This window comes from Streptomyces typhae (assembly GCF_009755605.1).
GTDB lineage: Bacteria > Actinomycetota > Actinomycetes > Streptomycetales > Streptomycetaceae > Streptomyces > Streptomyces typhae.
In genome coordinates, this window is record NZ_WPNZ01000009.1 from 111,422 (window position 1) to 226,357 (window position 114,936).

98 protein-coding genes, 3 tRNA genes and 1 pseudogene (1 of these 102 running past the window's edge) are annotated in these 114,936 nt (G+C 72.0%); 57 read left to right on the forward strand and 45 right to left on the reverse strand.

Annotation, left to right across the window (positions count from 1 at the left end; translation table 11 throughout):
• Both GPA10_RS17785 and GPA10_RS17790 read right to left on the reverse strand, forming a co-directional pair.
• Positions 1-133, reverse strand: partial view of a MarR family winged helix-turn-helix transcriptional regulator gene (locus tag GPA10_RS17785; protein WP_343041034.1) — the 5' portion only. 350 nt of this gene lie to the left of the window's left edge; the window shows 133 of its 483 coding nt (coding positions 1-133); its start codon is at positions 131-133; its stop codon lies beyond the left edge, outside the window.
• Positions 130-735, reverse strand: a complete 606-nt coding sequence (locus GPA10_RS17790; protein WP_058852397.1) for a DJ-1/PfpI family protein — start codon at positions 733-735, stop codon at positions 130-132. Before GPA10_RS17790 ends, GPA10_RS17785 begins: the two co-directional genes overlap by 4 nt.
• Positions 736-904: 169 nt before the next feature.
• On the opposite strand from GPA10_RS17790, the gene GPA10_RS17795 reads away from it, so the two are divergent.
• The 4 genes from GPA10_RS17795 (at position 905) to GPA10_RS17810 (ending at position 6,424) form a co-directional block, all read left to right on the forward strand.
• Positions 905-2,263 carry an aspartate aminotransferase family protein gene (locus GPA10_RS17795; protein WP_157166384.1) on the forward strand — a complete coding sequence of 453 codons (1,359 nt, stop codon included), beginning with the start codon at positions 905-907 and terminating at the stop codon, positions 2,261-2,263.
• 205 nt (positions 2,264-2,468) lie between these two features.
• The gene (locus tag GPA10_RS17800) at positions 2,469-3,257 is read left to right on the forward strand and encodes a GntR family transcriptional regulator (RefSeq protein WP_157166385.1); all 789 of its coding nucleotides are present in this window, start codon (positions 2,469-2,471) and stop codon (positions 3,255-3,257) included.
• Entirely contained in the window at positions 3,254-5,674 is a 2,421-nt protein-coding gene (locus GPA10_RS17805) for a dolichyl-phosphate beta-glucosyltransferase (protein ID WP_157166386.1), read from the forward strand. The genes GPA10_RS17800 and GPA10_RS17805 overlap by 4 nt, the downstream gene beginning before the upstream one ends.
• Before the next feature lie 99 nt (positions 5,675-5,773).
• Entirely contained in the window at positions 5,774-6,424 is a 651-nt protein-coding gene (locus GPA10_RS17810; protein ID WP_058852393.1) for a hypothetical protein, read from the forward strand.
• Between the two features lie 32 nt (positions 6,425-6,456).
• Here the strand turns inward: GPA10_RS17810 and GPA10_RS17815 are convergent, their stop codons facing one another.
• Entirely contained in the window at positions 6,457-7,245 is a 789-nt protein-coding gene (locus GPA10_RS17815) for an SLATT domain-containing protein (protein ID WP_157166387.1), read from the reverse strand.
• Positions 7,246-7,542: 297 nt separating this feature from the next.
• Here GPA10_RS17815 and GPA10_RS17820 point away from each other — a divergent pair, with 297 nt between their 5' ends.
• The 7 genes from GPA10_RS17820 to GPA10_RS42515 all read left to right on the forward strand — a co-directional run bounded on the left by GPA10_RS17820 (position 7,543) and on the right by GPA10_RS42515 (position 14,459).
• Positions 7,543-7,884, forward strand: coding sequence for a YbaB/EbfC family nucleoid-associated protein (locus tag GPA10_RS17820; protein WP_079087076.1), 342 nt, complete (start codon positions 7,543-7,545; stop codon positions 7,882-7,884).
• Between the two features lie 136 nt (positions 7,885-8,020).
• Positions 8,021-8,620 (forward strand): recombination mediator RecR, encoded by a 600-nt coding sequence (gene recR / locus GPA10_RS17825; RefSeq protein WP_058852390.1) that lies wholly within the window; start codon positions 8,021-8,023, stop codon positions 8,618-8,620.
• Complete coding sequence (locus GPA10_RS17830) at positions 8,613-9,293, forward strand: DUF5063 domain-containing protein (RefSeq protein ID WP_157166388.1); 681 nt, start codon at positions 8,613-8,615, stop codon at positions 9,291-9,293. The genes recR and GPA10_RS17830 overlap by 8 nt, the downstream gene beginning before the upstream one ends.
• 221 nt (positions 9,294-9,514) lie before the next feature.
• On the forward strand, positions 9,515-10,786 hold the full coding sequence (locus GPA10_RS17835) for an aspartate kinase (RefSeq protein WP_058852388.1): 1,272 nt from the start codon (positions 9,515-9,517) through the stop codon (positions 10,784-10,786).
• Positions 10,783-11,841 carry an aspartate-semialdehyde dehydrogenase gene (locus GPA10_RS17840; RefSeq protein WP_058852387.1) on the forward strand — a complete coding sequence of 353 codons (1,059 nt, stop codon included), beginning with the start codon at positions 10,783-10,785 and terminating at the stop codon, positions 11,839-11,841. Before GPA10_RS17835 ends, GPA10_RS17840 begins: the two co-directional genes overlap by 4 nt.
• A 402-nt stretch (positions 11,842-12,243) precedes the next feature.
• Entirely contained in the window at positions 12,244-12,897 is a 654-nt protein-coding gene (locus tag GPA10_RS17845) for a SigE family RNA polymerase sigma factor (protein WP_079087061.1), read from the forward strand.
• Positions 12,894-14,459 carry a hypothetical protein gene (locus tag GPA10_RS42515; protein WP_246259356.1) on the forward strand — a complete coding sequence of 522 codons (1,566 nt, stop codon included), beginning with the start codon at positions 12,894-12,896 and terminating at the stop codon, positions 14,457-14,459. Before GPA10_RS17845 ends, GPA10_RS42515 begins: the two co-directional genes overlap by 4 nt.
• Before the next feature lie 17 nt (positions 14,460-14,476).
• On the opposite strand, the gene GPA10_RS17855 is transcribed toward GPA10_RS42515, so the two are convergent.
• From GPA10_RS17855 to GPA10_RS17875, 5 genes are all read right to left on the reverse strand, one after another.
• A complete protein-coding gene (locus GPA10_RS17855) occupies positions 14,477-15,328 on the reverse strand; it encodes an SURF1 family protein (RefSeq protein WP_343041035.1) in 852 nt (283 codons plus the stop codon).
• A 166-nt stretch (positions 15,329-15,494) separates the two neighbouring features.
• A complete protein-coding gene (locus GPA10_RS17860) occupies positions 15,495-17,279 on the reverse strand; it encodes a S9 family peptidase (RefSeq protein WP_157166528.1) in 1,785 nt (594 codons plus the stop codon).
• A gap of 162 nt (positions 17,280-17,441) precedes the next feature.
• Complete coding sequence (locus GPA10_RS17865; RefSeq protein WP_058852384.1) at positions 17,442-17,963, reverse strand: hypothetical protein; 522 nt, start codon at positions 17,961-17,963, stop codon at positions 17,442-17,444.
• A gap of 264 nt (positions 17,964-18,227) precedes the next feature.
• Positions 18,228-20,162, reverse strand: a complete 1,935-nt coding sequence (locus tag GPA10_RS17870) for a hypothetical protein (RefSeq protein ID WP_157166389.1) — start codon at positions 20,160-20,162, stop codon at positions 18,228-18,230.
• Positions 20,163-20,509: 347 nt separating this feature from the next.
• A complete protein-coding gene (locus GPA10_RS17875) occupies positions 20,510-21,238 on the reverse strand; it encodes a DJ-1/PfpI family protein (protein ID WP_157166390.1) in 729 nt (242 codons plus the stop codon).
• A 210-nt stretch (positions 21,239-21,448) separates the two neighbouring features.
• On the opposite strand from GPA10_RS17875, the gene GPA10_RS17880 reads away from it, so the two are divergent.
• A complete protein-coding gene (locus GPA10_RS17880) occupies positions 21,449-23,218 on the forward strand; it encodes a sensor histidine kinase (protein WP_058852381.1) in 1,770 nt (589 codons plus the stop codon).
• Positions 23,219-23,521: 303 nt separating this feature from the next.
• Here GPA10_RS17880 and GPA10_RS17885 read toward each other — a convergent pair.
• Positions 23,522-24,247: pseudogene (locus GPA10_RS17885) on the reverse strand (response regulator); the annotation flags it as partial.
• 692 nt (positions 24,248-24,939) lie between these two features.
• Here GPA10_RS17885 and GPA10_RS17890 point away from each other — a divergent pair.
• On the forward strand, positions 24,940-25,455 hold the full coding sequence (locus tag GPA10_RS17890; protein WP_157166391.1) for a hypothetical protein: 516 nt from the start codon (positions 24,940-24,942) through the stop codon (positions 25,453-25,455).
• Here GPA10_RS17890 and GPA10_RS17895 read toward each other — a convergent pair.
• From GPA10_RS17895 to GPA10_RS17915, 5 genes are all read right to left on the reverse strand, one after another.
• Positions 25,449-25,715, reverse strand: a complete 267-nt coding sequence (locus GPA10_RS17895; protein ID WP_157166392.1) for a DUF4287 domain-containing protein — start codon at positions 25,713-25,715, stop codon at positions 25,449-25,451. The two genes, GPA10_RS17890 and GPA10_RS17895, sit on opposite strands and share 7 nt — an antisense overlap.
• Before the next feature lie 132 nt (positions 25,716-25,847).
• On the reverse strand, positions 25,848-27,062 hold the full coding sequence (locus tag GPA10_RS17900; protein ID WP_157166393.1) for an ABC transporter permease: 1,215 nt from the start codon (positions 27,060-27,062) through the stop codon (positions 25,848-25,850).
• On the reverse strand, positions 27,059-27,832 hold the full coding sequence (locus GPA10_RS17905) for an ABC transporter ATP-binding protein (protein WP_157166394.1): 774 nt from the start codon (positions 27,830-27,832) through the stop codon (positions 27,059-27,061). Before GPA10_RS17905 ends, GPA10_RS17900 begins: the two co-directional genes overlap by 4 nt.
• Positions 27,829-28,911 carry a peptidoglycan-binding protein gene (locus tag GPA10_RS17910; RefSeq protein WP_157166395.1) on the reverse strand — a complete coding sequence of 361 codons (1,083 nt, stop codon included), beginning with the start codon at positions 28,909-28,911 and terminating at the stop codon, positions 27,829-27,831. The genes GPA10_RS17905 and GPA10_RS17910 overlap by 4 nt, the downstream gene beginning before the upstream one ends.
• Positions 28,912-29,616: a hypothetical protein gene (locus tag GPA10_RS17915; RefSeq protein WP_157166396.1), complete on the reverse strand. Its 705-nt coding sequence runs from the start codon at positions 29,614-29,616 to the stop codon at positions 28,912-28,914. It lies immediately after the preceding gene.
• Between the two features lie 134 nt (positions 29,617-29,750).
• On the opposite strand from GPA10_RS17915, the gene GPA10_RS17920 reads away from it, so the two are divergent.
• From GPA10_RS17920 to GPA10_RS17930, 3 genes are read left to right on the forward strand one after another with little or no spacing between them, the layout of a single operon-like run.
• On the forward strand, positions 29,751-30,443 hold the full coding sequence (locus GPA10_RS17920) for a response regulator transcription factor (RefSeq protein WP_058852375.1): 693 nt from the start codon (positions 29,751-29,753) through the stop codon (positions 30,441-30,443).
• Positions 30,440-31,891, forward strand: coding sequence for a sensor histidine kinase (locus GPA10_RS17925; protein WP_157166397.1), 1,452 nt, complete (start codon positions 30,440-30,442; stop codon positions 31,889-31,891). The genes GPA10_RS17920 and GPA10_RS17925 overlap by 4 nt, the downstream gene beginning before the upstream one ends.
• Positions 31,888-32,433, forward strand: a complete 546-nt coding sequence (locus GPA10_RS17930) for a hypothetical protein (RefSeq protein WP_058852373.1) — start codon at positions 31,888-31,890, stop codon at positions 32,431-32,433. The genes GPA10_RS17925 and GPA10_RS17930 overlap by 4 nt, the downstream gene beginning before the upstream one ends.
• A 39-nt stretch (positions 32,434-32,472) precedes the next feature.
• Here the strand turns inward: GPA10_RS17930 and GPA10_RS17935 are convergent, their stop codons facing one another.
• From GPA10_RS17935 to GPA10_RS17945, 3 genes are read right to left on the reverse strand one after another with little or no spacing between them, the layout of a single operon-like run.
• Positions 32,473-34,446 (reverse strand): ABC transporter permease, encoded by a 1,974-nt coding sequence (locus tag GPA10_RS17935; protein WP_157166398.1) that lies wholly within the window; start codon positions 34,444-34,446, stop codon positions 32,473-32,475.
• A 22-nt stretch (positions 34,447-34,468) separates the two neighbouring features.
• Entirely contained in the window at positions 34,469-35,269 is an 801-nt protein-coding gene (gene modA, locus GPA10_RS17940; protein ID WP_157166399.1) for a molybdate ABC transporter substrate-binding protein, read from the reverse strand.
• A gap of 14 nt (positions 35,270-35,283) precedes the next feature.
• Positions 35,284-35,679, reverse strand: a complete 396-nt coding sequence (locus GPA10_RS17945; RefSeq protein WP_157166400.1) for a TOBE domain-containing protein — start codon at positions 35,677-35,679, stop codon at positions 35,284-35,286.
• 252 nt (positions 35,680-35,931) lie between these two features.
• Between GPA10_RS17945 and GPA10_RS17950 the strand changes: the two genes are divergently transcribed.
• Positions 35,932-37,155, forward strand: a complete 1,224-nt coding sequence (locus GPA10_RS17950) for an amidohydrolase family protein (RefSeq protein ID WP_157166531.1) — start codon at positions 35,932-35,934, stop codon at positions 37,153-37,155.
• Positions 37,156-37,325: 170 nt separating this feature from the next.
• Positions 37,326-38,201 carry an FkbM family methyltransferase gene (locus GPA10_RS17955; protein ID WP_343041078.1) on the forward strand — a complete coding sequence of 292 codons (876 nt, stop codon included), beginning with the start codon at positions 37,326-37,328 and terminating at the stop codon, positions 38,199-38,201.
• Positions 38,202-38,217: 16 nt separating this feature from the next.
• Here GPA10_RS17955 and GPA10_RS17960 read toward each other — a convergent pair whose 3' ends face one another.
• From GPA10_RS17960 to GPA10_RS43705, 6 genes are all read right to left on the reverse strand, one after another.
• Positions 38,218-39,057, reverse strand: a complete 840-nt coding sequence (locus GPA10_RS17960) for a glycosyltransferase family 2 protein (protein ID WP_343041036.1) — start codon at positions 39,055-39,057, stop codon at positions 38,218-38,220.
• A 4-nt stretch (positions 39,058-39,061) separates the two neighbouring features.
• Complete coding sequence (locus GPA10_RS17965; protein ID WP_058852368.1) at positions 39,062-39,706, reverse strand: UTRA domain-containing protein; 645 nt, start codon at positions 39,704-39,706, stop codon at positions 39,062-39,064.
• 418 nt (positions 39,707-40,124) lie between these two features.
• Positions 40,125-44,354 carry an nSTAND1 domain-containing NTPase gene (locus tag GPA10_RS17970; RefSeq protein ID WP_343041038.1) on the reverse strand — a complete coding sequence of 1,410 codons (4,230 nt, stop codon included), beginning with the start codon at positions 44,352-44,354 and terminating at the stop codon, positions 40,125-40,127.
• 871 nt (positions 44,355-45,225) lie between these two features.
• Positions 45,226-45,672 (reverse strand): PIN domain-containing protein, encoded by a 447-nt coding sequence (locus GPA10_RS17975; RefSeq protein WP_058852366.1) that lies wholly within the window; start codon positions 45,670-45,672, stop codon positions 45,226-45,228.
• Entirely contained in the window at positions 45,669-45,914 is a 246-nt protein-coding gene (locus GPA10_RS17980; protein ID WP_157166403.1) for a type II toxin-antitoxin system Phd/YefM family antitoxin, read from the reverse strand. Before GPA10_RS17980 ends, GPA10_RS17975 begins: the two co-directional genes overlap by 4 nt.
• A 73-nt stretch (positions 45,915-45,987) precedes the next feature.
• Positions 45,988-48,285 (reverse strand): Lsr2 family DNA-binding protein, encoded by a 2,298-nt coding sequence (locus tag GPA10_RS43705; protein WP_157166404.1) that lies wholly within the window; start codon positions 48,283-48,285, stop codon positions 45,988-45,990.
• Between the two features lie 352 nt (positions 48,286-48,637).
• Here GPA10_RS43705 and GPA10_RS43385 point away from each other — a divergent pair, with 352 nt between their 5' ends.
• On the forward strand, positions 48,638-48,763 hold the full coding sequence (locus tag GPA10_RS43385; RefSeq protein ID WP_277819698.1) for a hypothetical protein: 126 nt from the start codon (positions 48,638-48,640) through the stop codon (positions 48,761-48,763).
• Between the two features lie 165 nt (positions 48,764-48,928).
• Here GPA10_RS43385 and GPA10_RS17995 read toward each other — a convergent pair.
• A tRNA-Pro gene (locus GPA10_RS17995) sits at positions 48,929-49,002 on the reverse strand.
• Between the two features lie 113 nt (positions 49,003-49,115).
• Positions 49,116-50,051 (reverse strand): metallophosphoesterase, encoded by a 936-nt coding sequence (locus tag GPA10_RS18000; protein ID WP_157166405.1) that lies wholly within the window; start codon positions 50,049-50,051, stop codon positions 49,116-49,118.
• Positions 50,052-50,204: 153 nt separating this feature from the next.
• Here GPA10_RS18000 and GPA10_RS18005 point away from each other — a divergent pair, with 153 nt between their 5' ends.
• A complete protein-coding gene (locus GPA10_RS18005; protein WP_058850208.1) occupies positions 50,205-50,672 on the forward strand; it encodes a GatB/YqeY domain-containing protein in 468 nt (155 codons plus the stop codon).
• A gap of 289 nt (positions 50,673-50,961) precedes the next feature.
• Here the strand turns inward: GPA10_RS18005 and GPA10_RS18010 are convergent, their stop codons facing one another.
• A complete protein-coding gene (locus GPA10_RS18010) occupies positions 50,962-53,229 on the reverse strand; it encodes a transglycosylase domain-containing protein (RefSeq protein ID WP_157166406.1) in 2,268 nt (755 codons plus the stop codon).
• Positions 53,230-53,633: 404 nt separating this feature from the next.
• On the opposite strand from GPA10_RS18010, the gene GPA10_RS18020 reads away from it, so the two are divergent.
• Positions 53,634-53,978: a WhiB family transcriptional regulator gene (locus tag GPA10_RS18020; RefSeq protein ID WP_171075821.1), complete on the forward strand. Its 345-nt coding sequence runs from the start codon at positions 53,634-53,636 to the stop codon at positions 53,976-53,978.
• Positions 53,979-54,120: 142 nt separating this feature from the next.
• Here GPA10_RS18020 and bagB read toward each other — a convergent pair whose 3' ends face one another.
• Together bagB and bagA are read right to left on the reverse strand one after the other, a co-directional pair.
• The gene (bagB, locus tag GPA10_RS18025) at positions 54,121-55,533 is read right to left on the reverse strand and encodes an ATPase BagB (protein ID WP_157166407.1); all 1,413 of its coding nucleotides are present in this window, start codon (positions 55,531-55,533) and stop codon (positions 54,121-54,123) included.
• A 154-nt stretch (positions 55,534-55,687) separates the two neighbouring features.
• Entirely contained in the window at positions 55,688-56,662 is a 975-nt protein-coding gene (bagA, locus tag GPA10_RS18030) for an ATPase BagA (RefSeq protein WP_343041040.1), read from the reverse strand.
• A 107-nt stretch (positions 56,663-56,769) separates the two neighbouring features.
• On the opposite strand from bagA, the gene sp36 reads away from it, so the two are divergent.
• From sp36 to GPA10_RS18050, 4 genes are all read left to right on the forward strand, one after another.
• Positions 56,770-56,931: a Sp36 family protein gene (gene sp36 / locus GPA10_RS18035; RefSeq protein ID WP_003975360.1), complete on the forward strand. Its 162-nt coding sequence runs from the start codon at positions 56,770-56,772 to the stop codon at positions 56,929-56,931.
• Entirely contained in the window at positions 56,928-57,398 is a 471-nt protein-coding gene (locus tag GPA10_RS18040) for a RidA family protein (protein WP_058850212.1), read from the forward strand. Before sp36 ends, GPA10_RS18040 begins: the two co-directional genes overlap by 4 nt.
• A gap of 146 nt (positions 57,399-57,544) precedes the next feature.
• Positions 57,545-58,450: an NUDIX hydrolase gene (locus GPA10_RS18045; RefSeq protein ID WP_157166408.1), complete on the forward strand. Its 906-nt coding sequence runs from the start codon at positions 57,545-57,547 to the stop codon at positions 58,448-58,450.
• 184 nt (positions 58,451-58,634) lie between these two features.
• The gene (locus GPA10_RS18050; protein WP_058850214.1) at positions 58,635-59,465 is read left to right on the forward strand and encodes an MBL fold metallo-hydrolase; all 831 of its coding nucleotides are present in this window, start codon (positions 58,635-58,637) and stop codon (positions 59,463-59,465) included.
• A gap of 54 nt (positions 59,466-59,519) precedes the next feature.
• Here GPA10_RS18050 and GPA10_RS18055 read toward each other — a convergent pair whose 3' ends face one another.
• Entirely contained in the window at positions 59,520-59,915 is a 396-nt protein-coding gene (locus GPA10_RS18055; protein ID WP_157166535.1) for a hypothetical protein, read from the reverse strand.
• 96 nt (positions 59,916-60,011) lie between these two features.
• Entirely contained in the window at positions 60,012-60,686 is a 675-nt protein-coding gene (locus GPA10_RS18060) for a Crp/Fnr family transcriptional regulator (RefSeq protein WP_016642758.1), read from the reverse strand.
• Positions 60,687-61,275: 589 nt separating this feature from the next.
• On the opposite strand from GPA10_RS18060, the gene nth reads away from it, so the two are divergent.
• The 3 genes from nth to GPA10_RS18075 all read left to right on the forward strand — a co-directional run bounded on the left by nth (position 61,276) and on the right by GPA10_RS18075 (position 64,669).
• Entirely contained in the window at positions 61,276-62,205 is a 930-nt protein-coding gene (gene nth / locus GPA10_RS18065) for an endonuclease III (RefSeq protein ID WP_425505767.1), read from the forward strand.
• A gap of 472 nt (positions 62,206-62,677) precedes the next feature.
• Positions 62,678-63,319, forward strand: coding sequence for an NUDIX hydrolase (locus GPA10_RS18070; protein WP_157166537.1), 642 nt, complete (start codon positions 62,678-62,680; stop codon positions 63,317-63,319).
• Positions 63,320-63,466: 147 nt separating this feature from the next.
• On the forward strand, positions 63,467-64,669 hold the full coding sequence (locus GPA10_RS18075) for a MarP family serine protease (protein ID WP_343041042.1): 1,203 nt from the start codon (positions 63,467-63,469) through the stop codon (positions 64,667-64,669).
• A gap of 60 nt (positions 64,670-64,729) precedes the next feature.
• Here the strand turns inward: GPA10_RS18075 and GPA10_RS18080 are convergent, their stop codons facing one another.
• The 6 genes from GPA10_RS18080 to GPA10_RS18110 form a co-directional block, all read right to left on the reverse strand.
• Positions 64,730-64,945, reverse strand: coding sequence for a hypothetical protein (locus GPA10_RS18080; protein ID WP_058850218.1), 216 nt, complete (start codon positions 64,943-64,945; stop codon positions 64,730-64,732).
• Positions 64,946-65,120: 175 nt separating this feature from the next.
• Positions 65,121-66,122, reverse strand: a complete 1,002-nt coding sequence (locus GPA10_RS18085; RefSeq protein WP_241845287.1) for an alpha/beta fold hydrolase — start codon at positions 66,120-66,122, stop codon at positions 65,121-65,123.
• Positions 66,119-66,616, reverse strand: coding sequence for a phage holin family protein (locus GPA10_RS18090; RefSeq protein ID WP_058850220.1), 498 nt, complete (start codon positions 66,614-66,616; stop codon positions 66,119-66,121). The genes GPA10_RS18085 and GPA10_RS18090 overlap by 4 nt, the downstream gene beginning before the upstream one ends.
• A gap of 98 nt (positions 66,617-66,714) precedes the next feature.
• On the reverse strand, positions 66,715-68,118 hold the full coding sequence (gene nhaA / locus GPA10_RS18095; RefSeq protein ID WP_058850221.1) for a Na+/H+ antiporter NhaA: 1,404 nt from the start codon (positions 68,116-68,118) through the stop codon (positions 66,715-66,717).
• A gap of 261 nt (positions 68,119-68,379) precedes the next feature.
• Positions 68,380-70,386 carry an acetate--CoA ligase gene (gene acs / locus GPA10_RS18100; protein ID WP_343041045.1) on the reverse strand — a complete coding sequence of 669 codons (2,007 nt, stop codon included), beginning with the start codon at positions 70,384-70,386 and terminating at the stop codon, positions 68,380-68,382.
• Positions 70,387-70,435: 49 nt separating this feature from the next.
• Complete coding sequence (locus tag GPA10_RS18110) at positions 70,436-73,180, reverse strand: bifunctional SulP family inorganic anion transporter/carbonic anhydrase (RefSeq protein WP_246259358.1); 2,745 nt, start codon at positions 73,178-73,180, stop codon at positions 70,436-70,438.
• A 297-nt stretch (positions 73,181-73,477) separates the two neighbouring features.
• Here GPA10_RS18110 and GPA10_RS18115 point away from each other — a divergent pair, with 297 nt between their 5' ends.
• A complete protein-coding gene (locus GPA10_RS18115; protein ID WP_246259360.1) occupies positions 73,478-74,836 on the forward strand; it encodes a polysaccharide deacetylase family protein in 1,359 nt (452 codons plus the stop codon).
• Positions 74,837-74,905: 69 nt separating this feature from the next.
• Here the strand turns inward: GPA10_RS18115 and GPA10_RS18120 are convergent, their stop codons facing one another.
• Positions 74,906-75,892: an ATP-binding protein gene (locus GPA10_RS18120; RefSeq protein WP_157166410.1), complete on the reverse strand. Its 987-nt coding sequence runs from the start codon at positions 75,890-75,892 to the stop codon at positions 74,906-74,908.
• A gap of 115 nt (positions 75,893-76,007) precedes the next feature.
• Here GPA10_RS18120 and GPA10_RS18125 point away from each other — a divergent pair, with 115 nt between their 5' ends.
• Entirely contained in the window at positions 76,008-76,823 is an 816-nt protein-coding gene (locus tag GPA10_RS18125; RefSeq protein ID WP_157166411.1) for a Fic family protein, read from the forward strand.
• A gap of 473 nt (positions 76,824-77,296) precedes the next feature.
• On the opposite strand, the gene GPA10_RS18130 is transcribed toward GPA10_RS18125, so the two are convergent.
• Complete coding sequence (locus tag GPA10_RS18130; protein WP_157166412.1) at positions 77,297-78,121, reverse strand: HAD family hydrolase; 825 nt, start codon at positions 78,119-78,121, stop codon at positions 77,297-77,299.
• A gap of 537 nt (positions 78,122-78,658) precedes the next feature.
• On the opposite strand from GPA10_RS18130, the gene ssd reads away from it, so the two are divergent.
• The 7 genes from ssd (at position 78,659) to GPA10_RS18165 (ending at position 84,605) form a co-directional block, all read left to right on the forward strand.
• Positions 78,659-79,777 (forward strand): septum site-determining protein Ssd, encoded by a 1,119-nt coding sequence (ssd, locus tag GPA10_RS18135; protein WP_343041046.1) that lies wholly within the window; start codon positions 78,659-78,661, stop codon positions 79,775-79,777.
• Positions 79,778-79,797: 20 nt separating this feature from the next.
• The gene (locus GPA10_RS18140) at positions 79,798-81,132 is read left to right on the forward strand and encodes a TadA family conjugal transfer-associated ATPase (RefSeq protein WP_246259391.1); all 1,335 of its coding nucleotides are present in this window, start codon (positions 79,798-79,800) and stop codon (positions 81,130-81,132) included.
• A gap of 65 nt (positions 81,133-81,197) precedes the next feature.
• A complete protein-coding gene (locus tag GPA10_RS18145) occupies positions 81,198-82,001 on the forward strand; it encodes a type II secretion system F family protein (protein WP_157166542.1) in 804 nt (267 codons plus the stop codon).
• A gap of 551 nt (positions 82,002-82,552) precedes the next feature.
• Positions 82,553-83,197 (forward strand): type II secretion system F family protein, encoded by a 645-nt coding sequence (locus tag GPA10_RS42530; RefSeq protein ID WP_343041047.1) that lies wholly within the window; start codon positions 82,553-82,555, stop codon positions 83,195-83,197.
• A 319-nt stretch (positions 83,198-83,516) separates the two neighbouring features.
• Positions 83,517-83,654, forward strand: a complete 138-nt coding sequence (locus GPA10_RS43710; protein ID WP_107450499.1) for a DUF4244 domain-containing protein — start codon at positions 83,517-83,519, stop codon at positions 83,652-83,654.
• A complete protein-coding gene (locus GPA10_RS18160; protein WP_157166415.1) occupies positions 83,641-84,051 on the forward strand; it encodes a TadE family type IV pilus minor pilin in 411 nt (136 codons plus the stop codon). The genes GPA10_RS43710 and GPA10_RS18160 overlap by 14 nt, the downstream gene beginning before the upstream one ends.
• 125 nt (positions 84,052-84,176) lie before the next feature.
• Positions 84,177-84,605: an Rv3654c family TadE-like protein gene (locus GPA10_RS18165; protein ID WP_157166544.1), complete on the forward strand. Its 429-nt coding sequence runs from the start codon at positions 84,177-84,179 to the stop codon at positions 84,603-84,605.
• A 272-nt stretch (positions 84,606-84,877) separates the two neighbouring features.
• On the opposite strand, the gene GPA10_RS18170 is transcribed toward GPA10_RS18165, so the two are convergent.
• The gene (locus GPA10_RS18170) at positions 84,878-87,331 is read right to left on the reverse strand and encodes a DEAD/DEAH box helicase (RefSeq protein ID WP_157166416.1); all 2,454 of its coding nucleotides are present in this window, start codon (positions 87,329-87,331) and stop codon (positions 84,878-84,880) included.
• A gap of 81 nt (positions 87,332-87,412) precedes the next feature.
• On the opposite strand from GPA10_RS18170, the gene bldG reads away from it, so the two are divergent.
• The 11 genes from bldG to GPA10_RS18230 all read left to right on the forward strand — a co-directional run bounded on the left by bldG (position 87,413) and on the right by GPA10_RS18230 (position 104,831).
• Positions 87,413-87,754, forward strand: coding sequence for an anti-sigma factor antagonist BldG (gene bldG / locus GPA10_RS18175; protein WP_030359667.1), 342 nt, complete (start codon positions 87,413-87,415; stop codon positions 87,752-87,754).
• Positions 87,755-87,897: 143 nt separating this feature from the next.
• Positions 87,898-88,323: an ATP-binding protein gene (locus GPA10_RS18180; protein ID WP_157166417.1), complete on the forward strand. Its 426-nt coding sequence runs from the start codon at positions 87,898-87,900 to the stop codon at positions 88,321-88,323.
• A gap of 728 nt (positions 88,324-89,051) precedes the next feature.
• Positions 89,052-91,454: a sodium-translocating pyrophosphatase gene (locus tag GPA10_RS18185; protein ID WP_058850231.1), complete on the forward strand. Its 2,403-nt coding sequence runs from the start codon at positions 89,052-89,054 to the stop codon at positions 91,452-91,454.
• 226 nt (positions 91,455-91,680) lie between these two features.
• Positions 91,681-92,274 (forward strand): small secreted protein, encoded by a 594-nt coding sequence (locus tag GPA10_RS18190; RefSeq protein ID WP_157166418.1) that lies wholly within the window; start codon positions 91,681-91,683, stop codon positions 92,272-92,274.
• Positions 92,275-92,515: 241 nt separating this feature from the next.
• The gene (locus GPA10_RS18195) at positions 92,516-94,048 is read left to right on the forward strand and encodes a DUF7059 domain-containing protein (RefSeq protein WP_058850233.1); all 1,533 of its coding nucleotides are present in this window, start codon (positions 92,516-92,518) and stop codon (positions 94,046-94,048) included.
• Between the two features lie 256 nt (positions 94,049-94,304).
• Positions 94,305-94,502, forward strand: a complete 198-nt coding sequence (locus tag GPA10_RS18200) for a hypothetical protein (RefSeq protein WP_058850234.1) — start codon at positions 94,305-94,307, stop codon at positions 94,500-94,502.
• A 450-nt stretch (positions 94,503-94,952) separates the two neighbouring features.
• Positions 94,953-97,829: a type I DNA topoisomerase gene (gene topA / locus GPA10_RS18205; protein WP_157166419.1), complete on the forward strand. Its 2,877-nt coding sequence runs from the start codon at positions 94,953-94,955 to the stop codon at positions 97,827-97,829.
• 132 nt (positions 97,830-97,961) lie between these two features.
• The gene (tmk, locus tag GPA10_RS18210) at positions 97,962-101,438 is read left to right on the forward strand and encodes a dTMP kinase (RefSeq protein ID WP_157166420.1); all 3,477 of its coding nucleotides are present in this window, start codon (positions 97,962-97,964) and stop codon (positions 101,436-101,438) included.
• A 126-nt stretch (positions 101,439-101,564) separates the two neighbouring features.
• Positions 101,565-102,770, forward strand: coding sequence for a DNA polymerase III subunit delta' (locus GPA10_RS18215; RefSeq protein WP_058850237.1), 1,206 nt, complete (start codon positions 101,565-101,567; stop codon positions 102,768-102,770).
• A 125-nt stretch (positions 102,771-102,895) separates the two neighbouring features.
• Entirely contained in the window at positions 102,896-104,626 is a 1,731-nt protein-coding gene (locus GPA10_RS18225; RefSeq protein WP_246259363.1) for an alpha/beta hydrolase, read from the forward strand.
• 131 nt (positions 104,627-104,757) lie between these two features.
• Positions 104,758-104,831: transfer RNA gene (locus GPA10_RS18230), tRNA-Thr, on the forward strand.
• A gap of 89 nt (positions 104,832-104,920) precedes the next feature.
• On the opposite strand, the gene GPA10_RS18235 is transcribed toward GPA10_RS18230, so the two are convergent.
• Both GPA10_RS18235 and GPA10_RS18240 read right to left on the reverse strand, forming a co-directional pair.
• Positions 104,921-106,117, reverse strand: coding sequence for a tyrosine-type recombinase/integrase (locus GPA10_RS18235; RefSeq protein WP_157166421.1), 1,197 nt, complete (start codon positions 106,115-106,117; stop codon positions 104,921-104,923).
• A complete protein-coding gene (locus tag GPA10_RS18240) occupies positions 106,098-106,589 on the reverse strand; it encodes a helix-turn-helix domain-containing protein (RefSeq protein WP_157166422.1) in 492 nt (163 codons plus the stop codon). Before GPA10_RS18240 ends, GPA10_RS18235 begins: the two co-directional genes overlap by 20 nt.
• A gap of 144 nt (positions 106,590-106,733) precedes the next feature.
• Here GPA10_RS18240 and GPA10_RS18245 point away from each other — a divergent pair, with 144 nt between their 5' ends.
• The 7 genes from GPA10_RS18245 to GPA10_RS18275 all read left to right on the forward strand — a co-directional run bounded on the left by GPA10_RS18245 (position 106,734) and on the right by GPA10_RS18275 (position 111,166).
• A complete protein-coding gene (locus tag GPA10_RS18245; RefSeq protein WP_343041052.1) occupies positions 106,734-106,940 on the forward strand; it encodes a helix-turn-helix transcriptional regulator in 207 nt (68 codons plus the stop codon).
• Positions 106,937-107,872, forward strand: a complete 936-nt coding sequence (locus tag GPA10_RS18250) for a bifunctional DNA primase/polymerase (protein ID WP_157166423.1) — start codon at positions 106,937-106,939, stop codon at positions 107,870-107,872. The genes GPA10_RS18245 and GPA10_RS18250 overlap by 4 nt, the downstream gene beginning before the upstream one ends.
• Positions 107,869-109,344, forward strand: coding sequence for a DNA primase family protein (locus tag GPA10_RS18255; protein ID WP_246259365.1), 1,476 nt, complete (start codon positions 107,869-107,871; stop codon positions 109,342-109,344). Before GPA10_RS18250 ends, GPA10_RS18255 begins: the two co-directional genes overlap by 4 nt.
• A 157-nt stretch (positions 109,345-109,501) precedes the next feature.
• Entirely contained in the window at positions 109,502-109,681 is a 180-nt protein-coding gene (locus GPA10_RS18260) for a hypothetical protein (RefSeq protein ID WP_157166424.1), read from the forward strand.
• 20 nt (positions 109,682-109,701) lie between these two features.
• Positions 109,702-109,977 carry a hypothetical protein gene (locus GPA10_RS18265; protein ID WP_157166425.1) on the forward strand — a complete coding sequence of 92 codons (276 nt, stop codon included), beginning with the start codon at positions 109,702-109,704 and terminating at the stop codon, positions 109,975-109,977.
• A 2-nt stretch (positions 109,978-109,979) separates the two neighbouring features.
• On the forward strand, positions 109,980-110,642 hold the full coding sequence (locus tag GPA10_RS18270; protein WP_157166426.1) for a hypothetical protein: 663 nt from the start codon (positions 109,980-109,982) through the stop codon (positions 110,640-110,642).
• 146 nt (positions 110,643-110,788) lie between these two features.
• Entirely contained in the window at positions 110,789-111,166 is a 378-nt protein-coding gene (locus tag GPA10_RS18275; protein ID WP_246259367.1) for a phage terminase small subunit, read from the forward strand.
• 781 nt (positions 111,167-111,947) lie between these two features.
• Here the strand turns inward: GPA10_RS18275 and GPA10_RS18280 are convergent.
• Positions 111,948-112,178, reverse strand: a complete 231-nt coding sequence (locus GPA10_RS18280; RefSeq protein WP_157166427.1) for a winged helix-turn-helix domain-containing protein — start codon at positions 112,176-112,178, stop codon at positions 111,948-111,950.
• A gap of 164 nt (positions 112,179-112,342) precedes the next feature.
• Here GPA10_RS18280 and GPA10_RS18285 point away from each other — a divergent pair, with 164 nt between their 5' ends.
• Positions 112,343-112,534, forward strand: coding sequence for a hypothetical protein (locus tag GPA10_RS18285; RefSeq protein WP_157166428.1), 192 nt, complete (start codon positions 112,343-112,345; stop codon positions 112,532-112,534).
• Positions 112,535-112,941: 407 nt separating this feature from the next.
• On the opposite strand, the gene GPA10_RS43715 is transcribed toward GPA10_RS18285, so the two are convergent.
• From GPA10_RS43715 to GPA10_RS18300, 3 genes are read right to left on the reverse strand one after another with little or no spacing between them, the layout of a single operon-like run.
• Positions 112,942-113,640 carry an HNH endonuclease gene (locus GPA10_RS43715; RefSeq protein WP_343041053.1) on the reverse strand — a complete coding sequence of 233 codons (699 nt, stop codon included), beginning with the start codon at positions 113,638-113,640 and terminating at the stop codon, positions 112,942-112,944.
• Positions 113,637-114,260, reverse strand: coding sequence for a DUF6907 domain-containing protein (locus GPA10_RS18295; protein WP_157166429.1), 624 nt, complete (start codon positions 114,258-114,260; stop codon positions 113,637-113,639). Before GPA10_RS18295 ends, GPA10_RS43715 begins: the two co-directional genes overlap by 4 nt.
• Positions 114,257-114,649, reverse strand: coding sequence for an RNA polymerase sigma factor (locus tag GPA10_RS18300; protein ID WP_157166430.1), 393 nt, complete (start codon positions 114,647-114,649; stop codon positions 114,257-114,259). Before GPA10_RS18300 ends, GPA10_RS18295 begins: the two co-directional genes overlap by 4 nt.
• A gap of 181 nt (positions 114,650-114,830) precedes the next feature.
• Between GPA10_RS18300 and GPA10_RS18305 the strand changes: the two genes are divergently transcribed.
• Positions 114,831-114,902, forward strand: a tRNA-Ser gene (locus tag GPA10_RS18305).
• Positions 114,903-114,936: the final 34 nt, after the last annotated feature.

A 114,936-nucleotide genomic window follows, 5' to 3' on the forward strand; every position in this document is an offset into this window, starting at 1 on the left:
CAGTCAGCCCGGCGGGCGCGGCCAGTTCCTCCGAGACGGAGAGGAACTGGCCGTTCAGGCGGAAGACGGTGAGGGCGGTGCGGGAGAGCAGGTCCTGCGCGGCGTCGCCCGAGGCCCCGTCCGCCACGCTCACGACGCCAGCGTCTCGTACGCCGTCGCGTCCGAGTCGTGGAACAGGCGATACCACGCATCCAGCTTCTCGCCCTCGAACGCCCCCATCCGCTTGAGGACTTCGCGTGCGAACGCGACCGGCTCCGTCGGACCCGCCGTGATCAGGTCGCCGTCGGTGACCGCGTCGGTCTCGACGTACCGGGCCGCGCCCGCGTATCCCGTCGCGTCCAGGTACATCGACACCGCGCTCGTGTGCGCCCGGTCGTCGAGCAGGCCCTCGCGGGCGAGCCCCGCCGTGGCCCCGCAGATCGCGGCCACCGGCACGCCCGCGTCGAGGAAGGCGCGCGCCGTGCGGGCGAAGGGGGCGAGCGAGTCGCCCGTGTCCCACAGGTCGCCGCCCGGCAGGATCAGCAACCCGCTGTCCTCGGGGCGCAGCTCGTCGAGCGTCAGGTCGGGCTGGATGCGTACGCCGCCGACCGTGGTGACGGGCTCGCGCGTCGCCGCGACGGTACGGACCTCGTGGCCCGCGCGGGCCAGGTACGCGGTGGCGTAGCCCGTCTCCCAGTCGGCGAGGGCGTCGTACACGGCGAGATGTACGGCGGGGGTGGCGCTGTTGCTGCTCATCCGGGTCTCCACTCGGGGGTGCGCGACGTGGTGAGGTATGTGAGCATGCTGTCATTGTGGCAGCATGCTGTCAAGAGAGCCCGCGAGCGACAGACTGTCGCGTTCCCGGCGAGGGGGCAGACAGGACGCCCATGTCCCGTCCACCCCGTGGACATCTACCCTCGGCCGCATGACCCCTCAGCCAGACCCGCAGCTCGGCGCAGCCGTATCCGCGGCGGATCGCGCCCATGTGTTCCACTCCTGGTCCGCCCAGGAACTCATCGCCCCGCTCGCCGTCGCCGGCGCGGAAGGCTCGTACTTCTGGGACTACGAGGGCAACCGGTACCTCGACTTCACCAGCGGACTCGTCTACACGAACATCGGCTACCAGCACCCGAAGGTCGTCGCCGCGATCCAGGAGCAGGCCGCGACGATGACGACGTTCGCGCCCGCCTTCGCCCTGGAGGCCAGGAGCGAGGCCGCCCGGCTCATCGCCGAGCGCACCCCCGGCGACCTGGACAAGATCTTCTTCACCAACGGCGGCGCCGAGGCCGTCGAGAACGCCACCCGCATGGCCCGGCTGCACACGGGCCGCCCCAAGGTCCTGTCCGCCTACCGCTCGTACCACGGCGGCACCGCGGCCGCCATCAACCTCACCGGCGACCCGCGCCGCTGGCCCTCCGACAACGGCTCGGCCGGTGTCGTGCGCTTCTGGGCGCCGTTCCTGTACCGCTCGCCGTTCCACTCCGAGAACGAGGTGCAGGAGTGCGAGCGGGCCCTCCAGCATCTGGAGGACACCCTGGTCTTCGAAGGGCCCGGCACCATCGCCGCGATCATTCTGGAGACCGTGCCAGGCACCGCCGGGATCATGACGCCGCCGCCCGGCTACCTCGCCGGTGTGCGCGAGCTGTGCGACCGGTACGGGATCGTCTTCGTCCTGGACGAGGTCATGGCGGGCTTCGGGCGTACCGGCGCCTGGTTCGCCGTGGACCACTTCGACGGGGTCGTGCCCGACCTGATGACCTTCGCCAAGGGCGTCAACTCCGGATATGTGCCGCTCGGCGGCGTCGCGATCTCCGGTGCCGTCGCGGAGACCTTCGCCAAGCGGCCCTACCCGGGCGGCCTCACCTACTCCGGGCACCCGCTGGCCTGCGCCGCGGCCGTCGCCACCATCAACGCCATGGCGGAGGAGGGCGTCGTCGAGCACGCCGCGCGGATGGGCGCGGACGTCATCGGCCCCGGGCTTCGGGACCTGGCGGAGCGCCACCCGAGCGTGGGCGAGGTCCGCGGGCTCGGCATGTTCTGGGCCCTGGAGCTCGTACGGGACCGGGAGACCCGCGAGCCCCTCGTCCCCTACAACGCGAGCGGCGAGGCCAACGCCCCGATGGCTGCGTTCGCCGCCGCCGCGAAGGAGAACGGGCTCTGGCCCTTCGTGAACATGAACCGCACCCACGTGGTGCCGCCGTGCAACATCTCGGAGGCGGAGGCGAAGGACGGCCTCGCGGCCCTCGACGCGGCCCTGGACGCCGCCGACGCGCACGTGGCCTGACGCGGCGCCGGGGGCGGGTGGGCCCCGCCCCCGGGACCGCGTGACCCCGGTGACGCGGGCCCGCAACCCCGACCGCGTAGTCTGACGTGCCCGTAAGCGACCAGAACACCAGAACAGCCGGTACTCACCAGAACAGCCGTACCCACGGTGTTCGGGACGCCCACGTCAGGCACGTCAGGAAAGACCCAGGGGGAGGCCCACCCGCATGCCCGGACCCGACGGTCCCGCCGTCATCCGCAGCACCCTGCGCCAGCAGATCGCCGACGCCCTGCGCGACGAGATCCTCGCGGGCCGTCTCGTGCCGGGCCAGGAGTTCACGGTGAAGGAGATCGCCGACCAGTACGGCGTCTCGGCCACCCCGGTCCGCGAGGCCCTGGTGAACCTGTCCGCGCTGGGGCTCCTGGACTCCGTGCAGCACCGCGGCTTCCGCGTGCACGAGCACACCCTCGACGACTACCGCGGCATGCTCCAGGCCCGCGGCCTCATCGCGGACGCCATCTTCCGCGACCTGGCCACCACCTCCGCCCACCACGCCGTGCCCGCCGCCGCCTTCGTCTCCGTACGCCGTCGCGGCGAGGAGGCGGCCCGCGCGGCGACGGCCGGCGACCTCACCGTCCTGATCGGGTACGACCTGCGCTTCTGGCGCGAGCTGAGCGCCCTGTTCGGCAACGCCTACCTCTCGGACTTCCTGCACCGGCTGCGCGTGCAGTCCTGGGTCTGCGCCGTCCCCCATCTGCGCCGCGAGACCGAACGCGGCGGCGACCTGCGCGGCCGCCTGTGGTCGCGGCACACCGAACTCGTCGACGCCCTCACCCGGCGCGACGCCGCGCACGCGCACGCCATCGTCGGCGAGTACAACGCCCACTCCCTCGACCTCATCGCCTCCCTGGCCGCGGGGACCGCCGGGGGAGCGGCGGCCGGGCCCTCCGCAGGACCTTCCGCGGGACCGTCCGTAGGCCCCTCCGCGCGACCCTCCGCAGGACCTTCCGCATGACCGCCGTAGACCTGTCCGTCGTGATCCCCGCGTACAACGAGGAAGGCCGCCTCGGCCCCACCCTGGACGCGATCCGCGCCTACCTCGACGGGGAGGCCGCGGGCGCCGCGCAGTGGGAGCTGATCGTCGTCGACGACGGCTCCACCGACCGCACCGCCGACATCGCCGCCGAGGCCGCCGCCCGCGACCCCCGCGTCCAGCTCGTCCGCGGCGGCCGCAACCGCGGCAAGGGGCACGCCCTGCGCCAGGGCGTCCTCGCCTCGTACGGCCGCCGGGTCCTGGTCACCGACGCCGACCTGGCCGCGCCCATCGAGGAACTGCCCGCCCTGGAGAAGGCGCTCGCCGACGGACACGCGGCGGCCGTCGGCTCCCGCGCGCGGCCGGGCGCGACCATAGACGTCCACCAGCACCGCCTGCGCGAGCTCCTCGGCCGCGGCGGCAACTTCCTGATACGCACGGTCGCCGTCCCCGGGATCCGCGACACCCAGTGCGGCTTCAAGCTCTTCGACGGCGACCGTGCCCGCGCGGCGTTCGCCGCGTCCCGGCTCAGCGGCTGGGGCATCGACGTCGAGATCCTGCACCACTTCCGGCGCCAGGGCTGGCCCGTCGCGGAGGTGCCGGTGCGCTGGTCGCACCAGGAGGGCTCCAAGGTCAGGCCCACCGACTACGTCCGGGTCCTCGCCGAGGTCTCCGCCCTGCGGATCCGCTCCCTGCGCCGCGCCGACCTCCTGGCCCTGGCCCTCTTCGTGGCCTTCGCCGCCGTCCTGTACTCGGCCCGCTGGACCTCCCCGGACCACCGCTACCTCCCGCACTCCCTCCAGGACCAGAACCAGTGGGAGTGGTTCTTCGAAGTCACCGCCCACAACGTCGCCCACTTCCAGAACCCGCTCTTCACGGACCTTCAGAACGCCCCCGACGGCGTGAACCTCATGGCCAACACGGTCATGCTCGGCCTGTCCGTGCCGCTCGCGCCCCTCACCTGGGCCCTCGGTCCCGCCGTCAGCCTGAACGTGGCGATGACCCTCGGCCTCGCCGCGACCGCCTTCGCCTGGTACTGGCTGATCGTCCGCAGGCTCGTAAGGCACCGGGGCGCCGCCGCCACCGGCGCGGCCCTCGCCGCGTTCGCGCCCCCGATGATCAGCCACGCGCACGCCCACCCGAACTTCATCGTCCTGTTCATGATCCCGCTGATCGTGGACCGGGCGCTGCGGCTCTGCGAAGGGCAGCGCGTCGTACGGGACGGGGTCGTCCTCGGCCTCTTCGCGACCTACCAGATCTTCCTCGGCGAGGAGCCGCTGCTGCTCGCCGCGATGGGCATGCTGCTCTTCACGGTGGCGTACGCGGTGCTGCGCCGCGATGTCGCACGCGCGGCCTGGCGTCCGCTGGCGCGCGGCACCGGCATCGCCCTCGCGGTCTGTCTGCCGCTGGTGGCCTTCCCGCTGTGGTGGCAGTTCTTCGGTCCGCAGAGCTACAAGAGCGTCCTGCACGGCGACAACGCGGGCAACAGCCCGCTCGCCCTGCTCTCCTTCTCCGAGCGCTCCCTCGCGGGCGACGCCGGCACCGCGGCCTCGCTGTCCATGAACCCCACAGAGCAGAACGCCTTCTATGGCTGGCCGCTCGTCGTCCTCGCGTTCCTGATCGTGGTGTGGCTGTGGCGGCAGGCGGTGGTGCGGGCCCTCGCGTTCACCGCGGTCGCCGCGGCCTTCCTGTCCCTCGGCCCGAAGTTCCGCATTCCGCTGACCGACACGGTCCTCTCCGGGCCGTGGGCGCTGCTCTCCGACAAGCCGCTGTTCGAGTCGGTCATCGAGTCGCGGGTGGCGATGGTGTGCGCGCCCGCCCTCGGGATGCTCGTGGCCCTCGCGGTGGGGCGGCTCGCTGCCCGCGGCGGCGCCCTGCGGTACGCGGGTCTGGGTGCTGTCGCCCTCGCCCTGCTGCCCCTGTTCCCGCTGCCCCTGAAGGCGGTGGACCGCACCGAGGTGCCCTCGTTCATCGCGGACGGCACCTGGAAGGAGTACGTCGACACGGCCGCCGGCGAGACCCTCGTACCGGTGCCGCTGCCCGACCCGGCGGGCGCGGAGGCCCTGCACTGGCAGGCCGTGGCCGACCTGGGCTTCAAGCTTCCCGGCGGCTACTTCAACGGGCCCTGGGGCCCGGACCGCATCGGCATCTACGGCGCCTCGCCGCGCAACACCTCCAACCTGCTGCGCGACATCCGCAACTCCGGCCGCCCGGTGCGGCTCAGCGACGCCTGGCGCCGCGCCGCCCAGGTGGATCTGCGGTACTGGAACGCGGGCGTCCTCGTGCTCGCGCCGCAACCCGGCGACACGGCGCTGCGCACGACGGTCGACGACCTCCTTGGACAGCGCGCAAAGTGGGTAGACGGGGTGTGGATCTGGGACGTGCAGGGGGGAGGCTGAGCGGACCCGGTGCCACTACGCTTCCGCAGCAACACGCACGGTAGCTACTCCGGTAGCCACGTACGAAGCCCTTCACCGACCCGACCCTAGGAGCATTTCTTGGCCTGCGACCTGTGGCTGGTCCCGCTCGTCGACGTGCTGTGTCACAGCGCCGACAACCCCTTCGCCGAAGAACTCGCCGTGTACGACAAGGCGCTCGGCGAGGCCGGGCTGCCGTCGGTGCCCGTCTACGCGTACATGCCGGGCCTGTCCGGCGACGTGGCCCCGGTCGCGGGGTTCGACTACGACGCGCTGCACTTCCTGCGCCGCGCCTACCTCCTGAAGATCTGCGGCCTGGAGGTCACGCCCGTCGACGCGCTCGGCGGCGACTACGAACAGCTCCTGGAGATGTTCGACACGACCGCGCAGCAGTCGCACCTGGTGTGGCACTACGACCACGCCGGCGCGTACGTGCCCGTGGACTTCCCCGCGCCGCTGTCCAACGACGAGCTGCTCGCCGGCGGCGGCCCGCTCGGCTCCTCCCAGGCCCTGCTGCGGGAGCTCGAGTACGTCGCCCCGTCCATCGGCATAGACCCGGCGAACCCCCCGCTGCCCCCGGCCCCGCCCCAGGCCCCCACCACCCTGGAGGAGCCCGCGAACCCGGCCCCTCACGACCCGAGCCCCTTCGCCCGTGAACGCCACGTCTGGCTGGGCCTGCACGCGGCGACGACCCGAAGCCTGGCCCAAGGCTCCATGATCATCTACAGCTGACGGCTGACAGCTGCCTGCCCCCGCAACCGCGGCTATCGCGGCTCAGGAGGCCGCTGCCGAGGCATATTGGGCCGCGCACCGGGCGGCAACGGAAACCGCCCGGGGCCCGGCCCCGCCTCCCGGGGGTGCCCGGAGGCCCCGCCGGGCACGGCACCCTGCATCAGCAGCGGCGCGGCCCCCGCCCGGAACTCCACCATCCAGTCGGCCGTCTCGGCCCGCACGAGCTCCGTCACGTCCTCGGAGAACCTCCGCAGCACCCCGAGACACCGCTCGGCCGCCTCGCTGGCCGTCCCGTCCGTGGGCCCGAGCACCTCCCGCACGCTCTCCGACGCCCAGTCGAACTGGAGCACCTGCAACCGCCGCTGCACGGCCTGCGCGGTGGCCATGTCCCGCATCCAGCCGGAGGTGAGCCCGAAGACCCTGTCGCACCCGACGCACGCCACCCCGGCGAGCAGCGACACATACCCCCAGGGGGCCGCGCCCGCGACGCCGCCCGCGAGGTCGAGCAGCGGAAGGACCCCCGCCCCCACGGCCCCGAGCGCCGCCCCGCCCCGCAGCAGCCGGGCGCCGAGCCGCTTGCGGGCCCGGTCGCGCAGGTACCAGGCCGCCGTGTCCAGGGCCCCGCGCTCCACCCAGCGGTACAGCTCGTCGAGCCGGTCCGCGGGCTCGCCCCAGTCGCCCAGTGGGAACGACCGCCCTGCCAGGTCCCCGGGCAGCGGACCGGGTGGGCGGTCACCGGCGCCGCTCCCTTCCTGGGGCACCCCCTCAGGCTGCATCTCCGGCTGGTGGTGGCTCACCCGGCACTCCCTCGGCTTCCGCATAAGTGACGCAACGTAATGGATGGTGCCTCTGCGCGGCACAAGTCCTACCGCCCAATGGGTGGCTATGCGGCAGTTTTCGCGGCTTTTCCGCCTGGAAGGGGCGCTTGATCAGGTATAGGCGCGCGGGAGATCTCACCCGAACGAGTGGCGGCCGGAGTGCTGGGGCGCGTGCACCCCCGACCACGTAGGCTCGTGACAGACGGGAAAACCCCGCCGTACGGACCATACGAACCGACCCGGACCGACCGGCCTGACCGGTCCGCACGGTCCGACCGACCCGACGTGCAGGAGCTGATCGTGATCCCCGGTGGTGGCCAGCCCAATATGCAGCAGTTGTTGCAGCAGGCCCAGAAGATGCAGCAGGACCTCGCCGCCGCGCAGGAGGAGCTGGCGCGCACGGAGGTCGACGGACAGGCCGGCGGCGGCCTCGTCAAGGCGACGGTCACCGGCTCCGGCGAGCTGCGCGGCCTGGTGATCGACCCCAAGGCCGTCGACCCCGAGGACACCGAGACCCTCGCGGACCTGGTGGTCGCGGCGGTGCAGGCGGCCAACGAGAACGCCCAGGCGCTCCAGCAGCAGAAGCTCGGCCCGCTCGCCCAGGGCCTGGGCGGCGGCGGCATCCCCGGCCTGCCGTTCTAGGGCGCCCCGGCGCGGGCCCGGCGGTTCCCTTCTAAGTCAGCCGACGGCCAACTACGGTACGTACAAAAGCTCCCTGAGCCCCGAAGAATGAAGATCCGGAAGCCGGGTACGGCGACCGGAAACAGGAAGGCACTCCGTGTACGAAGGCGTGGTCCAGGACCTCATCGACGAGTTGGGCAGGCTGCCCGGCGTCGGTCCCAAGAGCGCGCAGCGGATCGCCTTCCACATCCTCCAGGCCGAGCCCACCGACGTACGCCGTCTCGCGCACGCCCTCCTGGAGGTCAAGGACAAGGTCCGCTTCTGCGCGACCTGTGGGAACGTCGCGCAGGAAGAGCTGTGCAACATCTGCCGCGACCCGCGCCGCGACCCCGCCGTCATCTGTGTGGTGGAGGAGCCCAAGGACGTGGTGGCGATCGAGCGGACCCGTGAGTTCCGCGGCCGGTACCACGTCCTCGGCGGGGCCATCAGCCCGATCGAGGGCGTGGGCCCGGACGATCTGCGGATACGGGAACTCCTCGCCAGGCTCGCCGACGGCACGGTCACGGAGCTGATCCTGGCCACCGACCCGAACCTGGAGGGCGAGGCCACGGCGACGTACCTCGCGCGCATGATCAAGCCGATGGGCCTGAAGGTCACCCGCCTGGCCAGCGGACTCCCTGTCGGGGGAGATCTGGAATACGCGGACGAGGTCACTCTGGGCCGCGCTTTCGAGGGGAGACGACTCCTAGATGTCTAAGTCAGCCGAAGCACCCCGGAACACGCTGCTGCACTCCGCCGCCCCGGACCCCGACGACTTCGCGGTCCAGATCTCCGACCAGATCGAGAGCTTCATCGTGGCGGTCACGGAGGTCGCGCGGGGCGCCGAGCCGGACTCGGCCGTCCCCTTCCTCCTCCTGGAGGTCTCCCAGCTGCTCCTCGCCGGCGGCCGTCTCGGCGCGCACGAGGACATCGTCCCGGACGAGCGGTACGAACCGGACCTCGGTCCCGAGGGCGACGTGGACGAGCTCCGCGAGCGGCTCGCCGTCCTCCTCGACCCGATCGACGTCTACTCCGAGGTCTTCGACCCCTACGAGCCCCGCAAGGCGCCGGTCGCCTGCCGGATCTCCGACGACCTCGCCGACGTCGTCACCGACCTGCGTCACGGCCTCGCCCACTACCGCGCGGGCCGCACCACGGAAGCCCTGTGGTGGTGGCAGTTCTCCTACTTCTCGAACTGGGGCGCCACCGCGTCCGCGTCCCTGCGCGCCCTTCAGTCCCTGGTGGCGCACGTCCGCCTGAACCAGCCCCTGGAGGACCTGGACGGCCTCGACACCGACGAGGACCTCTCCGACGACGCCCTCGCGGAGGTCGCGGGCCAGGTGATGGCCGAGGAGATCGCGGGCCCGCTGGGCCTGCGCGAGGCGAGGTAGACCGCACCCCTGGGCGCTGTGACCCGCCCCACTTTCCGGAGTGACGGGCTCCACGGCGGGCATGTGCCCTCGCGGAGCGGCCGGAGTACGGACTGCCCGGGTGATCACGGAGTGAGCGGGACATCTCATGATGTGATACACGCGGGGTGACAACCGGCCGCTCGTTAGACTGAGCCGACCGCAGCAGTGCGGTAAGAGACTTAAACGAGCGAGGAGCGCACGTGGGCCTTGTCGTGCAGAAGTACGGAGGCTCCTCCGTAGCCGATGCCGAGGGCATCAAGCGGGTCGCCAAGCGGATCGTCGACGCCAAGAAGAACGGCCACCAAGTGGTCGTCGTGGTGTCGGCGATGGGTGACACGACGGATGAGTTGATCGATCTCGCCGGACAGGTATCGCCGATCCCTGCCGGGCGTGAGTTCGACATGCTGCTGACCGCCGGAGAGCGGATCTCCATGGCCCTCCTTGCCATGGCGATCAAGAACCTGGGCCACGCGGCCCAGTCGTTCACCGGCAGCCAGGCCGGTGTCATCACCGACTCGGTGCACAACAAAGCGCGCATCATCGACGTCACGCCCGGACGCATCCGGACCTCGATCGACGAGGGCAACATCGCCATCGTCGCCGGGTTCCAGGGCGTCAGCCAGGAGGGCAAGAACATCACCACGCTGGGCCGCGGCGGTTCCGACACCACGGCCGTGGCCCTCGCCGCCGCACTCGACGCGGAGGTCTGCGAGATCTACACGGACGTCGACGGTGTGTTCACCGCCGACCCGCGCGTCGTGAAGAAGGCGCGGAAGATCGACTGGATCTCGTTCGAGGACATGCTGGAGCTGGCCAGCTCCGGGTCCAAGGTGCTGCTCCACCGCTGCGTGGAGTACGCCCGCCGTTACAACATCCCGATCCATGTGCGCTCGTCCTTCAGCGGGCTCCAGGGCACATGGGTCAGCAACGAACCGCAAGGGGACCGCAAGGTGGAGCAGGCCATCATCTCCGGTGTCGCACACGACACGTCCGAGGCCAAGATCACGGTCGTGGGCGTCCCGGACAAGCCGGGCGAGGCCGCGGCGATCTTCCGCGCCATCGCCGACGCCCAGGTCAACATCGACATGGTCGTGCAGAACGTCTCCGCCGCCTCCACGGGGCTCACCGACATCTCCTTCACGCTGCCGAAGACCGAGGGCCCCAAGGCCATCGAGGCGCTGGAGAAGACCAGGGCGGGGGTCGGCTTCGACTCCCTGCGCTACGACGACCAGATCGCGAAGATCTCCCTCGTCGGCGCGGGCATGAAGACCAACCCCGGTGTCACGGCGACGTTCTTCGAGGCGCTCAGCGACGCGGGCGTGAACATCGAGCTGATCTCGACCTCGGAGATCCGCATCTCCGTCGTCACCCGCGCCGACGACGTGAACGAGGCCGTCCGGGCCGTCCACACCGCCTTCGGGCTCGACTCCGACTCGGACGAGGCCGTGGTCTATGGGGGCACCGGGCGATGAACCGCAAGCCGACGCTCGCGGTCGTCGGAGCGACCGGGGCCGTCGGCACGGTGATGCTCCAGATCCTGTCGCAGCACGCCGACATCTGGGGCGAGATCCGACTCGTCGCGTCGCCGCGCTCGGCCGGCCGCAAGCTGGCCGTGCGCGGCGCCGAGGTCGAGGTCCTCGCGCTGACCGAGGACGTCTTCGACGGCGTCGACGTCGCCATGTTCGACGTGCCCGTGCCCGTCGCCGAGCAGTGGGCGCCCATCGCGGCGTCCCGGGGCGTCGTCGTCGTGGACAACTCCGCCGCCTTCCGGATGGACCCGGACGTGCCGCTCGTGGTGCCCGAGGTCAATCCGCACGCCGCCCGGGTGCGGCCCCGCGGCATCGTCGCCAACCCCAACTGCACCACCCTGTCGATGATCGTGGCCCTCGGCGCCCTGCACGCCGAGTTCGGGCTGCGGGAACTGATCGTCTCCTCGTACCAGGCGGTCAGCGGGGCCGGACGCGACGGCATCGACACCCTGCGGCGCCAGCTCAGCCTCGTCGCGGGCTCCGAGCTCGGCACCGGACCCGGCGACGTCCGCAGGGCCGTGGGCGACGACACCGGGCCCTTCCCCGAGCCCGTCGCCCTGAACGTGGTGCCGTGGGTCGGCGCGCTCCGCGAGGACGGCTGGTCCTCGGAGGAGATGAAGGTCCGCGACGAGTCCCGCAAGATCCTCGGCCTGCCCGATCTGCGGGTCGCCGTGACCTGTGTACGGGTGCCCGTCGTCACCACCCACTCCCTGACCGTGCACGCGCGCTTCGAGGACGAGGTGACCGTCGCCCGTGCCCGCGAGATCCTGGCGACCGCGCCCGGCGTCGTGCTCTTCGACGACCCCGCGGCCGGTGAGTTCCCGACGCCCGCCGACGCCACCGGCACCGACCCGACCTGGGTCGGGCGGCTGCGCCGCGCCCTCGACGACCCGACGGCTCTCGAACTCTTCGTGTGCGGGGACAACTTGCGCAAGGGTGCCGCCCTCAACACCACGCAGATCGCCGAGCTGGTGGCGGCGGAGCTCGGTAACCGCTGAGCGGACGCCTCACTTCCGTCAGCGGACGCCCCGCTTCCGGTGCCCGGAGCGGAAGGCCCCTTGGGAAGTGTGTAAGTTCTGTGTCCAACCTGATGGTCCAGACCGCTTGAACTGGGACGTCTCCGCGTTCGAAGATTCGGCTTCTGCGCGCTGCAACCGCGGCGGCGCAGCGCGCGTCTTCGCCGTCGCCCTCCAGTGGGCGGCCTGCAGTGCTGCGTAAAGAAGATGGGGCATAGGGGAAGAGCTGGTACGCATGGGGGCATTTGATGCATCGTCGCGAGCGGTTCCCGCGGCCGCGACGCACGCCGCGACCAGGGCGTGTGCGCCTCGCACCGGGCACGCGATGCAATACGCCACACCCGCCGCGTACAACCCTGATGGGGGGAAGCGTGTCCAACAGGCGTGGCAGAGGTACTGGACTTCACAGCGGCGAGCGGCGCGGCGGCACTGCGACCGCCCCGGCGGCGCGTCCCCGGCGGCATGCCGGTGATCGCCCCCATGCCCGCAGCGCGGCCTGCCCGCATCCCGACTCAGCGCGAGGGCGATGAGTTGAGCGTGACCGCGGGCACCACCGTCGACCATCTCACCGAGACCTACCGCGCCCACTACCGGTCGCTGCTCGGCCTCGCCGCCCTGCTCCTGGACGACACCGCCTCCTGCGAGGACGTCGTACAGGAAGCCTTCATCCGCGTGCACTCCGCGCGCAAGCGGGTGCGCGACCCGGAGAAGACCCTCGCGTATCTGCGCCAGACCGTCGTGAACCTCTCCCGGTCCGCGCTGCGCCGCCGCATCCTCGGCCTGAAGCTGCTCACCAAGCCGATGCCGGACATGGCGAGCGCCGAGGAGGGCGCGTACGACCAGCTGGAGCGCGACGAGCTGATCAAGGCCATGCGCGGCCTCCAGCGCCGCCAGCGCGAGGTCCTCGTCCTGCGGTACTTCGCCGACATGACCGAGGCCCAGGTCGCCGAGACCCTCGGCATATCCCTCGGCTCGGTCAAGGCGTACGGCTCGCGGGGCATCGCCGCCCTGCGGGTCGCCATGGAGGCCCCGGCATGACGGACAAGGGGCGCACGAGGAACGGCGCTGCGCGCGGCACCATGCGCGAACGACGGAACATGAACGTGAACGTGTACGAAGAGCGGCGCGCGCGCCGCGGCCATGACCGCGACGGCGGGATCGGTGTGCTGGGTCCGATCGGCGGCGGTACGACGACCACCGGCTCCGGTGTGGTCCTCGACCTGCCCGTGAAGGCGAGCGCTGCCGCCGGAACCGCCGGGGACGGCGCCCCCGCCGACGGCGGAGAGGGCGACCTGCGGGGCGCTGACGGGGCCCTGAAGGGCGCCGCGGGCGACGGCGACGCGAGCACCGAGGCCAAGGTGGCCAAGGAGACCGAGGAGGCCGCAGAGCCCACCGGCAGCTCGTCGCCCGCTGACTCCGGCTCCGGTGCGAGCGGCGCGGACGGCGCGGACGGCTCCGGCGGCTCCGGTGGTTCGGGCGGCGGCTCCCGCGGCGGTGGCTCCGGCTCCGGCGGAGGTCCCTTCGGGGGCGGGCCGTTCGGCGGCGGCGCGGACGACGACGGCGACGAGCCCGAAGGCCTCGACCGCGACGAACTGGCGCTGCGGCGCCTGCTCAAGGACACCGTCGGCGGGATCGCGCCGGGCGACGCCGCCCTGGACAGGCTGCGGCACGCGGTGCCCGCGCGCCGCGCCCGCAAGCGCCAGGCCGTCGTCGGCGTGGCCGCCGCCGCGCTCCTCGTCGGCACGGCCATCCCCGCCCTGGTGCACGTCACCAACTCCGGCGGCGACTCCGACGCCCGCCCCTCCATCGTGGGCGCGGGCAGCGACCAGCCGAGCCAGCACGACACCGGTGGCGCCGTCGACCGCGACAAGCGCGAGCAGGACCCCAAGAGCGACAAGGCCAAGGAGAAGAAGGACAAGAAGGACAGCAAGGAGAAGAAGGAGAAGGGCGAGGGCGACAAGGGCAGGACCGACAAGCCCGGGGGCGCCACCGGCGGCCCCGAGCCGGGCTCCCAGGACACCGCCGCCGCCTCCTCGCCGACCTGCGACGCCGCCCAGCTCAGCGCCGTCGGCTCCACCGGACCCACCGAGGCCGACGGCAAGGTGTACGGCACCTTCCGCATCTCCAATGTCTCCGGCGACAGCTGCACGGTGAGCGGCGCGGGCACCGTCGTCGCCGCGGCCCAGGGCGCCACCGAGCCGGGCAACGTCAACGTCGTCGACCACACGGCGGGCGACGCCGCGGTCGGACTGCCCGACCCGGCGCAGGAGTCCAGCGCCCTCGTCCTCCAGCCCGGCGCCGCCTACGAGGTGCGGTTCGCCTGGGTGCCTTCGGCCACCTGCCCCTCCGAGGGCGGCGACCCGTCGCCGAACCCGACGCCCACCGACAGCGGCGGCGCGGGCGGCGGCGGCAACGGCGGCTCCGAGACGGGCGCCCCCGGCGGGGCGACGCCCCAGCTGGTCCGCGAGGACGAGAACACGGTCGACGGCAGCGTCGCGGTGTCCCTCACGGCGGACCCGGGATCGCCCTCGGCGAGCACGACAGTCGGCAACGCGTGTTCCGGGACGGTGTACAAGACCGGGGTGCTCGCGGCGCAGTAGCCCCGGCTCCGGGGGCCTCAGCTCTGGGTGGGCGCCGTCGTCGTGCCGGGAGTGGCCTGGTCCCTGTCATCCGCAGCAGGGGGCGCTTCGGGAGCCGCGTCCGGGTCCGGCAGCAGGCCGAGCGCCGCGTCCCGTGCGAACTCCCGCTCGCGCCGGAACAGCCGGAACCACATGAACAGCACGAACCCGGCGAAGACGAACCACTCGCCGGTGTAGCCCAGGTTCTGGAACGCCTTCATGTCCAGGCCGCTGTCCTCGGGCGCCGACGCCGGTACCGGCTTCAGGCCCGCGCCGCTCCTGTCGCCCTCGGCGAGCGTGATCCACGCGTCGTACACGTCGTCCGGGACCAGGTTCACCAGCGACGCCGCGCTGATCATGCCGACCTGCCCCGACGGCAGGCCGCCCGCCTTGGTCACCCCGTCGGAGCTGATGCTCTCCGACGCCTGTAGGGCGCCCTTCACCTCGACCTCGCCGCGCGGGGCGGCCGGTGCCCTCTTCGCGTCGGCGGTGCCCGGGAGCCAGCCCCGCACCACCGGCAGCGACCGGCCGCCGTCCGTGTCCAGGAGCGTCAGCACGTAGAACCCGCGCTTGTCGTCCAGATCCCGGTCCGGTACGAGGAGTTGTCTGCCCCACCGGCCGGTGGCCGACGCCGTCTCGCCCGACGTCCGCTTGTCCACCGGAAGGAGCGAGGCCAGCGGGCGGGCCGCGCCCGTGTCCGTGGTGGCCTGGCGCTCGGCGTCCTTGTGGTCCTGCACACGGTCCTCGAAGCGGCTCAGCTGCCAGGAGCCCATGAACAGGCACACGGGGATCGACAGCGCGACGAAGAGGTTGATCCCCCACCAGCGGGGGGTCAGCAGGAACCGGTACACACCCTTACGGTACGGGGCGGCCTCGGGGAGGGTCCTCGCGGGGCGCCCCGGTCCCGCCCCTTCTCCGATCCTGGGGCTCCGCCCCAGACCCCGTATCGGCGCTCCGCGCCTCGTCCTCAAACGCCGGACGGGCTGAACACCAACCCCTCCGGCGTTTGAGGAGGGACTAGCCCAGATGTCGCCGGGCGAAGTCCAGCTCAAGGCCCACCTGCTTGATCCGCTCGTCCACCACCAGGGACCCGTGCCCGGCCTCGTACCGGTACACCTCGTGGACGGCGTCCCGCGCCGCGAGCCGGTCCACGTAGTTCTCGACCTGCCGGATCGGGCAGCGCGGATCGTTCACCCCGGCGGAGATGTAGACGGGCGCCTTCACCGCGTCGACGTAGGTGAGCGGCGAGGACGCCTCGAAGCGCTCGGGGACCTCCTCGGGCGTGCCCCCGAAGAAGGTGCGGTCGATGGCCTTCAGAGCCTCCATCTCGTCGTGGTACGCCGTCACGTAGTCCGCGACGGGTACGGCGGAGAGACCGAGGGCCCAGGCGTCGGGCTGTGTGCCGAGGCCGAGGAGGGTGAGGTAGCCGCCCCAGGAGCCGCCGGAGAGCACGAGCCGGTCGGGGTCGGCGAGCCCGGACGAGACGGCCCACTCGCGCACGGCCCCGATGTCCTCGAGCTCGATGAGGCCGACGCGGTGCTTGAGGGCGTCCGTCCACTCCCGGCCGTACCCGGTGGAGCCCCGGTAGTTGACGCGGACCACCGCGTACCCGTGGTCGACCCAGGCTGCCGGTCCCGCCATGAAGGCGTCGCTGTCGTGCCAGGTCGGCCCGCCGTGCACCTCGAAGACGGTGGGCAGCGGCCCGCTCGCGCCCGCGGGCTTCTGCACGAGGGCGTGGATGCTGCCGCCGGGCCCCTCCACCCACACGTCCTCGACGGGCACCGAACCCGGCGCCTTCATGCCGGGCGGGTCCAGGACGACCTTGCCGGAGGTGGAGCGCAGGACGGGCGGCTCGGCGGCCGACGACCACATGTACTCCACGGTGCCGTCGGGGCGGGCGGTGGCGCCGGAGACCGAGCCGCGCGGCGTCGGCACGGGGGTCAGCTCGCGGGTGGCGAGGTCGTACCGCCACAGGTCGCCGCGGGCCTCGAAGCCGTGCGCGACGAGCAGCGCGGAGCCGTCCGGATACCACTCGGCGGAGACGTCGCCCGGCAGGTCGAGCGCCAGGTCGCTCTCCTCGCCCGTGGCCACGTCCCACACCATCGGCTCCCAGCGGCCGCGGCGCTGGTGGCCCACCAGGAGGCGGGTGTCGCCGTCCACCGGGGCGAAGCCGAGCACCTCCAGGCCCAGGTCGACGGTGCCGCCCCTGCTGTCGTCGAGGTCGGCGACCGTCGAGCCGTCGGTGCGCAGGACGCGCAGCGCCGCGTGCATCGCGTCTCCGTGCTCGGTGTGCTCGACGGCGATCAGGGTGCCGTCGTGCGACAGGTCGCCGACGCCGGCGGACTCGCGGTGGCGGTAGATCTCGGCGGGGGTCTCGCCGGGGGCGGCGTCGGCGCGCGCCACGTGGATGGTCGAGCCGTCCTCGTCGGTGGAGCGGCCCACCACCACCGTGCGCCCGTCGCGGCCGATGGCGAGGCCCGCCGGGTAGGACGGTTCGAGGCCGGGGACGGCGGGCTCGTCCGTGCCGCTGCCGTCGAAGGGCTGGCGCAGCCAGACTCCGAACTCGTCGCCGTCGGTGTCGTCGAACCACCAGATCCAGCGGCCGTCCGGCGAGAGCGCGCCGTCCGTCGTGCCGTTCGGCCGGTCCGTGACCTGGCGCTGCTCGCCCGTCGCGCGGTCCCACGCGTACAGCTCGTACGTCCCGGTGGCGTTCGACACGAACAGCGAACGGTCGGGGGCGTCCTCGGCCCAGTCCGGCAGGGACACGCGCGGAGCGCGGAAGCGCTTCTCCCAGTCGGGCATCGACCCCTCGGCCGCCGGTCCGCCGGGCACCGAGCCACCGGCCCGCTCCACCGCTGCGTCGTCGTCTGACTGCTTACCCGTCTCACTCATGGCCCCATAGTGCCTGAGTACCCGGAACCGGCGAGGGGCCCCTTCCGGGGTTCCCGGCGGGCCCGCCGGGGCTCAGCCGGAGCGCGGGCGCAGCCACGCCTCCCTCGGGGGCGCCGCGAACTCGCCCAGCTTGCTGTAGGACCACGCCCGCAGCACCTCGTGTGCGGACTCCGTGCCCGGCGGCACCGCGGCGGTGACGACGTCGGTCGCGTGCCGGGACAGCAGGAGGTCCCGGAGCCGGGTGGCCACGCCCTGGTAGCGGTACTCCGGCAGGACCATCAGCTCCGTCAGGACGAAAAGGCGACCCGATCCGGCGGGGACGACGAGGTCGGCGGGCAGCAGGTCCCGGAACCCGTCCGCCAGCGCGCCGCCCCGCTCGGGCCTGAAGCCGTACAGGCAACCGGCGAGCACGCCCGCCGAGTTGGCGGTCACCATGTCGAAGTCCACTTCCTGGACGTGCCGTTCGAACCGCTCCAGGAACGCCCTGCGGTCCCCGCCGCCGGGCTCGTGGCAGGCCACGTACAGGTCCGCCATCCCCTCCCGCTGCTGCTCGGCCTGCCACCTGGTGAGCCGCCGCAAGAACACCTCAGCCATCCACGCCTCCCCCTTCGCGCCCCCGCCTGGACTCCGCATGGTGACACCATGCGACCGTCGGCGGAACTACGCGTGTACGACGATCTCGCGCCCTGGACGGGCCTTGCCGAGCTGCCCGCCCGGGGCTGCCGCCCCGGACCCCGTATCGGCGCTCCGCGCCTCGTCCTCAATCGCCGGACGGGCTCACATTCCCGCCGCTGCGCCCCTGGTTACGGAGAAGGGGCGGGTCTGGGGCGCCCCGCGAGGGAGCAGCCGGGCGGGCCCCTACAACCGCTTGAACACCCCAGTGAGCCCCGCGATCAGCATGGCGGCCAGCGCCCACCCCGCAAGGGTGTAGACGGACGCACACGTCGCCGCGTCCCCGACGGCGTAGAACCGGGAGCGCTCCCCGAGGCCGGCCCCGGGAATGAGCAGGTCGGCGGTGTACCGGGCGGAGTGGAAGTCGAGGTCGCCGCCGACCGTACGCGAGCGCAGGATCTGCCCGCGGGCCTCGGCGCGGGCGAACCACCAGCAGCCGAAGGAGTACAGCCCGCCGATGGGCAGCAGGATCCTCCAGGGCCAGTAGCCGAAGCCCATGGTGGCCCACAGGACGCCCGTCCAGGCCATCCGGAAGGGCCACTGGACCCGGTCGAGGAGGCCGTGCGGCCGCTCCCTGCGCCGCAACTGGGCGGCGACCCGTACCTGACGGGCCCCCCGCTCGTCCCCTTCGCGCTGATGCACGTCGGCGAGCTGCCGATAGGGCTGCGGCGCGAAGCCGTCGTCGTCACGGGCCAGCCAGGCGAGCCTGCGCTCCGTGGTCATGCCCTGGATGCTCGTGTACGTGAAGCCGTTGAGCCGTACGTGGGCGGCACGGCCGGGCCGCCCGGCCCGGTCCCAGCTGCGCGGGGTGTCCTGCCAGCCCCCGACCTTCGCCATCCGCAGGTCGACGGTGCCGTCGAGGTCGGTGGGCAGGAAGCGGACCCGGCGGGTGACGTCGGCGCCGAGCAGCCGCAGCGCGTACTTGCCCTGCGGCGAGCGCAGGAACCGGCCGTCCTTGCAGCTCAGGTCCCCGCCCACACGGGCGTTGAGCAGGCTGACCCCGCCGCGCGCGTCGAACTTGTCGCGCAGGTTCACGTTGCCGTCCACGGCGACGCGCTGCGCGTCGAGCGCGAGCCGGTCCGCCCGGCCGGTCCTGAAGGTGCCCCCGTTGCACTGGAGGTTCCCGCCGATGCGGGCGCCGTGCAGCATGACCTCGCCGTCCGCCGCGAAGCCGTCGCGGCACAGGACGGTCCCGGTGCACACCATGCCGTACGCGTCGACGGCACGTCCCTCGGCGTGCCGGAAGCCACCGCCGGTGCAGTCGAGGTCGCCGCCTATCTGCGCGTTGCGCAGCACGACTTCGCCGTGCGCCTCGAACCTGCCGCCCTTGTCCCCCGGGTCCGCGCGCAGGAACACCGAGTCCGCGACGACGATGCCGTACGCGCGGAGGGCGATCTGGTGCTCGTCCGTCGAGGAGCTGTTGTCGAAGACGCCACTCGTGCAGTTGAGCTGGCCGCCGGTGCGGGCGGTGATCAGGTCGACCAGGCCGGTCACGCGGGCGCCCTCGAACCAGAGACCGCCGTCGGCGACCACTCCGCTGGCGTCGACGGCGGTGCCGCCCACGTTGCGGAACACCCCGCCGTCGCAGTCCAGCGCGCCCTGGATGTGCGCCCCGCACACCTGCACCTCGCCGTCGGACGTGAAGCCCCGGCCGAGGCAGACGTCGCCCTGGGCCTGGAGGCAGTTGGCCAGGAAGCCGTGCAGATGGCAGCCGGGCAGTTGGACGGTGAAGGCGCGGGCGTCGTTCAGGACCACCGGCTCGGGTGCCTCGAACCAGCAGTCCTCCAGGTGCAGCGGCCGGGTGAGGTGGGCGGCCTCCAGGTCGAGGACGCCGGTGATGCGGGCGCCCGCGAGCCACACCGCACGGTGCGAAGTGGCCCCGGCTCCTGTGGCGGCCCCGGCTCCTGTGGTGGGCCCGGCTCCCGAGGCGTCCCCGGCTCCCGAGGTGGGCCGGGTGAGCAGCTCCGCCAGGAAGGCGGCGTCGACGGCGCGTTCGTCGCCCCAGTTCTCCCCGTCGCCCGCGTCGACGTGCTCGCCCGGTCGCGGACGCAGGTCGACGCGGGCGCCGCGGGCGAGCAGTTCCTTGTGGATGGGTGACGGCCGGCGCGGCTCGTCGGGCATGGCTGTCATCGTTCTCCCCCGTGCTCTTCTCTCGTGCTTCTCCTCGTACCTTTCGTCGTGCCTTCTCCCGTGGAGGGGCGTCAGGATGGCAGCGTTCCGGACCGGTGCGCGGCCCTCGTGCACGCACCGGAACATCACAATTTCCCTATGTACGGGGTAACTTGGGCGGAATGAAACAGGCGTACGCATCGTGCGTACCGCCCGCCCCCATCCGCCCGGGACGCAGGGACCGGGTGCGTCAGCCACGGGCCCGTCGACGGGCGTAGGGATTCCGGGCCCGGCGCGCGGACGGCGCCGGGCGACGGGCGTAGACCTATGTCATATGCGGGACACCGCGCGAGGCCACCTCACTCGCGGGTCCGCAGCACCGTACCCCGCCGCTCGAACTCCATCAGCGCCTCCACCTTGCCGGCCGGCTCCGGCCCGAGCGCCCGGTCGACGAGCCACAGCGCGCCGTCGATCCCGGAGCTGACCCCGCCCGCGCACACGAGGTTCCCGTCGTCGACCACGCGGGCGTCGCGCACGTCGGCGCCCTGTTCACGGAGGTGGTCCTTCGCGCGGTGGTGCGTGGTGCACGGCCGGTCGCCGACGACACCGGCCGCGTGCAGCACCACCACCCCCGTACAGACGCCGAGCATCGTGAGGCCGGGCCGGGCCGCCTCGCGCAGGGCCCGGGTCAGCCGGCCCCGGGCGATCTCCGCCCAGACGCCCGCGCCGTCCCGGTCCGCGAAGCCGCCGCCCGGCACCACGACGACGTCGGCGGACCCGGGGTCCCAGGCGCCGACGCCCGTCAGCCGCGTACCGAAGCGGCCCGTGCAGCCGCCGCGGGCGCCGCTGGTGACCAGCCGCGTCTCGACCTGCTGCCCCACCGTGCGCGCGGCGCCGAAGACCTCCAGGGGGCCGGCGAAGTCCAGTTCCTCGACGCCGTCGAAGACGACGATGTGCACCCGCAGCGGCCGTCCGGGCGCGCGCTCCCGCGACCCCGGCCGCGCCTGCGCCGCCCCCGCGCCCCACGTGACCGCCGCACCGCCCGCCCCCACGGCGGCAGCCGACCTCAGCACACCTCTGCGGTCCATTTCCGGCCCTCCTTGCTCCTCGGCAACTCCCGTTCGCGCGTGGACAGTTGGTCGGCAGGGAAGCGGCCGGGGTTCCCACGTGTCACCGCCTCGCCGCGCCGGGTCCCGGTCGGTGGAAGAACCCTCCACGCAGCGCCATGGAGCGGCTACGGTGAGCGTCTGGGCGCAGGGCGGAGCGAGCGCGGTACGTCTGCTCGGGCGGAGGATCCGATGGGGCAACAGAGCGCGGACCACGGGCAGTTGACCCGGCTGCGACTCGACGAACTGCTCGAGGAGCTGGCGGCGCGGATCAGCGCGGTCCGCGGCACCAGGGACCGGCTGCACAGCCTCCTCGAAGCGGTGCTCTCCGTGGGGCGCGAACTGGACCTGGCGCAGGTGCTCCGGCGCATCGTGGAGACGGCTGTCGCCCTGGTCGACGCCGAGTACGGCGCGCTCGGCGTGATCGGCGAGGGCCGCAAGCTCGACGAGTTCCTGCCTGTCGGCATCAGCGACGACCTGCGGGCACAGATAGGCGACCTGCCGTCAGGGCACGGCCTCCTCGGCGAGCTGATCCGCAACCCGCAGCCGCTGCGCCTCGCCGAACTCTCCGACCACCCGGCATCCTCCGGCTTCCCGCCGCATCACCCGCCGATGCACAGCTTCCTCGGCGTCCCCGTCCGCGTACGCGACAAGGTCTTCGGCAACCTCTACCTGACCGGCAAGCAGGGGGGTGCCGAGTTCGACGCCGAGGACGAATCGGTCCTGCTGACGCTCGCCGTCGCGGCCGGCGTCGCGGTCGAGAACGCCCGCCTGTACGAAGAGGCGCGGCTGCGCGAACGCTGGCTCCAGGCGAGCGCGGAGGTCACCAGCGCGCTCCTGTCCGGCGCCCCGCAGACCCAGGTCCTCGAACTGATGGCGGACCGGGCCCGGGAGATCACCTCCGCGGAGCTGGGCATGATCGAACTGATCCAGCCCAGCGGTGAGTTCCGTGCCGAGATCGCGCTCGGGCACGGCGCGCAGATCCACCGCGGCGCGCTGCTGCCCCGGCAGGGCACCTTCGCGGGGGCCGCGCTCGACGCCCAGGCCCTGGTCACGGCCGCCGACGTCCGCAAGGACCCCCGCGTCACGTTCAGGGCCGACCGCTGGGAGGGGCTCGGGGCCGCCGTCGCCGTGCCGATGAGCACCCGCGACGACGTACGCGGTGTGCTGCTGCTCGCCCGCGCCGCCGGGCGCCCCGGCTTCGTCGAGGCCGAGACCACGCCCCTGACGGGGTTCGCGGGCCAGGCCGCCCTCGGCCTGGAACTCGCCGACCGGCGCCGCGACGCGGAGCAGATGAGCCTGCTTGAGGACCGCGACCGCATCGCCCGCGACCTGCACGACCTCGCGATCCAGCGGCTCTTCGCCACCGGCATGACGCTGCAGAGCGTGCAGCGGTTCGTGGAGCACCCCGGTGCCGCCGAGCGGCTGCACCGCGCCGTCGACGACCTGGACGCCACCATCAAGATCATCCGATCCACCATCTTCGGCCTGCGCGACCACGAGGCCCCCGGCGGGGCGGCCGGCCTCCGCGTGCGCACCGTCCGTGCCGTGGAGGACGCGGCGCCCGTCCTCGGCTTCACGCCCGCGCTCCGGATGGAGGGCCTGATCGACACGGACGTCCCCCGCGCCGTCGCCGACGACGTCGTCGCCGTCCTCAACGAGGCCCTGTCCAACGTCGCCCGGCACGCGCGGGCACGCCGAGCGGAGGTGTCCCTGGTGATGCGCAAGGGCGTGCTCGAACTGGCCGTGGTGGACGACGGGGTGGGCATCGAGCGCGTGCGGGAGGAGGCCGGGGGCGCAGGGGGCGGCGACACACCCTCCGTACCGCCCGGCGCCGACCGGGGCGCGGGCCTGCGCAACCTCGCCGAACGAGCGGAGCGGCTCGGCGGGGCCCTCGCGGTGCGGGCGGGGGAGAGCCGGGGGACGCGGCTTGAGTGGCGGGTGCCGTTGGCCGTGGCTTGAGCGGGAGCGGGAGCGGGAGCGGGAGCGGGAGCGGGAGCGAGGGCCGGGGCCTGGTCGGGTCGGGGGTGGCCGTAAGACCGATGGCCGTCAGGAGCGGCGGCCGTCAGGAGCGGCGGCCGTCAGGACCGGCGGCCGTCAGGACCGGCGCGGGTCGTTGTAGTGGGTCGGGGTGGGGAAGGAACTGTCCGTAGGGGCGGAGCGCGGGGGCGCGCCGGGCCCCGGCGGTGGTGGGGCGGAGCGCGGGAGCGCGCCCGGTCCCGGCGCCGGTGGAGCGGTGCGCGGGGGCGGTGCCGGCGGGTCCGCGAGGGAGACCTGGGCGGCGAGAACGGCGGCCTGGACGCGGCGCTCCACGCCCAGCTTGGCCAGCATCCGGGAGATGTGGTTCTTCACCGTCTTCTCGGACAGATACAGCTTGCCGCCGATCTGGCGGTTGGTGAGCCCCTCCCCGACGAGCGCGAGGATGGCACGCTCGCGCTCGTTCAGGACGGAGAGACGCGCGTCCTCGGCGGGCGCGTCCTCCTCGGGCCCACGCAGCGACCGCATCAGCCGCGCCGTCGTCGCCGGGTCGAGCAGCGACTGCCCGGAGGCGACCGTACGTACCGCCGTGACCAGGTCGGAGCCGTTGATCTGCTTCAGCACATAGCCCGCAGCCCCGGCCATGATGGCGTCGAGGAGGGCGTCCTCGTCGTCGAACGACGTGAGCATCAGACAGGCGAGGCCCGGCATCAGCGAACGCAGTTCCCGGCACACGGTGATGCCGTTGCCGTCCGGGAGCCGGACGTCGAGCACGGCGACGTCGGGCCGCAGCGCGGGCCCCCGGGCCAGTGCCTGCTCCCCGGTGGCGGCCTCGCCCACCACCTCGATGCCGGGTTCACCGCCGAGGAGGTCGCGCAGGCCGCGCCTGACCACCTCGTGGTCGTCGAGCAGGAACACGCGGACGGGCCCCCGCGCGGAGCCCGGGTCGGTCGGCGGGCCGGAAGCCGCAGCCGCGTCAGGGTCGGAATCGGATGCTGCGGCGGTACTGTCCATGTCCACCCCTTGGTCGGCGCCCACCCGTCGGTCTGCCCGGACGAGTCCGGCGGTCTGCGTCGCCCCCCTCCGAGAGTGACGGAAAGGGCTTGCCCGCTGCCAGGGGCCGAACGGCCCGGCGGACAGGGAAACGCAGGGGCCGAGCGGCCCCGGACGAGGGCCACTCGGCCCTTGGCGCAACTCGGCACTTCCAGGGCATCGTTGACTGTGGAACGACCCGTGGTCCAGGTTTCCGGTGGCGACAGCGCGCGTCGTCACACCGGAGCCCTCCCGGTGCGGCACGGCTGAGGACATGGTCAGCGATCCCCGCACCCCGCCTGCGCGGCCGCAGGGGAGCGGCCGCGCAGGCGCAGGACGTCGCCGAAGCGGTTGTGCGGTCGCGCAGGCGCCCACCGCGCCCGCCGCCTTCGCGCTCCGGGCCCGCCGAGCCCGCCATCTGCCGGACCCGCGCCCGCCATCTGCCGGACCCGTGCCGACCGTCTCCGGCTCCGCGCCCGGCATCTGCCGGACCCGTGCCGACCGTCTCCGGCTCCGCGCCCGGCATCTGCCAGACCCGCGCCCGCCGTCTCCGGCTCCGCGCCCGCCGGCGTCACGCCCCGCGCACGCGTCTAAATCACGACATGCCGGACCCTGATAGGTTCCGTGAGCGCCGCAAGGGCGCCCAGGGGAGCGATGCCGGGGGAGTTCAGCAGGTGGGGAGCACGTCCACGGAGCCGTACGGCCACAACGTCGTCTCGCTGCTGGGCATCGTCCTCGTCGCGTCCGTGGTGGGCATCGGCCTCGTCGCGTACGCCTGCACCACTCTCGTCGGCCTCGTCCGTGCCCGGCGGGACGCCACCGCGGCCACCCCCTGGGCCGTCGGGCCGCGCGCCGCCGCCTCCCTGGCCGCGGCGGGCGCCCTCGCCGTGTACGCCTGGGGGGCCTTCCACCTCCTGCGGTACGACGACACGGAGTGGGCGCCCGCGTGTCGCGCGGCGGAGGGCCCGGTCGACGTGACGGCCGTCGAGAGCTACAGCGCTACGTACGTTCCGCTGCGGTTCGGCTGTCACACCGCGGACGGCACGACGTACGCGGTGGGCGTGCCCGAGTACGTCAACCCGGCGGCTCTGACCCTGGCGCTCACCGCCGGAGTCCTCGCCGGCGCCGCGGCCCTCGCGTCCCGGAGCGCCCGGCGCCCCCCGGCTCCGGGCACCGCCCCGGGCTACTGACCTGCGGCCTTGGACCCACCTGCCAGCGTGTGGGCGACCAGGGCGTTCGCGTGCCCGTGCCCCAGGCCGTGCTCGGACTTGAGCCACGCCACCAGCTCCATGTGCCTGCTCAGCTCCGACTCCCGGATGAGCGCCACCCACTCCTCGACGGGACGCCCGTACTTCTTCTCGATCGAAGGAAAGTAGCTGGCGGGTCCCTTCACAGCGGGTCCCTGCACGGCGGCTTTCACGGCGGAACCCTCGGTAGCGGCAGCGGACATCTCGGCACCCTCCCCTTCTTCACGGCCTCGGCCCCGGCGGCCTCGACGTACTGAAGACCGCCGGGGCCGCCGGAAGTGATCGCGGAACGGGCGTGACGTGAGCCACACCCGGCAGGGCCGAACCCGCCCCGGTCACGTGGCGTTCAGGGCCACGGTCGGGTGCAGCCGCGCGGCCCGCGCCGCCGGGTAGAGGCCCGCGAGGACGCCGATGAGCAGCGTCGCCCCGAAGCCCGCCGCCACGGACCAGGGCGGGACCACGGCGGTCCAGCCCTGCACGAGGGCGAAGCCGAACGTCGCCGCCGCGCCCAGTGCGGCACCCGTCGCACCGCCGAGCGCCGACAACAGCAGCGACTCCGTGAGGAACTGGAGGCGGACCGCGTTCCTGGTGGCGCCGATGGCACGGCGGAGGCCGATCTCCTGGCGGCGCTCCAGGACCGAGACGACCATGGTGTTGGCCACGCCGACGCCGCCGACCAGCAGCGCCACCGCGCCGAGCCCGAGCATCAGGGTGGTCAGGCCCTTGTCCGTCGCCGCCTTCGCCGCGAGCGCGTCCGAGGGACGTGACACCTTCACGGAGCCCTCGGCACCGGGGCTCACCGTGCGGGCGAGCACCGCGCGCACGTCCTCGACCGCGGCGTCCGGGGACCGCTCGAAGACCATCGACGGACGGCCGTCGAAGCGGAAGTACTTCTGGGCCGCGGGGAAGCCGATCAGCGCCACCCGGTCCAGGGTCGGCACCAGCTCCACGGGCGCGAGGACGCCGATCACGACCACGTACCGGTCGTCCATCATGATCTTCTCGCCCGGCTCGGTGACGCCGAGCCGCCGCGCCGCGACCGAGCCGAGGACCGTGACGGGCAGCCGCTCGCCCGCCCCGTCCAGCCAGGTCCCCTCGGCCACCCGGGCGTTCAGCGCCGCGAGCAGGTCCGTGCGGGCCGCCTGCGCGGTGACGCCCGCCGTCCGCTCCTGCGGCACCACGTCGCTGCGCCGGATCCGCGCGTCCACGCTGCCCGTCGCCGTCGCGTGCTGCACGGGGCCGATGCGCTCGACCATCGCGACCGCCGACTTCGGCAGCTTCAGCCCCCCACCCAGCGGGTCCTCACCCGCCTCCACGGTCAGGAGGTTGGTGCCGAGGCGGTCGAGCCTGGCCATCAGGTCCGCCTTGCTGGACTGGGACAGGCCCACCACCGCCACCATCGTCGCGATCCCGATGGCGATCCCGAGCGCGGACAGGACGACCCGGGCCCGGCGGGCACGCAGCCCGACCGCGCCGAGACCGAGGACGTCGCGGGGCGCGAGCCGGGCGGGCCTGAGCCGGGAGCGGGTGGATCTCGTGGCCGCCCTCATACCGGCTTCCCTTCCCGCGTACGGGAATCCGCCGCGATCACGCCGTCCCGGAACCGCACCCGGCGCGGCAGCGAACCCGCGATCTCGTGGTCGTGGGTGATCACGCAGACCGTGGTGCCCGCCGCGTTCAGCTCGCGCAGGAGGTCCATGACGACCTCGCCCGACGCGGTGTCCAGGGCCCCGGTCGGCTCGTCGGCGAGGACCAGGTCCGGCTCGCCGACCAGCGCGCGGGCGATGGCGACGCGCTGCTTCTCGCCGCCGGACAGCTCGGCGGGCCGGTGGCCGACCCGGTGGCCGAGGCGGACGCGCTCCAGGGCGGCGCGGGCGCGGTCCCTGCGCTCCTTGCGGGGGACGCCCCCGTACAGGAGGCCGTCGGCGACGTTGTCGAGGGCGTCGCGGCCCGCCGCCAGATGGAAGTGCTGGAACACGAAGCCGATGTGGCGTGCCCGCAGCGCGGAGAGCTGCGCGTCCGACATGCGGCTCACGTCGTACCCGGCCACGCGGACCGTGCCCGCCGTGGGCGCGTCGAGCGTGCCGATGACGTTGAGCACCGTGGACTTGCCCGACCCCGAGGGCCCGACGATCGCGAGGAGCTCCCCGGCACGCACGGTGAGGCTCACCCCGCGCAGGGCGTGCACGTCCCCGGCGTACGACTTGATGACGTCCCGCAGCTCGACGACCGGGGGCGGGGTCGGGTCCGAAGCCAGGGTCGGGGTCGGGTCCGGTCCCGGAGTCGGCTCCGGGACCGAAGCGGGTGCAGGAGGCCTCATTCCTTCGCCACCCCGACCTTCGCCCCCGCCCTGACCTGCGGACCGCTCACCTCGATGCGGCCGTCGGCCGTCATCCCCGTCCGCACCCGTACCATCCGGGACCGCTCGCCCTCGACGATCTGAAGGCCGTAGCCGCCGTCCGTGCCGCGCAGCGCGACGATCGCCTCCACCGGCACCGCGAGGACGCCCTCGCGGCTCTCGCTGACGAACCGCACGCTCGCGGTCGCCTCGGTGTCCGCGCCGGACAGCGCGGCGGCCCCGCCGTCCAGGGCCACCTCGACGGTGATGCCGTCCCGCGCCGCTCCCGCCGCGTCCGCCGTATCCTCGGGGCGCGCCGTCCCCGTCACCCGGCCCGGTTCGGTCCTGCCCCCGGCCAGGGTGACCTCGACCTTGGTGCCCTTCGCCGTCAACGACGCGTCGGTCTGGTCGAGTTCGGCGCGGACGACGGGCCGTGTCGAGGCGACCGTGAGGACGGCCGTGTCCGGGCCCACCTGGTCGGCGAGCGCCGCGTCCGCGCGGACGACGGCGACCTGCGCGGGCTGGAAGACGACGTGCCCCTTGCCGACCCTGCCGGTCGGCGTCCGGTTGAGGGACTTCTGCCAGCGCTTCACCGCGGCCTCCGTGGCCCGGTCGAAGCGCGGGTCGACGTACAGGCCGCCGCCGAAGCCGAGCGCGACGAGATTGCGTTCCAGCTCCAGGACGTCGCTGCCGCGGGAGCCCGCCTTCATCTCGCGGAAGGCGGGCACCGGACCGTAGAGCAGCGTGACCGGCTTGTCGTCCAGTTCGTAGAGGGCCTGGCCGCGGGTGACCGTGGCGCCCTCGCGCGCCGCGACCGTCACCGTGCCGGGCACCGCCGACTTCACCGGGCGCCGCCGCGCGAAGTCGATCTTCCCGTCGACGGTCTTGGACTGTTCGAGGTCGGTCCTGACGACGGTGGCGGTGGCGGGTGGCAGGGCACCGCGGCCGCCCCGCGCACCCCCGCCGCCCCCGCCGTACGCGTCGTAGGCGAGCGCGCAGGCGCCGATCGCCACGGCCGCAGCCACGGCACCGCCGACGAGGAAACCAGTACGGCGTCCCATCTACTGCATCCCGTCCAGGCCTTCGAGCAGCTTGCTCCGGCACGCCTCACGGGCCTGCTTGTAGGCGGGCGACGACGGGTCGAGCGCCGGGTCGCCGGGGCTCGGGTCGCCGCCGGGCATGACCCTGCCGCCGGACATCGTGGGGTTGGTGAACTTGGAGACGCCCTTGTCCCGCATGCACTTGGCGTGCGCGAGCATGGACTCGTAGTCCTTCTGCTGGTCGCGCTTCGGCTCCAGGTTCAGGGCCTTCTCCATCTCGGGGAAACAGACGCCGCCCTTGCCTCCCTTGTACTCCTCGCCGCCGCCCTTCGGGTCGACGACCTCGTCGATCTTCGGCCAGTCCAGATAGCCGCTCAGGAGCGGATCGGGGAAGTCCGGTACGCCCGCCTTGCTCCGCATGCAGCGCACGTACGTCAGTTGCGCGTCGTAGAAGGCGCTCTTGCCCACGGCGGGGTCCGACGAATTGTCGCCGCCCTTGCCGCCCTTGCCGCCCTTGTCCTTCGCGTCCTTCGCGGTCGGCTCCTCGGGTACGGACGCGACATCGCCGCCCTTGCCGGACCCGTCCGATCCGTCGGAAGCGGCGTCGTCCCCGCCGCCGCACGCGACGGAGAACGCGAGCAGGGGAACGGCGACGGCCGCCGCGAGCCGGAACCGGGCGGTGCCGCGGCTCCGAAAGGCCCCGCGAGGGGTGGTGTGGTTGCTCATGGCCCCCACCGTCGGCCCCCCACATGGTGGGCGTTCCATGGCCGCATGATGAGGACGTAACAATCCGCGAGGTAGCACCGATATCTCGCCGCACCGCCTCTGAACAGGGCAAACCCTCGCGCATAATCGGCGGCATGGCCCATGTGCTGCTGATCGAGGACGATGTGTCCGTACGCGACGGCATGGAACTGGTGCTGCGCCGGCACGGCTACGACGTCGACACGGCCGCCACCGGGGAACACGCCCTCGCGCTGCTCGAAGGACCCGCGGGCGCGGGCGTCGAACTCGCCGTGCTCGACCTGATGCTGCCCGGCATCGACGGCTTCGAGGTCTGCCGCAGGCTGCGCGCCACCGGATCGACCCTGCCGGTGATCATGCTGACCGCGCGCGGCGACGACAGCGACATCGTGCGGGGCCTGGAGGCGGGCGCCGACGACTACGTGGTCAAGCCGGTGACCGCGCCCGTCCTCGAGGCCAGGATCCGGGCGGCGCTGCGGCGGGCCGAACCGGTGCGCTCCGCCCGGGGTGAGGACCACGCGGGCCTGGTCATCGACCGGGCGGGCCTCACCGTCGGCAAGCGGGGCGTCCCGATCGCCCTGCCCCCCACCGAACTGCGCCTGCTGCTCGAACTGTCCGCGTCCCCGGCCCATGTCTTCAGCCGCGAGCAGCTCCTGCAGTCCGTGTGGGAGCACGGTTTCCTCGGTGACTCCCGGCTCGTGGACGCGGCCGTCGGCAGGCTCCGCGCCAAGATCGAGGACGTGCCGGCGCGACCGCGCTACATCCAGACGGTACGGGGCTTCGGCTACCGCTTCGGGCCGGTGCGATGAGGTACCGGACACGCCTGCGCGGGCTCGGTGGCCTGCGCGTGCGACTCGTCCTCGCCTTCGTCCTCGTCGCTCTGGTCAGCGCGGTCACAGCGACGGCGCTCGCCTACCGCGAGTCCCGTACCGCCGTGCTCCAGCGCAAGCAGGACGCGGTGCGCACCGACTTCAAGAACCGTGTGGAGCAGGCCGCGGCGGACTTCGACGTGCCCGCCGACGAAGTCGCCCTCACCCGTTTGGCGGGCGGCGTCGCGGACGGGCTCGGCGGCGAGGACACCTTCGTCGTCGCCACCTACCGCTCGCGCACGGCGACCTCCGACGCGTCCGCGGACCGCTCGCGGATCACCCCGGAGCTGCGCGCGGCGGTCCGCACCCGCAACCGCATGAGCTTCCAGCGGGTGGAGCGGCACGGCAGGCCCTACCTGGCGATCGGCACGCCCGTCACCTTCGACGGCGCGGCCCCGTCCGGCCTCGACGTCTACGCCGTCACCTCGATGCGCGCCGAGAGCGAGGACACGGCGGGGTTGCTCGACGCGGTCCGCGACGGCATCGTGCCCGTGGTGCTGCTCGCCGCCGTCCTCGCGCTCCTCGCCGCGGGTACGGTGCTGCGTCCCGTACGCGAGCTGGGGCGGGCGACGCGGCGGCACGCGGCAGGCGACCTCGGTACCCGGGTCAGGGTGCGGGGACGCGACGAACTGGCCGCCCTGGCAAGGGACTTCAACGAGACGGCGGCGGCCCTGGAGGCGTCCGTCGCCGAGCTGCGGGAGCAGGACGCCCGCGCGAAGCGCTTCGTCGCCGACGTCTCGCACGAACTGCGCACCCCGCTCACCGCGATGACGATGGTCGCCACCGTCCTCGACGAGGACGCGGACGCGCTGCCCCCGGACACCGCCCACGCCGCCCGCACGGTCAGCGCCGAGACGGCCCGGCTGGCCCGGCTCGTGGACGACCTGATGGAGATGTCCCGCTTCGACTCGGGCGCGGCCCGGCTCCACCTCACCGCCACCGACCTCGCCGAAGCCGTCCGCACCACCCTCTCCCTGCGCGCCCTGACGGGCCACGTGCGCACCGAACTGCCCGCTGGTGTAAGGGCGATGGTCGACCGTCGCCGCGTCGACGTGATCGTCGCCAACCTCGTCGGGAACGCGCTGCGCCACGGTGCCGCACCTGTGACGCTGGCCCTGACCACCGACCCGGCGGGCGACTGGCTGACGATCGAGGTCGCCGACCGCGGCCCCGGCCTGCCGCCCGAGATCCTCGCCCACGTCTTCGACCGCTTCTACAAGGCGGACACCGCCCGCACCCGCTCGGAGGGCAGCGGACTCGGCACCGCCATCGCCCTGGAGAACGCCCGTCTGCACGGCGGCACCATCGAGGCGGCCGACAGGCCGGGCGGCGGCGCGGTGTTCACGCTGCGGCTGCCGTGGCGGCAGGTCCGGGAGGAGAGCCGGTGAAGGGGATCGGCAGAGCGGTCCCGGCCGCGCTCGCCACGCTCGCCGCCGTCGTGCTGGTCACCGGCTGCGGGGTGCGCCCCACCGGTGTCCTGGACGGGGGTGAGGCGGCGAGTGGCCTGACCAAGGGCCTCCGCCTGTACTTCGTGTCCCAGGCGGGCCGCCTGGAAGCCGTCGCGCGCCCCGGCATCCCCGCGGCGGCGGTCACCGACCCCGCAGGCGTCATCAAGCTCCTCGGCAACGGCCCGACGGCGGCGGAGCGTGCCTCCGGGCTCACCTCGCTGGTCGGCGACGAGGGTTACGAGACCGGGTACGAGGCGGACGTCGACGCCGAGGGCGCGGTCACGGTCCGCGTACCGCAGCTCGAACTCGACGACTCGTCGGTGGGGGACCGGAACCTGACGGGCCAGCTCGTGTGCAGCATCGCGCGGGCGCGCGCCATGGCGGACCGCACCGGCACGACGGACACCGACGACGTCCGGGTCACGGTGCGCCCGCGGGAGGGCGGGGCGGGGACGCACGTGTGCTCGGACTTCCTGAAGTGAGCGGGGGCCGCTCGAGCCGGCTGTGCCTGGGGGCGCGGCTCAGGTGGTGACGAGTGTGACCTCGGTGGCCTTGATGCCGACGTAGACGGGTGTGCCGTCGGCGAGGGCGAGTTCGGCGGCGGCCTGGGGGGTGATCTCCGCGACGAGATCCGGGGCGTCGTCGAGGACGACCAGGACGCGCAGCCGGCTGCCGACGGCGGTGATCTCGCGGACCGTGCCCGGCCAGACGTTGCGGGGGCTGCCCCCGGGACGGGCCCGGTGCAGCGACACGGCCTCGGGGGCGATGATCGCGAGCGCCCGCGTGCCCGCGTCGAGCGGTTCGGCGACGACCAGGTGCCCGCCGTCGGTGAGGCGCAGGGTGCCGTCGGCGGTCGCGGTGCCCGGCAGGGCGTTGCGGCCCAGCATGCGGGCCACCCAGGGGGACCGGGGATGGCGGGTGACCTCGGCGGGCGGCGCGTCCTGGAGGGTGCGCCCGTCTTCGAGTACGAGCACGCGGTCGGCGAGGGACACGGCCTCGACGGGGTCGTGGGTGACGATCAGGCAGACCCCGCCGAAGCCCGACAGGTGGCTGCGCAGGGTGTGGCGGACATGGGCTCGGGTGGTCTGGTCGAGGGCGGCGAGGGGTTCGTCGAGGAGCAGCAGCCGGGGGCTCGGCGCCAGCGCGCGTGCCAGGGCGACGCGCTGGGCCTGGCCGCCGGAGAGCCGGCCCGGCCTGCGGTGCGCGAGGTGGCCGACGCCGAGCCGGTCGAGCCAGGCCTGCGCGGTGCGGCGGGCGGCGGCGCGCGGCACGCCCTGGACGCGCAGCCCGTAGGCGGTGTTGGACAGGGCGCTGAGGTGCGGGAAGAGCGCGCCGTCCTGCGGCACCCAGGCGACGCCCCGCTGGTGCGGGGGCAGCGCGGTGACGTCCGTGGGACCGAGGCGCAGCGTGGCGTGCGCGCGGGGGGTGAGGCCGAGCAGGGCCCGCAGCAGGGTGGTCTTGCCCGCGCCGTTGGGTCCGACGACGGCGATGGTGGTGCCGGGTTCGGCGTCGAGGGTGAGCTGGTTGAAGCCGCTGACGTCGGCGTGCAGGGGCCAGCGCGGGGTGGGGGTGCCGGGGGCGGGGGAGCCGGGTGGGGGTGCTTCGGGGGCGGCGGCCACGGGGGCGGCGGCCGGTTCGGGGCCCGGGTCCGCCTGCGTCCCGCCGGGGGCGCGCCCCGTCCGCTCGCGGGTCCCCCCGGTCCAGCGCCCGCGCAGCGCGACGAGGACGGCCATGGCGATGACCAGGAGCAGCAGGGACACGGAGGTCGCGGCCTCGGGCTGGTCCTGGAGGAGCAGATAGACCTGGAGCGGCAGCGTCTGGGTGGTGCCCGGCAGATTGCCCGCGAAGGTGATGGTGGCCCCGAACTCGCCGAGGGCCCGCGCCCAGGTGAGGGCGGCCCCGGCGGCGAGCCCGGGGGCGGCCATCGGCAGGGTGACGGTGAGGAACACCCGTACCGGGGACGCTCCGAGGGAGGCGGCGGTCTCCTCGTACGAGGGCCGCATCCCGGCGAGGGTGCCCTCCAGGCTGATCACCAGGAACGGCATGGCGACGAAGGTCGCGGCGAGGACGGCGCCGGAGGTGTGGAACGGCAGGACGATCCCGAAGGTGTCCTCCAGCCACGGCCCGAGCAGCCCGCGCCGCCCGAAGCCGAGCAGCAGCGCGACACCGCCGACCGTGGGCGGAAGCACCATGGGCAGCAGGACGAGGGACCGTACGAGGACCTTGCCGGGGAAGTCGACACGGGCGAGGATCCAGGCCAGTGGCACACCGAGGACCAGGGACAGGCCGAGCGCCCAGAAGGACACGTACAGCGACAGCTTCAGGGCCTCGGTGACGCCGGGGCTCGTCAGATGGGTGCCGAGGTCGCCCCACTCGGTGCGGGAGAGGATGCCGACGAGGGGCGTCAGCAGGAACGCGACCGCGAGCAGAGCGGGCAGGGCCAGCGCCACCGGGGCGCGGGTCCTCCCGGTCCCCCGGGAACGCAGGCGTCGCATCGCTGGCTGTACCTTCCGTTTGCTACGGCTTCTGGAAGCCCGCGTCCCGGAGGATCTTCTGCGCGGCGGGGCTGCTCAGCCACTTCACGAAGCCGTCGGCGGCCTCGGAGTGCTCGGACGTCTTGAGGGTGGCGGCCGGGTAGGAGGCGACGGCGTTCTGGGCGTCCGGGATGTCGATGCCCTCCGCCTTGCCGTCGGCGGCGGTGACGTCGGTCTTGTAGACGATGCCGGCGTCCGCCTCGCCGAGCTCGACCTTGCTGAGCACGGCCCGCACGTTGGGCTCCTGCGAGACCGGCTCGACATCGACCTTCTGGGCGTCGAGGATCTGCTCGCTGTAGCGGCCGACGGGCACCTCGGGGGCGGCGAGGACGACCTTCAGACCGCTCTTGCCGAGATCCTTCAGCGTCCTGACGTTCTCCGGGTTGCCCTTGCCGGTGGCGATGACGAGACGGTTCCTGGCGATGACGGCGGGTGTGCCGGTGTCGTCCTTGAGGCCGTCCATGGTCTTGGTGTCGGCGGTGACGAGGGCGTCGGCGGGGGCGCCCTGGCGGACCTTCGCGGCGAGCTCCTGGGACCCCTCGAAGGAGAAGTTCACCTTGGTGCCCGGGTGGTCCTTCTCGTAGGCGGCGCCCGCGGTCCTGAAGACGTCGGTGAGCGACGCGGCGGCGAGCACGGTCAGTGAGACCTTCTTCCCCCCGCCCTTCTTGCTGCCGCTGTCACCGCTGTCGCTGTCGTCGTCGCTGCCGCAGGCGGCGAGGGGTACGAGGACGGCGGCGGTGACGAGTGCGGCGGCGAGGCGGCGGCGGGTGAACGTCTGCGGCATGGCGGAACTCCTGGTCACGAACGGTCGATGTGGACGCTGGTCGACTTCACACGGGCGGTGGCCCGCATGCCGACCTCCAGGCCGAGCTCCTCCACGGCCTCCCGGGTGAGCAGCGAGACGAGGCGGTGGGGTCCCGCCTGGATCTCGACCTGCGCGGCCACGTCGCCGAGCTTGACGGCGGTGACGATGCCCGGGAACGCGTTGCGGGCGGAGGTGTACGAGGCGTCCTCCTCGCCGGGCCCGCTCTGGGCGACCTCGACGGAGAAGGCGGCCAGGTCCCGCCCGCGGATGAGACGACGCCCGCTCTCGTCACGGTGTGTGGCGACACGGCCGGCATCGGCCCAACGGCGCGCGGTATCCGGACTCACGCCGAGGAGCCGCGCCGCCTGCCCGATCGTATAGGACTGCATATGCGTCAAGGTAAGGGTGTTTGCCTGGCATTTACAACTCTCTGTAGGTAATGACGTGGCAGGTGCGGGAGGGCTGGAGGAAGGTCCGACGCTCCGGGGTGCCCGCCGGGTGCCGCTTGTCGTCGGGGTGCGGCCACAGCCTTGCCGTCGGGGCCACCGCCCCATAGCCTCGATCTGATGGTTCGTCAGATTGGGTTCGCCGGGTGCGCGGCGGTGCGGCCGGCAGGCGGTGAGGGGTTCGGTGTGAGCGGCATGGAGAGTGGCACCAGGGACATCCCCAAGGTCATCAGCGTGGACGACCACGTCATCGAGCCCGCGCACCTCTTCGATACGTGGCTCCCGGCCAAGTACCGCGACCGGGGGCCCAAGCCCTTCACCGCGGGGATCGGCGAACTCGCGTACATCGGTGGCAAGTACCGCTTCACCACCGACCCCGAGGGGCAGGTGACGGACTGGTGGCGGTACGAGGACGAGATCTTCCCGTACAAGCGCATCATCGCCGCCGTCGGCTTCTCGCGGGACGAGATGACCCTCGACGGCATCACCCGCGAGCAGATGCGGCGCGGCTGCTGGGACCCCGGGGCCCGGCTCGCGGACATGGACATGAACCATGTCGAGGCCTCGCTCTGCTTCCCCACCTTCCCGCGGTTCTGCGGACAGACCTTCGCCGAGGCCAAGGACAAGGAAGTGGCGCTCGCCTGCGTGCGCGCGTACAACGACTGGATGGTGGAGGAGTGGTGCGGGGACAGCGGCGGCCGTCTCGTCCCGCTGTGTCTCATCCCGCTGTGGGACGTGGACCTGGCGGTCGAGGAGATCGAGCGGAACGCCGCCCGCGGCGTCCGTGCCGTCACCTTCAGCGAGATCCCGACCCATCTCGGGCTGCCCTCGATCCACTCGGGCCACTGGGACCCGTTCTTCGCCGCCTGCGAGGAGACCGGCACCGTCGTGAACATGCACATCGGCTCGTCCTCCCAGATGCCGGCCGCGTCCCCGGACGCGCCCCCCGCCGTGCAGGCCTCGCTGTCGTTCAACAACGCCATGGCCTCAATGATGGACTTCCTCTTCTCCGGGGTGCTCGTGAAGTTCCCCCGGCTCAAGCTCGCCTACAGCGAGGGGCAGATGGGCTGGATCCCGTACGCCCTGGAGCGCGCCGACGACGTCTGGGAGGAGCACCGCGCGTGGGGCGGGGTCAAGGACCTGATCCCGGAGCCGCCGTCGACGTACTACTACCGGCAGATCTTCTGCTGCTTCTTCCGTGACAAGCACGGCATCGAGGCGATCGAGACCGTGGGCGTCGACAACGCGACCTTCGAGACCGACTACCCCCACGTCGACTCCACCTGGCCGCACACCAAGGAGGTGGCGGCCGACCACGTGGGGCACCTGCCCGCGGACGTGGCCTACAAGCTGCTGCGCGGAAACGCGATTCGTATGCTGGACCTGCCGTTCGACAGGGACGGCGCGCGGGGCGGGTGATGGGCTACCGGCTACCGGCTACCGGCTACGAGTGGCGGGTGACTGTGACGGGTGACGGGGCGGGAAGGCGAGTGTGGATGAGGAGCGCGGTGTCGGATCTCGGGTCGGGTCTCCGGTCGGGTATCGGGTCGGGTCTCGGGGAGGGCCTGGTCACGCTCGGCCGCCGGTACGTGCGTGACGCCCCGGGCACCTTCGGCAAGGCCGTGCTCGCCACCCGTCTCCTCAACCCCCGGTTGCGGGACCACCCGCGCCGCCGGGTGGTCGAGTCGCTCTTCGGGGCCCGGTTCGCCGTCGACACCCAGGACCTCATCCAGCGCTACATCTATCTGTTCGGCGTCTGGGAACCGCACATGACGCGCTGGCTCCAGGGGCGGCTGCGGCCGGGCGACGTGTTCGTGGACGTCGGCGCGAACATCGGCTACCTGAGCGTCCTCGGGTCCGGGCTCGTCGGCCCCGAGGGCCGCGTGGTCGCCGTCGAGGCCTCGCCGGAGTTCCACCGGCGCGTGCTGCTCCACCGCGACCTGAACGACTGCGCCAACATCAGGGCGGTGAACGCCGCCGTCTCCGACACCCCCAAGAAGCTCACCTTCGTCCTCGCCAGCGCGCACAACATGGGCGCGAACAGCGTCGTCCCGTGGGACGGCCCGGTGGCGTCCCGCTTCGAGACACAGGCGCGGCCCCTGCCCGAGCTCCTGGAGCCGGACGAGATCGCCCGCGCCAGAGTGATCAAGGTGGACGTCGAGGGCGCGGAGGGAAGCGTCGTACGCGGACTCGCCCCGGTCCTCGACCGTCTTCGCCCCGACGCCGAGATCGCCGTGGAGGTCACCCCCGACCGGATGGCGCAGCTCGGCGACTCGGTCGACGAACTCCTCACGACCATGCGCGCGCACGGATTCCACCCCTACCGCCTGGTCAACGACTACACGCCGGGCAGCTATCCGGCGGCGGTGCGGCACCCCGGGAGCGGGCCGGTGCGGTGGCGCGGGCCCGTGCGCGAGGAGAGCGACCTGATCTTCTCGCGCGTGGACGCGGACGTGCTTGTGTGAGGTCCGGGAGGACGGGTCAGTCGGCGGCGCCGGTGTGCCCGGCCCCGGCAGCGGTGTCCCCGGCCCCGGCGGTGGCCTCCACAGCCCCGGCGGCGGACGCCGGCCAGCGCCACCCGAACCGCGAGAGCGCCCGCGCCCGCGCCTCCACGACCGCCGTCCTCGCGTCGCGCTCCACGGCGTCGGTGTGCGCGGGGCGGCCCGTGACCTGGCCCTCCCACTTGCGGTAGAGCAACCCGGCCGCGGAGGTGAACCAGCCGCGGGCCACCGCGTCCAGGGCGAGCAGCAGACCGGTGTCCTCCGACGCGGGCAGCGCCATCCAGCCGCCGAGGCCGACGAGGAGATCGCGGCGGACGAAGAGCGTCGCGGGGTGCACCGGAGCGCGGTAGCCGTTCGCCTTCCACCGCGGCAGGACGGTGCCGCGCTCGATCGGGCCGTGCGCGGGGTCGCCGGGGAAACCGGCCGTGGTCCCGTCGGGCAGCAGGTCGAGGGCGCGCGAGGTCGCCCAGCCGAGCGTGCTGTCCGCTTCGAGCGCCGCCAGGTCGCGGGCGAGGGCGCCCGGGGTGAGCTGGTCGTCGGCGTCGAGGACCTTCACGTACGCGCCGTCGGCGTGGGCGAGCGCCATGGTGCGGGCCATGCCGGGGCCGCCCGCCCGCCCCTGCTGAAAGGTCACCCGCGCGTCGTCCGGCACCAGGGGCGCGACCTCGTCGCCCGCGCCGTCCTCCCGGATCAGCCAGTGCCACTCCCACCCCTCGGGGAGCTGCTGCTCGCGGAGCGACGCGTACGCGTCCGGCAGGAAACAGGCGGACGGGCCGTGCACGGCGGTGACGACGACGATGCGTCCGCGCGGTGCGCTCACGCGGTCACCACCGGTTCAGGCGGGTGGTGAACACCAGCTCCATGCGGTCGCCGGGCAGCTTGATGTCGGACACCTCGACGACGCGGTCGTCGGTGTCGTACGCGAGCTTGCGCAGGGCCAGGACCGGCATGCGGGGCGGGAGCCCCAGTTCCGCCGCCTCCGCGGGGGTCGGCGGGCGGGCGGTGACGTGCTCCTCGAAGCGGTCGATCTCGATGCCGAGGGTGTGCAGCTGGTTCTGGGTTCCGCCCGGCCACGGCTCGTTCGCGTCGTCGAGGAGGTCCGGGTTCACGGCGACGACGTCACGTACGAGATACGAGGTCACGAGGGTGAGGGGCGCGGTCTCTGCGGCGTACCGGGTCCGGTACGAGCGTTCCACGAGCGCGGTGCCCTCGTCGACGCCGAAGGCCGCGGCGAGGTCCTTGTCCGCCTTGGTCTCGCGGTACGAGGCGTGGAAGACGAGGTCCTCGGTCTCCAGGCCGGTGTCGCGCTCGGTGGCCCCCGTCTCGGCGCGCTCGTCGCGGGGTGCGCGGGCGCGGTCCTTCTCCCACTGGTGGCGCAGGTTCGACCGGACGGCGTGCGCCCTGTCCCCAGCGCCGTCCCCGGCGCCGTCCCCGGCCCGGTCCGCGCTCCGCTCGTACGCCTCTGCCATCGATGCTCCGATGTTCACCCGTCCGGTCGTCGACCGGCTCGTCCACCGGCTCGTCCGACGGCTTTCACCCTACGGGCCGGGCCGTGGATATCGCTCGCGGGGAGGGTCCATGTAGGAGGAAACGGCATTTTGCCGGAACGCGGTCGCACGGCGTGACCGGAAAGAAGTGCAGGATGAAATGGTTCATTGCAAGGAGTGCAATGACGGGAGCTCGCAGGTGGTGGTGCCGACGGTGCGGGCAGACAAGAACCCGATCGCTGGCGACGGGGGATGCACCAGCGATCGGGCTGTACCCAACCGTAACAAGCCTGCTGGCGCCAGGGGAGTCAACTGACCGTAGATGGCGAGTTGTGATGGGGATCACGCAGCGTGAGCCCGGTGGAAACGCGGGGAAACCTCCTGGACGACCGGCGTTCCCTCATTTGCCGCACGGCGGCGCGTACGAGAGGCGTGGCAGGTATTCCTGCCATTGGGACGGAGTCAGAACGCCACGTGTCGTCGAGCAAATGCGGTGGATCGCTGCTTCGGTGTTCAAGTTCCAGAGCCGGACGGTATCGCTGCCGCTGGACACTCCCAGCATGTGACTTTGCGGATTAAACGACAGGAAACTGCCGGTCTTGGCGTTCGGGCTCATCGACTGGCCGATGGGGGACGCCTTGGCCGGATGGACTATGTCCCAGAGCCGGACCGTGTTGTCGTTGCTGCCGCTCGCCAGGGTGCGCCCGTCCTCACTGAACGTCAGCGACACCACCGCGTCGGTGTGTCCCGTCAGGGGCGCGACGAGACGGTCCGCCGCGAACGGGTCGGACAGGTCCCAGAGCCGGACCGTGCCGTCGTCGCTGCCCGTGGCCAGGGTGCGGCCGTCGGGCCCGTACGTCAGCGTGTTGATCGGCCCGAGGTGCCCGGTGAGCGGCTTGCCGATGGCGCGCGCCCGGCTCGGGTCCCGCACGTTCCACAGCCGGGCGGTGCCGTCCGCGCTGCCGCTGGCGAGGGTCCGCCCGTCGGCGCCGAACGCGAAGGAGTTGACGTAGCCCTTGTGGCCGGTGAGGGGCGCGCCGATGCGGCTCGGGCGGGCCGGGTCCCGGACGTTCCACAGCTGAAGGGTGCGGTCCTCGTACGGAGTCGCCAGCGTGTGCCCGTCCGGGCTGAAGGCGAGCGCCGCCGCGAACCGCGTCCGCAGCTTCATGGGCGGCCCGTGGGGGACCGGCCGTGCCGGGTCGGCCACGTTCCACAGCTGCACCGCCCGATTGCCGATGAGCACCGCGAGCGTGCGGCCGTCGGGGGAGAAGATCAGGGTCCGTACGTCCCCGCTGCCCGGCCGGAAAGGGGCGCCGAGCGCCAGCGGACGGCTGGGGCGCTGTACGTTCCACAGCCGGATCCGGTGGTCGCGCGACGCCGTCGCGAGCACCTTGCCGTCGGGGCGGAAGGCGCCGTCGGTGCCGATCATGTCCCCTTCGGGGAGCGACCACAGGCGGACCTTGTTGTCGCCGTTGCCGGTCGCGAGGGTCCGCCCGTCGGGGCTGAAGCCGATCGCGTACATCTCCCCACGACCGCCCGCGAGCGGCTCACCGACCTGCGAGGGGTGCGCCGGATCGCTGACGTTCCACAGGCTCGCGGTGCTGTCCGCGCTCCCGGCCGCGAGCATGTCGCCCTCGGGGCTGAAGGCCACCGACCACAGGGGCCCTGTGTGGCCGGTGAGCGGTGCGCCGAGTGCCTTCGCGCGGCGCGGCTCGGCGACGTTCCAGAGCCGGATGGTGCGGTCGACGCCGCCGCTGGCGAGGGTGCGGCCGTCGGGGCTGAACGCGACGGAGTGCACGGTGCCGGTGTGGCCGGTCAGGACCTTGCCGAGGGGGGTGGGGCGCCCGGGGGCGGAGGAGTCCCGCGCGGCCGTCCGCCACATCCTGATGGAACCGTCGTCGCCCCCGGCCGCCAGCGTCCGGCCGTCCGGGCTGAACGCGACGGAGCGCACGGCGGCGGTGTGGCCGCCCAGCGCGGCGACTTCCTCCGTGCGGGCCGGGTCCGTCACGTTCCACACCCGGACCTCGTGGTCGTCGTGCGCGGAGGCGAGGGTGCGCCCGTCCGGGCTGAAGGCGAGCAGATAGATGGTGCCGCCCCGGCCGGGCACCGGCTTCCCCAGCGGGCGGGGGTGCCGGGGGTCCCGTACGTCCCACATCCTGATCGTGCCGTCGTCCGACGCGCTGGCCAGGGTCTTTCCGTCCGGGCTGAAGACCGCGGTGCTCACCCAGCTCCGGTGGCCGGTGAGGGGTGCGCCCAGGCGTTCGGGGCGGGCCGGGTCGGACACGTCCCACAGGCGTACGGTCCGGTCGTAGCTCGCGGTGGCGAGGAGCCGTCCGTCCGGGCTGAACGAGGTCAGATAGACGGCGCCGGTGTGCCCGAGGAGGGGAGTGGCGAGCGGCGCGTTCACGATGGAGATCAATCGGTTCTTCGTGCCCTCGTCGTGCGGCCGCAGCCGGTGGGCGACCAGGCCGAGCCGGGCCGAGAGCGAGGAGTCGGAGTCCTGGGCGCGGTCGGCCTCCGTGGCGACCTGCGCGAACACCGCGTCGTTCCGCTCGGACACCGCGTCGTTGCGCTGCTGCGAGGCGACGACCGCCATCGTGACGGCCACCATCGCGAGGGCCACCAGGGCGGCCACCGCGCCACGGCTGATCCACCGCGTCCGCCTGCGCAGGCCGGCCGATGCCGCCAGGAACTCGGCGGCGCCGCGGGTCAGGAAGGTGTCGTCGGCGGACTCCGCCCAGGTGCGTGCCTGCTCCAGGCGTGAACCCCGGTAGAGCAGGGCCGCGTCGCGCCCGGAGTCCTCCCAGGCCCTGCCGTCCTCCTCCAGGCGCTGGCGCAGGAGGTTGTCGTTGCGGTCCTCGTCGATCCAGTCGCGCAGCCGCGGCCAGGCGTGCAGGAGCGCCTCGTGGGTGATCTCCACGGTCTCCGCGTCGAGGGTGACGAGCCGGGCGCGCACCAGTGCTTCGAGCGACTCCTCCGTCTTGTCGGGGTCGCTCGACTCGTCGGCCAGCTGGCGCCGGGCGCCCCTCCTGCGGGTGGCCTGGGTGTCCTCGCCCAGCCTGACCAGGCGCAGGAGCAGCGCCCGCGCGGCCGTGCGCGCCGCCGGGTCGAGCCCGCACCAGGCCCGCTCGGCGGTGGCCGCGACCGCGCCCTGGATCCCGCCCGCGGCCCGGTAGCCGGCCAGCGTGAGCCGCCCCGCCTTCCGCCGCTGCCAGGTGGCGAGCAGGGCGTGCGAGAGCAGCGGCAGCACCCCCGCGTCGTGCGCACCGCGGGGCCCGTCGGTGCTGACTTCCCGGACGATCAGCTCCGCGAGGCCCGGCTCCAGTTCGAGCCCCACGGCCTTGGCGGGGCCGGTCACCGCGTTGCGCAGCTCGGTGGTGGTCAGCGGGCCCAGCACCATGTGCCGGTGCTGGAGCGCGTCGGCGAGTTCGGGGTGGCGCAGGCACTCCTCGTAGAAGTCGGCGCGTACACCCAGGACGACGAGCGCGGGGGTGGTGCCGTGCCCGGCCCCGCCGCTCTCTTCCCGCACGGGAACGTCGGAGGCGGCGGCCGCGTGCAGAAGCCGGACGAAGGCCCTCCGCTCCTCCTCGTCGGAGCAGAGGGTGAAGGCCTCTTCGAACTGGTCGACGATGATGACGGGCTGGGGGCTGGAGGGCGCGTTTACGGAGGCCTGGGTGGAGGGGGCTGCCTGGCCGGAGGGGGCTGCCTGGCCTGAGGGGGCCTGGCTGGAGGGGGCGTGGCTGGAGGCTGCCTGGGTGGAGGAGGCTGCCTGGCTGGAGGAGCCCTGGCCGGAGGAGGCCTGGCCGGAAGAGCCCTGGCCGGAGGAGGCCTCTCGCTTCGCCCAAGTGGTGACGGCCTCCTGGACATCCTGGTCGAATCGGGGCGTACCGTGCTCCTCCACATCCACCGCCCGCGCGTCGAGGACGGCTCCGGAGAGCTCGGGTATGTGCCGGGTCAGCTCGGCGAGCGGATCGCTCCCCGGGACGAACTGGAGCACGGCGCCGACCCGGCCACCGGGCCCGGCCAGCACACCGTCCTGGAGCGCGGGCACGAGACCGGCGCTGAGCAGCGAGGACTTCCCGGCCCCTGAGGCGCCGACGAGCATGACGAGCCCCCCGGTCCGCTCCGCCGCACGGAGCTGGGCGACAAGGGCGTCGGTGCTGCGGTCCCGCCCGAAGAACCACTCGGCGTCCTGGAGCCGGTAGGAGGCGAGCCCTCGATAGGGGCACACGCTGGGCGCGGCGACGGCGGCGACGGCGGTGTCACCGCTGTCGCCGGAATCGGGAACGGCGGTGTCGGAGACGGCGAGCTCCCACAACCGCTGCCACTGGGCGAGGTCGTACAGCCCCTCGGACACGGCGGCGGGCCGCTTGCGCCGGGCTTCGGGGACGAGGACGTGCAGGACGGCGGCGAGGGCGGCGAACTGGGCGGGCACGTTGTTGGCCCGCCGCCAGTCGCTGATCCGCTGCGCCGACACCCGCACGGGGCGACCGCGCTCGTCGACGCGCTGCAACTGGACGACCGCTTCGGCCACGCGCTTGAGGGGCGGATTACCGGCCTCCTGGTACAGCAGCGCGAGACGTTCCGCGAAGGCTGTGCGTGCCCCCGAGTCGGAACTCAAGGCCTCCACCCCTTACTTCCGCCGCACCTGATCATCCGGACCGGAAAACTCACTCTATACGTCTGACCTGCGACTACGTCGTCCGGACGGTTCCGGACGCTCCTCAGCGGGAGCCGAAACTGGCAGGATCACGGCAGTAGCGAACCCACCACGCGGCGTCAGGGCAGGCCACCAGCCCGACGCTCGGAGAGGCGACTCGTGACGCCGCGACTTCATGGCTGGTTTCCGCCGGAGTGGCGAAGTGGTGGCGAGGTCTCGTCGAGCGTACTCGCCGAGCACCGACGCCGTACGCGCCGACGGGCAGCGGTCCCCACGAGGGGAGGGACCGGTGCCGGTAGGACGCGGTGCGTACCGGGCATCCGGAGCGGCGTGGGCGCACTGCCCGAGAGGCGGTGCGGTCACGCCGCTCAGTGCTGTGCGGGGGCTGCCGGCCGCGGGGTGACTCACGGAGGTGAGACGGCTTGTGGACAGGCACCGCGGCGGGCCAGACAGCTGAGCGAAGACGAACCGCGTCAGGCGAGACGCCTGAGGGAGACGAATCGCGGCACGCGAGACAGCTGAGAGAAGACGAACCACGGCAAAGGACACGGACAACGCATCAGGCCCGGTTCCCATTTCTGGAAACCGGGCCTGATGCGCTGCTTCAGCTGTCGGGGTGGCGGGATTTGAACCCACGACCTCTTCGTCCCGAATGAGGGTCGGTTGCTGATCTTGCTTGCGCGGATGGCGTTTCCCCTGGTCAGGGGTGTGGTCTCGATCCGTCTCGCGTGGTGTGGAACGGGCTGCGGGAGCAAGTCGGCTCCCAAATGGCTCCCAACCTGCTGGTAGGCCGGCCTCGCCGTCAACGTGATCCTCCTACGGAAGCGTCCGATTGGTGGGCCTACAGATCACCGGGCAGCAGTCGGAATGCTCCGTGTCCCGTCAGGGGCCTAACCATGCGAAAGTGCCGGTCCGAGGTGAACATGACCTCGGTTCGGTAGGCGGCGGCCAGAGCGACGTTCATGGCATCCGTCATGCCGATGCCCTTCCCTCCGTCTGCGTCCCGGTAGCCCTCGAGCACTGTCATCGCCGTGCGCACATGGGGAGTGATGTCGGGGATGGAGAACTTCCGCCCCTCAGTGCCCTTGGCGAGGAAGTCGAGCGCGTTGTATGCGGCCTGCGCACTGATCTTCGTGGTCACCAAGTAGTCGAGTTCAGCCAGGACCATGGGTGAGATCACCATGTGTCCAATGGTGGAGAAGGCTTTGCGGTGGATGGCGCTGCCGTCCGTCGAGGAGACGAGAAGCCGATAGAGGGCATTGGTGTCGGCGATGACGACAGCGCTCAAGAGCCCATCCCCTTCAGGGCTTCTTCGATGTCCTCATCGGTGAGATCGGGCCCTGTCCCGATGTCCGGAATCTCCATATCCCCCATGGGCTCAGTCGAGTAGGGCGGAACCTCGTCGGCGTCGATCGGCACGACACGGGCGACGGGGCGGCCGTTCTTGGTCACCGTGATGGTCTCGCCTCGCTCAGCGGCGGCGAGTATCTGCGAGGACCTCTGGTTGAAATTACGAGCAGTGGTTTCCATGTACTACATGTTACTACTTTGTGGCGTCGTTCATCCGTTGCTGGCGCAGACACAGCCGACCTTGCTCGGTCATTCATCCATGGCCGCGGACCTGCTTGTACTTCTTGATCAGGTCCTGTGGCAGTCTGCCCCGTTCGTTGACGGCGTGTCCTTGGGCCTTGGCCCACGCACGGATAAGAGACGGTGTGACGCCTGCGTCTGAGTCCTGTTGCCGCGGGACGGACGGATTCTCAGGTGACTCAGGACTTGATCGCCCGGGAGGGGTGGGTGGTCCCTCTCCGCTAGGCCTCCCCGGCGGTCCGTCTAGGCCGGTCGATTCAATGACCGCAGCCAGCGCCCGCAGACGGGCGGCGGCCAAAGAAGGTGGCGCCGTGACGACATGGTTGCCGCCCTGCCGTTCCACTCCGGCGATGAGGGGGGTCCCCAGGAAGGTCAGAGCCTCCTCAATCTCGCTGCTGTCCAGAGGGGTCTCAAGTGCTCCCTTGGTCTCTCGCCAGATGTCGCTGATCCCCAGCACCCCGGTGGTGTAGCGGATGTCAACGGGATCATTCCCGCTCTTCCACAGGGTGTGCAGCACCAGGCTCAGGGCTTGCTGCCGTCGCTCCGCCGCCCGCCAGGTGAGTGCCAGCGACTCTGCATCTTCTCCTGCGGTCACCATGGCGGCGATCTCGCGCGGTGAGAGTGGTGTGCGGCTGTGGCGCACGACGGCATCCGCAAGCTCTCGCGCGGTGATCAGAGCCACCTTTTCCCTCGCCGCTTCCTGGGTGACCCGGGCGTCGAACTGGGGTCCGACCAGGAGTGTGCTCTGCGCCATGTGGCGTTCGCGGTGTTCGCCAAGCCTCCAGAATTTGACGTCCTGATCAGTCACCAGTCCGGCGCCGTCCGTCTTGGCTTCCACTGTGACGCGCTGTCGATCAGTCGGCGACTGCCATAGCTCGATGACCACGTCTGTCTTCTTCGGCCCGCTGTGCATCTCGACGTCGACACCAAGTGCATCGAAGGCAGCCGCAACAGCACGTTCGAATCGCTGGTAGTCAGCGCTGTCGGTGGCCGCCTGCACGACTTCGGTGGCCACCGAGCCGAAGCTGCGCTGGCCGGCATCGGCCACGGCACGTGGCTCTGCGGCTGAGCTTCCCCGGGGAATGCCTTGGTCGGCGTTCTCCGGGAGGCCGGAGGTCACGCGATCGAGGAGCGGCAAAGTGTTGACCAGCGAGGCCCCCAACTCCGTTCGCCGGACCGTGAGCCCGATGCGTTCGGCCAGGCCGGTCTCCAGGAGGAGTGCGATGCGGCGTGTGACATCTTCCCGCGTGAGATGCACGTCGGGGTATCGCTCAGCGAGAACGCGGAGGAGTGTGGCCGTGTGTGCCTCGTCGGCCAAGGCGTCGAGGGACTCTCCCAGCAAGGCGACGTTGAGGTGCAGCAGACGAACGAAGTCCAGAGCCTCGTCGGACGCCAGACAGCTCTTGGCGAGTTCCGTCGCCGCGAAGGTGTCGGTGCCTACCTGAGTCAGGAGACCGAGAGAACGCAAGGTCCCGAGCGTTTGTTCGGCGGAAGATTCCAGAACGCCGAATTCTCCGGAACAGAAGGCTCTGAAGTCACTTCGCTTGATGGCAGGTACGGCGGCGTTCACGAGGCGGGCGAGAGCTTCTACCCGTGTGCCACCCGCGACATAGCCCAGTGAACGTTTGCGTGACCTCAGTGCGTCCTGATCGACCCCGGCTAGTTCGGCGGCCAACAGGGCTGGCGGCGCCGGAAGTTCGGGGATCTGCCCGGAATGGTGGTGAGGAAGCTGATCGGGGTCTACCAGTTCCAGACGTTCGAGGAACCTCAGGCCGCGTTCCGCGGGGACGATCTTGCCGTTGGTCCAGTAGTCCACGAGCCCGGCTGCGCGCAGCCAGTACACGCGCCGACGGACTTGGTCCAGCGAGTCCCACTTGAGGCCGTATACCTCAGCTGCGACCTCATTCAGCTCGTTGTGGGTGAGCCCTTCGCCCAATGCAGCAAGTGCTTCGCCGAAGAATCTGATGTGCGCATGGAAAAGAGCGACGAGATAGAGCTCGTCGCCGGAGTCCAGAAAGTAACTGGCCTCGTCCGTGAGGGATAGGCGTGTCGGGCGCCCCTCCCGTTTCACCAGCCCACAGGTGCCGAGTGCATGCACCGCCTTCCGCAAGGAGATCGAGGTGCCGGCATCGGGCCAGGTGAACGGGCGATCGATCGTTCCGTCCCTCGCGATCTCCGCCAGGACGGCGCGGAGATTGCTGATGATCTCTGGTGGGCTGCCGGGGACATGCGGTGCGGCCCCGGCTCGTGTCAGCCATGGGAGCGGTGCTGGGAAGCCTCTTTGGGGATCTGACTGCTGCGATGAGTTCACTGATCGTCCTCGTGATGGACAGGCTTTGATGCTCGATGAGCCTTCCTATCACTCCGGTATGTGACTAGCCGGGCACGATGGGTGAAATTTGACCCCGTGTTGCGCCGCCAGCCGGAGAGGCGGGTAGGGCGTTGGCGAGGAAGTCGGCTCCCGGATGGCGCCCAGTGCTGGCGGAGATCGACACGCTGCGACTCGTGGAATCGGCCGTGAAGCTGCGGTCGGCGACATCCGGCACTGGATGCGCCGTGGCCGCATCGTGATGCCGCAGCTCACCGAGGACTATGTGGCAACCGCGCAGCCTGTGCGAGCGCGATAGGCGGGGCTCAATCTCGACCTGGCCGACGCTGTGAACGTGGCTATGGCCGCCCGGTACGACACCTTTGTCGTCCTCACTCTCGACCGGCGCGGCTGTCGTGCCGCGCGTCCGCTCGGGCGGCACAAGGCGTTCCGCATCATGCCCGATGACCTGCCTATCTGAGGTGGGCCGGTTCACAGATGTGCCAGGCTGGCTCTGCCGGTTGATGTGGGTGCGGCCTGGTCTCGTGAGGGCTGGGGAGTCAGTTTGCTCCCAAAACGGCGCCCCTACGCACATCAGGCCCGGCACTGATTTCTCAGTACCGGGCCTGACCTGGTGTTTCAGCTGTCGGGGTGGCGGGATTTGAACCCACGACCTCTTCGTCCCGAACGAAGCGCGCTGCCAAGCTGCGCCACACCCCGATGTCGTTGCTCCGGCGTCCCTGCTGCGCAGGTCGCGGCGACATCGATTACTTTAGCGGACCGGCGCGCTGAGACGAAATCCGGTTTCGCGGGGGTGGAGGCGCCAGCGGGGCTCAGGTGTGGGCGGGGCGCTCCGTGAGGGTCAGGAGGGTGGCCTCGGGGGGGCAGGCGAAGCGGATCGGGGTGTAGCGGCTGGTGCCGCAGCCCGCGGAGACGTGGAGGTACGAGGTGTGGCCCCCGGCCTCGTGCGTCGACAGGCCCTTCACGCGACCGGTGTCGAGGTCGCAGTTGGTGACGAGGGCGCCGTAGAAGGGGATGCAGAGCTGGCCGCCGTGGGTGTGGCCCGCGAGGATCAGGGGGTAGCCGTCGGCGGCGAAGGCGTCCAGGCTGCGCAGGTACGGCGCGTGCACGATGCCCATGGAGAAGTCCGCCGCGGTGTCCGGGCCGCCCGCCACCTCCGCGTACCGGTCCCGCTTGATGTGCGGGTCGTCCAGGCCGGTCAGCGCGATCTCGTAGCCGTCGATCTTCAGGGCGCCGCGGGTGTTGGTGAGGTTCGCCCAGCCCGCCGAGTCGAAACCGTCCCGCAGGTCCTCCCACGGGTTGTGGACGGCGCCCACGACGGGCTTGTTGCCGTTCAGGCCGTGGCGGCCCTGCGCCTTCTCGAGGAGGTAGCGGGCGGGGTTGCGCAGCGTCGGGCCGTAGTAGTCGTTGGAGCCGAAGACGTACGCCCCGGGGAACTGCATCAGCGGGCCCAGCGCGTCCAGGACCTCGGGGACGCCCTCGGGGTCCGACAGGTTGTCGCCCGTGTTGATCACGAAGTCGGGGCGCAGGCCCGCGAGCGAACGCAGCCAGCGCTGCTTTCTGCGCTGGCCGGAGACCATGTGGATGTCGGAGACCTGGAGCACGCGCAGGGGGCGCATCCCCACTGGCAGGACGGGGACCGTCACCCGCCTGAGCCGGAAGAGGCGGGTCTCGATGCCCACCGAGTAGGCGATGCCGGCCGCGGCCGTCGCCGTGATTCCCAGAGGTACTGCGTATCGCGCGCGCATACGACCATCGTGTCAGATGCCCCACACCCTGAGCCCCGGGGTGCCGTCGGCCTCCGAACAGGGAACCGGACAGGGAACCGGGCGGGGAGCCGAGTGTCGGCGCCCCGCGAAAACCGCGGGCACCCCGCCCCGCCCACCTGCCACAATTGCGGCATGACCACGCTCAAGTCGAAGCTCAAGGAAGACCTCACCGCGGCGATCAGGGAGCGCGATGAGCTGCGCTCCTCGACGCTCCGGCTGACGCTCACCGCCCTCTCCAAGGAGGAGGTCGCGGGCACCTCCGCTCGTGAGCTCTCCGACGACGAGGTGCAGAAGGTGATCGCCCGCGAGGCGAAGAAGCGCCGCGAGGCCGCGGAGGCCTTCGCGCAGGGCGGTCGCGCCGAGCAGGCCGAGCGCGAGAAGGCGGAGGGCGAGGTGCTCGCCGCGTATCTGCCGCAGCAGCTCTCCGACGACGAGCTGGAGCAGATCGTCGCCGCCGCCGTCGCCGAGGCGAAGGGCGCCGGCGCGGAGGGCCCCCGTGCCATGGGCCAGGTCATGAAGATCGTGAACCCGAAGGTGGCGGGCCGGGCCGAGGGCGGCCGTGTGGCCGCCGCGGTGAAGAAGCTGCTCGCCGAGGGCTGAGCAGCGCGTAGCGAGCAGCGCGTAGCGCGTGTTCGGTTCCCTGCCGCCTGCCGCCTGCCGCCTGCCGCCTGCCGCCTGCCGCCTGCCGCCTGCCGCCTGCCGCCTGCCGCATGTCCCCGTGCATGCGTGTACGCGTACGGGTGTACCTGCGTACGCGAATGGGGCGCCCCCCAAGCCATTAAGGCCAAGCCATTGAGGCAAAGGCCTTGAGGCCACGGCCATGAGGCCAAGGCCTTCAGGGAGGGGGCGCCCCCTTCACATATCCGGACCGGGTGCAGCCGCCGGCGCCTCAGTCCCGCCAACCCCCGGAACCGCCGGAACCACCGTCACGGCCACCGTCCCCGCCGCCGATGACCCCGTCCGGCAGGTCCGGCCACGAGTCGTGGTCGTCGCCGGGCTTGCCGTCGTCGCCTCCGTCATCCCCGCCGTCGCCGTCGTCACCGCCATCGCTGCCGCCGTCGTCGTCATCGTCGTCACCGTGGTCCCGGTCACGGTCCTTGCCGCCGGGGATGTGGACGGTGTCGAACTCGGGGTCGGGCTTGCCCTCCAGGGCGCCGCTCATGGCGTCGCGCCAGATCGGTCCGGGGACCTCGCCGCCGAAGACCTTCTCGTAGGGGCGGCCGCCGATGCTGATGCCGACCATGCGGCGCTCGTGGGCCGGGTCGCCGACCCAGACCGCGCCGGACATGTTCGGGGTGTAGCCCGCGAACCAGGCGGCGTAGCGGAAGTCCGTCGTACCCGTCTTGCCCGCGCTGTCGCGGGAGCCGAGGCCGGCCTGCCTGCCGGTGCCGTCCTCGACCACGCCCTTGAGGAGGGTGTTGATCGTGTCGGCGGTCCGCTCCGACATGGCCTTGGTGCACGTCGACTTCGGCACCGGAAGGCCCTTGCCGCCGAGCGTGCGGATCGACTCGATGGCGATCGGCGTGCAGTACGTGCCGCGTGAGGCGAACGTGGCGTACGCGCTCGCCATCGTCAGCGGCGACACCTCCTGGGTGCCGAGGGCGATCGACGGCGCCTGGTCCATCGGCTTGCCGTTGGCGCGCTGGACGCCCATCTTGGCGGCCATCTTCGTCACCGGGCAGATGCCGATGTCGCCGATCATCTCCACGAAGTAGGTGTTGACCGACTTCGCGGTGGCCTCCCGCATGCGGTAGGGGCCGACCTCGGTCTCGTTCTCGTTGGTCAGCTTCTGGTTGCCGAAGTTCTTCCAGGTCTTGCCGTCGCAGGCGGCGACCCGGTCGGGGTAGGGCATCTCGTACGGGGAGTCGTACCGCTTGCCCGGCGACATCCCGCGCTCCAGGGCCGCCGCGGCCACGATCGGCTTGAACGTCGAACCCGGCTGGTAGCCCGCGCCGCCGCCCATCGCGTCGTCGACGGAGAGGTTGATCTCCGTCTCGTTCTTGTTGTAGCCGTACGGGCGGGACTGGCCCATGCCGAGGATCTTGCCGGTGCCCGGCTCGACGATGGTGGCGGCGGTGGCCACATCGTCGGTCTGGTAGACGTGATCCTTGATCGAGGCCTGCACGGAGGTCTGGGTCTGCGGGTCGAGCGTCGTCCTGATCCGCAGCCCGCCGCGGTTCCACAGCTTGGCGCGGGCTTCCTTGGTCTTGCCGAAGACCGGGTCGTTGAGGAAGACCTTCTCGACGTACTTGCAGAAGAACCCGGCGCCCTTCACGGCCGTGATGCAGCCGTTCTTCGGGCGGCTCACCTTCAGGCCGAGCCCGGTCTTCTTGGCCTCGTCGGCCTCGCGCTGCGAGATGTCGTGCGTCTCGGCCATGCGCTGCAGCACGACGTTGCGGCGCTGCTTGGCCTCGGACTCGTCGTTCACCGGGTCGTACCGGCTCGGGGACTGCACGATGCCGGCGAGGAGGGCGGCCTCCTGGAGCTTGAGGTCGTCGGCGTGCTTGGAGAAGTACCGCTGGGAGGCCGCCTCGACGCCGTACGCCTGCTGACCGAAGTACGTGATGTTCAGGTAGTTCTTCAGGATGCGCTTCTTGCCGAGCTCCTCCTCGACCTGGATCGCGTACTTCAGCTCGCGGATCTTGCGGCCGAGGGTCTGCTGCGTGGCCTGCGCGACCTTGTCCGGGTCGTCGCCCGCCTCCTCCACGAAGACGTTCTTCACGTACTGCTGCGTGAGCGTCGAGGCGCCCTGCGAGACGCCGCCGCTCTGCGCGTTCTGGTTGACCGCGCGCAGGATGCCCTTGAGGTCCACCGCGCCGTGCTCGTAGAAGCGCGAGTCCTCGATCGCGACGATCGCCTTCTGCATGTACGGGGAGATGCGGTCCAGCGGGACCACCGTGCGGTCGCGCGAGTACACCGTCGCCAGAGCGCCGCCCGCCGAGTCCATGATCGTGGTGCGCTGGCTCAGCGGCGGCTGCTTCAGATTGGCCGGAATCTCGTCGAAGCTGTCGACCGAACCCTTGGCCGCGAGCCCGATGACGCCCGCCGCGGGCAGCGCGATGCCGGCCAGTACCGCACCCGCGAGCACGCTCACGCCCAGGAACTTGGCGGCCTGCTGCGCCGGTGAGAGGCCGCCGCCCGATCGCTTGTTTGCCATGGGTGCAGCCTACGTTCTGATTCGCCGGACACGCGTGTATGCCTTGGCCTAAGCTGCACTCAACTGTCACAGCAGTGCGGCCCCGCAACAAGCCCCGAGCCACCCCCGAATTCGGCCGGTTTCCAGCGGATCTTCGGAATTCTTGTCCGAATCCGTCCCGTGCGACTCCTCGCGCCCGCTGTGACCCAACTGAAACGCCCACATTTGCCGGGTTGGTCACGCATGTCGCCCGCTCACTCCGTCGGGTGATCTGCCGCTTACGCATAGTCCGTTCGGGCCATTCAAGATTGGGCCCGAAGGGGGTGTTGCGCTGTGCCCACCTTCCGTAACGTCCTCAACTGGCGGCGGTGAATATGCCGCTGCCGCCGTGGGGGAGCCTCGATTCGGGAGAGGACGGCGCCGGTATGGGCTGGGTAACCGACTGGAGTGCGCAGGCCGCCTGCCGCACTACCGATCCGGACGAACTGTTCGTACAAGGAGCAGCGCAGAACAGGGCCAAGGCAGTGTGCACCGGTTGCCCGGTGCGGACGGAGTGCCTGGCCGACGCGCTGGACAATCGCGTCGAGTTCGGCGTGTGGGGTGGCATGACAGAGCGGGAGCGGCGTGCGTTGCTGCGCAGGCGCCCCACCGTCACCTCGTGGCGCAGGCTGCTCGAGACAGCACGTTCCGAGTACGAGCGTGGGGCGGGCCTGCTGCCCGTCGACCTGGACGACGAGGAGACCTACGAGAGCTATGCCGCCGTGGGCTGAGCCCACGTCAACACAACGCCGCCGAGTACCGGTGCGCGTGCCGGTACGAGGGTCAGTGGGCGTCCGGTACGGATATCAGTGGGTGTTCAGGGCTGCCCCGGCGTGAGGGGCGCGTGGGCAGCCAGGGGACGGCAGGGGACGGCTAGGAGCGCGTGGACGCGAGCCGGTCGCCGATGGCGCGCAGACCGTCGAGGTCGTGCACATCGCCGGGGAGCGCGGCCACTTCGGCCACGGCCACCTCGGGGTGCAACGCCGTGAAGCGGTCCCGCGTGTGCCGCTCACGGGTGAGCAGTCGCATGCGCTCCGCGTGCAGCCGCAGCAGCCCCGCTGTCAGCTGCTCCACGGACGTGGAACCAGAAACAGAACCGGAACCGGAACCGGTGTCTTCGGTTGAAGATGTCGAAGGTGAACTGCCTGACGCCTCAGGGGAGTCGGGAGCCTCGAACTCTGAGGAGTTACGCAGTCCAACCTTCCCGCCCTCCTGATCCACAATGCCGGACGCCTCAAGATTTTCCGCGGAGCCCGCCGCCCGACCCGACGCCTCACGGGTCTCCGGGGCGCCCGACGCCTCAAGGGTCTCCGGGGCGCCCGACGCCTCAAGGGTCTCCGGGGCGCCCGACGCGTCAAGGGTCTCCGCGGCCGCGAGCGCCCGCTCGGCCGAGAGTTCCGCCGCCCCGCTGCCGTGCACCCGGTTGAGCACGAGCCCCGCCAGCGGCATGTCGTCCGCGGCGAGCCGCTCCACGAAGTACGCCGCCTCCCGCAGCGCGTCCCGCTCCGGCGACGCCACCACCAGGAACGCCGTCCCCGGCGCCTGCAACAGCCGGTACGTCGCGTCCGCGCGCTTGCGGAAGCCGCCGAACATGGTGTCCATCGCGGCCACGAACGTCTGCACGTCCCGCAGCAACTGGCCCCCGAGCAGCTTGCCCAGGGCCCCCGTCATCATCGACATCCCGACGTTCAGGAACTTCATCCCGGCCCGGCCGCCCATCTTCGCCGGGGTCATCAGGAGCCGGATCAGCTTGCCGTCCAGGAAGGAACCGAGCCGCTTCGGGGCGTCGAGGAAGTCCAGGGCGCTGCGCGACGGCGGCGTGTCGACCACGATCAGGTCCCACTCGTCGCGGGAGCGCAACTGCCCCAGCTTCTCCATCGCCATGTACTCCTGCGTGCCCGCGAAGCCCGCCGAGAGCGACTGGTAGAAGGGGTTGGAGAGGATCGCCTCGGCCCGCTCCTTGTCCGCGTGCGCCTCGACGATCTCGTCGAAGGTGCGCTTCATGTCGAGCATCATGGCGTGCAGTTCCCCGCCGCCCTGGACGTCCTTCACCCGCCGCGGCACGTTGTCCAGGGAGTCGATGCCCATGGACTGCGCCAGCCTGCGCGCCGGGTCGATCGTCAGGACCACCACCGTGCGGCCCCGCTCGGCGGCGCGCAGCCCCAGCGCGGCCGCCGTGGTCGTCTTGCCGACGCCACCCGAACCGCAGCACACCACGATGCGGGTCTTCGGATCGTCGAGCAGCGCGTCGACGTCGAGCGGGTCACGTGCCGGATCGAGGCTCATGCGGTCCCAGCTTCCACGGTTCCTTGATGTGTACGCCTTCGGGGATCTGTACGCCTTCGGGGATGCGTACGCCTTGGAGGATGCGTACGGCATCGGGGGCGCGTACGGCATCGGGGATGCGTACGGCATCGAGAGCGCGTACGGCATCGGGGCGTCATGCGACCCCCTGCGCCCGCAGCTCCGCCGCCAGCTCGTACAGACCCGCCAGGTCCAGCCCGTCGGCGAGGAGCGGAAGTTCGTGCAGGGGCAGGCCGTGCCCGGCCAGGACGGCCCGCTGCGCGCCCTCCAGGGCGTGCCGCTCGGCGTACTCCGAGGCCTGCTCCAGGAGCGGACCCACGAGGCGTCCGGCGGCTCCGCGGGCCCCGCCGAGGCCCGCGGCTGCCAGCGTCTTCGCGATGGCCGTGCGCGGCGTCCCACCGAGGCCGAGCTCCAGCTCGGCCTCGTCGAGCAGCGCGGGCCGCACCATGTTCACGATGACCCGGCCCACCGGCAGCTTCGCGGCCCGCAGCTCGGCGATGCCGTCCACTGTCTCCTGGACCGGCATCTCCTCCAGGAGGGTCACCAGGTGCACACTCGTCTCCGGAGACTTGAGCACCCGCATGACCGCCTGCGCCTGGTTGTGTATCGGCCCGATCTTGGCGAGCCCCGCCACCTCGTCGTTCACGTTCAGGAAGCGGGTGATCCGGCCGGTCGGCGGGGCGTCCATCACCACGCAGTCGTACGCGTACCGCCCCTGCTTGTCCTTGCGGCGCACCGCCTCACAGGCCTTGCCCGTCAGCAGGACGTCACGCAGCCCCGGCGCGATGGTGGTCGCGAAGTCGACGGCGCCGAGCTTCTTCAGGGCGCGGCCCGCACCGCCCAGCTTGTAGAACATCTGGAGGTAGTCGAGCAGGGCCAGTTCGGGGTCGATGGCCAGGGCGTACACCTCCCCGCCCCCCGGAGCGACGGCGATCTTCCGCTCCTCGTAGGGCAGCGCCTCTGTCTCGAAGAGCTGCGCGATGCCCTGTCTGCCCTCGACCTCGACGAGGAGAGTGCGCTTTCCCTCGGTCGCGAGGGCGAGCGCGAGGGCCGCGGCGACCGTGGTCTTGCCGGTACCGCCCTTGCCGCTGACGACCTGGAGCCTGCTCACGTATTCGAGCCTAACCAGTCGCCCGGCGGAGTACGCATGTGGCTGCCCCACGGGGCCGGTTCCGAGCCCCGCGCGAGACCCCGCCCGGCAGGCATTACCCTCGCCGTATGACCAAGTGGGAATACGCAACCGTGCCGCTGCTCGTCCACGCCACGAAGCAGATCCTGGACACCTGGGGCGAGGACGGCTGGGAGCTCGTCCAGGTCGTCCCCGGGCCGAACAACCCCGAGCAGCTCGTGGCCTACCTGAAGCGGGAGAAGCAGGCGTGAGCGGCGTGGTCGAGGCCCGCATCGCCGAGCTCGGTCTGACCCTGCCCGGGGTCGTCCCGCCGCTCGCCGCGTACCGGCCCGCGGTCCAGTCCGGCGTCTACGTGTACACGGCCGGGCAGCTGCCCATGGTGGACGGCAAGCTGCCGGTCACCGGCAAGGTCGGCGCGGAGGTCACCCCCGAGGAGGCCAAGGACCTGGCCCGCACGTGCGCCCTGAACGCGCTCGCCGCGGTCAAGTCCGTCGCCGGTGAGCTGGACCGCGTCGCGCGCGTGGTCAAGGTCGTCGGCTTCGTCGCCTCGGCCCCCGACTTCACCGCCCAGCCCACCGTCATCAACGGCGCCAGCGAACTCCTCGGCGAGGTCCTCGGCGACAAGGGCGTCCACGCCCGCAGCGCGGTCGGCGTGGCGGTCCTGCCCCTGGACGCCCCCGTGGAGGTCGAGATCCAGGTGGAGCTCCTCCCCGAGTAGCCCCAGCCCCACTCGCCTCCGGGGCATCTGCTTGCTGCGGGGCATCTGCTTGCTCCGGGGCACCTGAGGACGACGTACGCCACAGACGACGTGCGCCACAACAGAGGCCCCTCGAACATCCGCACCACACCGGATAGCCTCCGCCCATGGCAAATGGGCAGTGGTACCCCCCGGAGTGGCCCGACCGCATTCGCGCCCTCGCGGCGGGCGAACTGACCCCCGCCACCCCTCGCCGCGCGGCCACGGTCATGCTCCTCCGGGACACCGGAACCCCCGGGGCCACTGGGATCACCGGTGACACCGGAACCCCCGGGCCCCAGGTCCACATGCTCCGGCGGCGTACGTCGATGCCCTTCGCCGGCGGAGCGTACGCCTACCCGGGCGGGGGCGTGGACCCCCGCGACGACGACCGCCACGTCCGCTGGGCGGGCCCTCCGCGCACCGCCTGGGCAACCCGTCTGGGTCTGGACGAGGCCACCGCCCAGGCCGTCGTGTGCGCGGCCGTGCGCGAGACGTACGAAGAGGCGGGCGTGCTGCTCGCGGGGCCGACCCCGGACACCGTCATCGCCGACACCACCGGCGACGACTGGGAGGCGGACCGCACGGCCCTGGTCGCCCGCGACCTCTCCTTCGCCGAGTTCCTCGACCGCCGGGGCCTGGTCCTGCGCAGTGACCTCCTGGGTGCGTGGGCCCGCTGGATCACCCCGGAGTTCGAGCCGCGCCGCTACGACACCTTCTTCTTCGTCGCCGCCCTCCCGGAGGGCCAGCGCACCCGCAACGCCTCCACGGAGGCCGACCGCACCGTCTGGATCAGCCCCCGGCAGGCCACCGAGGGCTACGACCGCGGCGAACTCCTGATGATGCCGCCGACCATCGCCACCCTCCGCCAGCTCTCCGGCTGCGCCACCGCCGCGGCCGCCCTGGCCGCCGCCCCGGACCGCGACCTGGCCCCGGTCCTCGCCCGCGCCCGCATCGAGGACGGCGAACTCGTCCTCTCCTGGCCCGGCCACGAGGAGTTCACGAAGCACATCCCGACGGGCGACGCGCCATGACGGCCGTACACGTACACGTACGCGCACATGTACACGTACGAGCCCACAAGGACACGCACGAGACCCCCTGCGCAGCGCACCAGCACCAGCACCCGCGCCCGCACCCGCGCTCGCATTCGCACCCGCGCCCGCATTCACATTCGCACCCGCACCCGCACCCGCACCCGACGGGAGTCACCCCCGCATGACCGAAGCAGCCGCCCTCCCCGGCCAGCCGCGCGGCGGTGTCCTCAGCGGCCCCGCCACCGACCGTGCCGTCAACGTCCTCGCCCCCAACCCGTCCGCGATGACCCTCGACGGCACCAACACCTGGATCGTCGCCGAACCGGACTCCGACCTCGCCGTCGTCGTCGACCCCGGCCCGCTGGACGAGGACCACCTCGCGCGGGTCGTCGCCACGGCGGCTCGGGCCGGGCGGCGGATCGGCCTCACCCTGCTCACGCACGGCCACCCCGACCACGCCGAGGGCGCCGTCCGGTTCGCGGAACTGACGGGCAGCAAGGTCCGCGCCCTGGACCCGGCCCTGCGCCTCGGCGACGAGGGCCTGGCGGCGGGCGACGTGATCACCACGGGCGGCCTGGAGCTGCGCGTCGTGCCCACGCCGGGACACACCTCGGACTCCCTCTGCTTCCATCTGCCCGCCGACCGCGCGGTCCTGACGGGCGACACGATCCTCGGCCGGGGCACGACGATGGTCGCCCACCCCGACGGCCGCCTCGGCGACTACCTGGACTCGCTGCGGCGGCTGCGCTCCCTGACGGTCGACGACGGCGTGCACACAGTGCTGCCCGGCCACGGCCCGGTCCTGGAGGACGCGCAGGGCGCCGTGGAGTTCTATCTGGCGCACCGCGCCAACCGCCTGGCACAGGTGGAGACGGCGGTCGAGAACGGGTACGTGACGTCGGGCGAGGTGGTGGCGCACGTCTACGCGGACGTGGACCGGACCCTGTGGCCCGCGGCGGAACTCTCGGTACGGGCACAGCTGGACTATCTGGGCGAGCACGGCCTCATCTGACCCGGCCTCAACTGACCCGGCCTCATCTGACCCGGCCTGATCTGACCCTCGGTTTCAGGGCCGCGGTCCCTTCACGCCGTGCACGCGCGCGTACTCCTCGGCGAGCCACGGCCCGATCCCGTCGGTGTACTCCTCGACGCCCCCCCGCAGCGCGTCCGCGCCGGCCGCCGCGGCGGCCGAGGCGCGCCAGCGGGGCAGGAACAGCGCGAGGTCGCCGTTCGTCCCGCGGGCGAGGAGGCCGTCGGGCCGGTAGCGGGGCAGGAATTCGGCCAGGTCCTCGCCGAGCAACGGAGTGCAGAGTACGAGCAGCAGGTCCAGGTCGGAGCGGCCCACGCGCGCGGTGCCGCGCGGCACGGAGCCGTACAGGTACGCGCTGTCGAGACGCTCGCCGAAGACCTCGGCCACGCGGGGCACGCACTTCTGCCGTGCACACGCGTTGCCGCCGTGCAACAGGCTTGTGGCGCGGAACCCGCCGTGTCGGGGGTTCCGCGCCACAGGGCCTGCGAGGGTCGTCGGCTCAGGGCGGGCGCCCGGCCCTCAGGGGCCTCAGCGCGAGCGCTTGGCGAGACGCTCCACGTCGAGCAGGATCACCGCGCGCGCCTCCAGGCGCAGCCAGCCGCGGCCCGCGAAGTCCGCGAGGGCCTTGTTGACCGTCTCGCGGGAGGCGCCGACCAGCTGGGCCAGCTCCTCCTGGGTGAGGTCGTGCACCACGTGGATGCCCTCTTCGGACTGGACGCCGAAGCGGCGCGACAGGTCGAGCAGGGCGCGGGCCACACGGCCGGGGACGTCGGAGAACACGAGGTCCGACATCTGGTCGTTGGTCTTGCGCAGACGCCGGGCGACGGCGCGCAGCAGGGCGGCGGCCACCTCCGGGCGGGCATTGAGCCAGGGCTGGAGGTCGCCGTGGCCGAGGCCGAGCAGCTTGACCTCGGTGAGGGCGGAGGCCGTGGCCGTACGCGGGCCCGGGTCGAAGAGCGAGAGCTCACCGATCAGCTCGCCGGGGCCGAGCACCGCGAGCATGTTCTCGCGGCCGTCCGGGGACGTGCGGTGGAGCTTCACCTTGCCTTCGGTGACCACGTACAGGCGGTCTCCGGGGTCGCCCTCGTGGAAAAGCGCGTCTCCGCGCGCGAGGGTCACCTCACTCATGGAGGCGCGGAGCTCCGCGGCCTGCTCGTCATCGAGCGCCGCGAAGAGCGGGGCGCGCCGCAGAACGTCGTCCACGAGTTCTCTCCTTGTCGACCTGCATCAGGGGACCGTGCCCCCAGTTTGCCGGACGGTTCAAACAGTGTGATCAGTCACTCAAGTCTGCCGCACTTGTGACGGGGGCAATGCGGAAGGGGGCCAATTGGGGGCCGATCCGGGGGACCGGCGACGGATACGGACGTCCGCGCGTACCTCGGACATGTGCTCCCTGCCCCGTGAGAGCACAGGCTACGACGGCGAGAGCCATGGTTGTGCGCGCGGATTCTGCTGTGGGCGAACACGTCGACGTTACCTCAGGGAACCGGACAAAGCGGGCGTTGTGTGGAACGTGGAGTGCGGAGTGCGGGGTGCCGAGTGCGGAGTGTCGAGCGCGGTGCGCGGTGCCCGGCGCGCGGAGTGTGGTGCGCGGAGTGTGGAGCGGGGGCGTGTGCCCGCGCGTGCTCCGTCGCCCGGTTGCCCGAAGCGCCGGTGGCGGGCTTCCGGATCGTCTTGCGGAGGGGCTTCGGCGCGGTGCCGGCCGGGCATCCCCGCCGTCGGTGTCAGTGAAGGACCGTACGCTGGCGGCATGGCGAAACGAGGCGTGTCAGAGGGTTCCGGGGACGGAGGCGTGACGGTGCCGAAGGGGACGTCGGGGACGGTGTCGAAGAAGCCGTCCGGCGCGGCGGCGAAGGAGCGTTCCGCGAAGGGCGCGGCAGCGAAGGAGCATTCCGCGAAGGGCGCGGCCGCCGCCGAGAAGGCCGCCGCCACGCCCGTGAAGAAGGCCAAGCCCCCGCAGTCGCGCACGGCCCTCGTCCGGCAGGCCCGGCGGATCAACCGGGAGCTGGCCGAGGTGTATGCGTACGCCCACCCCGAGCTGGACTTCGAGAACCCCTTCCAGCTCCTGGTCGCCACGGTCATGTCGGCACAGACCACGGACCTTCGGGTGAACCAGACGACGCCCGCCCTCTTCGCCGCCTATCCGACCCCCGAGGACCTGGCCGCGGCCAACCCGGAGGAGGTCGAGGAGCTGATCCGCCCGACCGGCTTCTTCCGCGCCAAGACGAAGTCGATCATGGGCCTGTCGGCCGCGCTGCGCGACGAGTTCGGCGGCGAGGTCCCGGGCCGTCTCGAAGACCTGGTCAAGCTGCCGGGCGTGGGCCGCAAGACGGCCTTCGTCGTCCTCGGCAACGCCTTCGGTGTGCCCGGCATCACCGTGGACACCCACTTCGGGCGTCTCGTGCGCCGCTGGAAGTGGACCGAGCAGACCGACCCGGACAAGGTCGAGGCCGAGGTCGGCGCGCTCTTCCCGAAGAGCGAGTGGACGATGCTCTCGCACCGCGTGATCTTCCACGGCCGCCGCATCTGCCACTCCCGCAAGCCCGCCTGCGGCGCCTGCCCCATCGCCCCGCTCTGCCCGTCGTACGGAGAGGGTGAGACGGACCCCGAGAAGGCCAAGAAGCTCCTGAAGTACGAGATGGGCGGCATGCCGGGGCAGCGGCTCAAGCCCCCGCCGGGCTACCCCGGCAAGCCGGCGCCCCCGCTGGGCGCCGCCGGGTGAGCCGGCGGCGGGACGCCCGTGACGACGAGGAACCATCCGCGGACCCAAGGGCGTTGTGCAGAGATGGACGGGGGTGCCGATGACGCACGCGAGCGGCATGCACACAGGCGGCGGTGACACCGGGGCGGGGTACGACGCCGCGGACGCGCGGGGCGGCCGCGGCGCTCACACGGCGCCGCAGCCCGGCCCCGGCACCCACGCGAGCCCGCAAGGCGACCACGGGGGGCTCGGAGAACACGGCGGACTCGGGGAACATGGCGAGTTCGGAGAACACGGCGGACTCGGAGGGCACGGCGGGGCCGAGTCAGGGCGTGAGCACGACGGTGAGCAAGCCCGTGATCAAGCCCTTGAGCGATCCCTTGAACGATCCCTTGAGCACGACAGTGGGCAACAGCCCGCTCAAGCCCGTGACCACACCCGGCGCCATGACCATCACGCCCTCACCGCCCAGGGCCTCCTCACCGCCGAGGGCCTGCCCGAGTGGCTGACCCCCGTGCTGCGCGCCGTCGAGACGGTGCGGCCGCACCAGCTCAGCCGGTTCCTGCCGCCGAAGAACGGCGCGGGCCGCCAGTCCGCGGTCCTCGTCCTCTTCGGAGAGGGCCGAAAGGGGCCCGAGCTGCTCCTCATGGAGCGCGCCAGCTCCCTGCGCTCGCACGCGGGCCAGCCGTCGTTCCCCGGCGGCGCCCTCGACGCGGAGGACGGCGACCCGCGCGTGGAGGGCCCGCTGCGGGCCGCCCTGCGCGAGGCCGAGGAGGAGACCGGCCTCGACCCGGACGGCGTTCAGCTCTTCGGGGTGCTGCCGAGCCTGTTCATCCCGGTGAGTGACTTCGTGGTGACGCCCGTGCTCGGCTGGTGGCGTGCGCCGAGCCCTGTCGGTGTCGTCGACCCGGCCGAGACGGCCCGCGTCTTCACGGTGCCCGTGGCCGATCTCACGGACCCCGCGAACCGCGCGACGACGGTGCACCCGAGCGGCCACAGAGGCGCGGCGTTCCTCGTCGAATCCGCCCTGGTCTGGGGTTTCACGGCCGGAATCATCGACAGGCTGCTGCACTACGCGGGCTGGGAACGACCCTGGGACAGGGACCGCCAGGTCCCGCTCGACTGGGGCTCATGACAAGGTTGCGGGGACCGGGGCAGCGGACGGCCCCTCGTCCCGCGGGACGGGTGTGCCGTCCCTCCCCACAGAGCGACCGCGAGCGACCGCGAGCGACCGCGAGGCGAGGCGATGCGGGCAACGATGCGAGGCGAGGACTGAATTTCCGTGAACCTGCTGGACATCCTGCTGCTGCTCGCCGCCGTGTGGTTCGCGATCGTCGGCTACCGCCAGGGTTTCGTCGTCGGCGTCCTCTCGGTGATCGGCTTCCTCGGCGGCGGTCTCATCGCGGTGTATCTGCTCCCCGTGGTCTGGGGCGCCTTCACCGACGAGAACGCCGAGGTCAGCACCAGCGCGGCGGTGGCGGCCGTGGTCGTCGTCATCGTCTGCGCCTCCGTCGGCCAGGCCTTCACCACCCATCTGGGCAACAAGCTGCGCCGGTACATCACCTGGCAGCCCGCCAGGGCCCTGGACGCCACGGGCGGCGCGATGGTCAACGTCGTCGCCATGCTCCTCGTCGCCTGGCTGATCGGCTCCCTCCTCGCGGGCACGACGCTGCCCACGCTCGGCAAGGAGGTCCGCAACTCCAAGGTGCTCCTCGGGGTCGACCGCGCCCTGCCCGGCCAGGCCGACACCTGGTTCACGGACTTCTCGTCCGTCCTCGCCCGCAACGGCTTCCCGCAGGTCTTCAGCCCGTTCTCGAACGAGCCCATCAAGGACGTCGAGCCGCCCGACCCCAAGCTCGTCGGCAGCAAGGTCGCCGCCACCGCCAAGCGCTCCATCGTGAAGGTCAGCGGTGACGCGCACAGCTGCGGCAAGGCCCTCGAAGGCACCGGCTTCGTGTTCGCCCCGCGCCGCGTCATGACGAACGCGCACGTGGTGGGCGGCGTCGACGAGCCCAAGGTGCAGATAGGCGGCGAGGCCGAGAAGTACGACGCCAAGGTCGTGCTCTACGACTGGAAGCGCGACATCGCCGTCCTGGACGTGCCGACGCTGCCCGCCCCGGCGCTGAAGTTCACCTCCGGGGACGCGGAGAGCGGCAACAGCGCGATCGTGGCGGGCTTCCCCGAGGACGGCCCCTACGACGTGCGCTCCGCGCGCGTACGCGGCCGCATCACGGCGAAGGGCCCCGACATCTACCACCGGGGCACGGTCCGCCGCGACGTGTACTCGCTGTACGCCACGGTCCGTCAGGGCAACTCCGGCGGCCCCCTGCTCACCCCGCAGGGCAAGGTCTACGGCGTGGTGTTCGCCAAGTCGCTCGACGACCCGGACACCGGGTACGCGCTGACGGCGGACGAGGTGCGTGAGGACATCGAGCGCGGCCGTACCGCCAACCAGGAGGTCGACAGCCAGGGGTGCGCGCTGTAGGGAGCCGCGGGACGGGGCGCGTCAGTCGTCGACCCCGGCGCGGGTTCTGGGCGCGCGCCGTCAGTCGCGGGTGTGCCGCAGCCGAGCGGACATCCAGCGGGCCCTGCGGCGCAGGATGCGGGGAATGCCGATGGCCTCGACGGAAGCCGGGTCCGCCGGAACCGCCGCGGACCCGGGATGTCCCGGATCGTGCGGGCCGCCCCTCTCGTGGCTGTTCACCACGGTGGCCGTCCGGCGCTTGCGTGCTACGTCACTGTAGTCGTGCGTCCAGCCCATACCCGGACGTGTGCCCGTGCCTCAAGGTCGGTAACCGCGCCCAAGGGCCCCAATTGGCCTATGCGGCGGGCAAATGGCGTTCGTCGGACAGTAGTTCCCCGACGGTGCCCGGAAGTTACCCCAACCTTCCCACGGGAAACCGTACGAACGGCTCCACCGAGCCGGGTGAACGGCGCTACCGGTCCGGCTCGGGGTCCTTCAGCCAGGAGACCAGCTCGGACGAGAACGCCACCGGGTCCTCCTCGTGCGGGAAGTGGCCGAGCCCGTCGAACAGCCGCCAGCGGTACGGCGCTTCGACGTACTCACCGGACCCGGCCGCGCTGCGCGTACGCATCACCGGGTCGAGGGAGCCGTGCAGATGCAGCGTCGGCACCCGTACGGGACGCTTCATGCGCCGGTTGAACTGGATGCCGTCGGGCCGCGCGAGGGACCGCACCATCCAGCGGTACGGCTCGACCGCGCAGTGCGCCGTCGAGGGGATGCACATGGCACGGCGGTACGTCCGCACGGCCTCGTCGTCCGGCAGGCTCGGCCCCGACCAGTCCCGTACGAGCCGGCCCACCAGGGCCCCGTCGTCCGCGACGAGCTGCCGCTCGGGCAGCCACGGCCGCTGGAAGCCCCACACGTACGAACCGGCCGCCGTCTGCTTGCGGTCCCGCAGCATCGCCGAGCGCCAGCGCCGCGGGTGCGGCATCGAGGAGACGGCGAGGCGGCGCACCAGCTTGGGCCGCATCACCGCGGCCGTCCAGGCGAGGTAGCCGCCCAGGTCGTGGCCGACGAGCGCGGCGTCCGGCTCGCCGAGGGAGCGGACGACGCCGGTGATGTCCAGGGCGAGGTTCGCCGGGTCGTAGCCGCGCGGGGTCCGGTCGCTGCCGCCGACCCCCCGCAGGTCCATCGCCACGGCGCGGAAGCCCGCGTCGGCGAGGGCCACGAGCTGGTGCCGCCACGTCCACCAGAACTGCGGAAAGCCGTGCAGGAGCAGCACCAGCGGGCCCTCACCGAGCTCCGCGATGTGGAAGCGCGCCCCGTTGGCGGCGACGTCCCGGTGCGTCCAGGGGCCCTCGATCCGTACGGTCGAAGGGACCGCGGAACTCCCCGAAGGGGTCGTCTGCGGTGCCGGCGCGGCCGAGGGGGACACTGCCGTGGTCTTGCCCGAAGGCGTGGCTTGCTCCGTCATGAAGACGAGCGTGCCACAGCGGTGCCCCGCTCACCCGCCTCCAGCTCGACGGTCACCGCCGGGGGGACGGGCCGCGGGTGCGGCTTGGCGTGCGCCAGGACGGCGGCGGTCTCCTTGGCGGCGGCCGCGGCCTTCTGCGGGCCCTTGCCGCGTGCGGCCTTCTTCGCGAAGATCACGCCGATCAGGGCGAGCACCCCGGCCACCAGGACGTTCGCCGCGAAGGACAGCACGAAGCAGATCGCCAGGTTCCAGTCGCTCCAGGTGTGGATGCCGTACGCGAGGGCGAAGCTCAGCATCGGCAGCGAGAAGATGAGGACGGCGGTCGCCGCGATGAACGCGGCGCTGCCGATCGCACCGCGCTTGACGTCCTGCGTCAGCTGGGCCTTGACCAGCGCGATCTCGTCGTGCACGAGCTCCGACATCTCTTTGCTCGCCGCCGAGACGAGCTGGCCGAGGCTGCGTTCGGTGCCGACGGGACCGTCGGGTGAGCTCATCGCATGCTCCCATTCCTCTGACTTCTGGTCTGACTTCTGACTTCTGGCCTGGCTTCTGGTCCGACTTCACGCCTGCTCCTGCGGAAGTTCTGGTCAGATCATGCCGGACCGTCGTCCGTGTCGCGCGACGCGCCCGCCTGTCGCGCACGTCGGCGGTGCTCGTCGGCCTTCTTCTGGTGGATGTCCGCCATGCGCAGGTGGTAGTCCGGGTCGTCCTGTTCGTAGACGTCGGGGATGCCGCTGAGGTCCTCGTCGCGCTCCTCGTCCTCCCACAGCTTGCGGTACTTCACATCGCGTACCTTGAGCAGGATCGCGGAGAGCACGGCCGCTGTCAGGGAGCCGAGCAGCACGGCCGCCTTGATCTCGTCGGTGAGCACCGGGTCGTCGCTGAAGGCGAGTTCCCCGATGAGCAGGGACACGGTGAAGCCGATCCCGGCGAGCGAGGCGACCGCGAACACGTCCGGCCAGGCCAGGTCCTCGTTCAGCTCGGCCCGGGTGAAGCGGGCGGCGAGCCAGGTGCCGCCGAAGATGCCGACGACCTTGCCGACGACGAGACCGAGGACCACGCCGAGCGTCTCCGGCTGCGTGAAGACGTCCCGCAGTGCCCCGCCGGAGACGGCGACACCAGCGCTGAACAGCGCGAACAGCGGTACGGCCAGCCCCGCGGAGAGGGGGCGCACCAGGTGCTCGATGTGCTCGCCGGGGGAGTGCGACTCACCCGCGCCCTCCTCCTTGTGGCAGCGCAGCATCAGGCCCATGGCCACGCCCGCGATGGTGGCGTGCACGCCGCTGTTGTACATCAGGCCCCAGATGACGAGGGCCAGCGGCACGTACACGTACCAGCCGCGGACGCCCTTGCGCAGCAGCAGCCAGAAGACGGCGAGCCCGATGAACGCGCCGCCGAGCGCCGCGAAGTTCAGGTCGCTGGTGAAGAAGATCGCGATGATCAGGATCGCGAACAGGTCGTCGACGACGGCGAGCGTCAGCAGGAAGGCGCGCAGCGCCGACGGCAGCGAGGTGCCGATGACCGCGAGGACCGCGAGGGCGAAGGCGATGTCGGTCGCCGTCGGCACTGCCCAGCCGTCGGTCGAGCCGCCGCCGACGACGTTGACCAGCGTGTAGACGAGGGCGGGCGCTGCCATGCCGCAGAGCGCGGCGATCACCGGCAGGGCCGCGGCCTTGGGGTCGCGCAGATCACCGGCGACCAGTTCGCGCTTGAGCTCGATGCCGGCGACGAAGAAGAACACCGCGAGAAGCCCGTCGGCGGCCCAGTGCTGCACGGACAGGTTCAGGCCGAGCGATCCGGGTCCGACGTGGAAGTCCCTGACGGTCTCGTAGCTCTCCTTGAGCGGGGTGTTCGCCCAGATCAGCGCGGCGATCGCGGCCAGCAGGAGGAGGACGCCGCCCACGGTCTCGGTACGCAGTGCCTCGGCGACGAAATTGCGCTCGGGCAGGGAGAGACGGCCGAGGAACTTGCGGGTGGTGCGGACGGGCGCGGCCACGGTGGATCGACCTCCGGTCGGTAGGCAGGCAGGGCAGAGCACTTGCCGACCAGACTTCCCGGCGCACCTAGGTACGTCCGCGACTTCTTTCGGGGGGTACTTCTTGTCGCGTTGTTGACGTTGATCCTTAGCGTACCTAACCGCTTGCGTGGGCGCGAACCCGGGCCAATCCGGCACATATGACTCTAAGCGCACAAAGGGCACCCGGCGCGGGTGGCGCCGGATGCCCTTGCCGGGTGTGCCCTCGGATGTGGCGCGGTATCAGTCCTCGCTGGGCGCGGCCGGCAGCTTGGTCTGGATCAGGTCCATCACGGAGGAGTCCGTCAGCGTGGTCACGTCACCGAGCTGGCGGTTCTCCGCGACATCCCGCAGCAGCCGCCGCATGATCTTGCCGGACCGCGTCTTCGGCAGCTCGGCCACGGGGAGGATCCGCTTGGGCTTGGCGATCGGCCCGAGTGCCGTCCCCACGTGGTTGCGCAGCTGCCCCGCCAGCTCCGCGTCGTCCGCGTCGGCCGTGCCCCGCAGGATCACGAAGGCGACGATGGCCTGTCCGGTGGTCTCGTCCGCGGCACCGACCACCGCCGCCTCGGCGACCGACGGATGGGACACGAGTGCCGATTCGACCTCGGTGGTGGAGATGTTGTGCCCCGAGACGAGCATGACGTCGTCGACCCGGCCGAGCAGCCAGATGTCCCCGTCGTCGTCCTTCTTCGCGCCGTCCCCGGCGAAGTACTTGCCCTCGAAGCGCGACCAGTACGTGTCGATGAACCGCTGGTCGTCACCCCAGATGGTGCGCAGCATGGACGGCCACGGCTCGGTGAGCACCAGATAGCCGCCACCGCCGTCCGGCACCTCGTTCGCCTCGTCGTCCACGACGGTGGCCGCGACGCCCGGCAGCGCGCGCTGCGCGGAGCCCGGCTTGGTCTCGGTGACGCCCGGCAGCGGCGAGATCATCATCGCGCCGGTCTCGGTCTGCCACCACGTGTCCACGATCGGACACTTGTCGGCGCCGATGTGCTTGCGGTACCAGACCCACGCCTCGGGGTTGATCGGCTCGCCGACCGACCCGAGCACCCGCAGGCTGCTGAGGTCGAACTTCGCGGGGATGTCGTCGCCCCACTTCATGAACGTACGGATCGCCGTCGGCGCCGTGTACAGGATCGTGACCCCGTACTTCTGCACGATCTCCCAGAACCGGCCCTGGTGCGGGGTGTCCGGGGTGCCCTCGTAGATCACCTGGGTCGCGCCGTTCGAGAGCGGCCCGTAGGTGATGTACGAGTGGCCCGTCACCCAGCCGATGTCGGCCGTGCACCAGTAGACGTCGGTCTCCGGCTTGAGGTCGAAGACGGCGTGGTGGGTGTACGACGCCTGGGTGAGGTAGCCGCCGGAGGTGTGCAGGATGCCCTTCGGCTTGCCCGTCGTCCCCGAGGTGTAGAGGACGAACAGCGGCTGCTCGGCCTCGAACGCCTCGGGCGTGTGCTCCGGGGACTGCTTGCCGACCACGTCGTGCCACCACAGGTCGCGGCCCTCGGTCCAGGCCACGTCCTGCTCGGTGCGCCGGACGACGAGTACCTTGGCCACGCCCTGGGTGCCCTCGCGGCTCAGGGCCTCGTCGACCGCGGGCTTGAGCGCGGACGGCTTGCCCCGGCGGTAGCCGCCGTCGGCGGTGATGACGAGCTTGGCGTCGGCGTCCTTGATGCGCGCGGCGATGGCGTCGGCGGAGAAGCCGCCGAAGACCACCGAGTGCGCGGCGCCGATGCGGGCGCACGCGAGCATGGCCACGACCGCCTCGGGGATCATCGGAAGATAGACCGCGACCCGGTCGCCCGCGCTCACGCCGAGCTCGGTGAGCGCGTTCGCCGCGCGGCTGACCTCGTCCTTCAGCTCGGCGTAGGTGATGGCCCTGCTGTCCCCGGGCTCACCTTCGAAGTGGATGGCCACCCGGTCGCCGTGGCCCGCCTCGACATGGCGGTCCACGCAGTTGTACGCGACGTTCAGACGGCCGTCCTTGAACCATTTCGCGAACGGCGGGTTCGACCAGTCGAGCGTCTCGGTCGGTTCGGTGGCCCAGGTCAGCCGACGGGCCTGCGCGGCCCAGAAGCCGAGCCTGTCAGCCTTGGCCTGTTCATACGCCTCCGCCGTGACGTTGGCGTGCGCCGCCAGGTCGGCCGGCGGCGCGAACCTGCGGTCCTCCTTGAGCAGGTTGGCCAGGCTTTCGTTGCTCACGACATCTCCCTTTCCCAGGGTGTCCGTTGTGTCCCAGGCCACAGCTCATCAGACACCCGGCCCCGGTGACAAGGGCTTGCCGGTAATTGGTTTAGACCTCTACCGGTCGGGCGGGGGTGACCTGGCTGAACACCTCGTCGGGTGCCTGCCCAGCGGGCGCCGTCTCACCCCCTCGTCCGCCGTCCGTGCCCTCGGCCAGCAGATACGCCTGCGCCTCGCCCACATGGAAGTACATCCCGTGCAGCTCGAGCGTTCCTTCGGCAAGCCGCTTCGCCACGACCTCGTACGCCCGCAGGTGCTCCAGCTGCTGGACGACGTTGGTGAGGCAGAGCTGCTCGACGGCGTCGGCGGGGGCCCTGCCCGCGAGGCGCGGCCAGGGCCTGGGGGGCGCGGCCTTCGGGTCGGGGGGTGTGGCTTCCAGCCTGAAGGGGGTGGCTTCCAGGCCGGGGGTGGGGGTGGCTTTCAGCCCGGAGGGGGTGGCTTCCAGGCTGGGGGTGGGGGCGGTTCCGGGCTCGGGGGCGGGTGAGCTGTGTGTGCCGGGTGCACCTGGTGTGCCGGGTGTGGCTGTGCCAGGGGTGGCGGTGGTGCCGGTGCCCGGGGTGGGGCTCGTGCCGGCGGTGGGGTGTGCGCCGGGGGCGGGGCTCGCGGCCGCGGTGGGGGGTGCGCCCGCAGTGAGGTTCGCGCCCGCGTTGGGGCCCGCGCCCGTGGTGAGGTTCGCGCCCGCATCGGGGACCGTGCCCGTGGCGAGGCCCTGCTCGGCCATCCGCGCCAGGCTGGGCAACCCGTGCCGGAGCCACCTCTTGAGGGGCGTCTGCGCCCCGGTCGGCGGCGTGGTGAGCAGCGCCTGCATCGCGCCGCAACCCGAATGCCCGCACACGGTGATGGACTTGACCTGCAACAGGTCCACCGCGTACTCGATCGCCGCGGCCACCGAGTCGTCGCCGCTCTCGGCGCCGGGCAGCGGCACCAGATTGCCGACGTTGCGCACGACGAACAGGTCCCCGGGTCCGCTCGACGTGATCATCGAAGTGACCACTCGGGAGTCGGCGCAGGTGAGGAAGAGCTGAACGGGCCGCTGGCCCTCGCGCGCGAGGCGGGCCAGCTCACCGCGCACGCGTGGCGCGGTGTGCCGCTGGAACGCGCTGATCCCCTTGGCCAGTTGATGCTGCTCGGGGCGCTCCGGACGCTCCTGGTCCGGCTGCTCGGGGGAGCCTTCGGTCTCGCTGTCGCACTGGTGGTTGCGCCAGGGCGTCCAGGGGCGGCAGCCGCACTGGGACGTGGCGGCGGGCTCGGCGATGCGCTGCCCGCCGCGCCCGGTGACCTCGGCACTGCCGCCCTGCGCGGCGTGCGCGTCGAGCCAGCTGTGCAGCGACTCGTACGCCGCGTGGTCCATGAAGGAGCCGTCCAGCTCCACGACGGCGTGCGCCCGCGGCGGAACGTGGTGCAGGCACCGGCTCAGCCGGGGCACCGCGAGGAACGTCAACTGTCCGCGTACGTGGACGTGGTGCACGCCCTCCGAGTCCTCCTCGCAGGTGATGCGGGTGCGGGCGAGGCGGTGCAGGGCGACGGACACCGCGACGCCGATGCCGATGGTGACGCCTTCCAGGACTCCGAACACGACCACGCCGAGGACGGTGGCGACGTAGACGAGGATCTCGCGGTGCCTGCTGACCGTACGGATGTGGTTCAGGCTGACCATCCGGATGCCGATGGCCATGACGAGCGCGGCGAGGGCGGCGAGCGGGATCAGCTCCAGGACGGGCACCAGGAGCAGGGCGGCCACTACTACCCAAACGCCGTGCAGCATCGTGGAGTTCCTGCTGACGGCGCCCGCGCGGACGTTCGCCACGCTGCGCACCGCCACCCCGGCGATCGGCAGTCCGCCGAGCGTCCCGGACGCCATGTTCGCCGCGCCCTGGCCGAGCAGCTCGCGGTCGAGATCGGAGCGGCCGGGGCGGCCCTGCTCACTGGTGCGCTGGGAGGTGAGCTTGTCGATGGCGACCGCGCCGAGCAGCGACTGGACGCTGCACACCAGCGTCGTCGTGAGCACCGCCGCCGCGAGGCCGAGAACGGGGCCGTCGGGCAGTCCGGCCAGTGCGTGGCTGCGCCAGGAGGGCAGGTCCACCTTGTCCATGGCGAGGCCCGTCGCGCCGGTGAGGGCGGTGGCGGCGGTGACGGCGACGAGTGGGGCGGGGACGACGCGCGCCATCCGCCCGGCACGGCCGGGGATCCGGGGCCACAGGAGCAGGACCACCAGGGTCAGGACGCTGATCGACACGGCCGCCGGATGCAGGTCGGCCAACTGGGCGGGCAGCGCGCCGAGATTGGAGATCACGGAGCTCTGGGGCGTCCCGCCGAGGACGATGTGGAGCTGGGCGACGGCGATGGTGACGCCGATACCGGCGAGCATGCCGTGGACGACGGCCGGGCTCACGGCGAGCGCCGAGCGTGCCACCCGCAGGCAGCCGAGGCCGATCTGAGCGAGCCCGGCGAGGACGGTGATGGCGCAGGTGGTCCGCCATCCGTACCGCTGGATGAGGTCGGCGGTGACGACCGTGAGACCGGCGGCGGGGCCGCTGACCTGGAGCGGGGAGCCGCCGAGACGACCGGCGACGAGGCCGCCGACGGCGGCGGCGACCAGGCCCGCCTGGAGCGGGGCGCCGGTCGCGAGGGCGATGCCCAGGGAAAGCGGCAGGGCGATCAGGAAGACGGCGATGGACGCGGAGACGTCGGCGCCGGCGATGCGGAACTTCTTGCGCGGCGGTGGCGCGTGCGGCTGCTGGGCCGGGGGGTCGTGAGCCGGGTCGGTGGCGCTGGTGGGGACGCAGGCAGACATGTTTCCCGTCTCCTCCGGGGCGGCGCGGTCGCGGAACAGGGGGTCCTCCGGCGGTTGCCGGGGGGCGGGTCGCGGCCGTGGGTCACGGCGTTGCAGCGGCGGGATGCCTCAACTCTCAGTAAACGAATCGTAATGCAGAGTAAAGGCCGTACATGGACTTTAGCCGCAAATGGGTCAGTTGATCACTCCAATGAGTGAATAAAAATACTGGTCGGCTTGTCGGAATGGATCTTCGCGAGCGCCATGCGAAGTTGCTGCCGTTCTGTCCCGACTTGCACGGAAGAAGGTGGGCGGAAGATGGCCGCCACCCCAAGGACCTCAGCCGCCCAGGACCGTACTGAACAGGGCCGTCCTGACCAGGGACGTACCGGCCAGGGCCGCGGTGGCGCGCGGGCGCGGCGGGCGGGCGCCGGCCTGGTCGCGCTCGCGGTCGGCGCGGTGGCGTTGGCGGGATGCGCGGACGACGGGTCCGGCGCGGAGTCAGGCGCTCACGGCGCGAAGAAGCCGCCGGGCGCCCCTGCGCCCAAGACAGCGGTGCGGCTGATCGGGGACGGCTCGACCGCGTTCACGGGTCAGCAGCCGAACCTGCCCCGTCCCGAGCGGCTCAGACCGGGCCAGAAACCCCCGCAGTTCGTGGTCTTCTCCTGGGACGGCGCGGGCGAGGACAGCCAGAAGCTGTTCTCCCACTTCCGCAAGGTCGCCAAGCGGAACAACACGACGATGACGTACTTCCTCAGCGGCGTGTACCTGCTCCCCGAAAGCAAGCGCAAGCTCTACAAGCCGCCCCAGCATCTGGCCGGCGCCTCGGACATCGGCTTCAACGACCGCCGGGGAATCAAGGACACCGTGGAGCAGCTCCGCGGCGCCTGGCTGGAGGGCAACGAGATCGGCACCCACTTCAACGGTCACTTCTGCGGCGCGGGGCGCGGTGTCGGCGAGTGGTCGGTCGAGGACTGGAAGAGCGAGATCCGCCAGGCCAAGTCCTTCGTGAAGGCGTGGAAGACCAACACGGGCCGGAGCGGCGCGAAGCCCCTGCCCTTCGACTACGACCGCGAGTTGATCGGCGCCCGCACGCCCTGTCTCGAAGGCCGCACCAACTTCATGCGCGCGGCCCGCGAACTCGGCTTCCGCTACGACACCAGCGGCGTGAACAACCAGCTCTGGCCCAAGAAGAAGCGCGGCCTCTGGGACCTGTCGATGCAGCTCGTCCCGGTCCCCGGCCGCGGCTTCGAGACGCTCACCATGGACTACAACTTCATGGTGAACCAGTCCGGTTCCACCTCGCAGGGCGACCCTGACAAGCACGAGTACTGGGGCGACCAGATGCGCGACGGTCTGCTGAAGGGCTTCCGGCGCGCCTACGAGGGCAACCGTGCCCCCCTCGTCATCGGCAACCACTTCGAGTCGTGGAACGGCGGCGCGTACATGCGTGCCATCGAGGAGACCATCGAGCGCGTCTGCACCAAGCGGCAGGTGCGCTGTGTCTCCTTCCGGCAGCTCGCCGACTGGCTGGACGCACAGGACCCGAAGGTCCTCGCCAGGCTGTCCAGGCTCGGCGTCGGCGAGGCACCCAAGGAGGGCTGGCGCGCCTTCCTGTCCGCCAGGCCCGCCCCCGCGCCCAAGGGGGTCCCGGGCGCGGAGCCGGCCAAGCGGTGAGCCGGGCGGGTCCGGTGGGGGCCGGTGGGGGTGCCCCCGGGCAGACCCGCCGTGCGCCGCCCGCGGCCGTCAGGCCGTCGCCGGTGCGTGCTCGCGCAGGACGAAGTCGGGGTCGACCTGGGCGGCCAGGTCGGCTCCGGTCCGCTCGTTGCCCCAGCTCTGGGCGTTCTTCAGGTGGAAGTGGACCATCTGGCGGGTGTAGCGCTCCCAGTCGCGGCGCTCGTACGTGGCGTCGGCCGCTTCCTGGAGCGTCTTCAGGGCGAGGTGGTTGGTCTCTTCCAGGAGGGTGAACCGGGGCGGACGGCCCTTCTCCATGGAGCGCACCCAGTCGGAGTGCCCGACCGTCACCAGGAGGTCGTCGCCGACCTGCTCGCGCAGGAAGTCGAGGTCGTCCTGGCCCTGCACCTTGTTGCCGACGACCTTGAGGTCGACGCCGAAGTCTTGTGCGTAGTCCTTGTACTGGCGATAGACGGAGACTCCCTTCCTGGTCGGCTCGGCGACGAGGAACGTCATGTCGAAGCGGGTGAACATCCCGGAGGCGAAGGAGTCGGAGCCCGCGGTCATGTCGACCACCGCGTACTCGTCGCGGCCGTCGACCAGGTGGTTCAGGAGCAGTTCGACCGCTCCCGTCTTGGAGTGGTAGCAGGCGACACCGAGGTCGGCTTCGGTGAAGGGCCCGGTGACCATCAAACGCACGGCGCCGCCGTCGAGTTCCACCGCCCGCGCACACGTTTCGTACACCGGGTTGTCCTCGCAGATCCGCAGCAATCGCGAGCCCGCACCGGGCGGAGTCGTCTTGATCATTGCGTCGGTTCCGGTGATGCGCGGGTTGGTGCCGCGCAGATAGTCCTTGATCAACGGCAGCCTGCCGCCCATGGCGGGCAGTTGGGCCGACTGCTCGTCGTCGAGGCCGAGGGCCGCGCCCAGATGCTGGTTGATGTCGGCGTCCACTGCGACGACGGGTGCGCCGGTGGCGGCGAGGTGTCGGATGAAGAGCGAGGACAGCGTGGTCTTTCCGCTGCCGCCCTTCCCTACGAAAGCGATCTTCATGTTCATGTAGCGTAGCGATGTGATCTTGCGCGCGGCCCCGCGTTCGACGGGAGTGGCCGGTTCTCGTGAAGAAGACCACTCCTTCGTGGCGGGTGCGCCCCTGGTGCGTAGGGTCGTACTCATGAGTACGAATGCCGATCCGTTGGTCGCTCTCAGCGCGCTGCCCGGTGTGCCCGACGCCGTGGACTCCGTGCGCAAGGCCGTCGACCGGGTCTACGGCCACCGGGTCATGCGGCGGCGCAGCAACGAGGTCACCTCTGAGGCGGCGCTGCGCGGAGCCCGCGGGTCCGCGTCGCTCTCGGGCGCCGAGTGGGCCCTGGAGGAGGTCCGCAGGCGCAGTGACTTCAGTGGTGAGGGCGACGCGCGCGTGATGGGGGCCGCGTTGCGGCTGAGCGCGGAGGCAGGGCAGCTCCTCTCCATCTGGCGGCAGTCGCCGCTGCGTGTCCTCGCCCGGCTGCATCTCGTCGCCGCGGCCGACTCCGACGCGGCCGCGGGCCGTCCGCGGCTCGCGGGCGAGCCGGTGTTCGAGCCGCTGATCGAGCTGGATCTGCCGGACGCCGACGAGGTGGCGGGGCGGCTCGAAGGGCTCGCGCAGCTGGTGATCGCGGGCAGTGCGGCGCCGGCTCTGGTGACGGCGGCCGTGGTGCACGGCGAGCTGGCGGCCCTGCGGCCCTTCGGCTCGTGCAACGGCCTGGTCGCGCGTGCCGCCGAGCGCATCGTCCTGGTGGGCAGCGGCCTGGACCCGAAGTCCGTCTGCCCCGCGGAGGCTGGTCACGCGGAACTGGGGCGCGCGGCCTACGTGGGTGCCCTGGAGGGCTACGTGTCCGGCACTCCGGAGGGCATGGCCGCCTGGATCACGCACTGCGGGACGGCGGTCGAACTGGGCGCGAGGGAGTCGACCGCGGTGTGCGAGGCGCTCCAGCGCGGGGCCGCCTGAGGCGGTCGGCCGACCCGGTCGGGGTCCGGGGCGGAGCCCGAACCTACTCGGAGCAGGGCTGCGGCCCTGGAACAGAGTTGCGGCGGTACGAGAATTCGTACCGCCGCTGGCATGTTCACCGGGTTACCAAGCGTCCTCGAAGATTTGCCCATCAGGTCGGGAGCTTTGCCCGTCACCTGGTGCGGCTGGCCCGTAATCGACGGGTCGACGTCGCGTGGGTGCTCGATGACCATGCTTCGGTCCGTGGGGCCAATCATTGCGGTTAAAGGTGATCCTCTCGGATTTCCTTGGTCTCGCGGGCCGTTGACTCCTTTGTACTCCTGTCCTGGAGCAAGTGGAAGCCCTGGCTGCACTTCTTTACTTTTGTGTTCAAACAAGGGTGAATCGGGCGACGGTCTCGCGGTGGTCCTGCCGACGGTCCGCGGACGGCTCCCCAGGGCGCGTCGATGGATGCTCCGTCCCTGGTCGGGGCCTCAGCCGGCAGTGGCGCGGCGACGGCTTGCGAACCACACGATGCCCGCGGTCGCGGCGGCGGCGCCGACCGCGGCCGCCGCGACGAGCGCGGGGCGGCGGGGTGCGGGCAGCCGCTGCTTGAGGCGCACGGGGCGGTGGAAGTCCAGAATCGGCCACTCGCGCACGAGGGCCTCGCGGCGCAGTGCCCGGTCCGGGTTGACGGCGTGCGGATGGCCCACGGACTCGAGCATGGGGATGTCCGTGGCCGAATCGCTGTAGGCGAAGCAGCGCTCCAGGTCGTACCCCTCGGACTCGGCGAGTTCCCGGACGGCCTCCGCCTTGGTCGGGCCGTACGCGTAGTACTCCACCTCGCCCGTGAAGCAGCCGTCGTCGCCGACGACCATGCGGGTGGCCACCACCCGGTCCGCGCCCAGGAGTTCACCGATCGGCTCGACCACCTCGGCGCCCGAGGTGGAGACGATGACCACATCGCGTCCCGCGGTGTGGTGCTCCTCGATGAGCGAGGCGGCCTCGTCGTAAATGATGGGGTCGATCAGGTCGTGCAGCGTCTCCGCGACGATCTCCTTGACCTGCTGGACGTTCCATCCCCGGCACAGCGAGGACAGGTACGCGCGCATGCGCTCCATCTGGTCGTGGTCGGCTCCGCCGGCCAGGAACACGAACTGGGCATATGCGGTTCGCAACACCGCCCTGCGGTTGATCAGGCCGCCTTGGTAGAACGACTTGCTGAAGGTGAGCGTGCTCGACTTCGCAATGACCGTCTTGTCCAGGTCGAAGAAGGCGGCTGTCCGGGGCAGGGAGTGGTTTTCCACGAGGTCGAGCATAGGCGCCCGCCATTCGGCGTAAGCTGAGGCGCGTGGGTTTGCCTGAGAAGGCTCTCGGGTACACCATGGAAGTCACGGATCGTTCGCGACCGTGCTAACCCGGTCTGGCTCCTCCCCCCCCGAGTCGGACCGAGGGGACGACCCCCGCTCTCCCCCCCGGCGGGGGTCGTCGCATGTCCGGATGGGTTTTTGCCCTCCCTTTCCGATCTTTCCTGATCTTGTCTGATCGTTCGCACGCTTGTCGCGCCTTGGTGGCGACGATGCCGAGCGCGGAAGATTCGTCACTGTGTGTGTCCACGGGGCTGCGCTGTGGAAGACGTTCGGGCCGTCACCGGTATGGGTGAAGGAGATATTCACAGCCGGTCCGTTCTCCACAGTTATCGACCAAGATCCACACGATTTCCCGGACCGCCGCACGCTGGATTCCGTTCGTGAAGTTCATGGCCGGATTCCATTGGCCGGTCTTCGCGTACGCAGATCCGGATGCGCACAACCGCGCATTCGAAGGGACTTGCAGCGAGAGGGGGCCGGAAGATCGTGAGTGAAGTCATTGCATGCGGCACGCCGCCGTCGTCCGGGGAACAGGCGGGCGGACCGCTGATCGTCACCGAGGACGTGGACCTGCTCGACGACCTGCTGCGGCTGTGCGCGGCGGCAGGAGCGCGCCCGGAGGTGCACCACGGCGTGCCCGAGCGCAGGGGCGGCTGGGAGTCCGCGCCGCTCGTCCTCGTCGGGGACGACGCGGCGGACCGGGTGCGCGGCGCGACCCGGCGGCGCGGAGTGGTGCTCGTGGGCCGGGACCAGGACGACCCGGGGGTGTGGCGGCGCGCCGTGGAGATCGGCGCGGACGACGTGCTCGTCCTTCCCGACGGTGAACAGTGGTTGGTCGACCGCATCGCCGACGTCGCGGAAGGCGTCGGCAGGCCCGCCCTGACCGTCGGTGTCATCGGCGGCCGCGGCGGCGCAGGAGCCTCCACGCTGGCGTGCGCGCTGGCGGTCACGGCGGCGCGGTCCGGGCGGCGCACCATGCTGGTCGACGCCGACCCGCTCGGCGGCGGACTCGACGTGCTGCTCGGCGGGGAGACCGCCGAGGGCCTGCGCTGGCCCGCGTTCGCCCGGTCCCGGGGCCGGGTCGGCGGGGGCGCCCTGGAGGAGTCGCTGCCCGCGCTGCACGATCTGCGGGTCCTCAGCTGGGACCGCGGCGACGCCGTGGCCATCGCCCCCGAAGCCGTACGAGCCGTCCTGGCCGCCGCCCGCAGGCGCGGCGGCGTCGTGGTCGTCGACCTGCCGCGCCGGGTGGACGAGGTGGTCGCCGAGTCCCTGGCGCAGCTGGACCTCGGCCTGCTCCTGGTGCCAGCGGAGCTGCGCGCGGTGGCGGGGGCGCGCCGGGTCGCGTCGGCAGCGGGCATGGTCCTGCGGGATCTGCGCGTCGTCGCCACCCCGGGCCCCGACCCGTGCGCGGGCGACAAGCTGGACGCGGACGAGGCGGCCCGGCTGCTCGGCCTCCCGCTCGCCGGCGTGCTGCCGTGGGAGCACGGCCTGCGGGCCGCCGGACGCGGCGGGCGGCCCCCGGGCGGCGCAGTGCGCGGACCGCTCGCCCGGTTCTGCACGGCCTTCTGGGAGCGGCTGCCCGCCGGGGCCGGTGAGGGCGCGTGAGCGCGGTCGTGGGCGCCCGGATGCTGGACGGGGTACGGCAGTGGCTCGCGGCGAACGGCACCGAGCCGACGCCGGCCCGGGTCGCCGAGGCACTGCGCGCCCAAGGGCGTGTCCTGGGGGACGCCGAAGTCCTCGGCGCGGCCGATGAGTTGCGCTCGGAGCTGGTGGGTGCCGGGCCGCTGGAGCCCCTGCTCGAAGACCCGGCGGTGACCGACGTCCTGGTGTCCGCTCCGGACCGCGTCTGGGTGGACCGCGGCCGCGGCCTGGAGCTCACGGACGTCGCCTTCCGGGACGCCACGGCGGTCCGGCGCCTCGCCCAGCGGCTCGCGACCGTGGCGGGACGGCGCCTCGACGACGCGCGGCCCTGGGTCGACGCCCGCCTGCCGGACGGCACCCGCCTGCACGCGGTGCTCCCGCCGGTCGCCGTCGGCTCGACCTGCCTGTCCCTGCGCGTCGTACGGCCCCGCGCCTTCACGCTCCCCGAACTGGTCGCCGCGGGCACGGTGCCGCCCGGCGGCGACCGAATGCTCCACCGACTGCTCGACGCCCGCCTCTCCTACCTGGTCAGCGGGGGCACGGGCAGCGGCAAGACGACACTGCTCTCCACCCTGCTCGGCCTCGTCGGGCAGCGGGAGCGGATCGTCCTCGCCGAGGACTCCGCGGAGCTGCGCCCCGACCATCCGCACGTGGTGCGCCTGGAGGCCCGGCCGCCCAACCAGGAGGGCGTGGGCGCGGTGGGCCTGGACGACCTGGTGCGCCAGGCCCTGCGGATGCGCCCGGACCGGCTCGTGGTGGGCGAGGTACGGGGTGCCGAGGTGGTGCATCTCCTGGCCGCTCTGAACACGGGCCACGACGGCTGCGGCACGGTGCACGCGAACGCCGCCGCCGACGTGCCCGCCCGCCTGGAGGCGCTGGGCACGGCCGCCGGGCTCGACCGCGCGGCGCTGCACAGCCAGCTGGCGGCCGCCGTGTCCGTGGTCCTCCATCTGGTCCGGGACCCTGCGGGCCGACGCCGCCTGGCGGAGGTGCAGGTCCTGGAGCGCGGCCCGTCGGGCCTGGTGACGACCGTGCCCGCGCTGCGCTGGGGCGCGCGGGGCTTCGTCCGCGAACGCGGCTGGCCGAGGCTGAGCACCCTGCTCGCACGCCGCGGTGGACGCGGCCATCGAAGGATTCAGGGTGATCTCGGAGGCCAAGGCGACCAAGGCGATCGCGGCGGCGACCGAGGCGACCGAGGCGGCCAAGGCGGCCAAGGTGACCTCAAGGATGTGGGCACTCTGCGTGCTCCAGGTGACCGTGCCGGCCGACGGGTGTACGAGGTGCCGGGTGGATCGGGTGGGCCGGGGGAGGAGGCGTGAGCAGGGCGGCGGTGTGCGGAGCCGCGCTGTGCGCGGGCGGATCGGTATGGCTCCTGGGCGGGCGCATGCGGGCGGCGCGCGGTACGCGGCGGGCCCGGTCGGCGCTCTCGGCGGGTGACGCGGCGCGAGCCCCTTGGTGGCATCGGTGGAGCGCGCGGGTGCGGGGGCGACTGGGGCGCGAGGTCTGGCTCCTGCCGGGCGGGGCGCTGGTCGGTCTCCTGGGCGAGTCCCTGCTGCCCCTCGTCGCGGCGGCGGTCGGCCTGCCGCTCGCGGGTCGTGTGCGCAGGGAGCGGCAGGCGCGCCGTGAGCGGGAGCGGAGGGCCGGGGCGGTGATCGCCCTGTGCGGGGCGCTCGCCTGCGAGGTGCGGGCGGGACGGCATCCCACGCAGGCGTTGCAGTCGGCCGCGGAATCCGGCGAGGCGGTCGAGCGGGGCCTAGGAAGCGCGCGGACCGGCGTGCTGGCGGCGGCGCGGTTCGGCGGCGACGTGCCGGGCGCGTTGCGGGAGGCCGCCCGGGAGCCGGGAGCCGAAGGCCTGGTCGGGCTTGCCGCGTGCTGGCGGGTCGCCGTGGACCGGGGCGCCGGGCTCGCTGCGGGCCTCGAACGGCTCGAAGGGGCGCTGCGCGCGGAGCGGGACCAGGAGGCCGACCTGCGTGCCCAGTTGGCCGGAGCCCGGTCGACGGCCCTGATGCTCGCGGGCCTGCCCGCCCTGGGTCTGCTCATGGGCGCGGCCCTTGGGGCCGCACCTCTGCGGGTGCTGCTGCACACGGGCCCGGGGCTGGTCTGTCTGCTCGTGGGCGGCCTTCTCGAAGGCGCGGGCGCGTGGTGGGCGCTGCGGATCGTGCGGAGGGCGGAGGGGAGGGGGCGATGAGACGAGAGGTGATCGTTTCGATGGGGGGTGCGCTGGTAGGAGGTGGTGGGGCCGGTTCGGTTAGCTCCGTTGGGCCTGTTGGGCTTGTTGGGCTTGTTGGGCTTGCTGGGCCTGCTGGGCCTGCTGACTCTGCTGGTCCGGTCGGGCTGCCCGGAGCAGTCGACCTGATCGGGGCGGCGGGAGTGTCTGGACCGGTGGGCGTGGCCAGAGCGGCCGGCTCGGCCGGGGGCGGAGAAGTTATCCACAGGCTGGGGGTGGTCGTGTGGTTGGCGGCGGCGGTGGTGTGGCTGGGGCTGACAGTGGTCGCGGCCCGGCGGGAGCGGGCGGCGGCACGACGGGCGGCGGTGCTTCTGGGCACTGCTGGGCGGCAGGGCGAGCGCGCAGAGCGGCCGGGGCGCGCAGAGGGTCCGGAGCGCTCAGAGCGGCCGGAGCGGTCGGAGCGGCCGGAGCGGCCATGGGGGGCGGCGAGGTCGCGGAGACCGCAGGGTGCACGTAGGCCATGGGGATCACGGTGGCCGGGACTCCGACGGGGGAGGGTCCGCCCCGGGGACGTGCCGGGGCATGCGCGAGGCGGGGTTGCTGCCTCCGGGTGGCGGGAGCCGGTGCGCAGATGGCTGGTGGTCGCCGGGGTGGTGGGTGCCGGGTGGGCTCTGGTCGGCGGAGTCACGGGATGCGGGATCGGGGTGCTCGCCGGGTGCTGTGTGTGGCGGCTGCGTCCGGGTGCCGACCGGAAGGAGGACGCCGACATGGCGCGGGCAGCCCGCCAACTCCCCTTGGCTGCTGATCTGCTGGCGTCCTGCGTGACAGCGGGAGCGGGGCCCGTGGAAGCGGCTCAGGCCGTCGGTGAGTCCCTCGGGGGGCCGGTGGGGGAGCGGCTCGCGTCGGGTGCGGCGCAGGTGCGGCTCGGCGGTGCTCCCGCCGATGCCTGGCGGCAGGTGGGCCGGATCCCGGGGGCCGGAGCGCTGGCCCGACTCCTGGAGCGGGCGGCCGAGTCGGGGGTGCCCACGGCCGCTCCCGTGGCCAGGCTCGCGGCTGACTGCAGAGCCGAACAGGGCCGAGCCGCGACCGCGGGGGCCCGCCGGGCCGCGGTGCTGATGACGGCACCGGTGGGGCTGTGCTTCCTGCCCACGTTCCTCGCGGTCGGGGTGGTGCCGGTGGTGATCGGACTGGCGGGGGGCTTGATGAGCGGACGGTGAGGCGGCAGAGCGGGCGAGATGTCGTACGGGCGGCAGGACAAGAACGCGGAGTTCGGAGCTGCGAGCTCGGATCTGCGATCTCTGAACGGCTGACGGAAGAGAAGCGGGAGTTGTCATGGGGGATGTCATGAGGTTCGACGTGGGGATCGGCACGGGGGCCGGTGCGTGGAGGCGGAGGCGGGTGCGGGAGTCGGCCCGGCGGTATGTGGCGCGGCTGGCGCGGTGGTTGCGCTGGGAGCGGCGGCCGGCGCGGGCTTCGGGGGCCGGACCGGGGCCCTGGACGACGCGGCGGAGGCACGGCCTCGCGAGGGATTCCGGGATGGTGACGTCCGAGTACGCCATGGGGATCATCGCGACCGTGGCGTTCGCCGGGCTGCTCTTCAAGGTCGTGACGAGCGGGCCGGTGAAGTCCGCGCTGCAAGCGGTGGTGGCGGGGGCGCTCGATGCCCAGTTCTGAGGGGCGCCGCGCCCGGCGTGACGGCGGGTATGTGACGGCGGAGGCGGCGGTGGTGCTGCCGACGCTCGTGCTCTTCACGATGGCCCTCGTATGGGCGCTCATGGCCGCGTCCGCGCAGATCCAGTGCGTGGACGCGGCCAGGGCCGGGGCCCGCGCGATGGCCCGCCAGGACCCGCGGGGCACAGCGGTCGCCGTGGCCCGGCAGGCGGCGCCGCGCGGTGCGAACGTGGCGGTGCGCCGAGAGGGCGATCTGGTCCGGGTGGAGGTCACGGCACGGATGCCGGGCCCGAGGTTGCTGGGGCTTGCCCTGCGGCTGCGGGCGGAGGCGGTGGCCATGGCGGAGGAGACCGTGGGGACGGGGGCCGTGGGGACCGGGGCCGTGGAGGTGGGGCCGTGAGGAGGGGGCGTCCGGGGCTTGTATGGCGTGCGGTGCATGTGGGTCTTGTACGCCTTGTGGTGCATGTGAGGCGTACGGGGCGCGCGGCGGACCGGGGTTCCGCGACGGTGTGGGTCGTGGTGGGCATGGCCGTGCTGTGCGTGGTAGCCGGGGCCGTGCTGGCCATGGGGCAGGCGACGGTGGCCCGTCATCGGGCGGGTGGTGCTGCCGACTTGGCGGCGCTGGCGGCGGCGGACCACTGGGTGGGCGGACCGGCGGACGCGTGTGCGCGGGCCGAGAGGGTCGCGCGGGCGCAGGGCGCACGGGTGGTGCGGTGCGAGGTGGTGGGGGAGGTGTCGGACGTCACGGCGGCGGCGGAGTTCGGGCCGTTCGGGACCGAGGTGAGGTCCAGGGCGGGGCCGACGGCACATCCGGCTTTCCAGCCAGGCCGGTCCCCCTCCCCGGATTCCAGCCCGCCTGGGGCTTTTCTCAGCCCGCCTGGGGCTTTTCCGGCCCGTCCGGCGTTCGAGGACGATGCCGGAGGCCGACAGGGGGCGAGGGGCGGAGCCCCATGAGAGGCGGTGCGGTCTTCCGGCGGTGCGGTCTTCCGGCGGTGCGGTCTCCTGGCAGTACGGCTCCCGGCAGCGGGCCGGGGCGTCGGACCGTGACCGGGCCGCGACTGGCCTGCGTCCAGGCCGCGCCTGGCCTGCGACCGGCCCGCGACTGGTCCGAAGACGGCCGGGCGGTCCGAGCCCCGCGCAGGCTGCCTGGGCCGGAAGCGGACCATGACCGGGCCATGACCGGGCCGCGACCGGCCCGAAGAGCGCCGAGCAGGCGGCCGAGGGACTCAGGCCTCAGGAGCGTCCTTGAGGAGGGTGGTGAGGAGGCGTACGGCGCCACGTTTGTGGAGGGGGTCGTTGCCGTTGCCGCACTTGGGGGACTGGATGCACGAGGGGCATCCGGCCTCGCACTCGCAGGAGGCGATGGCCTGGAGGGTGGCGGTGAGCCAGGTGCGGGCGGTGTGGAAGGCGCGCTCGGCGAACCCGGCGCCGCCCGGATGGCCGTCGTACACGAAGACGGTGGGCAGCAGGGTGTCGGGGTGCAGCGGTACGGACACGCCGCCGATGTCCCAGCGGTCGCAGGTGGCGAAGAGCGGCAGCATACCGATGGAGGCGTGTTCGGCGGCGTGCAGGGCACCGCCGAGGATCTCCGGGTTGACGCGGGCGGCGTCGAGCTGGTCCTCGGTGACGGTCCACCACACGGCGCGGGTGCGCAGGGTCCGGGGCGGCAGGTCGAGCTTGGTCTCGCCCAGGACCTCGCCGGTGATGAGCTTGCGGCGGAGGAAGGAGACGACCTGGTTGGTGACTTCGACGGAGCCGTAGCAGAGGCGGCCGGGCCCCCAGGGGACCTCGGTGTCGGTGTCGAGTACGGAGATGGCGGTGGTGTCGCGGGCGGTGGTCGAGTAGGGCGGGGCGGCCTCCTCGACGAGGGCGGCGGAGTCGTCGAGGTCCAGCTTCCGGACGAGGTACGTACGGCCCTGGTGGAGGTGGACCGCGCCCTCGTGGACGGTGGTGTGGGCGGCGGAGGCGTCGACGGTGCCGAGCAGCCTGCCGGTGCCCTCCTCGACGACCTGTACGGGGCGCCCGCCCTCGCCGCGGATGTCGGTGAGGTCGGCGGCGCGCTCGCGGCGGGTCCAGTGCCAGGCCTTCGTACGGCGGCGCAGCAGCTTCGCGGCCTCCAGCTGCGGGAGCAGTTCCGCGGTGGCCGGGCCGAAGAGCTTCAAGTCGTCCTCAGTGAGGGGAAGTTCCGCGGCGGCGGCGCAGAGGTGGGGCGCGAGGACGTACGGGTTGTCGGGGTCGAGGACGGTCGACTCGACGGGCTGGTCGAAGAGGGCCTCGGGGTGGTGGACGAGATAGGTGTCGAGCGGGTCGTCCCGGGCGACGAGCACGGCGAGCGCGCCCTGGCCGGAGCGTCCGGCGCGGCCCGCCTGCTGCCAGAGGGAGGCGCGGGTGCCGGGGTAGCCGGCGATGAGGACGGCGTCCAGGCCCGACACGTCGACGCCGAGTTCGAGGGCGGTGGTGGCGGCGAGGCCGAGGAGCTCGCCGGAGTGCAGGGCGCGTTCCAGGGCGCGGCGCTCCTCGGGGAGATAGCCGCCCCGGTAGGCCGCGACACGCCGGGCCAGGGAGCGGTCGACCTGGGCGAGGCGTTCCTGGGCGATGACGGAGATCAGCTCGGCGCCGCGCCGGGAGCGTACGAAGGCGACGGAGCGGACGCCCTGGACGGCGAGGTCGGTCAGCAGGTCGGCGGTCTCGGCGGTGGCGGTGCGGCGGACCGGGGCGCCCTTCTCGCCGTGCAGCTCGGTGAGCGGGGGTTCCCAGAGGGCGAAGACGACCTCGCCGCGGGGTGAGGCGTCGTCGGCGACCTCGGTGACGGGCAGCCCGGTGAGGCGCCCGGCGGCCACGGCCGGGTCGGCGGCGGTGGCGGAGGCCAGCAGGAAGACGGGATCGGAGCCGTAGCGGGCGCACAGGCGGCGCAGCCGCCGCAGGACTTGGGCGACGTGGGAGCCGAAGACACCGCGGTAGGTGTGGCACTCGTCGATGACGACGTAGCGCAGGGCGCGCAGGAAGGAGGACCAGCGGGGGTGGGAGGGGAGGATCCCGCGGTGCAGCATGTCCGGGTTGGTGAGGACGTAGTTGGCGTACTGGCGCACCCACTCGCGTTCCTCGACGGGGGTGTCGCCGTCGTACACCGCGGGCCGCACTGCCTTGCCGAGAGGCGCGGCCAGGGCGCGGACGGCGCGCCGCTGGTCGGCGGCCAGGGCCTTGGTGGGGGACAGGTACAGGGCGGTGGCGCCGCGGCCGTTGGGGGCCTCGGAGCCGTCCAGGAGGGCCGACAGCACGGGGGTGAGGTAGGCGAGCGACTTGCCCGACGCGGTGCCGGTGGCGACGACGACGGACTCGCCGTCGAGGGCGTGTTCGGCTGCGCGTGCCTGATGGGCCCACGGGTGCTCGATTCCGGCCGTCCGAACGGCGGCGACCACTTCCGTTCGGATGCGATCGGGCCAGACCGCATAACGAGCCGCACGTGGGGGCAGGTGCTCCGTATGAGTGATGCGTGCAGCCCGGCTCGGCCCCGTGGTCAGCCGGTCAAGGACCGTCTGCGGGGAGACGCGGGCCGGGGTGTCCACAGGGGTCCCTCCGGCAGGGGAGAAGTCGGCCATCGGCACCGAGTGTGTCACTGGCGGGATGGACAATGGTCGGAAGGCGTCGTGCACGCCTGCCGGTAAGTGATTGAATGCCATCGCGGCTGGCGATCCGTCCCGGGGGCGTGGGCCGAGGTGTCCCGAGGGGCGACCGCTCGATAGCAAGGTGCTGGAGGATCCGTGGATCTGTCTCTGTCGACCCGTACCGTCGGCGATCGTACGGTCGTCGAGGTCGGTGGCGAAATCGATGTATATACCGCGCCCAAGCTGCGCGAGCAGTTGGTCGAGTTGGTGAACGACGGCAGTTTCCATCTGGTCGTCGACATGGAGCGCGTGGACTTCCTCGACTCCACCGGACTCGGCGTGCTGGTCGGTGGCCTGAAGCGCGTACGGGCCCATGAGGGCTCGCTGCGCCTGGTGTGCAACCAGGAGCGCATTCTGAAGATCTTCCGTATCACCGGCCTGACCAAGGTGTTCCCGATCCACACCTCGGTCGAGGAAGCCGTCGCGGCCACCGACTGAGCCGGAATCAGACCCGACCGGGCCGGTTGCCGGCAGCGGTCGGGCGTCCCGGGCCCGCGGCCCGGAGTGGCAGTACGGCGGGGGGCCGGGCCGGATGACGGCCGGGCCCCCTGACAGCACGCGCGTACGTCCGAGGGGGATACATGGCCACCGTTGAACTCCGCTTCAGCGCGCTTCCCGAGCACGTCAGGACCGCCCGCCTGGTGGCGGCCGCGGTGGCGCGCAGGGCCGGGGTGGACGAGGCCGTCCTCGACGAGGTCAGGCTCGCCGTCGGCGAGGCCTGCTCGCGAGCTGTCGGCCTGCATCAAGCCGCCGATGTTCCCGCGCCGGTGCGGGTCGCGCTGGTCGAGGAGGAGAAGCAGTTCTCCATCGAGGTCGGTGACGAGGCTCCGCGTACGGCGCCCGGTGAGCGGGCTGCCGGGGGCGGTCCCGGGCGGGGTGAGGACTCTGACGCCGAGGGCGAGGACGAGATGGGTCTTGCGGTCATCAGTGGGCTTGTGGACGACGTGGAAGTGACCGCCGGGGAGAACGGTGGGTCCATCCGTATGACGTGGCCCACGGCTTCCTAGCCGTCCCCCCTCCCCCTTCCCGGGCCGCCGGGCATGTGCCCCCCGCGCCCCTCGTATGGGGCTTCGCCCCTTGCCCCCTGTCGGCCTCCGGCCTCGTCCTCAAACGCCGGACGGGCTGAAAAATCCTCCCGACGGCCTGCAGTGTCCCGTCCGGCGGGCTGAGGTATCTCTCCGGACGGCTTGGAGTGTCCCGTCCAGCGGGCTGAAAAATCCCTCCCGACGGTCCGAAGTGTCCCGTCCGAGGGGCTGGGGCATCTCTCCGGATGGCTTGGAGTGTCCCGCCCGGCGGGCTGACGCATCTCTGTCTCCCCACGGCCTGAAGCATCCCACCCGCCAGGCCGAAACCATGCCCCACCGCGGGCCCACACCCCACCCGCCGCGCAAGGCCGGAACCGCACCCTCCGTGCGAAGAGCGGCCTCCCGCGCCCGCCGCCACCGGGACCTGCGCGGCCGCCCCGTGCGGGACCTGCGGGATCTCCGGGATGTTTTTTGTTTTGTCTTATCGGTGAGGTCCGTGCCGGGGGCAATTTTGATCACGGGGAAGATGGCGTGAACGGTGGCGTCAATGGTTTTGGGGCGTTACCGCTTTCGGGGGCAAAGTTTGGGCGCGATCATTTGCGGACACGCACTCCCGAGCCAATTCTGTTTGCGGCGCACTGTTTTGATCAGGTCCGGCTCCCTACAATCCGTCCACATCTTGAGCTCAGCCCAAGCGTCAAGGAGGACGAATGGCGGGGCTTTCTACCCCTCATCAGCTTGACCACCCCTCAACCCTCGCGGCCGCGGTACTGACGGACGACAATCGGTTGATCGTGATGGTCATCGCGGCCGTCGCGGTCGCGGCACTCGTACTCGCCTGGGTCCTGGTCCGCCAGGTCCTGGCCGCGGGCGAGGGCACCGACAGCATGAAGAAGATCGCGGCGGCGGTCCAGGAAGGCGCGAACGCCTATCTGGGCCGACAGTTGCGCACCCTCGGCGTATTCGCCGTCGTGGTGTTCTTCCTGCTCCTGCTGCTGCCCGCGGACGACTGGAATCAGCGGGCCGGACGATCGATCTTCTTCTTGATCGGCGCGTTGTTCTCGGCGACCACCGGCTATATCGGCATGTGGCTCGCCGTGCGCAGCAATGTGCGCGTGGCGGCCGCCGCGCGGGAAGCGACACCGGCCGAAGGCGAGCCGGAAAAGGATCTCACCGCGGTCTCGCACAAAGCCATGAAGATCGCTTTCCGTACGGGCGGCGTCGTCGGCATGTTCACGGTGGGGCTCGGTCTGCTCGGCGCCTCCTGTGTGGTGCTCGTGTACGCGGCCGACGCACCGAAGGTCCTGGAGGGCTTCGGCCTCGGGGCCGCGTTGATCGCGATGTTCATGCGTGTCGGAGGCGGCATCTTCACCAAGGCCGCCGACGTCGGCGCCGACCTGGTCGGCAAGGTCGAACAGGGCATTCCGGAGGACGATCCGCGCAATGCCGCGACCATCGCCGACAACGTGGGCGACAACGTCGGCGACTGCGCGGGGATGGCCGCGGATCTCTTCGAGTCGTACGCCGTCACGCTCGTCGCCGCGCTGATCCTCGGCAAGGCGGCGTTCGGCGACTCCGGTCTCGCCTTCCCGTTGATCGTCCCGGCCATCGGTGTGCTCACCGCCATGATCGGGATCTTCGCGGTCGCGCCCCGGCGCTCCGACCGCAGCGGCATGACGGCCATCAACCGCGGCTTCTTCATCTCCGCGGGAATCTCCCTCGCGCTGGTCGCGACGGCCGTCTTCGTCTACTTGCCGTCGTCGTACGCCGACTTGGACGGCGTCACGGACGCGGCGATCGCCGCCAAGGACGGCGACCCGCGGATCCTCGCGGTCGTGGCCGTCGCCATCGGCATCGTCATGGCGGCGCTGATCCAGCAGCTGACCGGCTACTTCACCGAGACCAACCGGCGTCCGGTCAAGGACATCGGCAAGACCTCGCTGACGGGGCCGGCCACGGTGGTGCTCGCGGGCATCTCGATCGGCCTGGAATCGGCGGTCTACACCGCGCTGTTGATCGGCCTCGGTGTGTACGGGGCGTTCCTGCTCGGCGGTACGTCGATCATGCTCGCGCTGTTCGCGGTCGCCCTCGCGGGCACCGGCCTGCTCACCACCGTCGGTGTCATCGTCGCCATGGACACCTTCGGTCCGGTCTCCGACAACGCCCAGGGCATCGCCGAGATGTCCGGCGACGTCGAGGGCGCGGGCGCGCAGGTCCTCACCGACCTGGACGCCGTCGGCAACACCACCAAGGCCATCACCAAGGGCATCGCCATCGCCACGGCCGTGCTCGCGGCCTCGGCGCTCTTCGGGTCGTACCGCGACGCGATCGCCGAGGCGGCGGACGACGTCGGCCAGAAGCTGGGCGACGGCGCACCGATGAACCTGGTCATGGACATCTCGCAGCCCAACAACCTGGTGGGGCTGATCCTCGGCGCCGCGGTCGTCTTCCTCTTCTCGGGGCTGGCGATCAACGCGGTGTCGCGATCGGCGGGAGCCGTGGTCTACGAAGTGCGGCGGCAGTTCCGCGAGCGCCCCGGAATCATGGACTACACGGAGAAGCCGGAGTACGGGCGTGTCGTCGACATCTGCACCAAGGACGCGCTGCGCGAGCTGACCACGCCGGGTCTGCTCGCCGTGCTCACGCCGATCGCGGTCGGCTTCTCGCTCGGAGTCGGCGCGCTCGGCTCGTTCCTCGCGGGCGCGATCGGCACGGGCACGCTGATGGCCGTGTTCCTCGCCAACTCCGGTGGCGCGTGGGACAACGCCAAGAAGCTCGTCGAGGACGGCCACCACGGCGGCAAGGGCAGCGAGGCCCATGCCGCGACGGTGATCGGCGACACGGTCGGCGACCCGTTCAAGGACACCGCGGGCCCCGCCATCAACCCGCTCCTGAAGGTGATGAACCTGGTGGCGCTGCTCATCGCGCCCGCGGTGGTCAAGTTCAGCTACGGCGAGGACAAGAGCGTCGGCATGCGCGTTCTGATCGCCGTGCTGTCCATCGCGGTCATCGTCGGCGCGGTGTACGTGTCCAAGCGCCGCGGCATCGCGGTCGGCGACGAGGGCAACTCGGGGAAGGTCGCCAAGTCGGCCGACCCCGCGGTGGTTTCGTGACGACGGGCTGAGCACGGTGGAGGCCGACACGGCCTCCGGGAGGCCGGTCCGGGCGCCCGCCCGGACCGGCCTCGTCCATGACCGGCCTCCGACCGCTGCCCACCGCTGCCCGTGAGCCTTCTCTCGCCCGCCGCGCCTTGATGCAAATGGCTTCAATAGCGGACGTAACCCACCCCTGACATGGGGTTGTCGCCCAGTTGGCGTGTAAGTTCCGGGGCCGAGAGCCATGGAAGGGACCAATCCGGTGAACAAGAAGCTTGCGGCCGCACTGTCCGGCGGTGCGGTACTGGTACTGGCGCTGTCGGGATGCAGCAGCAGTGACGACGGTGACAAGAAGCTCGACGACTGGGCCGAGAAGGTCTGCGACACGGCCGTGGGGCCGCAGTCGAAGAAGATCGCCGAGGCCAACGCGGCCATCAAGAAGCAGACCGCCGACAACAGTTCGCCGGACGAGGTCAAGAAGACCGACTCCAAGGCGTTCGGTGACATCTCCAGCGCGTACGCCCAGCGCAGCGCCGCCCTCAAGAAGGCGGGCGCCCCGCCCGTCGACGACGGCGAGAAGAAGCTGAACGACGCCGTGAAGGAGCTGGACGGCCTCTCCAAGTCGTATGCCGACCTGAAGTCGCAGACCGACAAGCTCGACACCAAGGACCAGTCGGCCTTCGCGGACGACCTCGCGAAGATCGCTGAGGAGCTCGGCAAGCTCAGCAAGAGCGAGAACACCGCGCAGAAGAAGCTGGAGGCGGGCGACGTGGGCAAGGCCATGCGCGAGCAGGACAGCTGCAAGAGCTCGACGCCGTCGGCCGGGGCCAAGAGCTGACCCTGCCGCCGGGCGGCGCCGGTGGCTGACCACACGTCAGCCCCTGGGACCGCCCGCCGCCCAGGCGAGCCCGTCCTCCGTAGGTGCCGTCCAGGCGAGCCCGTCCTCCGCGGTGTCGTCCAGGCGTAGCCGTCCTCCGTGCGGTGCCGTCCAGGCGCACCCGTCCTCCGTACGGCCGTCCGCCCCCGGCGCCCTGTGGCGCCGGGGGTGCCGTCGTGGGTGCCGGGGTCACAATTGGAGGGTGAGTAACGCCAGCATCCCCCCGCCCCTGCCCTCGCCCGACCACGCCGATGCGACCGCACGGCTGCGGGCGGCCTTCCTCGCCGCCGACTTCACCGCCGACGGGCTGCTCGACCTGCTCGGGGCGCCCGCCTACGCGGCGCTCGCCCGCAGCGAGACGGTGCCCGCCCTCCGGGCCACCCGGGGTGACGGGGCGCTCGCGTCGCTCGTACGGCTCTTCCTGTTGCAGGAAACCGTGCCCCACGCGCGCGTGGCCGACGTTCTGCCGGTCGACGCCCTCCTGGAGAGCGGTTGGCTCACCGCCGGTACCGGTACCGGCGGTGACGGGCTCAGGGCGACCGCCGACGTGCGGCCCTACGGCGGGCCGGACGGCGAGGACTGGTTCATCGTGTCCGACCTGGGGTGCGCGGTCGGCGGCGCCGGGGGCATCGGCAGCCGGGACGAGGGCGTCGTGCTCGGCGTCGGCGGCGCGTCCACCACACTGTCCGGGATCACCGTACGCACACCCGTCGCGAGCGCCCTCGACATCGGCACCGGATCCGGCATCCAGGCCCTGCACGCCTCCCGGCACGCCACCCGCGTCACCGCCACCGACCTCAACCCCCGTGCCCTGCACTGCACCCGGCTCACCCTCGCGCTGTCCGGCGTGCCGGAGGCGGACCTGCGGCAGGGCTCCCTGTACGAGCCGGTGGGCGACGCCACGTACGACCTGATCGTGTCCAACCCGCCGTTCGTCATCTCCCCCGGCGCCCGGCTGACGTACCGGGACGGCGGGATGGGCGGGGACGATCTGTGCCGCTCGATCGTTCAGGAGGCGGGGGCACGGCTGAACGAAGGGGGGTACGCGCAGTTCCTCGCCAACTGGCAGCACGTGGAAGGAGAGGAGTGGACCGAGCGGCTCCGCTCCTGGGTGCCGCGCGACTGCGACGCGTGGATCGTGCAGCGCGAGGTGCAGGACATCACGCAGTACACCGAGCTGTGGCTCAGGGACGCCGGTGACCACCGCACCGACCCCGCCGAGTACGCGGCGCGGTACGACGCGTGGCTCGACGAGTTCGAGGCCCGCAAGACCCGGGGCGTCGGCTTCGGCTGGATCACCCTGCGCAGGACCGGTGCGGCCGACCCGTCCGTGACCGTCGAGGAGTGGCCGCACCCTGTCGAGCAGCCGCTCGGCGAGACGGTGCGGGCGTTCTTCGAGCGGCAGGACTATCTGCGGGCGAACGACGACGCCGCGCTGCTCGCCGCGCACTTCGCGCTCGCCGCCGAAGTGGTGCAGGAGCAGGTCGGCCTGCCGGGGGCCGAGGACCCCGAGCACGTCGTGCTGCGCCAGCACCGCGGCATGCGGCGGGCCACCCAGGTGGACACCGTGGGCGCGGGCTTCGCCGGCGTGTGCGACGGCTCGCTGAGCGCAGGCCGGATCCTGGATGCCATCGCCCAGCTCATGGGCGAGGACCCGGTCCTGCTGCGCGACCGCACCCCGGCCCAGATCCGGCTCCTGGTGGAGCAGGGGTTCCTGGAGCCGGTGGGGCAGTAGGGGTTGGTGGGGCGCCGGAGCTTGGCAGGGCGGCATGGGGCTGACGAGGTCCGCGGCCGGGCCCGCCCCCGACGGTCGGTCGCGCCCCCAAGGGGGGAGAAATCGGCCCCTCCTGGAGAGAAACCAGCCATTGTGGGTTTTGCCCGCCGCCCCCCGTTCACCCGGATTTCGCGCTTCCGCCGTCCGGCCGTGCCAGCCTCCCCAGCCGGGGTACCCGACGGGGGGCCGCGCACGGACGGCACGGGAGGCCAAGGGCATGGAGAGCGGACCAGCGATCTTCGCCGGCACGGTGTTCGCGCTGTTCGGAGCCGGACTGCTGCTCTGGACGGGTACCCGCGTCGCGCACAGAGCCCCCGTCGCCCACGGAGTGCACTCCGGGGCGGCGGCCACCCTCGCGACCCTGGCCGGTTCCGGCGCCCTGGCCCTGGCGGTGTGGTGCTTCACACGGCTGTGAGGCTCGGCGCGGGGGCAGTACAAAAGGTGTAGCAGTACAAAAGGTGCAGCGGACCCGCGAGGGTCGCCCCCGGGCGTGGCGGAGCCTGCCCAGGGCATGTCAGGGCCCGTCCCGGGGCACGTCACAGCCCGTCCGGCGATTGCGGACGAGCGCGCGGCGCGACATGCGGCACGCTGAGCCGACGGTACGGAAACGGTACGGAAAAGAGTCCCGCGCCCACGCCGCACAAGGCCCCGGGGCCAGCCCAGGCGGCAGGAATGGCGGTAGTCGGGTTACCGTTCGAGTGGCCGTTGCGGGCTTTTCCCGTTTGACACGGGGGCGGGATGTACCGTCACACTCCGCAGCGTCAGCGCAACGCGAGCGCAGTCACGACGCCCCACCAGGGCGTCGGCCGCACTGCCGAAGCACCGCAGCACTGCCACCGAGCGTCGACCGGAGAGAAGAGCGAAGTTGTCCCCGACCAGCGAGACCGCACAGGGCGGCCGCCGACTCGTCATCGTCGAGTCGCCTGCCAAGGCGAAGACGATCAAGGGCTATCTCGGCCCCGGATACGTAGTCGAGGCGAGCGTCGGGCACATCCGTGACCTTCCCAACGGCGCCGCGGAGGTCCCCGAGAAGTACACGGGCGAGGTCCGCCGCCTCGGCGTGGACGTCGAGCACGACTTCCAGCCGATCTACGTCGTCAACGCGGACAAGAAGGCCCAGGTCAAGAAGCTCAAGGACCTCCTGAAGGAGTCCGACGAACTCTTTCTCGCCACCGATGAGGACCGCGAGGGCGAAGCCATCGCGTGGCACCTCCTCGAGGTCCTGAAGCCCAAGGTCCCGGTCAAGCGCATGGTGTTCCACGAGATCACCAAGGACGCCATCCAGGGCGCCGTGCGCAACCCGCGCGAGCTCAACAAGCGCATGGTCGACGCCCAGGAGACCCGCCGCATCCTGGACCGCCTGTACGGCTACGAAGTCTCGCCGGTGCTGTGGAAGAAGGTCATGCCGAGGCTCTCGGCGGGCCGTGTGCAGTCCGTGGCGACCCGGCTTGTCGTCGAGCGCGAGCGCGAGCGCATCGCCTTCCGCTCCGCCGAGTACTGGGACCTCACCGGCACCTTCGGCACCGGCCGCCCCGGTGACCCCAGCGACCCCTCGCAGCTCGTCGCCCGTCTCACCACGGTCGACGGCAAGCGCGTCGCACAGGGCCGCGACTTCGACTCCGTCGGGCAACTGAAGAGCCAGAACACGCTGCATCTGGACGAGGCCAACGCCCGCGCGCTCGCCGCCGCCCTGGAGAACACCGACTTCTCCGTACGCTCGGTCGAGTCCAAGCCGTACCGCCGCTCGCCGTACGCGCCGTTCCGTACGACGACGATGCAGCAGGAGGCCTCGCGCAAGCTGGGCTTCGGCGCCAAGGCGACCATGCAGGTGGCCCAGAAGCTGTACGAGAACGGCTTCATCACGTACATGCGTACGGACTCCACGACCCTGTCGGACACGGCGGTGGCCGCGGCCCGCGCGCAGGTCACCCAGCTCTACGGCAGCGACTACCTGCCCGAGCGCCCCCGCACGTACGCCGGGAAGGTCAAGAACGCGCAGGAGGCGCACGAGGCGATCCGGCCCTCGGGCGACCGCTTCCGCACGCCCGCCGAGACCGGCCTGAGCGGAGACCAGTTCCGGCTCTACGAGCTGATCTGGAAGCGGACCGTCGCCTCCCAGATGAAGGACGCGACCGGCAACTCGGTCACTGTCAAGATCGGCGGCCGGGCCGCCGACGGCCGTGACGCCGAGTTCAGCGCGTCCGGCAAGACCATCACCTTCCACGGCTTCCTCAAGGCCTACGTGGAGGGCGCCGACGACCCGAACGCGGAGCTCGACGACCGCGAGCGCAGGCTGCCGCAGGTCGCCGAGGGCGACGCGCTGACCGCCGAGGAGATGTCGGTCGACGGTCACGCGACCAAGCCGCCGGCCCGCTACACCGAGGCCTCGCTGGTCAAGGAGCTCGAAGAGCGCGAGATCGGCCGCCCGTCGACGTACGCGTCGATCATCGGCACCATCCTCGACCGCGGGTACGTCTTCAAGAAGGGCACGGCCCTCGTGCCGTCCTTCCTCTCCTTCGCCGTGGTCAACCTCCTGGAGAAGCACTTCGGGCGGCTCGTCGACTACGACTTCACCGCCAGGATGGAGGACGACCTCGACCGCATCGCGCGGGGCGAGGCGCAGGCCGTGCCGTGGCTGCGGCGGTTCTACTTCGGCGAGGGCGAGGTCTCCGGAGGCGCCGCCGACGCCGGGAACGGCGACGGTGACCACCTCGGCGGCCTCAAGGAACTGGTCACCGACCTGGGCGCCATCGACGCCCGCGAGGTGTCGTCCTTCCCCGTGGCCGACGGCATCGTGCTCCGTGTCGGGCGCTACGGCCCCTACATCGAGCGCGGTGAGCGCGACACGGACGGCCACCAGCGCGCCGACATCCCCGACGACCTGGCGCCGGACGAGCTCACCGTCGAGTACGCGGAGGAACTGCTCGCCAAGCCCAGCGGCGACTTCGCGCTCGGCACGGACCCCGAGTCCGGCCGCGAGATCATCGCCAAGGACGGCCGGTACGGCCCGTACGTCACCGAGGTGCTGCCCGAGGGCACCCCGAAGACCGGCAAGAACGCGGTCAAGCCGCGCACCGCCTCGCTCTTCAAGACGATGTCCCTGGACACGGTGACCCTTGCGGACGCCCTGAAGCTGATGTCGCTGCCGCGAGTCGTCGGCACGGACGCCGAAGGCGTGGAGATCACCGCGCAGAACGGCCGCTACGGCCCGTATCTGAAGAAGGGCACCGACTCGCGCTCCCTGGAGACCGAGGAACAGCTCTTCACCATCACGCTCGACGAGGCTCTGGAGATCTACTCCAAGCCGAAGCAGCGCGGTCGCGCCGCCGCCAAGCCGCCCCTGAAGGAGCTCGGCGAGGACCCGGTCAGCGCGAAGCCCGTCGTCGTCAAGGACGGCCGCTTCGGCCCGTACGTGACGGACGGGGAGACCAACGCGACGCTGCGGTCCGGCGACAGCGTCGAGGAGATCACCCCGGAGCGCGGCTTCGAGCTGCTCGCCGAGAAGCGGGCCAAGGGCCCTGCCAAGAAGACCGCCAAGAAGGCGGCGAAGAAGGCACCCGCCAAGAAGGCACCGGCGAAGAAGACGGCGGCAACCGCTGCCAAGAAGACCGCGGCCAAGAAAACGACCGCCAAGAAGACGACGGCTTCCACCGCGGCCAAGAAGACCACCGCCAAGAAGACCACCGCCAAGAAGGCGACGGCTTCGAAGGCGACGGCTTCGCAGGCGGCGGCCGAGGACTGAGGCAGGGTTCCCGGCTGCGGTCGGGGCCGAGTGTGTGATCCGCCGCGTCGGGCCCGGGAACGGGTTCGGCGCGGCGGGCGTATGTTCGGGCGGCCCCCACGGGGAAGCGGAGCGGCCGGATAGGCTGGACGGATGACGCGTGCAGAGCAGCCAACCGCCACGTCCCTGGGCCACGACAACGCCTTGCTCGCAGACTCCCGCGAGCGTGCCGTGCGCTCCTTGCTGCGCGTACCGAACCTGAAGAGGTTGTGGAGCGCGCATCTCGTCGGCAGCGTCGGTGACGCCCTGGCGCTGCTCGTCCTGGTGATGCTCGCGCTGCAAGCGGCCATCTCCGAGGGCGCGTTCGGCAACGGCTACCGCGGGGTCGCCATCGCCGTGACCGCCGTCTTCGGAGCGCGCGTTCTCGCCACCCTCCTCTTTGGAGCGGTGCTGCTCGGCCCGCTGACCTCCCTCACGTCGCCCGACGGCCCCCTGGACCGCCGCTGGACCATGGTGGGCGCGGACGGTGTGCGCGCCGCGCTGCTGATCTGCGCGCCCCTGTGGATCGACTGGACGCCGGACAACGCGCTCGCCGTGCTACTCGTCACCTCCTTCGTGGCGGGCGTCGCCGAGCGCTTCTGGACGGTCGCCCGGGAGAGCGCGGCCCCCGCGCTGCTGCCCGCACCGCCCCTGGAGGGCGCCACCGTGCGCCCGCTGCCCGACCACATGGACGCGCTGCGGCGGCTCTCGCTGCGCACCGGGTTCGTGGCGCTGCCGATCGCCGCCGTCGTGCTCGTCGCGATCAGCCTCGTCGGCATCCTGCTCGGCTCCGGCATCGACTGGTTCGAACAGCACCAGGCCGGACTCCCGGCGTTCCTCGCGGCCGGACTGTTCGCCGCGTCCCTGTCGATCGTGTACGCCATCGAGCTTCCCGGCCGGAACACGCCCCGCGCGCGCAGTCCCCTGGAGGGCCTGCGCAGGCCGCGTACCGGCAGCGGCACCGACAAGGGCCGCACCGGCGCCATCCCGCTGCTCGTGGCCGCCTGTGCCGCCGTCGCCGCGGCGATCGCCGCGGCCGTCGCGGTCTCCGTGCTGCACGCCAAGGACCTGCAGGGCGGACCCGTCACGTACGGCCTGTTCGTGTTCGCGCTGACCGGCGGCACCGTCGCGGGCATCCGCACGGCGCCCGCCCTGCTGACGTCGCTGTCGCGCCGCCGACTGCTCGCGCTCGCCATCACCGTCACCGGTGTCGCGCTGCTCGCCGCCGGGCTCGTGCCCGACGTGACGACGGTCCTGCTGATCCTGGCGCTCGCCGGCGTGGCCGCGGGTGTCGCCGCCAACGTCGGGCACGCCCTCCTCGACCAGGAGGTCGAGGACTACCGCAGGACCCGCACCACCGAGCACCTCCAGGCCGTCGTACGGCTCTGCGCGGCGCTCACCGCGCTCGTCGCGCCGCTGCTCGCCGCCGTCATCGGCCCGCACCGGATGGTCAACGGCAAGTTCGTCTTCGACCACGGCGGCGCGTCCTTCACGCTGATGCTGGTCGGCGCGCTGCTCCTGCCCGTGGCCGCGCTCGTCCTCGCCAAGGCCGACGACCGGCAGGGCGTGCCGCTGCGGCACGACCTGCGGGACGCCCTGCGCGGCGGCGACGACCCGGTGCAGACGCCCGCCGCCACCGGCTTCTTCATCGCTCTGGAGGGCGGTGACGGCGCCGGGAAGTCCACGCAGGCCGAGGCGCTCGCGGAGTGGATCCGCGCCAAGGGCCACGAAGTCGTCGTCACGCGCGAGCCGGGCGCCACGCCCGTCGGCAAGCGGCTGCGGTCGATCCTGCTGGACGTGTCGTCGGCCGGACTCTCGCATCGCGCCGAGGCGCTTCTGTACGCCGCCGACCGCGCGGAGCACGTCGACACCGTCGTACGGCCCGCCCTCGCGCGCGGCGCCGTGGTGATCTCCGACCGGTACATCGACTCGTCCGTCGCCTACCAGGGCGCGGGCCGCGACCTGTCGCCGACCGAGGTCGCCCGCATCAACCGGTGGGCCACCGGCGGCCTGGTCCCGCACCTCACGGTCCTGCTCGACGTGGCCCCCGAGGCCGCCCGCGAGCGGTTCACCGAGGCGCCCGACCGCCTGGAGTCCGAGCCCGCCGAGTTCCACGCGCGCGTGCGCTCCGGTTTCCTCACGCTGGCCGCCGCCGACCCCGGGCGCTACCTGGTCGTCGACGGCACCCAGGAGCCGGAGGCCGTCACCACGGTCGTCCGGCACCGCCTCGATGTCGTCCTGCCCCTCTCCGAAGCCGAGGTGAAGGCCCAGGAGGAGGCACGCAGGGCGGCCGAGGAGGAAGCGCGCCGGCGCGCGGAGGAGGAGGCCGCGCGCAAGGCCGAGGAGGAGCGCCTGGAGCGTGAGCGCCAGGAGCAGCTTGCCAAGCTCCGCGCCGAGGAGGAGGAGCGCAAGCGGCGCGAGCTGGAGGAGGCCCAGCGCCGCGAGGCTGAGCGCCAGGCCGAGGAGGCCCGGCTGCGCGCCGAGGAGGCCCGCCGCAAGGCCGAGGAGGAGCGTGCCCGGGTCCTCGCCGAGGAGCAGGCCCGCGCCGCCGAGGAGGAGCGGCGCCGCCGCGCGGCCGAGGAGGAGGCCCGGCTGCGCGCCGAGGCCGAGGCGCGACGCCTGGAGAAGCAGCGCAGGGCGGAGGAGGCACTGCGGCGGGCCGAAGAGGCTCGGCTGCTGGCGGAGTCGGCTGCGGCGGGGGCCGCGAGTGTCACGACCTCCGGGCGGGGTGTTTCGGGCTCGGGTACTTCGGGGGCGGCGGCCTCGGGTACTTCGGGTTCGGGTACTTCGGGTTCGGGTACTTCGGGTTCGGGTGCGGCGGCCTCGGGTGCTTCGGGTTCGGCGGCCTCGGGTGGTCCGGCTTCTGGTGGGGCCGAGGCGAGGGCTGCTGCCGAGAGCGCGCCCGCATCGGGCGGTGCCGCGGAGGGCGCGGTGGGCGCGGAGGCTGTGGACGAGCCGACTTCGTCCGGCACTTCGCCCGACATGTCACCCGGTACCTCGCCCGACAACGAGACGACCCTGAACACGCCGATCGTGACGCCGCCGCACGTCCCGGGTGCCGCGGACGAGACGGCGGTGCTGCCGCAGGTTCCGGGTGCCGTCGACGAGACGGCCGTGCTGCCGCAGGTCACCGAGGAGCGCGCGGCGGAGCGGACCGCGGAGCTGCCGCAGGCGACGGTGGCCGGGGCGGCCGACGAGACCGCGGTGCTGCCTGCCGTGGGGGACGGGCCCGCCGATGGCACTGGTGCTGGTCCCGGGTCCGGTGCAGGCGCCGGCGGTGCCGGCGCGTACGGGGCCCGGCGTCCGGCGGCGCCGGAACGTACCGAGAGCGCGGCGGACAAGGTGCCGCCGGGGTACTTCCGCGACGAGCGGCCGGAGCCGGGACCCGACGACCGTACGCGGGAACTGCCCCAGGTCGACGAGGAGGGCAGGCCGCGGCGGCCGCGCTCCGACTGGGCGGAGGAGACGCCGCTGGACGACCTGCCGTCCCTGGCGGACGAACTGCTGGGCTCGCACGGCCAGGACGACCAGGACGGCGAGGCGGACGAGGGCAGGGGCGGCCGAGGCAGGGGCCGGGGCCGCGGGCGCTGAGGCCGGTCTGCGCGGCGTCGGAGCGTGACGCCTGCTCAGCGCCGGTGTGGACGGCGTTGTCAGTGGGGTGCCCCACAATGAATCCCGACAGTGCGAACAGGGTGAGCAGGGCGAAGGCGGTGACCCATGCCGGTGTGGGACGACCTGGTGGGCCAGGAGAAGGTGAGCGCGCAGCTCGGCGCCGCCGCCCGTGACGCCGATGCCCTGGTCACCGCGGTCGAGGCGGCGGGCCCGCTGCCCGAGTCGTCGAAGATGACGCACGCCTGGCTGTTCACGGGCCCGCCCGGCTCCGGCCGGGCCGACGCGGCCCGAGCCTTCGCCGCGGCGTTGCAGTGCGTGAGCCCGGACCGCGCGCTCGGCGGTGAGCCCGGCTGCGGCTTCTGCGACGGCTGCCACACGAGCCTGATCGGCACGCACGCGGACGTGGAGATCGTCCGTACGGACCTGCTGTCGATCGGCGTCAAGGAGACCAGGGAACTGGTCCGCCGCGCCCAGCTCTCCCCGGCGGGCGGCCGCTGGCAGGTCATCGTCCTGGAGGACGCGGACCGCCTCACGGAGGGCGCGGGCAACGTCCTCCTGAAGGCGGTGGAGGAGCCGGCTCCCCGTACGGTCTGGTTGCTCTGCGCGCCCTCCCTGGAGGACGTGCTGCCCACGATCCGCTCGCGCTGCCGCCATCTGACGCTGCGCACGCCGTCGGTGGACGCCGTCGCCGACATGCTCGTGCGGCGCGACGGCATCGAGCCGCCCGCCGCAGCGGCCGCCGCCCGCGCCACCCAGGGGCACATCGACCGCGCCCGGCGGCTCGCGACCGACGAGCGCGCGCGGGAGCGCAGAGCCGCCGTGCTCAAGCTGCCGCTGCGCGTGGAGGAGATCGGCGGCTGCCTGAAGGCCGCGCAGGAGCTGATCGACACGGCGGCGGAGGAGGCCAAGCAGGTCGCCGAGGACGTGGACGTCAAGGAGACCGAGGACCTGAAGGCGGCGCTCGGCGCGGCCCAGGGCGGCAGGATGCCCCGGGGCACGGCGGGGGCGATGAAGGAGCTCGAGGACAAGCAGAAACGCCGCAGAACGCGCACGCAGCGCGACAGCCTGGACCTCGCGCTCATCGACCTGACGGGCGTCTACCGCGACGTCCTGGCCCTGCAGTTGGGCTCCCGCGTCCCGCTCGCCAACACGGAGGTGCAGGACATGCTGGAGCGCCTGGCGCGGGGTACGTCGCCGGAGTCGACGCTGCGCCGCATAGAGGCGATCGGCGCGTGCCGCACGGCGCTGGACCGCAATGTGGCGCCGCTGCTGGCGGTGGAGGCGATGACGGTGGCGCTGAGAGCGGGCTGACCGGGGTCGCCGCGCCGGGCTCCCGGGGCTCCCAGGACGCAGGGCTGACGGGTTGACGCATTGACGAAGTCACCCATACGGGTACGCAAAGCGATCCTACAACTCCATAGAGTTAGTCTCGCGATATGGAAACCTCCCTCCCCCGAGTTCACCCCCGGGCTCACGCCCCCGCTCGACGGCTTCGGCGGGGCTGTCTGGTCCTGCTGGCGGCGGGTCTGCTCATCTCCGGCTGCTCGTCGGCGAGTTCGTCGTCGGACGTGGCGATGGCCGAGCTGCCCCGCGCCACCCCGAAGGAACTCACGTCGTACTACGGCCAGAAGCTGCGGTGGCGCGAGTGCGGCGTACCCGGCTTCGAGTGCGCGACGATGAAGGCGCCTCTGCACTACGACAAGCCGGACGCGGGCGACGTGAAACTGGCGGTGTCGCGGAAGCGGGCGACGGGGAAGCCGCGGGGCGGCGAGGCGGAGAGGGCCGGGGCGAAGGGCGAAAGTGCCGCGAGGGAGCGGCGTGCCGCCGACACCAGAGGGGTGGCGGACGCGAAGGGCGGCCCCGGGCGGGGTGCCGGCCGCGACCGTGAGGCCGGGGGCGGCAGGCTCGGCTCGCTCCTGGTGAACCCCGGAGGTCCGGGCGGCTCGGCGATCGGCTACCTCCAGGCGTACGCGGCGCTCGGCTACCCGGAAGCGGTCCGGGCCCGGTACGACATGGTGGCGATCGACCCGCGCGGAGTCGCCCGCAGCGAGCCGGTCACGTGCATGGACGACCGGCGGATGGACACGTACACGCAGACGGACATCACGCCCGACGACCGGCGTGAGACCGATCGGCTCGCCACGACGTACAAGAGGTTCGCGAAGGGCTGTGAGCAGCGGTCGGGGAAGGTGCTCGGGCATGTCTCGACGGTGGAGTCCGCGCGGGACATGGACATCCTGCGGGCGGCGCTCGGCGACGAGAGGCTGACGTACGTCGGGGCTTCGTACGGCACGTTCCTGGGCGCGACGTACGCCGGTCTGTTCCCCGACCGGGTGGGGCGGCTCGTCCTCGACGGCGCCATGGATCCCTCCCTCACCTCGCGCGAGATGAACCGAGACCAGACGGAGGGCTTCGAGACGGCGTTCCAGTCGTTCGCGCGGGACTGTGTGCGGGAGCGGGACTGTCCGCTCGGGAGGAAGAGCGCGGCGGACGCGGGCAACCGCCTGAAGAAGTTCTTCGCGACCCTGGACCGGACACCGGTCCCGGCGGGCGACACCGGGCCGGGCGGCGGTGGCCGCGAGCTCGGTGAGGCGCTGGCCACGACGGGGGTGATCGCGGCGATGTACGACGAGGCGGCCTGGCCGGAGCTGCGCGACGCGCTGACGTCCGCGATGAAGGACAAGGACGGTTCGGCCCTGCTGGCCCTCTCCGACAGCTACTACGAGCGGGACGGCGACGGAAAGTACTCGAACCTGATGTTCGCCAACGCCGCCGTGAACTGCCTCGACCTGCCGCCGTCCTTCTCCTCGCCGGACGAGGTGCGCAAGTCGCTGCCCGACTTCGAGAAGGCGTCCCCGGTCTTCGGCGAGGGCCTGGCCTGGTCGGCCCTGAACTGCACGTACTGGCCGGTGAAGGCCACCGGCAAGCCGCAGCGCATCGAGGCGAAGGGCGCCGCCCCGATCATCGTGACCGGCACGACCCGCGACCCCGCCACCCCCTACCGCTGGGCCCAGGCCCTCGCCTCCCAGCTCTCCTCGGGCCGCCTCCTCACCTACGAGGGCGACGGCCACACCGCCTACGGCCGCGGCAGCGACTGCGTCGACGAGACGATCAACACGTACCTCCTGGAGGGCCGCGCCCCCAAGACCGACAAACGCTGCAAGTAACCCCAGCTCACACCCCCACCAGCCCCCGCCCTGTCCCCCTGCCCGGCCCACCCGGGGGCTGGTACGGAGCACCCTCCGAAACTGTGTAGACTTGGCGACGTTGCTGACCGCACCATAGGTGCGGACGGCGTGCCGCCTTAGCTCAGATGGCCAGAGCAACGCACTCGTAATGCGTAGGTCTCGGGTTCGAATCCCGAAGGCGGCTCCGCGATGAAACGGCAGGCCACAGGCCGTTTACTCACTGCCCGCCGGGGAGGTCCCCGAGCGGGCAGTACGCATTTTGTACACATGGTTTCAGGTGGTGAGTCGCGCACTCGGTCGTGCGAGTGCGGCCGTGCGGCCAGCGTCGAGTGCGTCGGCCACCTCGTCCAGACGGTCGGGCCAGAGGTGGCCGTAGATGTCGAGCGTCATGGCCGCTGACTTGTGCCCAAGCATGAGCTGAACCACCTTCACGTCTGCTCCGGCCGCGATGGCGAGCGACGCCGCAGTGTGCCGCAGCTTGTGCGGCGTGACGCCCAAGTCCCCGAGGCCGGCCGCCTTCACGGCCGGATCGAAGAACCGGGACCGGAAGTTGGAGTAGCGCAGCGGGCCGCCCTCGGGCGCCGTGAACACCAGGCCCGCCCGCCCGGCCATGGTGGCGAGGGGCGCCACCTCGTCGGCGACCGTGGCCAGGAGCGGCACCGAGCGCTTCTCGTGCGTCTTCACGGGGCCCAGCTCGAGCACACCGGAGACGTCTGAGTACGCCTTGACGATGCGGAGCCGCCGTTGCGGGATAAGGAACCGTTCGCCGGTGGCTCCGATGCCCTCGCCCCACCGGATGCCGGTGTACCCGAGCAGCCGCACGAACGGTTCGTACCGCTCGGACGCCACGCACAGCTCGTGCAGCTGCTCGTGCGATAGGTACACGTGGTCGTCATCGTCGGGCTTCCGGGGCAGTTCGTGGTCGACGGCCGGACTAGCCACGATGCGCCCGGTCTGCACGGCGCGCTTCAGAACCATGGCCAGCACCCGGTAGATCTTGGTGATCCGTGCGGGCCCGAGCGGCTTGCCCCGTTTGCCGGGCGTCTTGATCAGGTGGTCGATCCAGTCGGAGACGTCCTCCCAGCGGATCGCGCCGATCTGCCAGTCCCTCCACTGGGGGAGGACGTACAAGTTCAGGATCTCTTCGTAGTCGTGGCGCGTCTTGCGTGCCTGGCGCCGTAGCGACTTCAGCCACTCCGCTGCGACCACGGCGAACGCTGCCTTGCCCGACTGCGGGTCACGGTAAGAACCCTTGTTGAGCCGGGCCGAGATGGCGTCCCGCTCGGCCTCCGCCTGGGGAAGCTTGCCGAACGTCTTCGCCTTCCCCTTGCCGTCCGGGCCGTACCAGCGAACCCGCCAGCGACCGGGCGCGCGCCGCTTGGAACCCTCCCGCTTCGCCGCCTGCCACCTCTCCAGGGCTTCTTGGTAGTCGGCGTGCTCCGCGCGGTCCTCAATCCACACTCGGGCCATCTTCGGCCGCCTCCAACCGCTGTTGGCTCTGTTTGGTGATCCCGACGGGGCTTGACGCGAGGTGAAAGGCCATGAGCGCGCGGGCCTTCTCGTCCTCGTCCTCGATGCGGTGGTACCCAAGCGGTTCGATGCTCCGGGCCCACTTCCATGCCTCGCGCCCGTCGACCTGCCCGGCCGCGGTGACCTCGGCGGTACCACGGGCATCGTGGGGGAGCAGTAGGGCGACAGGGCTCACCTCCAGCACGACAGCAAGGGCCATCAGGTCGTCAACGTCCACGCGGCGGATGCCGCGGTCCTGGTTTCCGTCCCCGTTCTCGATCTTGTTCAAGGCGTCCGCGCTCAGCGGTCGGCCGCTCTCCCTCAACGCTGCTGACAACGCTCGCAGCGTGAGTCCACGGCTCTCGCGCAGCCGCTTCACGTTCGCGGCGACGGTGCGTCCTGTCGGTCCCACTTCAATGCGTCCTGTCGTCATGATCCGGACGCTATCAGTCGTCATTATCGCGACTAAATGCCGGATCTTGCGGCCCCGGATCATCCCGGGTACGCTCCGCATCATTCCTGACTATCCCGGGATGTTGCAAGCTCTCGTCAAGAAAATCTCGACAGGAGTCCGAGCGTGGCACAGAAACTCATGACCCCCGCAGAGGTGGAAGAGGAGTACGGCATCGCCGTGCAGACCCTCGCCAACTACCGCTGGCAAGGCGTCGGTCCCGCCTACGTGAAGAAGACGCCGGGTCGCAGCGGTCGCATCGTCTACCGACGCGCCGCCATTGAGGCGTGGCTCGACGCACAGACGGTGCAGGCCGGAGGCAAGGCCGCGTGAACGCAAAGAAGAACGCCCCGGGGGCAACCGGGGCGCTCGGTGACCAGCTGAACGGCGAGTCACCCGACAGCGTAACCCTCCAGCCGGACACGTTGGGGCCCCTCGACGGAGCCCTGTGGCTCATCCGCCACGGCTTCCCCGTCTTCCCCTGCGACCACCCCGGGACGCCCCGTTGCACGGGGCTGCACAAGACGTGCGACGGCTCCCGCGGCAAGCACCCGGCCGTCGCCTTCACCCGGGCCTGGACGCTCGACGAAGCCAAGGTGCACGACACCTTCAGCCGCGGACTGCGGAACCCCGCCGTGGCCGTAGGCGCCTGCTCGAGCCCCGACGGCATGCGGCTCCTGGTCGTCGACAGCGACCGGCCCGGAGCCATCGAGGACGTAGCAGGCGCCCGCGGCGAGACGTGGCCGGCCACCATGCGCGTCCGCACCGCGAAGGGCCACCACGACTACCTGTGGGCGCCCGCGGCCCTGCGGCTCGGGAACGGACTCGGCGCCCTGCAAGGCCAGTTCGACGGCGACGTTCGCGCCGGGAACGCCTACGTCATCGGCCCCGGCGCCGTGCACGCCACGGGCGTCCTCTACGAGCTGGACGACCCCGAGCGTCCGCCCGTCCCCGCCCCCAGCTGGCTACTGGACGCGCTCGTCACCAAGCCGACGTTCGCGGCCCGCAGGACGCACTGGCGGGACGCGTCCCACCCAGCGTCCTCGGGCGCCCGGGGCCTGGTCGCGTTCGTCCTCGACAGCCCCCAGGGCTCCCGCAACAACCGTCTGTTCTGGGCCGCGTGCCGCGCCGCCGAGGACGCCCAGGACGGCCGCCAGGACGCCCGGGACGCCCTATTGGAAGCAGCCGTCACGGCAGGGCTCGACGCCCGGGAAGCCGCCGCCACCATCCGATCCGCGTACAACCGCACGGGAGCCACCGCATGACCTTCCCGCCGCCCAGTAACCCCATGGCCGTGGCCCGCGTCCTGCTCCCCGCCTGGACCGCGGACGGCCGCCCCACGCTGCTCCACTGGCGCAATCAGTGGATGGAGTGGCAGGGCACCCACTGGCGGGAGCTGGACCCGGGGGAAGTACGCGCCGTGGCCTACAAGGAACTCGAGCACGCCCAGTACGAGGACGTGACCCCGAAGGGTCCTGAGATCAAGGACTGGGAGCCGAACAAGAAGAAGATCGCGGACCTGATGGAAGCCATGTCGGCCATCCGCATCCTGCCCCCGGCCGTGGACACCCCGGTCTGGACGGACGGCACCGCCCAGACCACGCCCATCGTTGCGTGCACCAACGGGCTGCTCGACGTGGTCACCCGCCAGCTTCGGCCGCTGACCCCGGAGTACTTCAACGTCGTGTCGGTGCCGTTCGACTACGTGCCCGATGCGACGTGCCCCACCTGGGAGTCATTCCTGGGTAAGGCGTGGCCCGATGACCCCGAGTCGGTCGCGGCCCTCCAGGAGTGGTTCGGGTACGTCCTGTCCGGCCGCACCGACCAACAGAAGATCCTCCTGATCGTCGGGCCCACCCGGTCTGGCAAGGGCACCGTGGCGCGCGTTCTCGGGCGGCTCGTCGGCAAGGGCAACGTGGCCGGGCCCACCCTGGCGAGCCTCGCGACGAACTTCGGCCTGTCCCCGCTCCTTGGCAAGCCGCTCGCCGTGATCTCCGACGCGCGCCTGTCCGGCCGCGACGGGCAGCAGGTCGTCGAACGGCTGCTGACGATCTCCGGTGAGGACACCATCGACGTGGACCGGAAGTACCGCCAGCCCTGGACGGGCAAGATCCCCGCCCGCCTGATGGTCCTGTCCAACGAGCTGCCCAACTTCGGGGACTCCTCGGGCGTCATCGCGAAGCGGTTCATCGTTCTGACCATGTCCGTGTCCTGGCTCGGCAAGGAAGACACCACCCTGACGGACAAGCTCACCGCCGAACTGCCCGGCATCCTCAACTGGGCCCTGGACGGCCTCGCGCGCCTGGAGACGAACGGGCGGATCGGCCAGCCCACTTCGTCCGGGGACGCGATCACCACCATGCAGGACACCGCGTCACCGACGTCCGCGTTCGTCCGCGACCGCTGCGAGACCGGCCCGGCCTGCTCCGTCCAGGTCGACGTCCTGTGGGAGATGTGGAAGGACTGGGCCGAGGACGCCGGGGTGAAGCCGGGCAGCAAGGCCATGTTCGGCCGCAACCTGCTCTCCGTCGAGCCGCGCATCCGCCGCGCCAAGCCGCGAATCGACGGCCGCCAGGTGCCCGTGTACGAGGGCATCGGAGTCAAAAGCTACGCCAACAATGGCGATTCGCCCGGCTCACCCGGCTCACCCGGCAACACCGCAGGTCACAGCGTTGACGGCGAAAACGGCCACCCGGCTCACCCCGGCTCAGTGAAACCACTGGTCAGAGGGCTATGAGCCAGGGTGAGCCGGGTGAGCCGGGCGAATCCCCATTGTTGGGCCACCTCAGGCCCCAAACTCCGTGCGCGGACTGCGGCCGCCCGCAGTGGAACGCGGCCGGATCACCTCTCTGCGGTGCCTGCCGCGAAGCCGCCTGAACGAAGGGAACCCACCCATGCCCACCGCCCGCGTCACCCACTGCCCCGCCTGCCGGAAGGAGCGGATCACCCGCTACGTCGGCCGCGCCACCGTCAAGGGCCAGCCGCAAGACCTCGTGCAGTGCCCGGCAGGCGCCTGCGAACTCGTCTGGGCCGTCCGCCCCGACCACACCCCCCGCCGCCTCACCGCGGCATGACCCCCAGAAGGGACCCCACCATGAGCACCGCCCCCCGCTTTCGCCGACAGAAGCCCGTCGAGCAGTACGGCACCCTCGACGTCCGCCAGATGACCCCCGAGGAGATCGTGGCCGCCGACGAGGCCGGGCACCTCGACGCGCTCAACGACGGCGGCGACCCTGACGCCACCGTCGAGCACAAGCCGTCCTGCAAGGGCCCCGACGTCGGCCCCGACGACGAGGGACACCGCAGCATCCGCGCCGGAGACCCCGTCACCTACGTCTGTGCCAACTGCCACGCACGCAAGGAGATCTGACCATGACCCGTATGCCCGCACGCCTCCACCGCGGCGACCACGAATGGGCCAGCTTCCCCGCCGACCACCACATCCCCGCCCCGGCCCTCCAGGCCGTCACCGACTTCATCAACCTGCGCGTGCGCATCGAGGAAGCCGAGGAACAGCGCAGCATGGCCACCCGCAAGCTGTCCGAAGCCACCGTCAAGGACCGGGCGGCCCTCGACGAGCACGTACTCAACGGTGGCTCCGCCTCCACCTTCACCTACGAGAACACCGCCGCCGCCAAGAAGACCATCGTCGACGCCGAGGCGGACCTTGAGGCCTTGAAGCGCGTCATCGGCCCCGCCTACCTCAAGACCGCGAGCACGCTTCAGGACGTGATCCCGCAGGGCAGGCAGCAGGCCGCCGCGCTCATCGAGCAGGCCGGGCAGGCGTACACAGCAGCCATCGACGCTCTCGCCGAGACACGCAGGGCCTACCTCGAGGGAGTCGGCCTCATGCTCTTCTGGGAGTACCTCCACAGCCGCGGGGAGTGCGTGGGCAACGCCGGTTACGGGGACCAGATCAACCTGTCCCGCGGCCCCATCACCCGCGTGGACGCCGAGATCTTCAAGGTGCTGCACTCCGATGCGCAGGCCCACACCAGGCTCCCCGGCCAGCAACAGAGCACCACGACCCTGTGACCCCAACCGGGGCACGTCCGGCAGCGACGTGCCCCGCCCCCGGGGGTGGGGGGTGACCCCCAGGGGCTAGGGGTTCTGGAACGCCGGGGAGGGCTCTGCGGGATCGGTCGACCAATCAACCGCAACGACCACTTGGAGGTGGGCAGATGCCTGCTCAGCGCGACCCGTCCAAGCCGTACAGCCGTGCGCACCGCGGGCAGGGACGCGTCGGCGTTCTCGTCGACCTGCCCTCGTCCGGGTGCACGCTGCCCGTGCCGGACATGCCGCCCGGCCGGGACTGGACGGACGCCGACCGTGCGCGGTGGGAGGAACTGTGGCAGTCCCCTCAGGCGACGATGTGGGACGACACGGCGCGCGGCACGGTGGCGGTGCTGCTCGTCTACGAGGCCGCGGTGCTGGCGGGTGAGGCGTCGGCGTGGCAGGCGCAGGAAGCGCGGTACGCGGGTGAGGCTCTGGGGCTCACGCCGCGCGCGATGGTCCAGCTGGGGTGGCGGATCGTGGACGACGACGGGGAGGCCCGGTGACAACGGCGCGCCGGCGCGCTCGTGCAGCTGCTGCGCGGACGGCGACCGCGGCCGTGCCCGTGTCCCTCGACTGGCGGGCCCCGGCGAACGGCATCGTCCGTTGGCCGCCCGGCCCGGACAACCCGGTTTCGCTCCTCGTCATCTGCGAGGCGCGGCGCAGGGCCCGCGAGGCGCGGGCACAGCGGGGAGCCGAAACCCGAAACTGAGCAGGTCACCCCCGAAGTCGGGGCGAAACCGGTTTCGCCTCGGCCCAACATCGGTTTCGGGTAGGCGTACCCGGCCGTACCCGGGGCGCAGGTACATGTACCTGGTCGCGTAGGTACGCGTACCCCGGTGCTCGGGTACGCGTACCTGGCGGGTGGGGGACCAGTGGATCAGTGACTTTGCACTGAGCGGGTCACTGGCCCGGGTCACTGGCTGCGACCAGCGGGGACGCCCGTTCAGTGGGGCAGTGAGGGGCCTGTCAGACGCACGCCGGGCGGCTCCAGGGCGGGCCGTGCGCGCCTGCTCGTCGCCTCACTCACTGGCCGCCGCGAACTGCCCGGCGGGGAGGCGGCTCTCTCCTGTCCGCTGCCCGCGCTCAGCGGGGGCGGGTAGGCCGGTAGGAAGCGCAGGTCACCGAACGGTCCTACTCGGCTCCTACCTACCGTCCTACCTGTTCGTGTGCATGGGGCAGCTAACCCCTCCCCTCCCCCGCTCGTGCCGCTCACCAGGGCGATGTTGTTGCTGGTCGGGCTCTCGCCGCCAACAGGGCCAGAAGGGGCTCAGAAGGGGATGTGGATCATTCCTGAGGGCCGACGACGAACGTGCCCTTGGCGGGGAGCGTCGCGACCAGGCCGCGCTCACGCAGCTCCCGGACGGCTCGGCGCACGGTGCCGATGCTGACGCCATAGATCTCCGTCATGGCGCGTTCTCCGGGCAGGGCCGCGCCGGGCGCGAGCTTGCCCGACTTGATCTCGGCCGCGATGCGGTCGGCCAGCTTCACGTACTCGTACTGCGGCAGTCCGCTCATGCGATCACGGTTGCGCGGCCCTGTGCGGTAGGCATCTTGGGGACGCGTCCGGACGCGGTGGAACGCACAGGGGTGCAGGGGGACGCAGTTAGGTCTACCGTCTGTCACGAAGCACCCCCGCGGCCGTGACGGGCCCGGGGGCTGGACGACTGGTTGGAGTCGACGTGGACGAGCGTAGCGAACGCGGAAGTAGCGGCAAGGTCTGGCCGAACTGGTGCCACTACCACAAGGGGCCGTCAGCGACGGCCGTCATGGTCGACTTCATCGAGCGGGCATCCGCGGCGCCTGTGGGCCTGTACGCGTGCGCGCCGTGCCGCGAACAGCGCGGCCTGGTGCCTGTCGGCCGGTGCCCATGAGCGGCGCGGCCCCGCCTCCCGTCACGGCTCTCACGCGGGCGCAGCACGACGGATGGGCCTGCTGCTGGTGCGGCAGCCGCCTCGAGCACGACGCCGTGAGCGCGGGAGTGTCCCGCGGCCGTCTGGGGGCGCACGTCCTGGACGTGGAGGTGTACGCCTGCTCAGGCTGCGCCAGGAAGCGGCCTCCGGCGCCTGCTAGGTCTAGCGGCCAGCCCTGCTAGGTCTAGCAGGCGCCCTAGCGGCCGGTACAGCCGTTGACCTGGCGCCTAGCACCTAGCACCACAGACGCAGAACCCCCCGGCGTGGAGAGGCCCGGGGGGTTCTGCTCGTCGGGGGAGGCCGCTAGGGAGGCGGGGACTTCTCCCTGCCCGCCTCCCTCGGCGGCTCCCTCGGGGCGACCTGCGCGTTCAGGCCGTCAGGGAGGCAGGGAGGCATGGCGCGAGCGGGGCCTGGACGCCTCCAGGGGCGCCTCCGGCTTCCCGTGCGGTGCCTCCCTCCCCGGTCGCCCACGCGAGCAGGACGGCGGCCATGGACCACGTGAGCCGGTCCGCCTTGGCCTCGTTGCAGGGCTGGCAGGCCAGCACGAGGTTCGCGGGGAGATTGCAGCCCAGCACGCTGTACGGCACGTAGTGATCGATACTGACACCCTTGAGCTTGTCGAACTCCGTGCGGCAGTAGAAGCAGTGCCGACCGTCCCGCTCGGCGAGGTACAGGCGCGTCTCCCTCCACCCCATCCGTGCATCCTTGCTCTCACCGACGCGCCGGCCAGACTTGTTGGAGCGCCGGGCCCGACCCTCGAGGAGATGGTGCGCCCGCTGTACCCGCGCCGTGAACGACTGCAGGGAGTTCTCCAGGAGGCGGGCGCCCTCGGCGTCGAGCAGGGCCACGTCGTCCATCAGGCTGTCCAGGCCGGGCCCGGCCAAGGCGAGGCGCGGCAGCTGCTCGCCGGGCTCCAGGACGATCCGGGCGTCCAGGGCCAGGCGGCCGTCAGGGAGCCGCAGTTCCCACCCCTCGGTAGCGTGCCCCCAGTCCTCGGGCGGCTCCCCGGTGTGGTCCTCGACGCACCAGGACGGGCAGGCGACGAGCCTCAGTTCACGGGTGTTCACTGAGTCCACCGCCCCTCGTGACCGGCGCGCCGCTCGGCGTCGGCCTCGTGGAGCCTGGTGAGGTGGCTGGACTTCGCCTCGAGGGCGTCGGCATAGCCGCGCAGACGCTCGGCCAGCTGCCGCAGCTCGGCCGGGCCCATGTCCGTCTCGGCGTGCCCACCGAGGAGCGGCCACACCTGCGCCACAGGCGTCTGCGGGCCGCTGCCGAAGGGGGTCTGGGTGATCTCGACGTACAGAACCTCCGCGTCCGTGTCGACGAGCCCCGCCAGATCCAGGCTCGTGGAGCTGCCGGAGTGCGTGAAGTCGGCGAGGAACGTACCGTGCGTCACCTCCTCCTCGTGGTCGATCTCGCACCAGTCGGGGCACGTCACGGTGAGCGTCGCGCCCGGGGTGTCTAGCAGGCGGAGGGTGTGGGTGCGGGGCGCGGTCCGCACCCGGCGCAGCGCTTCGTCTGCCTGGCTGCTGACCTGCGGCGCATCCGCGCGCATCCGGGGCGCATCCGGGGCGGATGCGCGGTCCTCGGCGAGGAACGCGGCGACGGCCGGGAACGCGCAGTCGACGGACCGGCACACGGCCGCCTGCTCGGCGGTCTGGGTCTGAAGCTTCGGGTTGCGGCTCACAGGGCACCCCCGATGTGGGCGGTGCGGAACCCGCTGGAGACGGGGGCGACGGTGCCCGCCGCCGCGGGCGCCATGGCCCGGTTGGCGAACGACCAGTCGGCGGTGTCGACGGCCGTCTCCCGCACGTTCCGGGCGAGCCGGAAATGGTCGGCCACCCGGCGCCGGGCGATGGTGGCGAGCAGGCCCCACGGGGCGCCCTCGACCGGTCGCCCCTGGGCGTAGCGGGTGCGCCACAGGGAGGTGAAGACCTCGGCGGCCAGGTCCTCGGCGAGCTGGCTGTCACGGCGCGGGAGGCGCGCCGCAATGTAGCCCTCGACCTTGAGGAGGTAAGCGGCGTAGAGCTGGGTGAAGCCGTCGTTGTCGACGGCCAGCGGTACGGTGTGGCGCATGGCTGGACTTCCTTGCGTGTGAAGGCGGTCCGGCTCTAGGCCCCGCGGTCGGTGGTAGGACACCGCCCGGGGCCGCCTCCGTTCTCGTACGCATTCCGTACACATGAGAACGGGATAAGCCGGGATAGCAAGGGATCTGACAGGATGTCAAATCCGCAGGTCACCGGCCTGTAAGGGGCCTGCCGCAGGTCACGTATACGCCTTGAAAGATCTCGTAATGCGTAGGTCTCGGGTTCGAATCCCGAAGGCGGCTCCGAGAAAGTCCAGGTCGGTATACCCGACCTGGA

What these genes read in the sequence shown, in the direction of transcription:
- GPA10_RS18255 (WP_246259365.1), top strand. Translation starts at nt 107,869, where the DNA reads ATGACCTTCCCGCCGCCCAGTAACCCCATGGCCGTGGCCCGCGTCCTG.
- GPA10_RS18200 (WP_058850234.1), top strand. Translation starts at nt 94,305, where the DNA reads ATGGAGAGCGGACCAGCGATCTTCGCCGGCACGGTGTTCGCGCTGTTC.
- GPA10_RS17910 (WP_157166395.1), bottom strand. Translation starts at nt 28,911, where the DNA reads ATGGGACGCCGTACTGGTTTCCTCGTCGGCGGTGCCGTGGCTGCGGCC.
- GPA10_RS18160 (WP_157166415.1), top strand. Translation starts at nt 83,641, where the DNA reads ATGCCCAGTTCTGAGGGGCGCCGCGCCCGGCGTGACGGCGGGTATGTG.
- GPA10_RS18170 (WP_157166416.1), bottom strand. Translation starts at nt 87,331, where the DNA reads ATGGCATTCAATCACTTACCGGCAGGCGTGCACGACGCCTTCCGACCA.
- GPA10_RS18000 (WP_157166405.1), bottom strand. Translation starts at nt 50,051, where the DNA reads ATGCGCGCGCGATACGCAGTACCTCTGGGAATCACGGCGACGGCCGCG.
- GPA10_RS18115 (WP_246259360.1), top strand. Translation starts at nt 73,478, where the DNA reads ATGGCCGCCACCCCAAGGACCTCAGCCGCCCAGGACCGTACTGAACAG.
- GPA10_RS17905 (WP_157166394.1), bottom strand. Translation starts at nt 27,832, where the DNA reads ATGAGGCCTCCTGCACCCGCTTCGGTCCCGGAGCCGACTCCGGGACCG.
- GPA10_RS18010 (WP_157166406.1), bottom strand. Translation starts at nt 53,229, where the DNA reads ATGGCAAACAAGCGATCGGGCGGCGGCCTCTCACCGGCGCAGCAGGCC.
- GPA10_RS17895 (WP_157166392.1), bottom strand. Translation starts at nt 25,715, where the DNA reads ATGTCCGCTGCCGCTACCGAGGGTTCCGCCGTGAAAGCCGCCGTGCAG.
- sp36 (WP_003975360.1), top strand. Translation starts at nt 56,770, where the DNA reads ATGACCAAGTGGGAATACGCAACCGTGCCGCTGCTCGTCCACGCCACG.
- GPA10_RS17965 (WP_058852368.1), bottom strand. Translation starts at nt 39,706, where the DNA reads ATGGCAGAGGCGTACGAGCGGAGCGCGGACCGGGCCGGGGACGGCGCC.
- GPA10_RS17880 (WP_058852381.1), top strand. Translation starts at nt 21,449, where the DNA reads ATGGGGCAACAGAGCGCGGACCACGGGCAGTTGACCCGGCTGCGACTC.
- GPA10_RS18110 (WP_246259358.1), bottom strand. Translation starts at nt 73,180, where the DNA reads ATGTCTGCCTGCGTCCCCACCAGCGCCACCGACCCGGCTCACGACCCC.
- GPA10_RS18235 (WP_157166421.1), bottom strand. Translation starts at nt 106,117, where the DNA reads ATGGCCCGAGTGTGGATTGAGGACCGCGCGGAGCACGCCGACTACCAA.
- GPA10_RS17840 (WP_058852387.1), top strand. Translation starts at nt 10,783, where the DNA reads ATGAACCGCAAGCCGACGCTCGCGGTCGTCGGAGCGACCGGGGCCGTC.
- GPA10_RS17805 (WP_157166386.1), top strand. Translation starts at nt 3,254, where the DNA reads ATGACCGCCGTAGACCTGTCCGTCGTGATCCCCGCGTACAACGAGGAA.
- GPA10_RS17925 (WP_157166397.1), top strand. Translation starts at nt 30,440, where the DNA reads ATGAGGTACCGGACACGCCTGCGCGGGCTCGGTGGCCTGCGCGTGCGA.
- GPA10_RS18165 (WP_157166544.1), top strand. Translation starts at nt 84,177, where the DNA reads ATGGCCGTGCTGTGCGTGGTAGCCGGGGCCGTGCTGGCCATGGGGCAG.
- GPA10_RS17865 (WP_058852384.1), bottom strand. Translation starts at nt 17,963, where the DNA reads ATGGCTGAGGTGTTCTTGCGGCGGCTCACCAGGTGGCAGGCCGAGCAG.
- GPA10_RS18130 (WP_157166412.1), bottom strand. Translation starts at nt 78,121, where the DNA reads ATGCTCGACCTCGTGGAAAACCACTCCCTGCCCCGGACAGCCGCCTTC.
- GPA10_RS17935 (WP_157166398.1), bottom strand. Translation starts at nt 34,446, where the DNA reads ATGCGACGCCTGCGTTCCCGGGGGACCGGGAGGACCCGCGCCCCGGTG.
- GPA10_RS18240 (WP_157166422.1), bottom strand. Translation starts at nt 106,589, where the DNA reads ATGACGACAGGACGCATTGAAGTGGGACCGACAGGACGCACCGTCGCC.
- GPA10_RS17860 (WP_157166528.1), bottom strand. Translation starts at nt 17,279, where the DNA reads ATGCCCGACTGGGAGAAGCGCTTCCGCGCTCCGCGCGTGTCCCTGCCG.
- GPA10_RS43710 (WP_107450499.1), top strand. Translation starts at nt 83,517, where the DNA reads ATGGTGACGTCCGAGTACGCCATGGGGATCATCGCGACCGTGGCGTTC.
- GPA10_RS17950 (WP_157166531.1), top strand. Translation starts at nt 35,932, where the DNA reads ATGGAGAGTGGCACCAGGGACATCCCCAAGGTCATCAGCGTGGACGAC.
- GPA10_RS18090 (WP_058850220.1), bottom strand. Translation starts at nt 66,616, where the DNA reads ATGAGCTCACCCGACGGTCCCGTCGGCACCGAACGCAGCCTCGGCCAG.
- GPA10_RS18260 (WP_157166424.1), top strand. Translation starts at nt 109,502, where the DNA reads ATGCCCACCGCCCGCGTCACCCACTGCCCCGCCTGCCGGAAGGAGCGG.
- GPA10_RS17830 (WP_157166388.1), top strand. Translation starts at nt 8,613, where the DNA reads ATGTCTAAGTCAGCCGAAGCACCCCGGAACACGCTGCTGCACTCCGCC.
- GPA10_RS18215 (WP_058850237.1), top strand. Translation starts at nt 101,565, where the DNA reads ATGCCGGTGTGGGACGACCTGGTGGGCCAGGAGAAGGTGAGCGCGCAG.
- GPA10_RS17815 (WP_157166387.1), bottom strand. Translation starts at nt 7,245, where the DNA reads ATGCGGAAGCCGAGGGAGTGCCGGGTGAGCCACCACCAGCCGGAGATG.
- GPA10_RS18125 (WP_157166411.1), top strand. Translation starts at nt 76,008, where the DNA reads ATGAGTACGAATGCCGATCCGTTGGTCGCTCTCAGCGCGCTGCCCGGT.
- tmk (WP_157166420.1), top strand. Translation starts at nt 97,962, where the DNA reads ATGACGCGTGCAGAGCAGCCAACCGCCACGTCCCTGGGCCACGACAAC.
- GPA10_RS18085 (WP_241845287.1), bottom strand. Translation starts at nt 66,122, where the DNA reads ATGACGGAGCAAGCCACGCCTTCGGGCAAGACCACGGCAGTGTCCCCC.
- GPA10_RS18020 (WP_171075821.1), top strand. Translation starts at nt 53,634, where the DNA reads ATGGGCTGGGTAACCGACTGGAGTGCGCAGGCCGCCTGCCGCACTACC.
- GPA10_RS18280 (WP_157166427.1), bottom strand. Translation starts at nt 112,178, where the DNA reads ATGAGCGGACTGCCGCAGTACGAGTACGTGAAGCTGGCCGACCGCATC.
- GPA10_RS18180 (WP_157166417.1), top strand. Translation starts at nt 87,898, where the DNA reads ATGGCCACCGTTGAACTCCGCTTCAGCGCGCTTCCCGAGCACGTCAGG.
- GPA10_RS18080 (WP_058850218.1), bottom strand. Translation starts at nt 64,945, where the DNA reads ATGGGCTGGACGCACGACTACAGTGACGTAGCACGCAAGCGCCGGACG.
- GPA10_RS17980 (WP_157166403.1), bottom strand. Translation starts at nt 45,914, where the DNA reads ATGGAAACCACTGCTCGTAATTTCAACCAGAGGTCCTCGCAGATACTC.
- GPA10_RS17800 (WP_157166385.1), top strand. Translation starts at nt 2,469, where the DNA reads ATGCCCGGACCCGACGGTCCCGCCGTCATCCGCAGCACCCTGCGCCAG.
- GPA10_RS17920 (WP_058852375.1), top strand. Translation starts at nt 29,751, where the DNA reads ATGGCCCATGTGCTGCTGATCGAGGACGATGTGTCCGTACGCGACGGC.
- bagB (WP_157166407.1), bottom strand. Translation starts at nt 55,533, where the DNA reads ATGAGCCTCGATCCGGCACGTGACCCGCTCGACGTCGACGCGCTGCTC.
- GPA10_RS17915 (WP_157166396.1), bottom strand. Translation starts at nt 29,616, where the DNA reads ATGAGCAACCACACCACCCCTCGCGGGGCCTTTCGGAGCCGCGGCACC.
- GPA10_RS18185 (WP_058850231.1), top strand. Translation starts at nt 89,052, where the DNA reads ATGGCGGGGCTTTCTACCCCTCATCAGCTTGACCACCCCTCAACCCTC.
- modA (WP_157166399.1), bottom strand. Translation starts at nt 35,269, where the DNA reads ATGCCGCAGACGTTCACCCGCCGCCGCCTCGCCGCCGCACTCGTCACC.
- GPA10_RS18270 (WP_157166426.1), top strand. Translation starts at nt 109,980, where the DNA reads ATGACCCGTATGCCCGCACGCCTCCACCGCGGCGACCACGAATGGGCC.
- GPA10_RS18140 (WP_246259391.1), top strand. Translation starts at nt 79,798, where the DNA reads ATGCTGGACGGGGTACGGCAGTGGCTCGCGGCGAACGGCACCGAGCCG.
- GPA10_RS18275 (WP_246259367.1), top strand. Translation starts at nt 110,789, where the DNA reads ATGCCTGCTCAGCGCGACCCGTCCAAGCCGTACAGCCGTGCGCACCGC.
- GPA10_RS17875 (WP_157166390.1), bottom strand. Translation starts at nt 21,238, where the DNA reads ATGGACCGCAGAGGTGTGCTGAGGTCGGCTGCCGCCGTGGGGGCGGGC.
- GPA10_RS18050 (WP_058850214.1), top strand. Translation starts at nt 58,635, where the DNA reads ATGACCGAAGCAGCCGCCCTCCCCGGCCAGCCGCGCGGCGGTGTCCTC.
- GPA10_RS17900 (WP_157166393.1), bottom strand. Translation starts at nt 27,062, where the DNA reads ATGAGGGCGGCCACGAGATCCACCCGCTCCCGGCTCAGGCCCGCCCGG.
- GPA10_RS42515 (WP_246259356.1), top strand. Translation starts at nt 12,894, where the DNA reads ATGACGGACAAGGGGCGCACGAGGAACGGCGCTGCGCGCGGCACCATG.
- GPA10_RS17870 (WP_157166389.1), bottom strand. Translation starts at nt 20,162, where the DNA reads ATGCCCGACGAGCCGCGCCGGCCGTCACCCATCCACAAGGAACTGCTC.
- GPA10_RS18120 (WP_157166410.1), bottom strand. Translation starts at nt 75,892, where the DNA reads ATGAACATGAAGATCGCTTTCGTAGGGAAGGGCGGCAGCGGAAAGACC.
- GPA10_RS18005 (WP_058850208.1), top strand. Translation starts at nt 50,205, where the DNA reads ATGACCACGCTCAAGTCGAAGCTCAAGGAAGACCTCACCGCGGCGATC.
- GPA10_RS18045 (WP_157166408.1), top strand. Translation starts at nt 57,545, where the DNA reads ATGGCAAATGGGCAGTGGTACCCCCCGGAGTGGCCCGACCGCATTCGC.
- GPA10_RS17795 (WP_157166384.1), top strand. Translation starts at nt 905, where the DNA reads ATGACCCCTCAGCCAGACCCGCAGCTCGGCGCAGCCGTATCCGCGGCG.
- GPA10_RS18300 (WP_157166430.1), bottom strand. Translation starts at nt 114,649, where the DNA reads ATGCGCCACACCGTACCGCTGGCCGTCGACAACGACGGCTTCACCCAG.
- GPA10_RS18145 (WP_157166542.1), top strand. Translation starts at nt 81,198, where the DNA reads ATGCGGGCGGCGCGCGGTACGCGGCGGGCCCGGTCGGCGCTCTCGGCG.
- GPA10_RS18225 (WP_246259363.1), top strand. Translation starts at nt 102,896, where the DNA reads ATGGAAACCTCCCTCCCCCGAGTTCACCCCCGGGCTCACGCCCCCGCT.
- GPA10_RS17790 (WP_058852397.1), bottom strand. Translation starts at nt 735, where the DNA reads ATGAGCAGCAACAGCGCCACCCCCGCCGTACATCTCGCCGTGTACGAC.
- GPA10_RS18190 (WP_157166418.1), top strand. Translation starts at nt 91,681, where the DNA reads ATGGAAGGGACCAATCCGGTGAACAAGAAGCTTGCGGCCGCACTGTCC.
- GPA10_RS17945 (WP_157166400.1), bottom strand. Translation starts at nt 35,679, where the DNA reads ATGCAGTCCTATACGATCGGGCAGGCGGCGCGGCTCCTCGGCGTGAGT.
- GPA10_RS18265 (WP_157166425.1), top strand. Translation starts at nt 109,702, where the DNA reads ATGAGCACCGCCCCCCGCTTTCGCCGACAGAAGCCCGTCGAGCAGTAC.